The sequence below is a fragment of the Methylomonas montana genome (genome assembly GCF_030490285.1).
GTDB classification, from domain to species: domain Bacteria; phylum Pseudomonadota; class Gammaproteobacteria; order Methylococcales; family Methylomonadaceae; genus Methylomonas; species Methylomonas montana.
Genome location: NZ_CP129884.1, coordinates 4022771 through 4138113, shown reverse-complemented (window position 1 = coordinate 4138113; position 115343 = coordinate 4022771). Strand labels below are relative to the sequence as shown.

Below are 115343 nucleotides of genomic sequence, written 5' to 3'. Positions count from 1 at the left end.
TCTTGCCTCCAAGATGCGGTTATTGGTAAGGAATATTCGAGAGATTTTGATTGTGTGGCGCCTACTATTTACGATTGGAAGAACGAGTAGCTTTGCCATATGTTTATAAAGACCACTGAATAAGTTCTTCGTATGTCGGTAGTTCGCCATATTTACTGCGTGCCGCTTCATAGGCTGTCTTAAGATCGTCTGCGGCCAAATCGAAAGCGACAAGCAGTTGTTCTAATTCCGCCGAATTGCCAAGTTCATCGTCTTCCAAGCGTTTATCGATGGCTTTAATTTCTGCAGAGACACATTGAATTGCGACCATTAAGGTCTGAGGTTTGAGTGGCATATTTATTCCTAAAGTCCACGCGCTTTTTCCCATTGGCGTCGGATCGAGTTGCGAACGAAGTTGTCAAGTTGCCCCATGAGTGCCTCCTTAAACATGGGCTTTGCCGGCATGATCGTATAATGCGTTGCCTTTAACCGATCATTGTAGCTGTCTTTTTTTACCTTTAAGTCCGGGGGAATATCTGTTCCATCCGGAATTAAAAAATCGCCGTCGGATCGCCTTAGGACACCTTGGCGGTCAAACACGGATGTCCCTCCAGTGTCTGGGTCGTACATACCAGTTTCTTTGTTCGGTAGAATGTCGGGAGGTCGCGTATATGGTCCAGTGCCAGTCAGAACTTTAAACGTCGGATGCAGAATCGGCGCGATCTCGTCAGCGTTGGTCAAGTCTTTATCCGGCTTTAGATAACAACTTACGTCGGTGGAGTAGTTAGCTTTGAATATAGCTCTATACAACGCAATGGAGGTTTTTTCGAAGTCGTAATCCATCAGGGTATTTTCCATTCAGGGAAAGGGGCTTTCAACTTAACCTAATCTGCGCGACATGACTTGTCCAAGAGTCAGGCTCATGTGTCACATAACCTCTTTTGTGAATATAACTGTTGGTTTGCAAGACGGTTGTCCAGAAAGACCGCGCAAATTGCGGCAACAAATAACTGCCTTCTAAAAACCGAAGACAGATTCGATCAAAACTCCCGCACCGAGAATACTTGCGTTTATGGGATAAGGCAATTTTTTGTTAACGGCAAACATCGCCTGACGAATACGACTTGGGCCGATGCCCAGCCGTTCCGGCCTATCGAGAATGGCACGGCAAGACACCGGCCAATTTCGGCGGTCAATTAACCGGTTTATCCGCTAAACCGGCCAAATCCAGCTTCAAGATCGCTTTCAAACCGCCCAGCGTCGATTTGGCGAAACTAATGTCGGCGGCATGCAAGGCGACGATGCGTTGGGCAATCGACAGGCCCAGGCCGCTGCCCTCGACGCTATTGGCGGTTTCCACGCAGCGGTAGAAGCGTTGGGTAATACGTTGGTAATCGTCATCGGCCACGCCAGGGCCGCTATCGTCCACCGTTACCAGCAGCCGGTTTTTTTCGCGGCGGCAGGCCACCTTGATCTGACCTTCCACAGGCGAATATTTGATGGCGTTATCGATCAGGTTGCGCAGCAAGACCTGAAACAATTGCGGATTGGCGTCGATCAGCAAGTCCGGCTCGCCTTGCAGTTCGATATCGATGCGTTTGTCGCGGGCGGCATGATCCAGATCGGAAATAACTTCGATCAATGCCTGATTGGCGTCGACCGCTTGTTTGGCGATGCCGGCATGGTGATGCTGAACCCGCGACAAGGTCAGTAACTGCTGGACGGTGTGGGTCATGCGCGACACGGCTTGTTGGGCTTTTTGCAAGGCTTGCTTGCGCATCTGCGCGTCGTCGGTTTTTTGCGCCACCTGAATCTGCGTCAGCAGGCCGGCCAGCGGCGTGCGCAGCTCGTGCGAGGCATCGGAGGTAAAATTGCGTTCGTTGGCGAAGGCCTGCTCCAGCATCGCGAACAGAACATTGATTTGCTGCACGACCGGCAACATTTCCTCGGGCAGATGTTCCGTGGACAAGGGTTGCAGATAACCGGCCTCGCGACGGGCCAGCTCTTCCCGCAGATGATTGACCGGCGACAAGGTGCGGCTGACGATCAACCAGATCATCAGCCCCAAAATCGGTAGCGCAATCAGAAAGCCGATCACCTGCTGGCCGGCGATGCCTTCCACCAGTTGCCGGCGTATGTCGTCGCGCTGGCCGACATGAATCACATAATTGCCGTTTTCGGTACTCAAGCTGAACACATGCCAGAGCTGGCCGTCGAGCATGGTTTCGCTGTAACCGTTGCGGGTCAGCGACAGCGCAAATTCCGGCGCACTTTCCGAGCGCAACACCAGACCTTCCTTCACCGAACGTAATTGGAAGGCGATCCTGCGTTCGTATTTATGACCGAGGATGGGCGTGTCGAACAATTCCGGCGCTTTGTCATGCTCCCACAATTTGGTTAGCGCTCGTTGCCGGACCATGTTCTCGACGAAGGCATGTACCACCCGCGCCGATTGGGCCAATTCGGCGTTGAACAACTCGGTGATTTCGTCGCGAGTTTGTTTGTAATTGATATAGGCGGTGATGCCCCAGACCAATAACAGCGAGGACAACAGCGACAACAGCAGTTGCTTCTTCAGCGAGCGCGGCGCCAGGCGGAAACGCTTGGGCATCAGTTGTCGTCGATGATGTAACCGACGCCGCGGAGGGTGCGGATTAAATTGCTATCCAGTTTTTTGCGAAGATGGTGGATATGCACTTCCACCGCGTTGCTTTCCACTTCCGAGCCCCAGGCGTACAAGGATTCCTCCAGCCGGGCTCGAGAGATGACTTGGCCGATGTGTCCCATCAAATAGCTCAGTACCTCATATTCCTTCTGGGAAAGTTCGATCGGTTTGTCCTGGAAATACACCTGATGCGCGGCCGGATCGATGGTGACGCCTTTATGCTCCAGCAAGGGCAGGCTGTGGCCGTCGTGGCGGCGGGCTAGTGCCCGTAGTCGCGCGCAAATTTCCGCCAGATCGAAGGGCTTGGTGACGAAGTCGTCGGCACCGTTATCCAGTCCGGCCACCCGCTCGGCGACACCGTCGCGGGCGGTCAACACCAGCACCGGCGTACTGTCCTTGCGGCGGCGCAGGTTCTTCAACACACTCATGCCGTCCATGCGCGGCAGATTCAGGTCCAGCACGATCAAGTCGTAGTGATTCAATTTCAGTGCTTCGTCGGCCTGGGCGCCGTCGGTCAGCCAATCGACCGCATAGCCTTCCAAGGTCAAGCCGGCCTTGAGGCCGTCGCCCAAAATAGCGTCATCTTCTACCAATAACAATCGCATGATTTTATATGTGCCTTATGCTCGGATAATTAGCGTGGGCGGCATTGTAACAAGGAATTTGGGATTGTTAGTGTGCTGCCTTAGCGCTAAGTTTTGCATGCTATCCAAATACCATCACCGCCTCAACACCCGCAACGGCGGCTGCCTGACCACTTGCCGCACGCCCCAATAACCGGCCAAGCCTACGCAACTTGCACCGATGGCTGGCAATGTCCCCCATAAATAAAAACTGGGCCGGTAATCGATATGCATCACGCGGGTATAGAGCGCGTATAAAATCGCCTCGCTAGCCAGTGCCGCCAATATCCCCGCCAGCGTGCCGAGCAAGCCGAACTCGATGACATGGGTGGCTCGTAAAAAACCGCGCCGGGCGCCCAGCGTGCGCATCAGCGCGCCTTCGTAGATGCGTTGATCCAGCGTGGCGTAGACGGCGGCGAACAGCACGGTAAAGCCTGCAGCCAACGCAAAGTACAGCAACAGATTGATGGCCTTGGTGAGCTGGGTCAGGATCATCTTGAACTGCTTCAGGATCTGATCGACTTCCAGTACTGTGACGGCCGGATATTTTTTCAGCAGCGTCGTCAGCAGATTTTTTTGACCGTCGGCCAGATAGAAACTGGTCATGTACGTGGTGGGGAAATTATCCAGCGTGCCGGGCGAGAAGATCATGTAAAAGTTGGGCCGCATCGTGTCCCATTGTACGCTGCGGATATTGGCAACCTGGGCGTTGAATTGCGCGCTACCGACCGTGAAAGTCAGTTGATCGCCTAACTTGATTTTCAAGTTCTCCGCCAGTTTTTGCTCCACCGACACTAACCCCGGCTGCTCGGCTTGCCAGGCGTCGCCGGCAGTGGTTTTATTATCGTCCGGTAGTTGGGCGGTCCAGGTCAGGCTCAGCTCGCGTTGGGTAGCGCCTTCGCCTTGACTGTCTTTGCTGACGCGTTGCTGCACCGCTTCGTCGTTGACGGTCACCAGTCGCCCGCGCACCACCGGATAAAACCGGCTGCTGGCGATTTGGGCTTGCTGTAACTCGTCCTGAAATGCCTGTTGGCGTTCCGGGAGGATATTCAAGGCAAAATGATTCGGCGCTTGTTCCGGCAATTGCTGTTGCCAGTTGTCGATCAAATCGCTACGCACGCTAAAGCTCAGCGCCATCGCGGTCAGTGTGATGCTAAAGGCCAAAATCTGGCTGATGCTGGCCTGCCGGTTTCTCAGCAAGCCTTGCAGGCCAAAGCGCCAATTCAGACCCATGCGCGGTAAAAGCTTGCGGGCCAGCAATAACAAACCATAAATCGCCGCGCCCAAACCCAATAAGGCCAGCATGCCTACGCCCAATATCGTGGCAGTCATTTTCGGATCGTCGGTATAGCGCCAGATCAATGTGCCGATGATGGACAGCGCCAAGCCGTAAATCAACCAGCCGCTGGTGGGCAACGGTTCCAGCTCCCGGCGCAATACCCGCAACGGCGAGACCTTTTGTAAACGCAGCAGCGGCGGCAAAGCAAAGCCTAGCAAAATCGCCAAACCGGTGATGAAACCGAAAAACACCGCCAACCAACTAGGGCTGGCCAATTCTTCTGGCAGTAAGGTCTTTAACAGCTCAAACAAACCGAACTGTGCCAGCCAGCCCAGCCCGCAGCCGACACCGCTAGCCAGTAGCCCCAGCACCAGAAACTGACAGCCATACAGCCAGAGAATTTCCGATTGCTTGCAGCCCAGGCAACGCAGCAGCGCGGTAGCGTTGAAATGCCGTTCGGTGTAGCGACGGGTCGCCATCGCGATCGCTACGCCGGCGATCAAGATCACCACGATGCTGGACAGGCCCAGATAGCGCTCGGCGCGCTCCAACGCCGAGCCCAGTTCCGGCCGGTCGTTATGAATATCCAGAATTTTCTGCGAGGGGTTTAGTTGCGGTTTCAACCAATCCTTGAAGGTCGTCAACGTCTGTTCGTCACCGCCGAACTGGAACGCGTAACGCACGCGGCTGCCGGGTTGAATCACGCCGGTGGCCGCCAAGTCGGCTTGGTTGATCATCACCCGTGGCGAAAAGCTGTAAAAGTCGCCGCGTTTGTCCGGTTCATAACTCAATACCCGGCTAATGATCAGGGCTTTTTCGCCTACGGTCAGCGTGTCGCCGATCCGCAGTTTCAGCGCCGGCAGGATGCGTTTGTCCACCCAGGCGGAATTCGGTTCCGGGCCTTGGCTGACCACAGTTTCATCTTGCGACTCGGCATTGCTGGTTTTCAATTGGCCGCGTAGTGGATAGCCGCTGCTGACGGCTTTCACCGAGGCCAGCAGCATTTCGTTGTTTTCCAACAGTACGCTGGCAAATTCGCTGGTTTGCGAGCGGGATAGGCCCAATTCGTCGGCCTTGGTCAGCCAAATTTCGTCGATGGCCGCCGGCGCTGCTACGACCAGATCGCCCGCTAAAAACTCGGCGGCTTGCACCGTCATCGTCCGTTGCAGCCGGTCGGCAAATAGCGAGATGGCCGTGGAACTGCTCACCGCAATCAACAAAGCCAACAGCAATAAGGTCAATTCGCCGGAACGGCTGTCGCGCCACAACAGCTTCAGCGCCAGATTAAAGCGCGTCATACCAGGCTCCCGGCGTCCAGGCGGATCGTGCGCTGGCAACGCGTCGCCAGTGACATGTCGTGGGTTACCAGGATCAATGTGGTATGTTGTTCCTGATTGAGTTCGAACAACAGATCGATGATATGCGCGCCGGTCTTGCTGTCCAGATTGCCGGTCGGCTCGTCGGCGAACAGAATCGCCGGCCGGGTGACAAAAGCCCGCGCCAGCGCCACCCGTTGCTGCTCTCCGCCGGACAATTGCTTGGGCGTATGCGTCAAACGATGCGATAAACCGACCCGGTCCAGCAAGGCGCTGGCTGCGGTCTCGGCATGATCATGGCCGCTCAATTCCAGCGGCAACATGACGTTTTCCAAGGCCGTGAGACCCGGCAGTAGTTGAAACGACTGGAACACGAAGCCGACCAGTTCGTTGCGTAATACAGCCCGACCGTCTTCGTCGAGCTTGGTCAGGTCGAGGCCATTGATGACCACCTTGCCGGTGCTCGGCGTATCGAGGCCGGCCAGCAGGCTGAGCAATGTGGATTTGCCGGAACCGGATTCGCCGACGATGGCGAGGCTCTCGCCCGGCTTGATGATTAAATCCACCGATGACAAGATATGCAGCGAGCCTTCGGAGGTCGGAACCGTTTTACCGAGTTGTTCGGTAACGATGATGGGGGAAATAGTCTTATCAATATGAGTGTTTAACATGTATAGCGTGGTCCTTGCCGTTGTCCTGGGTTTGTTGCCTTTAACCGCGATGGCGAAATCGATAGTGGTGTTGGGAGACAGTATTAGTGCCGGTTACGGCATCGAAGTTCAGAAAGGTTGGGTGGCGCTGCTGCAAAAAAAGCTGGCCGACCAGCGTAGCGACTATGTTATCAGCAACGAAAGCATCAGCGGCGATACTTCGGCCGGCGGTTTGGCGCGGCTGGATCAGATTTTGGCTAGACATAAACCGGCAATTTTATTGCTGGAGCTAGGCGCTAACGATGGCTTGCGAGGTTTGTCGCCGCAAGAAATGAAAAACAATCTGACCGAAATCGTCCAGCGTTCGCAAAAAGCCGGTTCCAAGGTCATGTTGCTGGCAATGAAAATTCCGCCCAATTACGGCAAACGTTATATCGAGATGTTTTACCAAATCTATCCGCAGCTATCCGCCGAACTGAAGATTCCGTATGTACCGTTTATCTTGGAAGAAGTGGCGTTGAAGCCTGAACTGATGCAGGCTGACGGGGTACACCCGAATGAACAGGCTCAGCCCATAGTTGCCGAGAAAATCTGGCCGTATCTGCAACCATTGTTGAATTAGGCGGCCGGCGGCGCTATATGCGCCGCCGCGCAACTGGATTTCATCGTTTATGTTTTTCCTGGTCTGCGATCACTTCGGCGGCTAGTTGCTCGCCTTCGACAGCGGCTATTGCTGTAATCTCTTCGCCTTCCTTGACGGCGTTGCGAAAACCCTTGATCGCGTCGCCTAGATCGGAGCCAACGCTTTTCAGACGTTTGGTGCCAAATACCAAGACCACGATGGCCAATACTACTAATAGATGGGGGACGCTCAAGCCCATTTTTTACTCCCGATAACATTTTCGATGAATTGAAGCGCAGCTTTATAAGCGACCGTATTAAGCCCGGCCAGGCTGCGGGGTGGGGCTGGATTTGGGTAATCCGGCCAATGTTTTAGTTTTTCGATTTTTGGGTAAAGCAACAGATCAGGTTCAAACACATTTTGTATGTGCAGTTTATTATCTGTCGGCAGACCTTTCTAAGCCATGTTCTCTAGCGCTAGCCTTCGCTTACGGTTTTCAAATGGCTTACCGGCTTCGTACCATCACAAATTACAGCAATACGGATGCCAAACTTGAATCAAAGTCATCCGAGCACTTACGCATTAGGGCTGAAACCCTTCATGGGGCTGCTGCTAGCTGGCTGCTGGCTGCTGGTCAAATAGCGATAACAGACGTTTACAAGAGTGCTGCAATGGATGCTGTTGCTGGCTGGCAATCAGTTAATCAACAGAATATGTTGTTTTTAGGGCAGTTGCTCGATCTGTCGAGTGCTAGGAACACTGCTGTTTGGTATGGAGTGTTCTTATAGCAATATGCGTTCAGCAGTTGCTGTTTGTTTATCAGCACGGTAGGTGGAATTATTTTATGACTTCTATAAAAATCAAATAGTTATAAGTTGGCCTGGATGATGCTTTGCATATCATGCAATGGTTTATGTCAGCGGTGAATTGTGCCGGCATCCTGTAACAATGGTGTCGACACTCGCAACGTTTGCCAGGGAAGGTGATCCAGTGGGATACGGACGACAAGCAGGATGGTCAATGGGGCAAGCGTAGGCATCTAGCTAAGGATGGTAGGACGTGGTTGTATGTGGCGTGCGGTTTCCACGATACATACAACCGGTTGCTTGTTCGTATTGAACTCAGGAGCCAGGCAGGCGCCATCCAAGGAAATGGATGGGACAAGGGAGTGCTGTTAACGGAGCAAAGTGGGGCGACGGTATTTAGGGGCCGTCGTCTCATCTTTGGTTAGGATAATCAGCAGGCCACGGAGTGGCTAACAGACTTAAACAGCAACTCTTCCTAGTGACGCTATTGGACATGCCGGCAGGCCAAGGGAATGACCTAAAACGGATGTTATAAGGACAGACCGGCAGGAGAAATGGATTGTTTTAGGGAGTCTCTATACATTTGGTTGCATTCAGGTGAGTCGACAATGTCTTCAGTTTGTCATACACCGCTTTTTTGGGCGTAGCCAATTGGTAGAGATTCTCTTGTTTGCATCCAGTTGACAGCTATCGACTTGATCATTGATGCAGGCAATGGCCATGCCGCATGCGGTTCAATTCCCCGCGAAAAAACGATCTGATGAGGGGTTTAATGTCACTTGTGTCAGTTTATTCACGCCTCATATGAATTATCGATATTCAACATCTTCCAATTTCCTGAAATATACTGCTGATAGTTTTCTTTGAATGGCTCTACCTGGTTGTATTCCCAATTTCCATATAGTTGGCCCAAATTGTTATAAAGGCTTCTGACCATTACTATGATGGGTACATAGAAATAGAGTCCGGTATTATTAAAACCATTCTGCTTTAATTTTTGTAGAACGGGATTAATTAAGGTCGTATACATAAAAGTCAGCATGAATAGACTTACCAGCCAAAATCCTGGAAAAAAGAATCCAACAAGAAATGAAATCATCCAAATGGCATGGTTTCGTAAATGGTAAAAGGCAGCTTGCAAGTTGGCCTGACCTATTCGCCCTGTTCCTTTGCCATATAAGTAATATTGTTTCGCTAATTTCTTTAAATTTGGCCGGGGTCGCCAGGAAATCACGGCATTTGGCGCTACGGCCACTCGGCATCCCAAAGCCTTGGCTCGTTGTGCAAAAAGAGTGTCCTCAGCGGTATAAAGCCATTCAGGATAGCCGCCTACTTCAACCCATATGCTTTTTCTAAACGCCGAATTTCTGCCGTGAAATACGCGATCTTCCTCGTTCGTTGAATTGCCGGATGTCGATAAAGCACCCGCGAAAAACTCAAATTGGTTGACGTGTTCTACTTTGCGTACGCCGGAAACCGCGCCATAGCTTGGGTCGTTCAACAGTGGTTTCACCAACTCTTCAAGCCATATCTGTTCCGGATGGCAACCCCCATCGGTTGCCGCGATAATGCTGGACCTGGCGCAACTGATTGCAATATTGCGGCCTCGGGCGATGTTCACGCCTTGTGCTACGACATAATGGATATTGGGATGACGCTGCGCATATTCCTTTAATATTTCTAAAGTTCCATCCGTCGAACCGCCGTCCACGATTATTATTTCATCGGCTTTACGAGTTTGAGATAAAAAACCATCCAGTAGGCCGCTTATACTGCCACGTTCGTTAAGAACCGTGGAAATGATCGCGACGGTTTCAGTCTGCATTTTAAATATCTCCAGCATTTATATGAAGTTAACGATACTAACGCAATTGCTGCGGGTTTTATGGTTTCAGAGTATATCGAATTATAATGGGTGATCGAAATAATCGCCGTCTATTCCACTTCGATACCAGTTTTGCAAAACAGTATCGGGCAGTGGCTGTTCGCTATAGATTTGATAACGGTTGCCGTGCGAGGCAAGCGGCTCGTAGCCCAACTTGCGGAACAATGCCGTCAAACTCGGTGATGCTACTTCCAGATTGCCCCAACTGATGCCGTCATTCCGCCAGTAGTCGAGCAAATGGTACAGCAAGGCCTGTAAGGCGGTTTCGTCGTCTAGCGAGTAAAATACGTCCCGCAACACCGCCATGCTGATCGAGTCCGAAAAGTCTTGTCGGTGCCAAATCGCGTATGCCCGCAGTTGGCCGGAAGCATCCCGTAGCGCGAACAATCTTAACGCGCAAGTGGGAAAATCGAACAGCCGCCAGTTTAAATAGCGGCTGCTGCGCTCCAGGCAAGATAGATAAGCGGGTTTGGCGCGCGCCCATAAGTCATCGAATTCGGCTTCGCAACGCAGCACTTCTTGTAGCTGAAAGCCGCCGCTACGCAGTTTCCAATTCCGCAGGCGCAAACTAAGGTCTGACAAACTGCCTAGCCAGTGGCCTAGGGTTTTGCCGGCCCGCTTTTCCCAAGAGCCGCGATAGCCGACCCGCAGCCGGAAAAAATCGTTGCTGTCGCCGCCGATTTCGACGAAGCCGCATTTTCTAAAGGCTTTTTGTGTAATAACGCCAGCGGTAACGCTGCCATTGATGGGCGCCAATATGCGGCTACGCTCGATTAATTGGGTAGCTAGTCCTTGTCCTCTAAAAAGCTGGTCGACACAGGTATTGGAGCCAAAAGCGATCAGCATCGATTCGCCGTTCAGCCACCAAGGTTGGACAAACATTGCCCTAAAACCGACTAAACGCTGATTCATCCAGACGCCGGCGCCAATACAGGCTAGTGAGTCTTGCCAAGGATTATGCGTGATGCGCCGCTCGAACCATTGGGCGATATATTCAGGATGCTGCCTGAACTCCTCGAAATTCTCAACCGCAATCTGGACGGCTTCCGGGATATCCGCAGGCTGGAGCGGTCGGTAGACGAAATTGGCTGGGATATCGTTCGCGGTATCGGGCATGTTATGTTTCCAATGGAAATGATGAAGGCAGCATAGAGGTTTTGGCTTGAAAAACACGTTTGCGCAAAGGAGGCCTCTAAAACGCTGTGCCTATTATTAGCGTAAATCAGTCTGGCAGCAAACCGCGTAGGCACCTTGTGCCGGAGCCATTGTTTGGATGTTGTTTTATCGATAGTCGATCAATTAACTGTGTCCGTTAGTTGGTTTTTGGCTGCACGGAGAAATGCCAATGTGTCTGTTTGGCAAAGAATAGCTATTGATTTGTGGCTCGCTCAACTGCCGTCATATCCAGGCAGCCACAGTGTTAGCTTGTCCATAGAGCTGCAAAACCCAAAGCTATTCCTTTGCGACTAAGAAGCAAGGTCTTGTTCGGAGTGGTTTAGGCGTCTCAAATTCAACAGCGGACTGCTGGAATATCACCACATAATCAGCAAAAGTTGTTGATAAAACAACAAATGGATTTCCCAAGGACGTATAATCCTTTATTATTACTCATTATGTGAAGTGGCATGGACTGTGCTTAATGTCTGTTATGCCGCTGTTATTAGCCGAACACCAATTCGGCACATTCACCTCTGCTGACCGGATCGCCGGAAGCCAGTGTGTCCCTTAAGGGACCGCTGGCTTTTTTTTGCCTGTGCCGAACGTGGCGATTGTTTTGCAAACGGTATTTAAGCTCGATTGGCGGCGCATAATGGCTTGTTTGGATCGTTTAATCAGGGAAAAGATTTTTCATGGATACATTTTTGGGCAGTAGTCTTGCTCTCGCAGTAAAGGGGAAACCGTATGACATTATTGGCTTTTGACGAACTGCAACTACGATCGCTGTCGCACTCGGTACGTGCCACGGCGATGGTGTTCGAGGATCCGGTTTCGCGGCGCTTATTGGAACACATAGAACGGATCGCACCTAGCGATGCCACCGTGTTGATTATCGGCGAGACGGGAACCGGCAAGGAATTGGTTGCCCGGCATATTCATGCGCTCAGTAAGCGTGCCAAGGGGCCATTCGGCGCGTTGAACTGCGCGGCACTCAGTGAAAACCTGATCGAAAGCGAATTGTTCGGTCACGAAAAAGGCGCTTTCACCGGCGCGTTAATGACCAAAGACGGTTGGTTCGAGACGGCCAACAAAGGTAGTTTGTTTTTGGATGAAGTCGGCGATCTGCCTTTGGGCTTGCAGGCTAAATTGCTGCGGGTGTTGCAGGAACGGGAAGTCGTCAAAGTCGGCTCTAGACAGCCGACGCCGGTGGATGTCAGAGTGATCGCCGCTACCAACGTCAATCTGGAAGAGGCGGTCGCGGCCTCGCATTTTCGTGCCGACCTTTATTATCGCTTCAATGTTGCGACCATACATTTGTCGCCGTTACGCGAACGTCCTGGCGATATTCTGCCCTTGGCGCGGCATTTCCTGAAGATTTACGGCGATAGGCTGGGCTACAGCGAAATCAAGCTGTCGCCGGCCACCGAACTGACCTTGCTGAATTACGATTGGCCCGGCAATATCCGTGAATTGGAAAACGCCGTGCATCGGGCATTACTCGTTTGCCCAGGCAATCGATTGCGTCCGGAGGATTTTAAATTATCCGGGGTAAGAATTTCGCAGGTGGGGCCGACAGTTTCGACCTCCTCTTTGGAAAGCGCTTTGCTGCGCTTATGCGAACAGGCACCGCCCAAACTGTTTGATATTATCGAGGAGACCGTGATCCGCACTGCGTTCGAGTTCTGCGAGGAAAATCAGGTGCAAACCGCCCGCTTGCTAGACATCAGCCGCAATGTGTTGCGCCACAAGCTAGGTCTTTACGGTATGCTGCCGAACGGTCAGAAAAAACTGGCCGGCACTTTCCAAGAAGCAGAGGCTTAAGGTCAGGCTTTAGCCGAAGTGTTGCGTTTTTTAAGCCCGAGGATACTCAGCATTCCACGCAGAAATAGCCAAGCCGCAGTGGGTAAGGTGGCTTTTAAATCGTGAGATTTAGCTTCGTCGATGACAGGTTCGAAAGCCATACCCAGCAAGCCTAAGAGGTGAATGCTCTGGTGGCTATCGAACCGACTCTAGCTTTATCGGTGCGTAGGATTGCGCTAGATATGACCTTTTCAAGGGACTCAAAATCACCGGATTTGGCGTATTCGATAGCATTTAATGGCTACTAGCGCCGCTGCTTAGCCGCCGGGCTGGCCTTCTCGATAATGCAACGATGTATCCTCCTTTTTTGTAAACCACCCTGTTTTTGTGAAACTCAAGTGATCCGCAATCTCCGGAGAGCCCTGGTGATTAACCCGGCAAATGGCAGTTTTTGCAGTTGAAAGATAATCATAACTTGTTAGAGTAGTCGCCAAGTTATTGAAAACACCGACTCGGAATCATCATGTTACGCAAAATCCTGATTGCCAATCGCGGCGAGATCGCCGTCCGCATTATCCGTGCGTGCGCTGAAATGGGCATTCGTTCCGCGGCCATTTATTCGGAGGCCGACCGTTTCGCGTTGCACGTCAAAAAAGCCGACGAGTCTTATTACATCGGTAGCGAGCCGCTGGCGGGCTATTTGAATATTTACGGCCTGGTCGACCTGGCCTTACGCACCGGCTGCGACGCGATTCATCCCGGCTACGGATTTTTATCGGAGAACGCGCAATTTGCCCGTGCCTGCCAAGAACGCGGTTTAGTGTTCATCGGCCCATCGGCGGACGTGATCCAACGAATGGGCGACAAAACCGAAGCCCGCACCGCGATGAAAGCCGCCGGCTTACCGGTGACACCTGGTTCGGATGGCAACCTGGATAGTGTCGATCATGCTTTACAGGTGGCGGCCGAGATCGGTTACCCTATCATGTTGAAAGCCACTTCCGGTGGCGGCGGGCGCGGTATTCGGCGTTGCGACAATCCGGACGAGTTGCGGCAGAATTATCAGCGGGTGATTTCCGAAGCCACCAAGGCTTTCGGCAGCGCCGACGTGTTTCTGGAAAAATGCGTGGTCAACCCGATACATATCGAGGTGCAGGTGTTGGCCGATCAGTTCGGCAACACGATACATCTTTACGAGCGCGACTGTTCGGTGCAGCGGCGCAATCAAAAGCTGATCGAAATCGCTCCGTCGCCGCAACTGGACGAAGCCCAGCGCCAATATCTGGGCGGTTTGGCGGTGATGGCGGCCAAGGCGGTCGGTTACACCAATGCCGGCACCGTGGAATTTTTGCTGGACAGCAACGGCCGCTTCTATTTCATGGAAATGAATACCCGCGTGCAGGTCGAGCATACCATTACCGAAACCATCACCGGCGTCGATATCGTCGAGGAACAGATTCGGGTCGCGGCCGGTCTGCCGCTACGCTTCAAACAGGAAGAAATCGTCCGCCGTGGCTATGCGATCCAGTTTCGCGTCAACGCCGAGGATCCGAAAAACAATTTCCTGCCCAGCTTCGGCCATATCTCCCGTTACTATGCGCCGGGCGGCCCCGGCGTGCGTACCGATACCGCAATTTATACCGGCTACGAGATACCGCCGTTTTACGACTCGATGCTGGCCAAGGTCATTGTCAGCGCGATGACCTGGGAAGACGCCATCAATCGTGGCGAACGCGCGTTGAAGGACATGGGCTTGTTCGGTATCAAGACCACGATTCCGTATTATTTACGTATCCTCAGCCACCCGGACTTTCGCCGTGGCCGCTTCAATACCGGCTTCGTCGATGCCAATCCCGATTTAATCAATTACTCCAACAAGCCGCGCCCGGAAATTCTGGCCAGCGTGCTGGCGGCCGTTGTCGCTTCTCACACCGGCTTGTAATCCAAGGACTTACCGATGAAAAAAGTTTACGTAACCGACGTTATCCTACGCGACGCCCACCAATCCCTGATCGCCACCCGGATGCGCACCGAGGACATGCTGCCCGCCTGCGCAATGCTGGATGGCATCGGCTATTGGTCGCTGGAATGCTGGGGCGGCGCCACCTTCGATGCCTGTTTGCGCTTTCTGAAGGAAGACCCTTGGGAACGCCTGAGTCAACTGAAAGCGGCATTGCCCAACACCCGTCTGCAAATGCTGTTGCGCGGCCAGAATCTGCTCGGCTACCGGCATTATTCCGACGACGTGGTCCGGAAATTCGTGGAAACCGCCGCGCAAAACGGCATGGACGTATTCCGGATTTTCGACGCGCTGAACGACATTCGCAATCTGGAAACCGCGATCGAAGCGGCCAAGGAAGCCGGCAAGCACGCGCAAGGCACGATTTGCTATACCACCAGCCCGGTGCACGACATCGCCAGCTTCATTCGGCTCGGTAAAGGCTTGGCGAATCTGGGTTGCGACTCGATTGCGATCAAAGATATGGCCGGTCTGCTGACGCCGTATATCGCTGGCGAGTTGGTCAAGGCCCTGAAAGAAGCCGTCGATCTGCCCTTGCATCTGCATTGCCACGCCACTGCCGGCCTGGCGGAAATGTGCCAGATCAAAGCCATCGAAGCGGGCTGCGAACATGTCGATACCGCGCTATCCTCCTGGGCCGGCGGCACCAGCCACCCGCCGACCGAAAGCTTGGTCACCGCCTTGCGCGGCACCAGCTACGACACCGGTTTGGATTTGGATAAGCTGCAGGAGGTGAATCAATATTTCGCCGAAGTGCGGAAAAAATATCATCGTTTCGAGAGCGAATTTACCGGCATCGACACCCGCGTACACATCTTCCAGGTGCCGGGTGGCATGATTTCCAACCTGGCCAACCAATTGAAGGAACGTAACGCGCTGGACCGGATCGCCGAGGTGTACAAGGAAATTCCGGAGGTGCGGAAAGACCTGGGCTATCCGCCGCTGGTGACGCCAACCTCGCAAATCGTCGGCACCCAGGCAGTGCTGAACGTGTTGATCGGCAAGCGCTATGACACCATCAGCAACGAGGTGAAACGTTATTTGCACGGCGGCTACGGTAAGGCGCCGGCGCCGGTCAATCCGCAACTGCAAGCCAAGGCGGTCGGTAACGAAGAAGTCATCGAATGCCGGCCGGCCGATTTATTGAAGCCGGAGTACGAGCATTTGCGCAACGAAATCGGCCATCTGGCACTGAGCGACGAAGACGTGCTCAGTTATGCGATGTTTCCGGAGATCGGCAAACAGTTTCTGGAGTTGCGCTCTACCGATAACTTGGTCGCGGAACCGCTGGAACTGGAAGGCGCGCCGGTACCCGGCGAAGTCAAAAAAGCCCCGACCGAATTCAATGTTGCGCTGCACGGCGAGTCCTATCATGTCAAAGTCACCGGCGCCGGTCCGAAAAACCAGAGCCTGCGGCATTTTTATTTCACCGTGGACGGCATGCCGGAAGAGATTGTCATCGAGACGCTGGACGAAATCGTACTGGACGGCGGCGCGCAAGGCGCGGTGCAAAGCGCCATCGCCAGCAAGCGCCGCCGGCCCAGCGAGCCGGGCGATGTGGTGACCAGCATGCCCTGCAATATCATCGATGTGCTGGTCAAGGAAGGCCAGAAAGTCAATGCCGGCCAGTCTTTGCTGGTTACCGAGGCGATGAAAATGGAAACCGAGATTACCGCGCCGGTCGGCGGCATCGTTAAAGCCATTTATGTCGCAAAAGGTGATGCAGTTAACCCAAATGAGGTGTTGGTGGAAATTAATTAAGACAAAAGCCGAAAGGCAAAAGGTAAAATAGCGCCTTTGCATCAGGGTGGCTTTTGCAACGTTCGTTAGCGCCCTATTAGCCTTTAGCCTTTTATCTTTCGCCTGATTACTTTGAAACCTACAGCCGTTACCGAATCATCCATCCATCATGCCGTCGAGTTGTTGCGTCAAGGCCAGCTGGTGGCGTTTCCGACAGAAACTGTCTATGGTTTGGGTGCGGATGCCTCTAACCCGGATGCGGTTGCCAAAATTTTTGCTGCCAAGGGTCGGCCTGCCGATCATCCCTTGATTGTGCATATCGCCGGTGCCGAGCAAATCGACAACTGGGCGGAGATGGTGCCCGAGGCCGCGTTGAAACTGGCGAAGGCTTTCTGGCCTGGTCCGCTGACGATTATTCTGAAAAAGAAAGCCAGCGTGCCGCTGGCGGTGACCGGCGGTCAACATACCGTGGCATTGCGGGTGCCGGCCAACCCAGTCGCCTTGCAGTTGTTGCAAGCATTTGGCGGCGGTATCGCCGCGCCATCCGCCAATCGTTTCGGCCATATCAGCCCGACACAAGCCGATCATGTCGCGGAAGAACTTGGCGACAGCGTGGCTTGTATCCTCGATGGCGGTCCCTGCAGCGTTGGCGTGGAATCGACCATCATCGATCTGACCGACGAGCAACCCGCCATCCTCAGGCCGGGCCGCATCACCCGCAGCCAGCTCAAGGCTGTGTTACAAACCGAGATTCGCCTGTCGCCGCAAACCAAAATCCGCGCGCCCGGCATGATGGCCGTGCATTATGCGCCGCATACCATGGCCTTGCTGTGCGCCACGGATACGCTGATCGCGATGATCGACGAGCTGTGCGGCAAGGGTAAAAAAATCGGTATCCTGGCATTCAGTCAGACCATTTCCAAGCTGCCATCCTGCCCATATCAGCATTTAATCCTATTACCCGAGCAAGCCGAACACTACGAAGCCGCCCTATATGGCGCATTGCGGGAACTGGATAATTTGCAGCTCGAATCGATCCTGATAGAACAACCGCCCGACAGCGAAGCTTGGGCCGCGGTTAACGACCGGCTCAGCAAAGCCACGGTCTGAAATGACCGATACAGAATGGATGCGCCACGCGATCCGCTTGGCGCAACGTGCCGAAAGCCAAGGCGAAGTGCCGGTCGGCGCGCTTCTGGTTTATCAAGATCGTTGTATTGCCGAAGGCTGGAATCAACCCATCCAAACCAACGATCCCACGGCGCATGCCGAAATGGTCGCGCTACGCAAAGCCGGCCAGGTATTAAACAACTATCGGCTGATCGACACCACCCTCTACGTTACCTTGGAGCCCTGCGTGATGTGCATGGGCGCCATCGCCCATGCCCGCGTCAAGCGTCTGGTATTCGGCGCCTACGATCCGAAACGCGGCGCGGTCTGCCACGCACTACAACTCAGCGACGCGCCGTTTTTGAATCATCGCGTGGCATGGGATGGCGGGGTTTTGGAACCCGATTGCGCGGAGTTGTTGAGCGATTTTTTTAAAGCCAGGCGCAATCTCGCCAAGCCAGCCTAATAAGCCGATCTTAGGCTAGTTTTCCGCACGCTAGCCGCGAAGGCCGATTGCCTGCTTCGCTACGCGTATTCGATTTCTAACGCAGCTGTTGTTTCGACGCTTGCCAAATTCCGCAACAGCCGGAGTAAGCAAACCCAGGCTTGGCGGGGCTTTTGCTGCTCGGATCGTACCAACCCGCTACTTCAAAAGCCAATATCGGGTCTATACCAAATACCCTCCCCGGGGAGGGCGAAACTCGCTAGCGTTCTCTGTAAGCTAATCCCCTAAGCCCGCTCGCCACGAAAGATAGGCAAGCGGGCTCGGCATTCAGCAGACATAGAAAACTCAGTTCAGGTATTAGACTATGAGCAATAAATCGGGTACATCCAGCCAAATCATCGGTTTGCCGCAGGGCGGCGGCGCCTTGCATGGCATCGGCGAGAAATTCGCGCCCGATCTGCATACCGGCACAGGCAACTTTACCGTGCCTATTGCGATTCCGGCCGGACGCAACGGTTTTCAGCCGCAGCTGAGTTTGGGCTACAGCACCGGCAACGGCAACGGCCCGTTCGGGCTAGGCTGGAGTTTGAGCGTGCCGGGTGTGATGCGCAAAACTTCCGACGGATTGCCGCGCTACGACGACCAACAAGACACCTTCGTGCTTTCCGGCGCCGAGGATCTGGTGCCGGTCGATGTGCAAGCCAATCTGACTCGCTACCGGCCGCGCACCGAAGGTTTGTTCGCCCGTATCGCCCATCTTCACGATAGCAATCAAAACTATTGGCAAGTCGAAAGCAAGGACGGGCTGACCAGTGTTTACGGCACGCCGGCAACGGCCAGCCGTGATCCGGCGGCGATAGCCGATCCGGAACATGCCGGCCAGGTGTTCGCCTGGAAGCTCAGCCAAACCCGCGACGTGTTCGGCAATCGCATCGACTATCTCTACGAGCGCGACGCCGAGCAAAATGATGGCGCTCACGCTTGGGATCAGTTGTACTTATCGGAAATACGCTATGCGGATTACGGCGATCCTGCCAATCCGCAGTTCCTGGTCCGGGTGAAGTTTGTTTACGAAACCCGCCCGGACCCTTTTTCCGAATACCGAGCCGGGTTTGAAATCCGCACGGTGCGCCGCTGCACCCTGATTCAGGTGTATACCCAGGCCGACAAGGAACGGTTGACTCGCACCTACCATCTGGATTATCTGGACAAAAACGCGGGTGCGATTTTGCCGCTCAACAAGGCTTCGCTGTTGCATCAAGTCCGGGTGGAAGGCCACGACGGCGAGCAATCGGAATTTTTACCGCCGCTGGAATTCGGCTACAGCCAATTTACCCCCAACACCCAAAAGTTTATCAACATTGATGGGCCCGATTTGCCTACGGGTTCGCTGGCCCGACCGGAATTTGAACTGGCGGACCTGTTCGGCAACGGCCTGCCGGACATCCTGGAAATGAACGGCACGGTGCGCTACTGGCGCAATCTGGGCGACGGCCGTTTCGATCGTCCGCGCGAGATGGCCGAGGCGCCGGCCGGTTTGCGGCTGGCTGATCCGGGCGTGCAGATGATTGATGCCGACGGCGACGGCCGCATCGATCTGCTGGTCCACCGTCAGGGTTTGTCGGGTTATTTCCCACTGCGTTTCAACGGGCTGTGGGATCATCAATCCTTTCAGCGCTACGAGTTCGCGCCCAGCTTCGATCTGGAAGACCCGGAGGTCAAACTGCTCGACCTGACCGGCGACGGCGTCACCGATGCGATCCGTTCCGGCAGCCGGCTGGAATGTTTCTTCAACGATGCCAAAAGGGGCTGGCATGCCAGCCGTAGCGTGGAACGCCAGGCGCTGGATGTGTTCCCCAATCTCAACTTCTCCGATCCCCGTGTCAAATGGGGCGACTTCAGCGGCGACGGCCTGCAAGACGTCGCGCTGGTGCACGACGGCCATATCGAATATTGGCCCAACCTGGGCTACGGCAACTGGGGCAAGCGGATTTCGATGCGTAACAGCCCGCGCTTGCCCTACGGCTACGATCCCAAACGAATTTTGATCGACGACATCGACGGCGACGGCCTGGCCGACCTGGTCTACGTGGACGACCGCAAGCTGCTGTTGTGGATTAACCAGGGCGGCAATGGCTGGAGCGATCCTATCGAGATAAGCGGCACGCCGCGGGTTTCCGATATGGATGCGGTCCGCCTGGTGGATGTGCTGGGCAACGGCAATCGCGGGTTGCTGTGGAGCGCCGATGCCGACGGCTCGAACCGGCCGCATATGTTCTTCCTGGATTTCAGCGGCGGCGTCAAACCCTACGTGCTGAACCGGATGGACAATCACCTGGGCTCTTTGACGCAGGTGGGTTATGCCTCGTCGATCCGCTTTTATCTGGAAGATCAGCAAAGTCCGGCCACGCGTTGGCAAACGCCGCTGCCGTTTCCGGTGCAGGTCGTGGCCAGAGTCGAAGTGATCGACCAAATTTCGCAAGGCAAATTGACTACCGAATACCGTTATCGTCACGGCTATTGGGACGGCGCCGAACGCGAGTTCCGAGGCTTCGGCCGGGTCGACCAGCGCGACAGCGAAGTCTTTGCCGACTTTCACGGCAGCGGACTGCACGGCGAACAAGGCTTCGAAACGGTGGCCGCCGAGCAGTTTTCGCCGCCGTTGGAAACCCGCACCTGGTTTCATCAAGGACCGGTCGGCGACGAATTCGGCGAATGGGAGGAGCTGGATTTTAGCGGCGAATACTGGCCAGGCGATACGCCAGCTTTGTTGCGTCCGCAGGCGATGACCGAACTACTCAAAGCGCTGCCGCGTCGTAGCAAGCGTGACGCCTTGCGGGCCCTACGCGGCAGCGTGCTGCGCACCGAGCTGTATGCATTGGACGGCACGGACCGGCAAAATCGCCCCTACACCGTCACCGAAGTGCTGCAAGGCGTGCGCGAAGAAGCGCCGCCGGCTGACGGCGAGCGGCGGGCGATTTTTTTCAGCTTTGCATTGGCGCAGCGCACTACGCAGTGGGAGCGCGGCGCGGAACCGATGACCCAACTCAGCCTGATGGGCGATTACGATCAATACGGCCGGTTGAAGTCTCAACTCAGTATCGCAGTGCCGCGTGGCCGGGATTATCGGGTCGTCACCGAATCGGCAGAACCTTATCTCGTCACTTTCAGCGAAACCGACTATCTGCAACGCGACGACGCCCAGCGCTATTTGATTGATAAAGTCGCCAAGACCAGTAGTTACGAAATCGGCAACGACGGCAAGACCACGGTGTTTGCACTTTGGGAAGCCGTGAAAACCGGTAGCGCCGCCAAAAAGTTGATCGGCCAAACCCTGAATTTTTACGACGGTCCCGGTTTCCAGGGTCTGGCGTTTGGCCAGCTCGGCGACTACGGCGCGCTGGTTCGTTCGGAAAACCTGGTCATGGACGATGCGCTGCTGGCTGAACTGTATCGCAGCGGCGACAGCGTGCAAAATCCGCCGGAACTACCGCTTTATCTCAAACCTGGCGCACCGGTCTGGACGGATGAATACCCGGCCGAATTTCGCAAACTGGCCGCGCAAGCCGGTTATGTCTATCGCAATGGCGGCGCCAACGCCATTTCCGCTCAAGGCTATTTCGCCATCACCGCCAGCCATTTGTACGACTTTCAAGCCAGTGGCGCCAACGGCAAGGGCCGGGGTTTGTTGTTGCAACAGCACGATCCGCTGGGCCGGCGCACCGTCATCGGCTACGATGCTTATGCCCTGCTGCCGCAGCAGGTCATCGATCCCTTGGGCCTGAAAACCCAGGCCAGTTACGATTACCGGGTGCTGCAACCGGAAGTGGTGAGCGATGCCAATTTCAACGTCAGCCGCTTCCGCTTCACGCCACTGGGTTTATTGAAAGCCACCTTGGTGCAAGGCAAAACCAATGTCGCCGAAGGCGACCGCACCCGACCCAGTGTCGAACTGAGCTACGACCTGCTGGCCTTCAGCGAACGTGGGCAGCCGGTGTCGGTGCGCACCAGGCAATACCAGCATCACGACAGCGAAGCCGATGTGCCGCTACCACAACGCGACGAAACCATCGAGACCGTCGAATATTCCGACGGCTTCGGCCGGCTGCTGCAAACCAGGGTGCAGTCGGAAGAGATTCGTTTCGGGGACCCGACTTTCGGCGGCGGGATTTTGCCTGTCGATCAGACCGACGATGCCGGCACTAAGTTGGCGTTTGCCGGCGTCCGCAACAGCGACGCCAATAATCCCAATGTGCTGGTCAGCGGCTGGCAGGTCTACGACAACAAAGGCCGGGTGGTCGAAAAATACGAACCGTTCTACGCCACGGGCTGGAAATACGCCGTGCCCGGCGAGGCGCAGCTCGGCCAGAAGGCTGTGATGATTTACGACCCGCGCGGCCAGGTGATCCGCACCTCGAATCCGGACGGCTCCCAGCAAACGGTGATTTACGGCGTCCCCGCCGATCTGGCCAAGCCCGAGCAATTTGCCCCCACGCCTTGGGAAGCCTACACCTACGACGCCAACGACAACGCCGGTCGCACTCATGCCGAGGCCGCCCAAGGCTATCAAGCGCACTGGAACACGCCGGCCAGCATCGTCATCGACGCGCTGGGCCGCACCATAACAGCCACGGCCCGCAACGGCGCCGATCCCAAGGACTGGTATGTCACCCGTTCGAGCTACGACATTCGCGGCAACCTGCTGAGCGTCACCGACGCGTTGGGCCGGGTGGCCTTCCGCTACGGCTACGATTTGGCCAACCGGCCCTGGCGCACGGACAGCATCGACGCTGGCCTGCGCCGCACCGTGCTGGATGCCGTCGGCAATCCGCTCGAACAACGCGACAGCAAGGGCGCGTTAACCTTGCACGGTTACGACGAAGGGAATCGTCTTAACCGGCTGTGGGCCAGGGACGGCCTCAACCAGCCGCTGACGCTACGCGAAGTGACTATCTACGGCGACCGTCCCGATTCAGGCCTGAATGCCGACGCGGCTCGGCTGCTGAACCTGCTGGGTAAGCCATACCGGCATTACGACGAGGCCGGACTAGTCAGCGTGCCGGGCTACGACTTCAAAGGTAATCCGTTGAGCCAGACCCGGCAGGTCCTCCGCGACGAGGTGCTACTGACGGCATACCGGAATGGCCCGGAACGCAACTGGGCCATCGATGCCTACCGCGTCGACTGGCAGGCACCTGCCGGCACCACGCTGGAAGCACACGCGCAAACCTTGTTGGACCCGATCAAATACGAAACCAGCACCCGCTACGATGCGCTGAACCGCATCAAGAGCCTGTTGTATCCGCAAGACGTCAGCGGCCAACGCCAGGAGTTGCTGCCGGTCTACAACCGGGCCGGCGGTCTGGCGCAAGTCAAACTCAACGGCCAGATCTACGTGCAACAGATCGCCTACAGTGCCAAGGGTCAACGGGTGCTGGTCGCCTACGGCAACGGCGCGATGAGCCGTTATGTCTACGACGACAAGACTTTTCGTTTGCTGCGCCTGCGTTCCGAGCGTTACAGTCAACCCGAAGCCGACCGCTATCAACCCGGCGGCGAAGCCTTGCAGGACTTGGCCTATCGCTATGACTTGATCGGCAATATCTTGCAAATCGAAGATCGCGCCCAGGGTAGCGGCATTTTGAACAACCCGGCCGCGGCAACAGTTGGCGACGGTGCGCTTAAACAGCTGTTAGCCGCTGGCGATGCGCTGCTGCGTCAGTTCGACTACGATCCGATCTACCGCCTGCTGTCCGCCACCGGCCGCGAATGCGACCAGGCGCCGGAAGCGTCGCCATGGCTGGACCTGCCGCGCTGCACCGACTTGACCCGTACTCGCGCCTATAGCCAGCAGTATCGCTACGATGCGCTGGGCAACATGCAGGAGTTGAAGCACCAGCTGGCCGATGGCGCCCGCAACCGGGTGTTCAACACCGTCGCCGGCAATAACCGGCTCGATACTGTAACGATAGGTCAGAGCGCCTATCGCTACGCTTACGATAGCAACGGCAACATGCTATCCGAACATCAGACTCGCCTGTTCGACTGGGACCACAGCGACCGGCTGAAAGCCTTCCGCACCCAGGTTGCCGGCAGCGAACCGTCGGTGCATGCCCAATATCTCTACGACGCCGCCGGCATGCGCGTCAAAAAACTGGTGCGCAAGCAAGGCGGCCAATACACCGTGACCGTCTACGTCGGCGGCCTGTTCGAATACCACCGCGCGGTGCAAGGCGCTACCGTCCAGCAAAACAACACCCTGCACGTAATGGACGACCAATCGCGTATCGCGTTGGTAAGAGTCGGCACGCCGTTCCCCGACGACACCACCCCGACAATCAAATACCACTTGGCCGACCACCTGGGCAGCAGCCACGTGGTCATCGGCGGCGACGGGGCCTGGGTAAATAGAGAGGAATACACCCCTTATGGCGAAACCAGTTTCGGCAGTTTCGCCAGAAAGCGATACCGGTTTACAGGCAAGGAAAGGGATGAGGAAAGCGGCTTGAATTACCACGCAGCGAGATATTACGCGGCGTGGGTGGCGAGGTGGGTGAGTGCTGATCCGATTGGACTCAAAGGTGGAATCAACCTGTATCAATACTGCAAAAGTAATCCAATCATTTTCAGCGACCTTACCGGAACAGATATTTCGGATACAAATAAAAGCTTAGATACCAATCATGACAAACAAATTTCACTACATGAACTTAGTACAGGGTTGGAGTGCAGCAATATTTCCCTCAGGGACTGGGCAAATACGATGTCGTTTAACACCGGTGGTTACGGTGTTGATAAAAATGTCCAGAGTTTAATCAACGATATTCACAACGACACAGTATCCCAAGCAATCTCTTCGAAGATTAAAGCGGCTGAATCCGATGAAAACCAATTGCGAATGGGTGCGGATGGTAGAACGTATACAAAGCGAGAAGCCAGAGCCGCGGCGAAACGAGAACACGCCGAAAGGTTGGATCCGAAAAAACAACTTACCAAAATAGCGACTATGGGATGCTTGTTGGTGCCTGAATATTGTGGGTTGTCGCTATCCATTTATCATTCGGCAACCGGTCGCCCCAAGGATGCAGCAGTCGATTTAGCGGCTGTTTTTTTAGGACGAGCCTTGAACAGAGCCTTTACCCCTCCAAATACCCAGCCTGGTATCTACTACGACAATAGACTTATCACAACGAAAGACGGGATAGCATCCTATTGGTCCACAGGACAGGCGAATCTTATACCAGGAGCAATACAGAAGGAACCGAATACCTGGTATGTAATTCACGGAATTCAAGAGGAAACGGAAAAGCTAGGTGGCTTAACTATTAAAGAAGGATGGGTCATTAAGCAGACACCGTACATCGAAGAGCCTGTAAAGAGTGTAGGCCTGGATAACGTGCATATCGAAATTCAACTTATTACGAATGATCCCAAAGTAGTCAATGATTGGATACTAGAACAAGGCGCGAAGGCGGTTAGATTATTTTCTGACCTGTTTTGACATGAGACCTTTCTTTCACTTTGTGTCGGAGTGCAGGTCCAACTGCTCTGCGGTTTGGGACGCTGGAGCATCCTTGTATGGGGTACCACGCGGAGCGTGGGAAGCATAAAAAATTAAACAACATTACGAGCGGGAAGAATATCCCGTTCAGCAAAAGAGGGTCGAAACAGCTCATGTGGTGCGGAACCATGAAATGGGTTCCGCCGAAAGATCCGTAGTAAAAACAGGACAAGTATTTCTGTCCTCACATAAATCACAAAAACATATCCTTGAAGAGGAAGCAATCATGATCAAAACCAAACAAATCAGCAAAGGCGACTGGCGTACCGTCGAGTGGTTCTTCAACGCCAACGGTACGGCGTTTTTCAAAGCCCCGGCCGGCGCGCAAATCAAAGTTCGCTACGGCGTCGGCTGGTTCGGCTTCGACCGGCAGAAACAAACCCTGAACGGCAGCGACTACAAGAAACTGGAGGTGGGCGTGGGTTCCTTGGGCCGCGCCCGGATGCAAATCAAGGTTTCGCAAACCACCAATGTGACTTACGACGTCTACGGTGGCGGCGTAGCCCGGCCGTCGCCCGAGATTTCGTTTTAGCGCTTACTACGGTGGGCAAAACCGGTCGAGAGCGTGTTCTCTTCGCCGGTGACGACAAGTTTTGCCGCTAGACAAAAGGACTCCAGGTACGCGCATTTCCACGCGCGATAAGGCAAGCTCGTCGTCTCATCCGCCCCCACGATCTAGGCCGACCATTGCCCAAGCCGTGTTGACGGATGCCAATCTTGATAATGACCTACCGCGAAACCGCCGACTTTAAAACTCATATTTCGTAAATTTTCAGCACAGAGGAAGGCCCCATGTACAACAGAAATCAAGCCGCACAGATCGGCGACATCGAAATTATCCGGAGCCTGCTACCAGGCGTGGAAATCCAAGCTCCGGCCAATAATGCCGTCATCGACGGCAGCTTTACCCTCAGTGGGGACGCCACCTGCATCTACGAGGAGTACAACACCGGCTCTGGAGAGACCACCGAAACGTCGGCTGTCAACAACATTACCGGCATAGAGGTGCGTATCGGCGATGCCGCCAGCTATCAGGCCGCTACGCCGACCGGCGCTGGCGGAAACTGGAGTAGCTGGCGTTTCAACGCCAATACCAATTTGCGCGGCATCGTCACGGTAACCGCCAGAGTGTCCGCCCATCGCGGTTCGATCAATGCCAGCGCTTTTTCCACGCGCACTTTCATGATCGATGCGACTGCGCCCAGCTTGACGGTAGAAGCGACCGAAGTCATCACGTCGAGTAGCGTCGCGGTGATTAAAGGCACGGCAGCCGATCAAGAGAGCGGCATCGATTTCGTCGAATGGAAGCTGGGCAACGGTGCTTTTACCCGCGCGGTTGGTACGACCAGCTGGCAGGCCGACGTTACCGTCCCCGGCCTGGGCAATCACAGCGTCACCGTCCAGGCCCGCGACAAGGCCGGCAATGCCAGCATGGCGCAAACCGTGTCTATCAAAGCCATCGATTCGACGCCGGTGGCGCTGACCATCGTCAGCCCCGCGGAGGGTGCGGAGTTTACCCTGGCGGACGGCACGGTCAGTGTGGAATTCCAGGGCACCGCGACTGACACCCAAACCGGAGTCGACTCGGTCGAATGGCGGCTGGAAGGCCAAGAAGCTTATCAACCCGCAATACCCAAAGCGGCCAACGATTGGTCGAGCTGGCGGGTGACGCTGCCGTTTACAGCAGCCGGCGAACGTACCGTCAGCTTTCGCGCCAAAGACAAATCAACGCCTACCGGTAACCCTATCAGCAAAAGCCGTGCGGTCAATATTTTATTGCCGTTCGTACCCAAGGACCCGCAAGCGATATTTAGCCTGGCCAATTATTTGGACGAGTTGCAGCAATTCGCCAGTCGGCGCATCGTCACCGGCTCCGCGCCGAATAGCCCGCATATCAATGTTGCATTGCTGGCACAGACCTTTTTACAACCGTTTGATGTGCTGGTTACGCCCAACGCGCGTCAGATCGCCGAGCGCTCGGTCTCGCAGGCGAGAATCTGCGTGGAAGTCCTGCGCCGCTATTTTGCTCGCCATCAGCGCGCCATACCGGCCAGCGCGGAAACCGATTATCGCCAGACGGTCTACCAATCGCTGCTGAAAAATTTAGGCACATCCTACGAAGAATTGCGTCTGGTCCGCATCGCCGACACCGATACGCGCCGTGCCTTGGCCAATCGCTTGGGCATGGCGCTGGGCGGCACTCGGCCGGATAACCTGGATAGATTATTGCTAACTCCCGAGCTGCTGAGCGAAGCGGCCTTGGAAAGATTGTTTGGCTTGGCGGACACCACCCGTGACCCGACGACGACATCTGTGCTCCCCACGGCGGAACTGCAAGTCTGGCAAAAGGACTATTTACGCGAAGCCTGGCGGCGCCAGGACGATGCCACACGCTCCGAGTTTGCATTGCCCATTCCGGTCATCGACCCCGACCTAGTTGGCGAAGCCGATTTGGTCGATGCGGTTCCCGGCAACCCGGCCTACGATCTGCGACTGGCCAGGGCGCAGCAAGTGAACACCATGCAAACCGCCATTAAAACTGCTCGTGAAGCCAAACCCGAGGCCTTGGCCGGGTTCGACCAGATCGTCACCGAACAACTCGCACCGATTGCCGATCTATTGGCGCTGTTCGCCGTGCACAGTAGCGGCGAAACCATCGACGCAGCGCTGACAACCAAACAAATTGTCCTGCGGCCGTTTTTGCAGTTGATGAACATCCGCAAATTGGCGGAAACCGGCAATGTGTTGGCCTCCGAATGGAACGAGGTCTATGCCATTCTGACCCAAGTCTGGAAGCAACGCCAAGCCGCCGCCTGGCGAGAACAGGAAGGCACCTTGAGCTTGAGCCCGGATTACTTTCGCTTGCCGGCTGCGGGCGCTCAGGTCGCCGCGCTAATACCTTGGCGCTCCGACCCGCAAACCCGGCGCGCGTGGCTGGAAACGCTGTCCGCCCGCATACAACAGGATCAGACCGTCGGTGAAGCGCTGCAAACCGCGATAATCGCCACCGAAGCCGCGATCCTGCCGTCGTTGCGGGATGCCTTGGTCGCGGATTTGATCCAAACCGGGAAAGCCGGCCTGGACTCGCTGGATGAGGTCGCCAACCGCCTGTCACAAGAATTGGCTATCGATTGTCGAAGCGGCGGCGCGCAACGCATCACCCGTGTCGAACAAGCACTGGAAACCATTCAGGCCGTCATGTTCTCGGCGCGGATGGGGCAATTCACCGCTTCTCCGGTGCTGGGTAGCGCCAATCCGGCGGCGGCATGGGTGTTGAATCAGACAGATGGTTATAACGAGGGTAAATTTGACGAGGAATGGCAATGGATAGGCGCCTACGCGACTTGGCGCGCGGCAATGTTCGTTTTCGGCTATCCGGAAAATTACCTGTTGCCGAATCTGCGTCCGCCGCACAACCAACTGCCGTATCAGAACCTGGCACGTACCGCCGAGTTCGATACCTTGATCGTCGCGCTGGGCGACAATTTACGCTTGACGGCCAGTCAGGCCAGAGTGTTGGCGACAACCTATTTGAACGGATTACGCGGTAAAAACCAGCAAGGTACCGACAACTACCCCGATCTGCCGGATGCATTGAAACAAAGCGGCTTCGTAATCACCGACCAACTCTCGGAAACCCAGTTGCGCGAGCGTGGCACTTTGATTGCCGGTTTGTTCGGCAGCACCGCCGATCCGTATATGGCCTCGAAGTATCTGTGGGAGGTATTTTATTTCGTGCCGTTGGCGATCGGCTTGCAGTTACAAAAATCCGGGCAGTACCTGGAAGCGCTGGACTGGTTGCAAACGCTGTATGCCTATAACTTGCCGGCCGCCCAGCGTAAAGTTTTTCACGGTCTGACCTTGGAAGCCAATTTGCCGACCGATTTCAGCCGCGCCGACGAATGGCTGATCCAGGGCCTGAATCCGCACGATATTGCGACAAAACGCGCCCATGCCCACACCCGTTATGTATTAATGGCATTGGTCCGCTGTTTTCTGGACTTCGCCGATGCGGAATTTACCCGCAACACCGCCGAGTCGTTGCCGCGCGCCCGAGCCTTGTATGTCAACGCGCTGGAATTGCTGGATCAACCGGAAATGCAAACGCCAACCGGCGGTACTGGGGCAGCGGCCAACCCGTTTCCTGCCAATCCCTTGCCGCAAACGTTGCGACTGCACGCGGAACTGAATCTGTTCAAGCTCCGCAACGGCCGCAATATTGCCGGCCTGGAACATCGCAGCGCCGGCTCAGCCCCGGTGTCGGCAAGCAACCTGCCGGTGGTCGCCAGCGATGGCAGATTGGTACTGCCCAGAGCCAATCTACCCAAACCGACAGCTTATCGCTATGCGGTGTTGGTGGAGCGGGCCAAGCAATTGGTTGGCATCGCTCAGCAGATCGAAGCGGCATTCTTGGCGGCGTTGGAAAAGCTCGACTCGGAATCGTACAACCTGCTGAAGGCCCGTCAGGACATGCAATTATCGAGAGCACAGGTCAGACTGCAGGATCTGCGTATGGATCAGGCCCAAGATGGCGTAACGCTGGCCGACTTGCAGAAACAACGCTCAACGATTCAGGCCGACCATTATGACGGGCTGTTGGACGAGGGGCTGATCGGTCTGGAACAGACATCGTTGGGCTTCATGGCCACTGCCGCTGTGTTGCAGACCTCGGCAGCAGTCATTTACGGCGGCAATGCGGTATTGCAAGGCGTTAAAGCCGCATTCACTTTCGGCTTGTTCGGCGACCCAGCCGGAAACGCTGCAGCTATGGCATCATCCTTCGCTTCCGCGGCTTCGACTACCGCATCCATTTTGGAAACCTATGCCAGCTACGAACGCCGCAAACAAGAGTGGGGTTTTCAGCGCGACCTGGCCCGTCACGACGAGTTGATCGGCAGCCAGCAAATCGCGATCGCTTTCGATCAGGTCAGACTTGCCCAACAAGAGGGTCTGATTGCCGGCATGCAGGCCGGTTTTGCCGAAGACACGCTGAATTTCTTGGCCAACAAGTTCACCAATGCCGAGTTGTATGCCTGGATGAGTGGCATACTGGAGCGGATCTACAGTTACTTCCTGCAACAGGCCACGGCGATGGCGCAGCTGGCCGAAAGCCAGTTGGCGTTCGAGCGTCAGGACACGCCGCAAGCGGTGATTCAGGCCGACTATTGGCAGGCGCCGGCCGATAACGCCGCAAGCGGCGGTGACGGCGCGCAAACCGACCGGCGCGGCATGACCGGTTCGGTCCGATTGCTGCGAGACATCTATCAACTCGATCAATATGCCTTCGACAGTAGACGCCGCAAGCTACAATTGAGCCAAACCTTTTCCTTGGCGCAACTGAGCCCCATCGAGTTCCAACGTTTCCGCGACACTGGCCGTCTGCTGTTCGGCACGCCGATGGCCCTGTTCGACCGCGATTTCCCAGGTCATTACCTGCGCCTGATAAAACGGGTACGGATATCGGTGATCGCGTTGACGCCGCCAACCCGTGGCGTGCGCGCCTCATTGAGCTGCTCCGGAGTATCGCGAGTTGTGGTCGGCGGCGATTTGTTTCAAACCATCGTGGTCCGGCGCGATCCCGAACAAATCGCCTTCACCTCGCCCAGTAACGCCACCGGATTGTTCGAGCTGGAGCGCGAAGACGAGATGTTGTTGCCGTTCGAGAGCATGGGCGTTGACACCAGCTGGGAATTGCAATTGCCCAAGGCTGCCAATCCATTCGATTACGCGGCGCTGGCCGACGTGTTTTTCACCGTGGAATACACCGCGTTGCACAACGCAGACTATCGCCAACAGGTGATTGCGACCATGGACCAGCAGGTTGGCGCCGATCGCGCCTTCAGCCTGCGCGACAGTTTTGCCGACCAATGGTACGATCTAAATCACCCGGAACAAACCCCCAACCCCATGGTGGTGAAGTTCAAGACCGAACGCGGAGATTTTCCGCCCAATGTGTTGGACCTGACGATGCAACAGATTGTCCTGTATTTTGTGTTGCGCGATGGCGCTACATTGAACATACCGGTTGCTTATTTGCGTTTTACCGAATCGGGCGCCGCGACTTTCTCTGGCGGCGCGGCCAGCGCAATCGACGGCGTCGCCAGCACTCGGCGCGGCAACGCTCCCGAATGGCTGGCAATGCTTGGCAAGTCTCCGGTCGGCGAATGGTCGCTGGCATTAACTAACGCGCTGGCCGACGGCAGGTCGATAAGCACCTTGATCGGCGACCAAACCATCCAGGACATCTTACTGGTGATCAGCTACGGAGGCCGTTATCCGGACTGGCCGCTCTGATAGCGTTGGGGATGTTTGCCGAAAACACTTGGACGGTGACATCATCCGCATCATTCCGTAACGCTAAATCGAGGGCCGGTTCAATCGCCGGCTCTCGACTTCAATTACAACAAAAGGAGATTTCCGAAAACACCATGACCATGAAACTGGAAAACGTCGTGCCGTTCGGCCGCTCGCTGGACGAATATCGAAAGATGTTCGCGCTGTCCCAGTGCGAACTGGGCTTGAACATACTCGGCGTCGCCGATGGGCCGGCGAGCTTTAATGCGGAGTTGTCGGCGCTTGGCGGGCGGGTGACTTCCATCGATCCGATATACGCTTTTCAGGCGCCGCAAATCAAAGCTCAGTTCGAGAATGTGCTGGGCAAGATCATGGCCCAGGTCGAGGCGACGCCGGATGATTGGGTTTGGTCGTATCACGGTTCGGCGGACGGACTGCGCGCCAATCGGATACGCGTGACTGATACTTTCGTGGAAGATTTTGCGATGCGCCGAGATTCCGGCTGTTATATCGCCGGGGAGCTGCCTTCGCTACCGTTTGCTGACCGGCAATTTGATCTGGCGCTTTGCTCTCATTTCCTATTTTTATACTCGGAACACTTTTCGCTTGAGTTTCACTGGGCATCGATTTGTGAAATGCTCCGTATCGCCAATGAAGTTAGAATCTTTCCCTTATTGACGCTGATGCTTGAAAAATCGCCTTATCTTGCAACAATATGGCAGCGTCTCGCTCAACAGGGTTATTCCGTTGAAATCCGCCGCGTTGAGTATCAGCTTCAGCGGGGCGGCAATGAAATGCTGGTCGTTAGCCGAATGGCTGACGGTTAACGAAATCTCGGTGCCTTCTCCCACCGTACCCGCAAGGGCAGAAAGGGGACGGTCGGGATGAGGGGATTTAAATCAGTGATTTACACCCTCACCCTAGCCCTCTCCCGGAGGGCGAGGGGACTTAAGGCGACACCTTCTCCGTAACGTTATACTGGTTTGTGCCCGAATGTAGAAAAAATCATGAGCATCCTGACTATAGAAAAACAAATTCGTATCGCCGCGCCGGCCAGCAGAGTATTCGATGCTTTGTCCGATCCCGAGCAAATCGTCCAGTACTATCCGATCAAATCCGTCACGTCCAGCCAGGAAGTATCCGGTCCCATCCTCTTCAAAGGCGAGGTGGATGGTACGCCATTTACCGACTACGGCATTATCGAAATTCTCGATCGGCCTCAACACTTTAGATACCATTACTGGAGCGACAATCACGGAACAGCGGATACCCCGGAAAATCGCATGGTCATCGATTACCAATTGAGCAGCGATGGTGGCGACACGGTCCTGACGCTGACCCATTCGAATTTGCTCAGTGCCGACCGTCAGGCGATGATGGCCCCAGTCTGGGATTTCCTGTTGGGAGGCCTGAAAAACTATCTTGAAACGGATGCCCGTTAATGTCCCGCTGAGCCCAAGCATTGATAATGCTGTCAATAGGTCAAGGTTTCACAAATTGGGGTAAATGTGATGCCTAAAACCACCAGAACTTATTGGAACCCGTTAGACCAAGCGCACAACGGTGCCTGGCAAGCCATCGCCGGACTGGAAGGCATGGCGGAAGAGTTGACCTTAAGTCATGATGCCGAAACCGGCGAATACACGCGTTTGACCCGGTTTCAGCCCGGTGCGGACACCTCGCCGTTTGGCGGCAAAAGCCACGGCTACCCGGAAGAAGTCTTCATAGTCAGCGGCCGGCTTTACGATGCCGCCTTCGAAATGTGGCTGGAGGCCGGGCATTATGCCAGCCGGCCTCCCGGCGAATTGCACGGGCCGTTTAAAACCGATGTCGGTTGCCTCGTGCTGGAAATCTCGTTTCCCAACCGGATTGCTTAAACTCATTGGGATTGCGATCCCTTCATTCTCCTGCGCTACGCAGCAGGCAGGGACAAATCAGTCTCCGCCTTTAGGCGGCTGTCGTAAAAGCCCCCTTTCCTCGCGGGAGCATATGATTTATATCCCCTCATCCTAACCTTCTCCTTTATGCCCAGTGGCTACGGAGGGAGAAGGGACTGTTTCGACTTTTACGACACTCTCTTTAGCATTCGCTACTCCTTGCTCTCCAGAATAGGGGCATCAACAGCCTCCATGCCGATGTGCTCACGCCGCGTTCAAATGCCCTCTTGCAGGAGGGCGAAAACGGGAAGTTTTCCGAGTATCTTCAGCAACACAGGAAACGCAGGCTTTACTTGATATACCGAGGTTGGGGGATATTAAGCATGCAAGCAAAAGCCGCCCTGTAGATCGGCTTAATTCAACGTTGAGCCTTGTGCACTGAAACGGGCGTTGTGTGCAAGTACTTGGCGATCGATTCGCAGCGGAAGCCGTTGAGGTCGATCGTTGCAGACCCTTGTCACCCTACGCCCGTACCCCGCGTAGAAAGCGCGAAAAGGAGAATGTTATGAGAAACCGCAAGATACCTAAAAATCAGACCACACGCCACCTGCTGCCCATCGCCTGCGCCGCGCTAGCCCTGTCGTTCGCGGCTTCGCTGGCTCAGGCCGGTCACCGGGAGCAGGTCACACCGCCGCCCGTGCCGACCGATCTTCGGGTAGAGTCGGGAAACAAGGCCTTCCTGAAAGGCCATGCCACCGGCACCCAGAACTATATCTGTCTGCCTGACGGTACGGGCTTCAAATTCGTGCTGTTCACGCCGCAGGCCACGCTGTTCGACGAGGACGGCAAGCAGATTATTACGCACTTCTTCAGCCCCAATCCCGATCCCGATGATGCCGGAACGATCCGCGCCGCTTGGCAATACCGGGACACCAGCACCGTTTGGGCAGGCTTGGTCCAACCCTCCTCCGATCCTGAGTTCGTCGAACCGAATGCAGTTCCCTGGTTGCTGCTTGAGCGGAAGGGCTCCCAGGTTGGACCAACCGGCGGCGACAAGTTGACCGACACCACTTTTATTCAACGTGTGAACACGTCCGGCGGTGTCGCGCCCGAGACAGGCTGTGAATCGGAAGCGGACGTCGGCAGGAAGGAATTCGTACCTTACTCGGCCGACTACTTCTTCTACAAGAAGGCTCACAAATATGATGGGTATGGCGACTATTGAGAAAACCATGCCAGGGGGAACTGGGCGGCACAAACGTCCGGTCCCCCCTAACATTAATAATACAGCCGATATTAGAGAGGAACTGAAATGACTACTAAATGCTTGGCCATGGCGGCGATTGCCGCCAGCCATTTTCACAGGCTTCGCCTCGTCTCAATCGCCTGCATCGCGGCGTTTTTGTTCGCGGCAGACGCGAGTTTGGCGTCTGCCGAACCCGCCGGAAAGCATGAGTTCGAATTCATCAACGTGGCCGACTCGACTCAGGGTTATACGAATTTCGAACCCTTCCCGGCCATCAATAACAAAAGCGCCGTGGTATTCGTCGCCACGCGGAGCGATACCGGGCAAGGCGTTTTTCGATCGCGCGACGGCAAGGTAACTACCATCGCCTCCGGACGGGACGGACTGGTCGGATTCGACAATGCGCCGGTCATCAATCGGCGCGGGGTGGTGGCCTTCTCGGCCAAGACAAATTCCGGCTCGACCGCCATTTTTACCGATGACGGCCGTTCCAGAACACTGATCGCCGATTCGAAGATCAATGGCTTGTTTGGAAGAGGCATGGGGTCTCCTTCCATCAACGCTTCGGGGACGGTGGCCTTTTCGGCTGTTCTCTCCGTGGCCGGCCTTCCTGCCGGTGTCAGTATCTTTACGGGACAAGGCGGTGATCTGAACACGGTTTTGAGCACTTCCGGTTCGGATTTCGTTTCGTTCCTGAATGTAGCGATCAATGACGCGGGAAAGATCGTTTTCAGTGGGGCGCGCTCGGACGGGAGCCTTGGGATATTCACGCTTCGTAAGGGACTAAAAACCATTGTGGATACCAATGCGCACCCGGAGTTTAGCGGTTTTGGCGATCCGGTCATCAACAACGGCGGCACCATCGCCGACGTGGCCTTCCTCATCCTCGACGGCTTGAACGATGGGCTAGAGATCATTTCGGGTAAGGCGGGCGCCATCATACCCAGGACTGATCCCGACGGCCCGGCCTTTGCCAACGCCGAGCATCCCTCCATCAACAACCACGGCGCGGTCGCTTTCTACGCCTTTCCGAACTTAGACCCGAACGAGCCGACGGGCATCTTCCTGGAAGTGTCGGGCGGCAATGCGTTGATTCCGGTGATCCGGCCTGGGGATGCCTTGTTCGGCTCGACCGTCAGCGCTGTCGATCTGGGACGGTTTGCGCTAAATGATCGGTTCGAGGCGGTTTTCCAATATGCGTTGACGGACGGGCGCACGGGCATCGCGATTGCGGCCTTCCACGGGAAAAAGGAAGACGATGACCAGGACGAATAATCGAGAAGGATTGAAATCGGATATGGCGCGTCGTTCGAGCGGCGAACCCTGCGAATCCCCTAATGCCGGCTTTGCCCGATTCTTCTCCGGAGAGACTGAAATCTCTCGAAATGCCCTCTTTAAGGAGGGCGAAAACTACAGATTTGATAGGTAAGCTGCGGTGTGTCTATCAAGGTCGCTCACAACAGACATCAAATGGATGCGCAATGAGCTCAAAAGGGCCTATTTCGTAGCACACGCATGCAGTCATCTTGAATTATAAGGTAGGAAGATTTAATGAAAAAAATCACACAATGTCATCTGAAACTTGCTGGGTCTTTGCTATTCGGCATAGGCGTCGCGTTGTCTCCTAACGTCATGGCGCAAGACTTAGAAACCCAAACTGGGAGTGCAATCCGCAAATCTGGCAATGATGAATTACGCCACCAGATTACCGGAATCAAACATTCGCTAAATACCCTTCAACAGCGACTGATTGCGGAAACCGCTATCCGCGAATCCGGCGATAACGACCTGCGCCACCAGATTACTGCTATCAACCAATTACTTCCGCCCTTACATGTGGTGGGCGAACGTTACCAGGGCGGCATCATCTTCCATGTCGACGATACCGGGCAGCACGGTCTGATCGCCGCTTTGGCCGATCAAGGGAAGGTATTAAATAAATGGAATAGCGGATCAAGCATAACAGCCACCGGTGCGACGGGCGATGGAATTGGTACGGGGCGGATGAATACCGCAATCGCCATCGCCAATCAAATTGCCGATAACAGGGAGCTGGCTTTTGCCGCCAAGCTTGCCGCCGATTATCGGGTGATGGAGGACGGAGAAAGTCCTTGTACCGGTTCGGCAACTGAAACTTGTCTGGGCGATTGGTACTTGCCTTCGAAAGTAGAGTTGAATCTAATGTGGTTCAATTTGGCCGATTCAGAACATAACGATCACAACGACGGTCCGGACGATCCTAACAATCTCGCCGGATTTAGCAATCTCAACTACTGGAGTTCTACAGAGATAGGCAACACTCTTGCGTGGCTCCAGTCGTTCAGCGACGGTCTCGCCAGCAAACGCTTTAAAGGCGAAACGTGGGGTGTGCGTGCGATTCGAGCCTTTTAGCCCTTGGCTATTCAACCGCACCGCGCCGGGAGGTATCACGCGGCGATGATATGTCGCTATAAGGGAACCGTATCGTTTTGTGCCGATGCTATTCGAAGTGTTCCAAGACTTTCCGTAAGTACAAAATATAGTTGCGAGGCAGGCGAGGCAGGCGAGGCGGGATGCGCGGCTGGTCCAGCAGGCGCCATTGCGATGTCGGTCGGACTGCGATAGAAAAACGGATGAACCCATTTTTGTACTACGGAAAAACTCGAGTGCGCTTGTCCTGTCGTACTTGCGTTCTGGTTAATGAGGCCGATTGTCCAGTATCCAGGAAATACCCTCCTTACGGAGGGCGAAATCGGCTTGGCCGCCTTGATAAGCTGTTAGGCGCCGTATCCACAGCGTTCCGTTAAACGACACCCCCCCAGCGTGTTGCAGAATCAGTCCAGGCATTAGACATGTCGGAAGGTGACCAGGGCTGTACGGAAGTTCAGGCCACTACGGTTTCATTTCATGCCCGGCTGCGAGATTGCTTCGATATTCGCCTCGCGTCACTGGGAAATCTTACTTTTAGAGGAGAAGTTCAAATGGCTAACAATCTACAAATCGATAAAGCGCTTAGTACCTCGGCACAGCCTGTACAAGACCAGAATGGCGCTAACAGTGCCCTTGCCGTATCGACCGACAAAGTGGGTATCGGGACAACGAATCCGACGCAACGGCTTACGCTGGGTTCGGGCAATGTTTCCCTGCCCAATGCCAACGCGGGTGCGGACGGTAATTTGTATTTCGGCGGGATTACCGACAATAGCGAAATTGGCATGCGCCTGTTCGGAGGCGAAATCAATGACGGGCTGCAGTCAGGCTTCGTAGATGTTCGCGCCGGGACGCTGGCGGACGGACTCAGAATTCGTGTCGATACATTTAGCGGTGGTACCGAGCGTATGCGCGTTACCGCTTCCGGGAATGTCGGCATCGGTACACCTGATCCGCTGCACTTACTGCAAATCGGCGGCGGTTTCGACGGCCATCTGGGTTTTGGTGGTTCAGAGGCGACACCCAATGCAGGATATATTCGCTTTGGCGATTACACGGGTTGGAAGTTTCACATCGCTCGCGCCCGCGAGAAGAGTGCCGGGCCAATCAACAACGGTACGACAGGATCGCTCGTCACATTTCAGGACAATGGCAATGTTGGTATCGGCACAACTAACCCGTTGCACATGCTGCAAATCGGTGGCGGTTTCGACGGCCATCTGGGTTTTGGTGGTTCGGATGGAACGCCGAATGCGGGGTATCTTCGCTTTGGCGACCAAACCGGTTGGAAGTTTCACATTGCCCGTGCGCGCGAGAAGAGCGCCGGCTCAATCAACGCCGGAACGACAGGGTCACTCGTCACGTTTCAGGACAATGGCAATGTTGGTATCGGCACGACAGCGCCGACGGAAAGGCTAGAGGTAAACGGCAGCATCAAGGTCAGCGGTGACATCCTTCTCGCCAACGCCGATTGCGCCGAAGACTTTAACATCGGTACAGATGTTGCCATTGAACCGGGAACCGTCATGGTCGTCGGCGCAGAAGGCGCGCTGTTCCCTTGCTTGCAAGCTTACGACAAAAGGGTCGCGGGTGTGGTGTCCGGCGCCGGCGATTACAAGCCCGGTATCGTACTGGACAAGCAACAGTCAGCGAGCAACCGGCAACCCATTGCTCTGCTCGGGAAAGTGTATTGCAAAGTCGATGCCCAATACGGCGCCATCGAAATCGGCGATTCGCTGACGACATCCCCGACGCCGGGTCATGCGATGAAGGTCGGCGAGCCGCTTGCGGCGCTGGGAGCCATGCTTGGGAAAGCCCTGAGCCCGCTAAAAGAAGGCCAGGGCTTGATCCCGGTCCTGATCGCCTTGCAATAAACCCCATAGGCCAATAGGAGCAATATTATGACCAGCGTCCGTGAATCCCTGAAACTGGCGGGACAGTCCGCCAGCATCAAAAAATTGGCGCATCAGCGCAACGCGCCTTTCCCGCTTTCGTTGCGCGAGTTTGTCGGCGCACCGCCACCCGGTCGTATCCGTAGAAAATCGATCTCACTGGAGGTGCTGCAACGGAAATCCGACGAGATATTCGATAATAGAACGCAACAGTTATTCAAAATCAGGCTACATAACGTTGGCGGTGGGGATCACCGCCACAGCACGTTGACGGTGTCTCAAGATGCGGGATATCAAGAAAATGGCGTCGAGGTATACAAAGTGATGGCGAATTACCCAAAGGATCTTGGCCAATTGAGTTCGCCGATTTCGGATTATCATTTTAACGACTTGAATACCAGCAAAATTCTATCGCCCGACTTTATCCCTGGCGATCCGCTGCTTCTAAAAATATTGATCTATTTCGAGATAAAAGGTGAGGAACTTATTCTCAACAACTGGCCGGATGTCAATTTTACGGGATTTAAACTCGAGTTGAAGTTCCAATTTGCCCTCGACGATCGCAATAACTTCCTGGTGACGAAGAAAGACTGGATCAAGGCCGATGTGGCAACCAATGCCATAGCGGGGTATCGCGGGGTGCTCGAGAGGAGTATTGAAGGCAGTATGCGGGACAAGATATACAAAGCATTGTATGACATAGATAAGGATACAGGTAAAAGTCCAATTCAGGGATTGAATGGGACGCTGAAACGGATGATGATAGGCGGAGAGTTTCAGGTGACCGGGGTCTCCAGCGACAACGAATCGCTGTTCATCGATTACATCGTTCCACCTGATCAACTCGAACCCTTCCCCGAGAATCCGCAGCCACCGCTAGACCCCGGTCTGTTGGCCAACATTGACCACATCGTGGTGCTGATGATGGAGAACCGTTCCTTCGACCATATGCTTGGCTACTTGAGTAAGGAAGGCGATAGTGGAGGTACCATACACACCAATATCGACGGACTGAAAGGCGGCGAAAAAAACCGTTACAAGGCGCACGACTATCCCTCCTTCCCGTTGCCGGACACACGCTTTATCGAAAGTCCACCGCATAGCCACGGGCCAGTGGAGAGTCAAATCGACGGCGGCAAAATGGACGGCTTCGTGGCCGCCTTTGCCGAGCAATACGAGGCTAAAGGCGTCAATCCCAGCCAAATCATGGGTTACCACACCGGCGAACATGTGCCGGTTTACGACGCATTGGCTCGTCAGTTTCTGGTCTGCCAGCGTTGGTTTGCCGCCCATCCGGGGCCGACGTTCTGCAATCGCTTCTACACCTTGACCGGCCGGCTCAACCGTAATTCGTTTGAGCTCTTTGAGCCCGACAATCCCCATGGAGCGGATTTCAGGCCGGTTGCCACCCGGACGATTTTCGACCATCTCACCGAAAGCGGCGTCCCTTGGCATTACTATGAAAACCGCTATTGCTTCCTGCGCCTGTTCGAACGATACACTTTCAACAACGAAGCGATCATCGATTTCAATGATCCGGTGAAGGGATTCGAGGCTAGCGCGCAGGCGGGCACCTTACCCTCAGTGTCGTTCATCGACCCCAATTTTGTTGATGAGGCCGACGACGGCGACAATGACGACGGCGCGCCATCCGATATTAGAGCCGGCCAACATCTGATAGGACGAATCGTCAACGCCGTGATGCATGGCCAAAAATGGAATAAGACCCTGCTGGTGATCACTTACGACGAGCATGGCGGGTTCTTCGACCATGTTAATCCGCTGGCGTATTCACAGAAAGCTAAACCGGTATCGGGCATAGATCACTACGGTGTTCGCGTGCCGGCCATCGTGGTATCTCCATGGGTCGATCCGGGCGCGGTCAGTGATGTCGTGTTCGACCACACCTCGATTGCTAAAACCATAGCCAAACGTTTCATGAGCGTCAATCCACCCGATATGGGCGAGCGCGTGGCCGAAGCCAACGATTTATCGATGGTACTTAGAACTTCGCCACGGGACGACATGCCGAGCGTGCCGATACCGCCTCAACCGGAGCGAAACACCGCGTTTGCAAGGCGGGCGATAACCGAGGCGGAAGGCGATGATTTCAAAACTGTGATGCAGGCCTTGCAGGCCAAATATCCGGTTCGCCGCCAGTAGGGTCCAGATGCCGGATCGGCAACCCGTGTGACAAGCGGGAGGTCGAACCGGCAGTTGATTCGTGAGTTGGATGGGCATGAATCACTGTAGCGATTTAACGGCCGCCGCTCAGCCAACGTTGACGTTATTGTTGCGTCGTTCGTGCTACCCGTCGCGAAGAACTGGCGGTCTATTTCCACCAATCATTGCCGTTGCCGGCGAAATGCCCTCCTTCAGGAGGGCGAAAGCATCAGCCTGAATTGATAAGCTGCACTGCGTCGATCGGTCCGGTTGGTCGGTTTGACGCTCAATTTACACTTTTATTACTTCGGGGGAATTACTCATGAATTCGATACACAATCAATCCACCTTCCGCAGAAAATTCGGCGAACGGTTGAGTTTAGCCGTTGTCCTGCTTGCCATCGCCGGCATGGCCGAGGCTGCACCTGTTTCGGTTTGCGCCAAGGCCAGCCTGCCTGAACTAAGCGCCAATCCGCCTTTGTCTGTTTACGGCGATCCGGACGAGGGCGGCCAAGACCAATAAGGTGTCGCACGCCAAGGCGTAGAGGCTTCTAGCACGGTCGTTTCCGCTTAGCCGATATTGGCAGGAATGAGCTGTTTCGGCCGTTAGCCCTCCTAACGGGTCAATATTCCATATCGCCCGGCCGCGATTTTTACGACAAACGGTCAATTAGCCTAATGGGTGACCAATTTACTAATTGCAGGAAGATTTTATGAAAGCACCAAGCAAGTTTTATTTTAAGCGAGCACTGACCAGCACCGCGTTAATCGCCGCGGGGTTGTCGGGCTTAAACGCGGAAGCCGCGCCGCGCTTCGAGTTCCAGGGGCTTGGAACGCTGGGCGGCGCTACGAGCAGTGCCCGTGGTCTCAACGACCGTGGCCAAATCGTTGGCTCATCCCAAATCGGCGACGGTCCCGACGCCCATGCCTTCCTCTACAGCGACGGCGCCATGCAGGATCTCGGCACCCTGGGCGGTTTCAATAGCGTGGCTACCGGGATCAACAATCGCGGCCAGATTGTGGGAAGTTCCCAATTCATCCGAATAGCCGAAACTAGTTCCCGCGGCTTTATCTACAGCAACGGCGTGATGCGGGACATCGGCCTGCTGGACCGTGTGAAAGGGTCCACGGCGGCCAACGCGATCAACGACGAAGGCGTAGTAGCCGGGTATGCGGCACAGCTTGGCCCGATAAGAAATACGGCGATTTCGCACGCCATCGTCATCAGCAATGGATCGATGACGGATATTGGCGCTTTGGGCGCGGTGAATAGCGGCCACGAAAGTTCCGCCAATGCGATCAATGCCTCCGGGCAAATAGTGGGTGTCAGCGACAACGGAGGCAGTGAAACGGGGACCCGCGAAGCATTCATCTACAGCGGCGGAGTCATGCGTTCATTGGGACTGCTGGGCGGGACCTTTAGCGAAGCCACCGCCATCAACGACGGCGGCGAGATTGCCGGAAATGTCATGGTGACGACAATTCCGGATGTTCGCCACGCGTTTCGCTATGTCAACGGCACCATGCGCGATCTTGGCACGCTGGGTGGGCGCAGCAGCGCCGCCAATGCCATCAATAACAGCGGGCAGATCGTCGGCCACGCCGATACAACCAATCCACCACCGATCCTGCGACCGCTCGCGCAGGTCAGCGGCGTGGGTCAGCATGCGGCTCTGTGGAACGGCAACATCATTCACGACCTCAACACATTGGCGCCTGCCGGCTGGACCTTGACCGACGCGGCGGGCATCAACCGCTATGCGCAAATCGTCGGCACCGGGAATAATCAGGATCACCCGGAAGGCGAAGCCTTTCTGTTGACGCTGCATCCCGACTGGCAGGGCAGCGGCAACGGCAATTGGGACGACGGCAGCCGCTGGAATTTCGCCGGCTTGGGTAGCTTTAGCATGGCCCCCGGCGCGCGGCACGATGTGGTGATCAATCCCGAGGGCAACGCTATCATCAACGGCGGCGCCAGTGCCAGCGTCCGCAATCTGAGCATAACCGGCAATGCTGGCAAACTGGTGACGTTCAACCTGAACGGCGGCAGCACCACCTCCATGCAGGGCACGACGCTGAACCATGCCACGCTGGCCGGCAGCGGCACGCTGGAAGGCGGTCTGACTATTTCAGCTGATAGCCGGATTGATGTCGCCGGCGGCGACCGCATGCAATTGCGCGGCGGACAGGTCAACAATGCCGGCTTGATCCGGATCTTGGGCAGCGGCGGCAATCGTGCGGCGCTGGAAGCCGATGGCCCGGTGATCAACGCCGGTGGCGAAATCAATTTGGAAAATGCCGCATTAAGTTTGTTGGGCGGCTTGGAAAATCACGGTCAGGTCAAGGTCAGTTTCGGCGCTTCCAGCATCAACGGCGATCTGACGACCGTCCAGGACGGCAAAATCATTCTGTCCGGCAGTAGCGAAACTACCTTCTGGGATAATGTGACGATGCAGTCCGGCAGCGAGCTGCGCCTGGCGGCCGATGCCAGCGCGGTGTTCTTCGGCCAAGTGCTAGTGCGGAACGGCGCGATGCTGACCGGTACCGGCACCAGTTTTTACGAAGGCGGATTATCACTGGGCAATTCGCCAGGCATGGCGACCAATACCGGCAGCGTCAGCTTTGGGCAGGACAATGTCTATCTGGCGGAAATCGGCGGCCTGAGGCCCGGCGAACAATTCGATCAACTTCAGGTCGGCGGCAAATTGAGCTTTGGCGGTACGTTGAAACTGATGTGGTGGGACAACTTCAGCGCCAAGGCCGGCGATGTGTTCGATCTGTTCGACTGGGGTAATAGCGCCGGACATTTCGCCAGTATCGACACCGGCAACGCGCTGCTGGCCGACGGTTTGCGCTGGGATTTCACCAGACTCTATACCAGCGGAGAAATCGGTGTGGCAGCGGTACCGCTGCCGGGCGCGGCCTGGCTGTTCATGGGCGGTTTGCTGGCGATGTTGAGGTTCAACCGGAACGCCAAAGCAGGAAACCCGATTTAAAGCGTGTCCGGGCGGCGCCAATCTCGGAAGAGCCGCCGCCCGATTTGATTCAACGTGACGACCGAGCCGCTATGCCCGTCATGCGGCTTAAGGTCAGCAGCTTTGGCAGCAATTCCTCGCGCTGATGAATATCCAGTTTGAGGTAAATCTTGCCAATGTGATCCTTGAGCGTGGTCGGCTTGATATGCAGGCGGCTACGGATATGCTCCAGGGCCAAGCCTTGTGCCAGTAACAAGGCGACTTCCTTTTGCGTCGGAGAAAGTGGTGAGTCTCGCATGGCGCGCAAGATTTTGAGCGCCAGCGGCTCGTGATGTTCGATGGACACGCCGATCAAGCCATCCGGCTGCTGATGACAGCTGTCCAGCCAGTAGGCGCGGAATACAAACTTTCCCATGGGCCCTGTATGACAGTAAGCTGGCGGCGGTAGGTCTTGACCCAGTTGGATAGCCTTAATGTTGGCGCATAACCGGACTAATCTTCCCATCAATTTGTCTTGGCTACTGCTCATCTTCTCGTTCAAGCTTGGGTGGCACACTGCCGCCATCAAATGCTTTGTTTTCGGACTCTGAAACAATACTTTTCCGCTGACATTCATCACCAGCATACCGGTGGCGTCGATGTCCCCATACTCAATCCGCTCATCGCCCGTTGCTTTCAACGCGTGCGAAACATAGCTCGCCAAATGGTTAAATAAATCCTGCTCGCTCCGATCGAAAGGTTTTTGCTGTTTGGAGCGATGCGCACACAGCAGGCCTGCATGTTTGCCCTCTAAAGTGACTTGAGTCCACAGCGCATGATGCATATCGAATGGTCGATAAACCAGGTTATACATATCCGACCGATAGAACCGCTCGTCTATCGCCAGCGGGTCGGCCAGTACGTCATGTCTGGCAAACCACTGCCGGGTGCGCGATTTGCGTTCGTGGTTAAAAAATGCCGATATCACCGCCGGAATGAAATCGGCCTTGTCAGGCTCGGGTGTGCCGCATAAATGATACGTGGGATTTAACAGCGCATCGCCGCCGGAAAAAGTATTGCTGTTCGATGGAATCGCCTCAGGTAGCGTGCGGAGAAACTCCGATATCACCAGTTCCTTCCGCAGCCCGGAGCAACACAACTGGCGCAAATAGACCAAGGCATGACTGCTTTTCATCGGAGTATGTTCCTTTAACGATGGCGAAGGCCGCGAAATGTTGGATGGTAAGTGTCTTCGCGATCGATTAAAAGTTCAAGTACCGATTGATTTTTAGGTGTTCAGGTATTGCTGGCGAGTAATTTAGGCAATAACTCCTCGCGTTGGTGTATATCCAGTTTCTGGTAAATCTTGCCGATGTGATCCTTGAGGGTGCTTGGTTTGATATGCAGGCAGCTACAAATCTGTTCTGGTGTTAATCCTCGCGCCAGTAACAGGGTGACGTCGCGTTGCGCCGGCGACAGGGGTAAGTCGCGCATCCCGCGCAGGACTTTCAGCACCAGCGGTTCGCGATGTTCGATCAGGATGCCGATCAATCCGCCCGGCTGCCGTTGACAGCCTTCCAACCAGTAAGCGCGGAACTGAAATTGCCCGTTCGACCCCGCATGGGTGAAGGACGGCGGCGGCGCTTCCTGGCCGCGAGAAATGCTGCACAGATTGCGGCACAATTCAGCCAGTTTCGCCTGCAAGCGATCTTCCGCCCGTTGGTCCGTCAACAATCTGGGGAAACGCGCCTCTCTCAGCAACAATTTCGCTTCGGGACTTTGGTAGAGCATATCGCCTTGGGGATTCATGATTATCATGCCCGAAGTGCCGTCCGGACTGGGTTCGAAGTCTACCTCATTGGCGGCATGGTAGGCGTGAAACACATACGGCATCAAACGCGTCAGCTGGGTTTGATCGTGGCTGTCGAACGGTTTTTGGTTGGCGGGCCGGTATAAGCCCAGCACGCCCGAGTTTTCCGCGTTCAATGGAATCCGCACCCACAGTACATGGTGCATATCGAATTGCCGGAAAATCAGGTTGTAAAAATCGGTCAGATAAAAAGACGCTTCAATGATCTTGGGGTCTCTGACAGCCTTATGCTGACTAAACCAGTTAGCGGCGCGTTTAGTTCGCGCGGGCGTATTAAAATCCTCCGTGATGGAGTGAATAATGCCTGCCATGTCGCCGACGTCAAACCCAGCTAGATGATAGTTAGGGCGCAATTGCAGATCGGACACCGAAAAAGTATTGCTGTTGGAGGGTATCAGCAACGGCACCGCGCGCAGAAATTCGGCAATTGCAATTTCCCGGCTCAGACCGGAACAGCAGATTTGACGCAGATAGGCTAAGGCGTGATTTGGTTTCATCGTGTCTTGGGCTTTAGCGATAATTTTCGACCGTTTGCGACAGGGCGGAAGTACGCCGGTTTTTAAGTTTTCGGAATATTCGCACCAACAGCCAGGATCGGCCGCCGGGGCCTCCTACTCGCCCTCAACGTGAAACGCGGTTGAGAGCTCGGCGGAAACCGTCGGAGATTTTGCAAGCGTAATGTTGTGATGTTCTCGAATCTGCTTGGCCGACAAATGCGCCTTATCATGCGTGGTATGCGCATCCGCGATGAGTTGTATGCGATATCCCAACGCGGAGGCATAACGAAGAGTAGAGTCCACGCAAAATTCAGTCGAGTAACCGCAAATAATCAGCTTGTTCGCTCCCAGGGACTTAAGCGTCGTTTCAAGATCGGTTTGGAGAAATGCGTTGGTCATGGTTTTGCGGATCTTGATGTCGCCGTCTTGCACCGTTAATTCGGACTGCAACTGCCAGCGATCGGTTGCGTACTCCAGGAAGCCGGGGTGTTCCGATTGTATAAAAATAATGGGCACACCGCCCGCTCTCGCCTTGCTCGTGATGCTATTGATTCGTTGGATCACTTCGTCGGCTTCGTATGGCCGCGGACTGCTGTCGAATAATCCGCTTTGAACATCAATGACAAGCACTGCTGATTTCATGGGCTAGGCGATAATGAGCTTTGGTCTAGGGTTTTATCGATTAATTCGCCGACTCAATATGAATCCGCTGAAAATAATCGGGCAGATGTTCTTGGAGTAATTTGTCGATCTGGCCGGCTTTGGGCTGATAAATATAGGGCCGCCGCGGATAAAGCCGGTCATTCACCCATGCCGTTGACCAGTGACTGGTCGTGGCGAGGCATTGTTTGGCAAAGTTCTCGAGTGCATAGCGTTGCTCCTGTTCCAGACAGCCCGACACAAAAATATCCACATAAGATTGCACGATGGGATGCAGTTCGTTCGCCGTGGCGACGGAGTCCGGTTTGTTCGCGTATATCCAGACTTGTCCTTGCGGTGTTGGCGTCCCAGGCTTCAACAGGGTATAACCGGCGGGTTCCACGGCTAGTCGGCAATAAAAAAACTCGCGTTTGTCCATGACCGGAATGTCGTCCGGACTGACGTTGTAAAGCACCGCGTTAAACTGACCGTTCTGGTCCGGAACGGTGCCTAAATAGGTGGTATCGAACCCCACGCCTGGGCCTTTGGCAAGCCAACCGCGCCGGTAGCCTTTCACCATCACCGGATAAGCCGTGGCCGCGTTCGGTACGCTACGCTGGCGCGATTGGTCTTGCATCAAGCTGCCGTAGCCAATGATGTATTGCGCTTGTTTCGGATCGGGCGCGGCATTGCAGCGACTCGGCAAATCTGCCGCCAGTTTTTTCAATTGTTCATCCGCGGCAACGGTGTCTTGGTCTAGCGTCCGCGTTGTTAGTTGCGCCGATTGCCGAACGGCGGTGCTTGGCTCGGCACACCCTGCACAGAGGGTAATTAACACTGGCCATAGATACATCTGGAAACGTTTATTTTGCATAAATGCCTACCTTTCACTTAACGGCATATTGGCGGTGCTTGATATTGCAGCCCCAACATCCTGAAATAATTGCCGCCCAGCGCAATATTGCGAAACGCGGTGTCGTCAAGATATTGGTTGATTCGGCTGGTGACATCCAATTCTTCCTGGTAGACCTCGAATTGCTTGTTTCGAGCAGCCACAAAGTCGGTGCCGGGTAAAATGCGGTCGGAATATTGGTTTAGAAACGCAACATACAGCTCTCTGGCTTCTGGCTTGCTGAAGTAACTGTCGTAGAGTACCCGCCAGGAGATATCCAGCGTCAAGTTCGGATATTTATCCAAAAAGGAGCGCATGATTTGAATATGTTCGGCTGCTTTCATGGTGCTTAATTCTTTCGATAAACCCATATGCGCCCAGACGATTTTATTGTCCGGATATCGTTCTAAGACGTAGGCCATTAAGGGCAGGTATTTTTTCGGCTCGGCATCGTTACCCAAGTCGGCGTGAATATTGATGGGAACATTGCGCGCTCTAAGCAAAGCCATAAATTCGGCCCATTGTTCGATATTTTCTTTTGTCGCGGGCTGATGGTGATTTTTCAGTAAAGCTTGTTTGATCAAATTCACCTCGCCCATCCACTTAAACATTTTCGGATATTCTTTATCGTAAAAAAGAATCATCTTGGCGATATCCCTAGGATTGGCCAAATCGGGAAAGGTCATGGATAAGGTTAAATGCACATCCTTGGGTTTAAGCTCGAGATAATTGGCGGCATTGGCAAAATCGTTCTTGATGCTGGGTAATGCTGACGTGCCGGGACAATCCAGGTAGTAAGTGCAGGAAGAATCCACCGGTAAAATCTGGCCGATGCCGTACATATTGGCAAACAAAATACCGGTTTTATTGAAATATTCCGTCAACTCGGATAGCGGAATCGCGGCGCCGCCGAATGGCCTGAAGTGCAGATGCGAATCCACCACGGCAGTATAGGGTTCGGTTTGGCGATCGTAGCACTGGGTATCGCCTGGGCTGAAGGACGACAAGCTACGTTGATGGGTGCTTGCGCAAGCGGATGCTAACAGTGTCGTTATTGCGATGGCTATTGTGGTCGTGAAATTCATGCGGATACTCAGTTTCGTCTCTTAATGTTTTATACCTTCCGCACTTCAAATTTCGGCACATCCGCTCCCTTGCCCGCCGGGAGAGGTCCGGGGTGAGGGGATCAAAAAACCGAAATTTGAATTGCGATGACTATAACGCCCAGGATGAATACAAAACAAAGCGTGTTTCGGACTTAGTCTAATCGCTAGAAAAATGCATTTCGCCCTCCTGGAGGAGGGTGAAATTCGCGACTTTTTCGTGTAAGTTCTGCGGTAGCGTATCTGTGATCCGGAAACTGCAAACCCAATTACCTTAGGTCATGCATGACCAAAGGTCAGCAGCTTTGGCAGCAATTCCTCGCGCTGATGAATATCCAGTTTGAGGTAAATCTTGCCAATGTGATCCTTGAGCGTGGTCGGCTTGATATGCAGGTGGCTACGGATCTGCTCTGGTGCCAAGCCCTGCGCCAGCAACAGGGCGACTTCCTTTTGCGTTGGCGAGAGCGGCGAGAGGTGCATAGCCCGCAAAATTTTCAACGCCAGCGGCTCGCGATGCTCGATAGAGATACCGATCAAACCGTCCGGCTGCTGACCACAGCTGTCCAGCCAGTAAGCATGAAATAGAAATTGGCCGTTCGGTCCAGTGTGGCTGAAGGATGGCGGCGGCAACTCGTGGCCACGATAAATGCCTTGGAGGTTGCGGCACAATTCGGCCAACTTTACCAGCAAGCGATCCTGTTGACGCATCTCCGCCAACAACCTGGGATGTCGCGCTTGCTCTAGTAATCGCTTCGCTTCCGAACTCTGGTACAGAATGGCGCCCTGGGTATTCATAATCATCATACCCGACATGCCGTCCTGGCTGAATTCAGGGGCGGCGTCGCTGCCGACTCGATGTGCGTGAGCGACATAAGGCACCAGGCGCATCAGTTGAGCCTGATCCCGGTTTTCGAACGGCTTTTGGCTGCGTGGCCGAAACAAACCCACGATACCGTTGCTTTTCTTATCTAACGGAATGCGCGTAAACAAAAAATGATGCATGTCAAATTGTCGGTAAATCAGGTTGTATAAATCGGTCATATAAAACGATTCGTCCACGGCCCTGGGATGACTGATAGCCGGATAGCGGCTGAACCATGTCAGTAAGCGCTGTTGGCGTTGCGGGCTATGGAAATCGTTAAGAATGGACGGAATGATGGGCGCTAAATCGGCCACGTCGAATCCGGTTATGCTGTAGGTCGGACACAGCTGCTCGGAGTAGAAGGTAAAGATATTGCTGTTGGACGGAATCAGCATCGGCAACGCCTTGAGAAATTCGGCTATCGTTATTTCCCTGCTCAAGCCAGAGCAACAAATCTGGCGCAGATACGTCAAGGCATGACTTGGTTTTATAGGAGAGGCCATAGTAGTTCCTCCGCTTCTGCCTGTTTTTCAATCTAACGACCATGAAGCCTTTGCTGCGCCCCGACCCATGAAAGTGGTATCCCCGTGGTACGCGGTTGCTTGCCGGACAGGACGCCGTGAATACGTCCGTGTAGGCTCGACGGCGGCATCCTTGCCACCGATACCTGTCCAACAAGCAACCGCGCGCCATCCCAATTTTTTACTTTCACAGTTACGACATCGGCTATTTTGGTACGCAACTTCTTCTATGTCGGATGGATCGGGGCTGGCTCGTTACGCCGCTAACGCCCCATAACCAGCAGTTTCGGCACCAAATCTTCGCGCTGGTGAATATCCAGTTTGCAGTAAATCTTACCGATATGATCCTTAAGCGTGGTCTGCTTGATATGCAATCGCCCGCAGATCTGCTCGAGCGCCAGGCCCTGCGCCAGCAACAGGGTCACTTCCTTCTGGGTGGGGGATAGCGGCGATTCGCGCATTGCCCGCAATATTTTCAGCGTCAACGGTTGTCGGTGTTCGACTATCACACCGATCAGGCCATCGGCGTGTTCGTCGCTTTTGTCCAGCCAATAGCCGCGGAACGTAAATCGGCCGTTCGGCCCGGTGTGAGTGAACGAAGGCGGCGATGCTTTGCGGCCGAGATAAACGTTTTGCAGATTGCGGCACAGTTCGGCCAGTTTTGCCAACAAGCGATCCTGTTTGCGTGAATCGATCAATAGCCTGGGATAGCGAGCCTTTTGCAGCAAACGCTTCGCATCCGGACTTTGATACAGAATATCGCCCTGGGTATTCATGACCAGCATCCCCGAATTGCCGTCCGGGCTAAGCTCGAAGTCTACATCGTTGGCAGCCCGGTAGGCGTGAGTCAGATAAGGCAACACATGCAGTAATTGAGATTGATCCCTGCCGTCGAAGGGTTTCTGGTTGCTGGGGCGATATAAACCTATCACGCCGGTGCTGTTTGCATTCAACTGTACTCGCGCCCACATTAAATGGTGCATGTCGTATCGCCGAAAGACCAGGTTGTACATATCGGTTTGGTAAAACGCCGGTTCCATGACTCTGGGATCATTGATGGTCGGATATTGGCTAAAGCCGGCGATCGCGCGTTTTTGCCGCTCCGGTGTATGGTAATTGGCGATAATGTCGGGAACGGCGTCCGCCATGTCGGAAAGATCGAATCCTGCCAGATGGTAGCCGGGGCGCACCCCATCTTCACTGATCGTTAAGGTGTTGCTGTTGGAAGGAATCAGCATGGGCACCGCTCGCAGGAATTCGGTCAGCGCGACTTCGCGGCTCAGGCCGGAACAACAGATTTGGCGCAAATACGCCAGGGCATGACTCTGTTTCATAGCGTTCTTGAGGTTTTAGTGATTATTCTCGACTGCTAGCGGTCGTCCGTTGGCGTTATTCCTAAAATTCGCCACATCAATTAGTCCTCGGAATATTGGCATCAACCGCCTCACCCCGAGGGTGAAGCATTTTATGACACCTTCCATCCTAAAATGCCCTCCTCCAGGAGGGCGAAAACAGAAAGCTTTCCTTGTATCGTTGGCAGCACAGGATGCGTGTTTGGCCTGACATGCCGCTGCTTCGGCAGTGCGTTGAGCAAAATTGTAATGGCTAGTATCGGTAAAAGGGATTATGACACCAGTTAGCCTAGCGTCGAAAATGATCCGACGCTTTCTATTTTCTACTGTTCCGCACCTGTTGACAAGCCCGAGCAAACGAACGGCTGGCCTGTTGAAGATACTGTCTGTCTGAGTAGCGTTGTTTGGCCGCGATTCACGCGGGGTAAATTCCGATTGCCTGCTGGCGAGAATAAACAACGCTGCGTTGGTCGACGACTCGTGGGTTTTCGATATGCCGCATCGGGAAAGCAACATTATTTTTAATGAGGAGATATCCAATGAGTGCAGTCAATGCAGATGCAAATGGCCAAAACAGCGTTGCCGTAACCGGTAAAGCCACAGGAGAAAATTCCATCGGCGTCTATGGCAATGCCGACGTCCATGGACTCTACGGCGAGGGTGGCGCCAACGGCATTTTTGCGTTAGGGAAGACCTGGTGCGGCGTCGCCGGTTATAGCCAAAGCACCACCGGCGGCGTGGGCGTATATGGCGAGAATACCGCCGGCGGCACCGGCGTCATGGGAAAAAGCACGACCTGGCACGCCGTCGCGGGCTTTACCGATAGCGCGACGGGAGGCTATGGCGTCTATGGAGAAGGCGCCGGAGGTGTCGCAGGTGTCGGTAAGGCATGGATAGGCGTCTATGGCGAAAGCCATAGCACCAACGGCGGGTCGGGTGTCTGGGGCGAACACAAAGGCAACGGCACCGGGGTGTTCGGCCTCAGCAGCACTGGAGTCGGGGTTTGTGGCAAGGGCGGCAGATTGGCGGGTTACTTTGAAGGCGACGTTGAAATCACCGGCGATATTCGTTTACTCAATGCCGATTGCGCCGAGGATTTCGACATCTGTGAAACCGAAAACGTCGATGCCGGCACCGTGATGGTGCTGGGTGAAGAAGGCGTTTTATACCCCAGCCAGCAAGCTTACGACAAACGCGTCGCCGGGGTCGTCTCCGGGGCGGGTCAATACAAACCCGGCATCGTGTTGGACAAACAGGACACGGGCAAACTGCGCAAGCCGATCGCGCTGATGGGCAAGGTGTATTGCAAGGTCGATGCGGAATATGGCGACATCGAGATCGGCGACCTGTTGACGACCTCGCCCACCCCCGGTCATGCGATGAAGGTCAGCGATCCGCTGAAAGCCTTCGGCACGGTGATCGGCAAAGCGCTGCGGCCATTTTCGGAAGGACAGGGCATGATTCCGATACTGATTTCCTCCCAGTAATTTTTTGATTGGCTTAAACAAATCCCACAATGTGGCAAAAACGGAGATTAACAAAATGACTACCACTCTACAGCTGGACAGCGAATTAAATTCAACAGCACAACCGCTCAAAGATCAGAGCGGCAAAACCAGTTCGCTAAACCTATCGACCGATAGCATAGGCATAGGTACCGCTACGCCTAAGGCCAAATTGCATGTTACGGCCGACATCATCGCCGGCAGCGATAAGAACGGCCAAAAGTTTTTATTTCACAGCAGAACCAACGGTGGCGGCGATTTCCTGCAGATAACAGCGGATGATGCCAATGGCAACTGGCAGTTTGATAAAGGGCTCACTTTCGTGCGGTCAACCGGCAATTTCGGCATCGGCACGACGAATCCGCAAGCAAAATTGGATGTGACGGGCAATATCGCGCTGAATGGCAGTGCCAATACCGACGCATTTTTTAACATCGCGCCTTCGGATGTCAGTCCCAATGCCGGCTACATTCGCTTTGGCGACAACACCGGCTGGAAATTGCATTTTGCCCGTTCTCGCGAGTCCAGCCAAATCAATGGCACACCGCTCAATACCGGGGCAACCGGTGTGCTGATGACGGTTCAGGACAACGGCAACGTCGGTATCGGTACTACGAATCCGACCGAAAAACTGGAAGTCAACGGCAGCATCAAAACCAACGGCGACATTTTGCTTACCAACGCCGATTGCGCCGAGGATTTCGACATCTGCGAAACAGAAAACGTCGAAGCCGGCACCGTGATGGTGCTGGGTGAAGAAGGCGTTTTATACCCCAGCCAGCAAGCTTACGACAAACGCGTCGCCGGGGTGGTCTCCGGGGCGGGGCAATACAAACCCGGCATCGTATTGGACAAACAGGACACCGGCAAACTGCGCAAGCCGATCGCGCTGATGGGCAAGGTGTATTGCAAGGTGGATGCGGAATATGGCGACATCGAGATCGGCGACCTGTTGACGACCTCGCCCACCCCCGGTCATGCGATGAAGGTCAGCGACCCGCTTAAAGCCTTCGGCACGGTGATCGGCAAAGCCTTGCGGCCGTTCAGCGCCGGTCAAGGGCTGGTGCCGGTACTGATCGCCTTGCAGTAGTCATCTAAAAAACTCCAGGAAAATACCATGCCTAATCTACGCAGCTCGGGAAAAATAGTAGGTGCTTCGGTCAGCGTCCGTAAATTGGCCAAGCAATACAAAGTGCCGCAACCGATTTCGTTGCGAAAGTTGATCGAAGCATTGGGCGTGCGCGGTAGCCCGGAAATCCAGTTTCAATTCGGCACCCACAATCTGTCCTTCGGCAACTTCTCGGATGGCGTGCCGGATTGGGGCACTTTCAAGGAAACTTTCGGTGGCTCCGAGGTGTATCATGAAGCGTTCGACCCCATTTTCGGGCATCCGATTCTGACTTTGGCGTTCTTCGAACTGTACAAATATTATCTGAAAGGCACCGCCAACGGTGGCTTAGCCACGGGTTTTTGCACATCGCTGGCCAGTCTGGTCGCCGACAGTTTCTGGACCGGCCGGGCGGACACCTACAGCATTACCAAGGCCAGCGTGCATAAGCAATTGACCGCCGTGCACGGCAAGTTGCTCAGTCGGGAAAGCCTGCTGTATTTTCACGACCAAGGGGTAGAAGGGCTGGCTCGCGTCGAGCGAAGCTGCCGGGAAATCGAAACGATTTTTCTACGAGGATGCACGCGTAAGTCGGCGCCATTGTTGTTCTTCATCCCGGCAGGAGGCATATTGAGCGGCGATTACTTTGACAAGCTGGGAAAATCGCATTGTGTGATGCCTTATCGCTTCGCCTATCCGCCCGGCCATCCGGGACCGCGCCTGGCGCCGGACGGCAGAACCACGGTCGGCGACCTGGATAATGTCGAATTGTACGTCTGGGATTGCAACCACCCGGAAAGCCCAAACTGCAAGCTGGTTTTTAAAAACAACGGCGGGCGGCTGGATTACCAATATTTCGCGGCTTCATCGACTGCGCTGTTCAGCAGCCAGGATGGTATTACCTTGGGGATGATGACCAACGGCAATTATATGCTGGCCGATCACGACATGCCGTTCAGTGGGACGTTGGGCTTCACCAACTTCATCCTGGATTTTTTGCTGTCGCCGGCCGACTTGCAGATCACCGATGCCAAGGGTTTAAAAACCGGCAATTTTGACGGCAAGATCTATGCGGAGATTCCCGGTAGCCTGCCGTGCTATCTGGTGCCGAAAGCCTATTTGTTGCCCAGCGACGCCGCGCTCGAGCGGCGCATCGCCGGCACCGGTCGCGGCCGATACACCTACAACTCGATCACGCCGGACGGCGGTTCGGTGGTGTTGCAGGGCTTGACGACGGCGGCCGGGCAAGTCGATGTATTGTCGATGAATCCCGATCAAACCGAATTGCGTTTTACCCCGGCCGTCGCCAAGAAGTTCAACATGACGGTGGCCAGGCGCGTCGGTGATCAGGTGCGGGCGATGGTAATCAGCGGTATTGGCGGCGATCGCAACGCGGAATTTCGTTTTAATACCTCGACGGAGCTCGGCTTTGCCAACCTCGTCAACACGGGAGGCAACCGTAAGGTTGGAATCCAGACCATGGTGCTCGATAAGCAGGGAAAACTCACGCAAAAGCCGCGAGTGACCAGTGTCAATATGTCCGCGAACAGCGAACTGACCATGGAAATGCTGGACTGGAACTTGCTGGACAATAGTGTACCGGTGGTCAGGAAACATTAACCTTAATCTACCAAAATCCCATTCATCCCGAGATTTGGAAAATGAATGGGATTTTGCGGACGAATCTGATAGCTGGAGCCGTCACAAACCGTGATAAAACCGACTCTGTCGGCGAGCAGCCTGGCATTTATGCGAATGCGCCAGCATTCCTGGGTTGTCGGTGCGTAATCCGATGCGGGGAGGCTTAAATGGGTTGCGAGAATCACTAGAGGTGTTAGAATGGCCGCCGGCATCCCGTTTGCCAAGGAAGGCGAGCGCGCCAAGGAATTTTTGCGCTGCTGTTCCCGCGCAGGCTGGTTTAATGGCGCTGGCGCGGGAATCCGTCAGTAGAGCCAAACCAAGTTTCCCAATATTCAATGAATCAAACCACAGCGAGTCCGGCGAGAATTTTGGCTATTTCCGGCAGCCTTAGAGTCGCATCGATCAATTCGGCTTTACTAAGAGCCGCCGCGCGACTGGCGCCACCGGCCATGAGTATTGCCCTATGCCCGGAAATCGGGGCGCTGCCACTGTTCAATCCCGATCTGGAATCCCAATTGCCGAGCAGCGTGGCCCGATTTCGCCGCGCCGTAGGCGAAGCCGATGCGCTGCTGATCGCCAGTCCGGAATATGCCCACGGTGTGACCGGCACGATGAAAAATGCGCTGGACTGGCTGGTTGGGGATGAGTATTTTGCCGGCAAACCAGTGGCCGTGTTGAATGCCTCGCCGCGCGCATATCATGCCGATACGGCGCTACGGGAAACCCTGCGGACCATGTCCGCCGTGATCGTCGAGCCGGCATCGGTTGTCATCCCACAACTTGGCGCCAATCTCGACGAACACAGCATCGTGGCTTTGCCGGAAGCGGCCGCAGCCATCCGCAAGATGTTGGCGGTGCTTTCTAGTGCGATTGCAAGCGATATCGACCTGAAGAGAGCCTCTATTCTGGAGTCTTGATATGAACACAAAATGTGCGTGTTTGTTGGTTGCGGCCATGTTGTTTTCGAACACTGCGCGCGCAACGTTGATCGACTTTGACGACGGTGTGGCGGGCGATATTATCGATGGCCGCTATGTTGATCGAGGCGTCAGGTTTGCCAATGCGGTACGCGTATCCAATTTCGGGCTCAATGGTTTCTCTGGGCCTTATGGGATTAGTGCCATCGGCGCTTTTCAATGGCTTAGCGATAATCCGATCGTCGCCTATTTTTCGAAGGCGGTGACCGATGTCAGCTTCGTCGGCATTGATGTTGGCGACAACGGTTTGCGGCTGGATGCCTATGATGCGGAAGCTGGCGGTAATCTGATCGATTTCGCGCAGGTGTTCGGCGAAAATCTGGGTAACAATCAGTTTTTCATGTTGGCGGTCAATGCCAAACTGATCAAACGGGTGGAGATTTATCAGATCCAGCAGGTTTCCATCGACGGCATCGTCATCGAGGATCTGCGATTCTCGGCGGTGCCGCTACCGGCTTCCGGATTATTGATGGCTATTGGTCTAAGCGGTTGGCGTTTGTTAAACCGGCGAAGTCAGCAATGCTTGCGGATTGATACCAGTCTGAATGCGTAATCGCTTCTGGGTCGTCCGGGCCAGATATCTGCTTTGGCAGAATTGAAAGATTTTCATAAAAACTCCTGATATGTCGTCTGTGGATTAACGCCTCAACAGCGCGGGTCATTCACGATCCGCTGCGATGGAGCGATAGGGGCATGGCTCGCGGCTGGGTCACGTCGCGCATCAGCAACATGTCCCACACTCGATTCGATGCGCCGGGGTAAAAACCGGTCTGCTCGGCAAAATCCGCCGGATTGCGAAACGTGCCGAACAAAATGTCGAACAACGGCAGGTCGGAATAGTTGCCGGCATGTACGCCAAGCTGATGGTGCAGGGAATGGCTTTCCGGCCGTTGCAGCAGGTAGCCCAACCAGCGCGGCGTGTTGACGTTAGTGTGCTGAAACACGCTGCAAAACGTCGTCGCATACAGTATCCAAATTGCCGCTTGCGGCGTAATGCCGATCAGCAAAGTCAACGTCAAACTGGCAAGCACCGTCCAGCCCAGCATGTCGAGCGGGCTGAACCAGAACGCGCCGTAACTGTCCAGCCGCTCGGCGCTGTGGTGCCACTGGTGAAAGCTGCGCCACAAGCCGCTCGAAGTATGCATCGCCCGGTGCCAGAGGTAAACGCCGAATTCGTACAGCAACAATCCGGCCAGCGCGCCGTAAACGTCGCCGAGGCCGGTCAGGTCGAACAGTTGATACGGCAACAATTGCTCGTTCCATAGCAAGGGCAGATACGACGATAATAACCAGTAGCAGACGAACGCGGCGATACCGCGCCAGCGCCAATCTGGCACGGTCGGTAACGGCCGCGCCGGTAGCAAGGCTTCCCAGGCTATCAGCAGCGCGTACAGCGCAAACAGTGTTAGCGAAATCGGGTCCAGCAATAATTCGATAGGGGTAGGCATGGCGACACACTCGATTGATTCCAACATGGGCAATACCTTAGCCCAAGCCGACGCACCGGGCCATCGCCAAATCGGCGCGAAACCCGCCGAATCGGCCACGGCGCCGATACCGGTGGCGATTCTGGTATTTCCAGCTGCCAGCGCGTCGGTGATTTTCGGTTTGTACGATTTATTACTGTCGGTAGGTCGGGACTGGCCGTTAATCGTCAGCGGCCAAGCCGGCCCGCAGGCCATCCGGCCACTGCTGGTGGCCGCCGACTCAGGCCCGCTAACTGTCTGCAACGGCATTCCAGTGTCGATCGATTACGCGCTAGCCGATTGCCCGCCGGTGGCAGTGGTGTGCGTGCCGGAAGTCAACATTCCGCCCAGCGAGCCGATGGCCGGCTTGTTCGACCGGGAAATCGCCTGGTTGACACAGCGCTATCAAGTCGGCGCTACCTTAGCCGCTTCCTGCTCCGGGGCGATGCTGCTGGCGGAAGCCGGTTTGCTGGACGGCCACGATGCCACCACCCACTGGGCCTATTGCGCGACATTGCGGCAGCGCTTCCCAAAGGTCAACGTGCACGGTCAACGCTCGCTGGTGTGTTCCGGCGATGGCCAACGCCTGATCATGGCCGGCGGCGGTACTTCCTGGTTGGATCTGACCTTGTTTCTGATCGCGCGGCTGGTGTCGGTGGAAGCAGCGATGCAGGTCGCCAAGTTGAACCTGATCGATTGGCACCAGATCGGCCAACAACCTTATGCCCGGTTGGCGCAGACTCGCCAGGTCGAGGATGCGCTTATCGCGCGTTGTCAGGTTTGGATTGCAGAACACTACCGTAGCCATGCGCCGGTTACGGCGATGGCCCGGCTCAGCGGCCTCGGCGAGCGCAGCCTGAATCGTCGCTTCAAAGCCGCGACCGGCTTGTCGCCGTTGGAATATGTACATACGCTACGTCTGGAAGAAGCCAAGCAGATGCTGGAAGCCGGCGACCAGCCGGTCGAAACCATCGCCCGCGATGTCGGCTACGAAGATGCCGGTTTCTTCAACCGGCTGTTTCAACGCCAGGTCAAACTGACGCCGGCCCAGTACCGCAAGCGCTTTCGCGGTTTGCGGCTGTCGTTGGACGGGCCGGCTCGAGGATAAATCCAAGCCGGCCCGGCACTAATTATTCGGCGTCCTGTACGAAACGGGGCAAACTGAATTTTTTGCGGTAGTCCCCCGGCGCCACACCGGCGATGCGTTTGAACAAACGGCGGAACGAAGCCGAGTCTTCGTAGCCGACCAGCCAGCTAATCTGTTCGACCGTGGCGTCGGTTCTTTCCAGGCGGCGTTTGGCATCTTCGATGCGCAGCTGCTGCACGTATTCGATCGGCGAGTAGCCGGTGGCGTCTCGGGAAGGGCCGACAATGTCGACTTGAAACGGCGAGGTTTCCGGAACGGTGTCGTGGTAGCCACGCAACATCGCAAAGGCGTTCAAAACGTCGTAAATACCGCTGAGCGTTGAAAACATCGCAGCAGGGATCGCGACGATACTGACATGAATCTTGGCCGTGCTGAAAACCTAGCGCCGGGCCCTGCCCTAGCATAAATGAAGCAAACCTGGCCATTTTGCCACTCGCAGGGCTACGTTAAAAGCCGCGCATATGCGCTTCGAAGTCGCACACGCCCACAAATACCCGAAGACCCGGCTTCGATCTGATCTGCTTTTTCGATTGCTTGCACGACATGGGCGATCCGCTGGGAGCGGCCAAATATGCCGCCGAAGCCCTAGCTCCGGGCGGCACGGTGATGCTGGTGGAACCTTACGCCAACGACCGGGTGGAGGACAACCTGAATACCGTCGGCCGGCTGTTTTACGCCGCCTCCACGACGATTTGCTGCGCCCACTCGTTGTCAGAAGACGTAGGTCTGGCTCTGGGCGCACAAGCCGGTGAAGCGCGCTGGGCCGGCATCTTCCGCGAAGCCGGTTTCAACAGTCTGCGCCGGGCAGCGGAAACGCCGTTCAACCTGATTTTGGAGGCCAAAGTGTAGCAAGTTGCCCGATGAGATGAGTCAATCCTATCGACAGCGAACCGATCATGGTCAACCTTGCCCAGCCACGCAACGGCGTAACCGGTCGCGCGCTGTCAATCCGTGTTGCCATTCGAGATGAATCACTGATTTACCGTCGATAGCAATATCGAAGGATTGCTGGTCCGTCATGTTATCCAATAGCGCTTGTATGGTCGGCACCGCCAGTACGATAGCGCCGACCTTGCCGTTTGGAGAGGCATAGTTGAAGGCGGTTACCGTTTGCGGCTGGCCGTCCGCTTGATCCAGCGTCACTTTGATGGTGCCGACCGCTTGGGGGCTGGGAATATCCGGTCCCCAAAAAGTCATCAGCGCGCCTTTATAGTCGCCATCCGGGCCCGACAACACCAGCGCGCCCTTCAGATTGGTATACAGCGCGCTGCAACCTTCACCCGGACGCGGCGGCTGACCGTTTTGCTGATATTGCCACATGCCATTGCCCATGGCTTTAAGTTCCGGGTCTTTGTTGAGCGCGGTATGTAAGCGGTCATAGCCCATGGACATTGCTTCCAGCACCGAACTCATCGCGCCGATACGCGTTTGCAAGGGATCGGCGCGCGGTGCCGGTGGCGCGTCGGCAACTTCGCTGGAATCGTCAACATAGTTAATATCTTCTTCGCAGACCGGCATCGCGGCGACGCCATGCGAGCCGCCCGTGATGCCCAGCTGAACTTCGCCGGGCCCCGGCCCGTTGGGACAGATATAAGACGCCTGCGCGCCGGCCGGCAAACCGGCCATAGCCACCCAAGCCGCCGGCAAACAGGCATATATCCATCGAGCAGCCAGCTTGCGAACCTGATTGTTTAGGGTCATGAATACTCCGTCAGTTAAGAGAAAATAGCGATTGATCGACAGTATCTTGCGGTCGAAGCGTTGGTTCCGGTCAGGCCTTACCGTTCCCTGGTATTGGAGCTTGATGCAGTTCGGACATCGCCTGATATACGTAGGCCAACAATGGCTGGTCGATAAACGTGCCGAAGAACAGATAGGGTTCGGCCTGATGCGCGGCGCGAATTTTGGCATGGGTGTCCGGATTATCGCCGGCGTAGGCGCGGAACAATTCCAGCCAGGTCCGCGTCAACTGTTGCATCCGTGGATCGTTTGGCGGTGTGCCATCTTCCCTATGCTGGCATATCGCGGCGATCAACGGCGGCCAGTCGTCGGTGCGCTTGCCGTAGTTTTCGCGCATGAAGCTAAATTCGTCCGGTGCTAGGTATTTTTCGTAGATCGTCAGTTTGGTCTCGATGAACGCGCTCTGGACGTAGGCGACAAGCTCCGGCGTCACGCCGGTTTTACTTTGTATCGACGGTTCGCCGTACATCATTGCGTTGAGCTTGACCAGCAGCCGAGGATCGCCTTGCGTGTCGCGCACCAGCATGCTTATCCATTGCGTTGCCAACGTCTGGGCCTTGGCGCTTTCCGGCGCGAGCCCAGCCCGCATTGCTTCGTGCACCGATTTAACCAGTGCCGCCCATTCGCCGGCGGTGGAGGTTTCGTCTATATCCAGTAGCGGCAAGCGCTTCAAATCATTGGCGGAAAAATATTTATCGTACATGGTCATCATCTCCAGCGTGGTTAGCCAATCGGCAAGCTCCGGCTCTTCCCCGCGCGTCAATTGCAGTTGCAGCCCATGCAAGCGGTCGCGCAAGGCTTTACTTTGCGCGATCTGCTGGTCCAACGCGTCAATCTGCCGTTCGACGATAGTCGCGAGATTCAGTCCGGGGTTTGCCAAAATGTCTCCGATAGCGGCCAGCGACAAACCAAACCGCCGTAAGGCTTGAATTTGATGCAATCTGGAAATGTCGGCCCGGTTATACAACCGGTAGCCGCTATCGGAACGCGCGGAAGGCTTAAGCAAACCGATGCTGTCGTAGTGATGTAAGGTACGGACCGTCAGTCCGCAACGTTTGGCGAGATCGCCCACTTTAAGCAACATGGCTTAGCTCCTTCCTTATGCGTGCCGCTAGCATAGAGCGTGACGTTGCGTGAGGGTCAAGGGCCGGAGTAGCATCCATTAGGAATAGTCAGAAGCTAACGCCGGCAACAACCTGCTAAGCAGGGCGTATAAGGCCTCCGGGTCCAACGGCTTGTGCAAGACCAGATAACCTTCCTGCTCGGCTTGTGCCAGGGCTGGCGAATCGAATTCGCCGCTGATCATCGCCCCGGCGGCGTCCGGGCAGCGCTCCAGCAGGGCCTGCAACAATTCGAAACCGCTTTCGCCGGCGCGCAGGCGCTGGTCGCAAAAGATGGCCTGCGGTTCGAAACCGGCATCGAGCAACGCAAATGCGTCGTTGGCGGACGCGGCGCAAGCCGTTTCCACGCCCCACGAGTTCAACATGGCTTGCCAGGCGTTGCGCACTTGCGGCTCGTCGTCGATCACCAGACAGCGGCCGCTCAGCGTTTCGCTACGGCCGGCCGGCGCAAAGTCCCGGTTGCGCGCCACCGCGCGCCGCTCCGCGATCCGCGCGGACGGCAGCCGTAGCCAAAACCGCGAGCCGCGTCCCTCCCGCGAACTCAAACCCTGGCTGGCGCCCATCAAATCCGCGCAGCGCGCTACCACCGCCAAGCCCAAACCGTGGCCGGCGTTGTCGATACGCCAGGCATGTTCGGGGCGGAAGAACGGCGAATAGATGCGTTGCCGGTCGTCTTCGGCGATGCCGACCCCGGTATCCCAAACCTCGAACTGCCAATCGCCGCCCCGGCGTCGGGCCGCCATCAACACGCCGCCGCTTTGGGTATAGCGCAAGGCATTCTGCATCAGGTTGATCATCGACTGGCGCAGCAATAGCGGATCGGCGCGCACCAAGGCTTTGCCGGCGCTGGCGCGCACGCGTAGCTCGATCTGGCGGACGCGGGCTTCTTCCCGAAACAGCGTCGCGACGTCGTTCATCAAAGAGTCCAAGGCCACGGTTTGTAGATTGACCGGCTGGGCGCCCAGCTCGATTCTGGACAAATCCAATAGCGAGTTGAACATCTGCGTCACCGACTGCACGCTTTGCCGCAAATCCTGCAAGGCTGGGCCCAACAGTAAATCCCGGTTGCGGCGGGAAATGGATTCGATCAAAAAGCCCATGGCATGCACCGGCTGGCGCAAGTCGTGGCTGGCCGTGGTCAGAAACTGGTTTTTGGCGCGTAGCGCGGCTTCCGCTTGTTCCTTGGCGGTCCGGTAGCCTTCTTCCAGCAAAATCTGTTGCAGAAAAAACCGGTGTACCTGCACGGCGTGTTTGTAGATAGACAAGATGAATAGCGCGGTCAACGGCATTACGTAAGGCCAATGGATGGGAAACACCCAAGGTATCAGCAAGGTGGCGAGCCCCCAGCCGACCGCGAAAAAACGTTGAAAACAACTCAACATCGGCGATTGGTGGGTGGCATTGCCGGCCATGATCGAAGCGCTGGTCACCAGAAACAGCATCGCAAACTCGAAGGGATAGTCTCCGCTGCACATAATCATCACCGGTACCGACAGGCTGAATCCGTACAGTATTGCCAGAGCATGTACCTTGGGTAGCCAATAACGCATCGCCCGTTCGGCGCCGAATTGCGCGCCATCGCGCCGATAGCGGCGGAACAACAGACGGACGGCCAGCGCCACCAATGTAAAAATACTGGCCCAAGCCCAAAAGGCGCGAGCATCCCGGTCGAGTTGATGCAGCCAGACAATAAACGGTGCGGCGACCACGGGGATCAAACCAAAACCGAAGGCGATACGCCCGTAACTTAAGTCCAGTAGGCGTAGTTGACCGTTCGGACTTATGTCCGATAAGCAAACCGCTCCGTCTTGGCGGGGACTAGAAAAAAACTTTTCCATTTCGCTATTCCAACCTTCTGCCGCGCAGCTTGGTAATCACTTCTATCCGGTTGCGCACGTCCAGCCGCTCCAGAATGCCGGTGACGTGTTCCTTGACGGTTTGCTCGGATAGCGATAGGTTCAAGGCGATACGTTTATTGGGCAAGCCCTTCAACATCATTGCCAGCACCTGTCCCTGGCGGGCGGTCAGGCCCAGTTCGGCGGCGGTGACCGGCAATTCCTTGTTCGGAAACTCGCGCCCGGCGAACTTTACGCCGCCATGAAACCAACTGTCGCCCTGCAACAGCGCGGCCACCGCCCGACCGAAAACCTCCGGCGACTCCTGTTTATGCAGAAAGCCGTCTGCCCCCGCTAGCCTTACCTTGTCTAGCACCGCAGCGTCGTCGTCGGCGCTGATGGCTAATAAGCGTGTGGTCGGGCATCGCTGCTTCAACTCCACCAGCAAGCTTAGTGATGCGCCGTCGGGTAACCAGAAATCTACCACCGCCAATGACAGCGGCTTGGCAGGGTCCAAGGCCACCCAAAACTCGGCGACGTTAGACACCGAGCGCGCTGTGCCAAACCCGCAATGGGAAAGCAAAAAGTCCGCAATGCCGCTGGCCGACAACGGATGATCGTCTAAAACCAACGCGCTAGCCGAATTTGTCACACTCAACTCTCCCTAATGGTCGATAACCTGGTTCGCCATTTTCCGCCGAACCAGACTATCGCTAAAACATGTGAAATGATTACATCTTAACAAACAGCCTGCGCGTCCTAACACCCTACTCCGGTAGGGTTCCGCCGCCGTGCCGCGCTTCCGATAATGTCGCTCAGTCTTATAGCCGTTCGTCAGGTTCCCGGGCGTTTGCATCCGTTCAAGGTTTTCATCGGTGTGAGCTCGCAAGCCAGCTAGGGGGCGGTTTTTACCCACCATTTAACTCGATCTATGATTCTTGCTCAGTCGAAACCCATCTTCCGAGACCAACACGCTGTTTAGCTTTACGTTACAAGACCGACTTATCATTTTTAGTATGAATAGCATGGCCGTTCGGAGCCGAATTGCCGGGAATACTGCCGTGTTTCAAAGCGGACAAAATCGCCATGCCGGTTCCGATGATTGAAACAGCGCAGCACAGGTTTGCCTTATGCCTGATCGTGTCTTTGTTGATACATCTTGGGCTAGTGTTGGCGTTGACCGATATATTTCGACCGAGGAAATCGGCGGGCCGGTTGCCGGATCGGTTGACAGAGCTATCAGTGGAATTCAAGATTCTACACTTCGCGGAAAAAGGCAGGCAAAATCAGTCGCCGCTAAGTTCGCCATCTAGGGCGGCCGGAGACAGGTCAAGGGCGCAACCAAAGCCGACACCGATTTTGACAGATCATGTCGACTCCTCGGCACGGCAAGCGATCAACGTTGCACCGCAGACCGATAAGTCAGCGAATCCCGTACATCCGGAGTCTCCCAGACTCGACCTATCCAAGGTATTAGACGATATGCGTCAAGTCGCCCGAGAATCGGCTGAACATGAAGGGGAGCACAAGTTCGATCGCCGCAAATTGGCAGTTGCCCCGGAAAATCTTAAGGCACCGGATAGCAGGCCTACGGAAGAAACGGAAACCTATACGCTTCCCAACGGTTACCAGCGCCGATGTGTCGCCAAAGCGGATGGCAAAAAGCAATGCATGAGTAAAGAGGCGGATGATGACAGTATTTGGAACGCCAAGATTTATTTACCGGACTCGCCGCCATCCGACGACAAATCCATCGAATTCGCTCGACGCCTACAGCAGGCTGTCGGGAAACATTAGTGCTATCGATCGGCTTGATGAAAATGCATGACTTTAGGCGCATGTGCCATTTACCGACTTTCTGTAAATCGAAGCGCTTTGCTTTGAATATATTTTAGTGTTTCAACCGAGAGCGGCTTCATTCCGCCAACGGCTATCTGTCGCCGGTCAATTACGAATTGAGGTACCCATAAAAAACACCTTGCTTGAGTCAAGTTTGTGTAACGTTTGGTGCATCTTGCGCCATTTATTCGGTCACTTCACGACTTCAATGCGGTCAATGTAGGGGCCGGCCAATTGCACAGCGCTGGCTAACGTCAGCCAGCCGAACAATACTCCTTCGGCAACGCGTTGAATCAGGCCTCTGTAGTCCGCCAGACAAGGGATGGCAAGCAACACCAGAATCGTCAGTACCAGTGCGCCGGAAATTTTCAAAGGGATTGCGATGCCAGAGCCTGGAATGCGCCCAAACAGCAGCAAGCCCAAACCGCCTCCCAGGTATTCAAGCGCACCGAACAGGTTATGAATTTGCTGGCGCCAGGAGCCGATCAGCGGAGAGCCGGGATCGCACGGGAATAGCGCACAAAATACATAAGCCGTTCCCACCCAGGAAAATGCCAGTAAACCCCGGCGCAGACCGGAGTGCTTCTTGAGCATTCGGTACTGGCAAGCCAACGCAAGCCATTGCAGCAAACCCACCGGCAGGAAAAGTCCGTAATTGATTTGGTCCGCCAATGGCGTTCCGAACGCACCCAATTCGCTGATGGTCTGGCGCACGGCGTCGTAGTTGGGTAGCGTTTGGGCATAGTGCCAGTTACCCCAAGCCAATAGGCCCGAGGAAGCCAGCCCCAGCCACGCGGTATGGCTGCTACGAGCTAATTTCATTTCTCTTGGCTACCCCTGTCAGCGGATCGGATGGCAATAGCCGGCTCAGCAGAGCATACAAGGCCACCGGATCCAACGGCTTGTGCAATACCAGATAGCCCACCTGCTCGGCTGGGCCAGGGCCGGCGAATCGAAAACTCGCCGCTGATCATTGCCCCGACGGCGTCCCTCCCGCGAACTCAAACCCTGGCTGGCGCCCATCAAATCCGTGCAGCGCGTCACCACCGTCAGGCCCAGACCGTGGCCGGCATTGTCGATCCGCCAGGCATGTTCGGGGCGGAAGAACAGCGAATAGATGCGTTGCCGGTCGTCTTCTGCGATGCCGATTCCGGTGTGGGGCATTACTTCAGCATTTGCCGGCGGCTTTTAGTAACGCATTGCAGCTTGCTTTGTTGGTTTTTCCTGCATCGCTCGATCCCTTGGTAAAATCCGTGCACATGGCATCCGCCCCGCTTGCCATCCCCCAAGTCGCGAATTTACCGAACCCCGACGGCTCTAAAATTTCACATTTAAAGGTGGCCCCATCGTTCGTTTTAACGGTGTACTGCATGCCGTTATAACCAGCGGGCGCTTCCGTTGCCTGTGAATTAGTGATTGTGAAGTTGCCAATTTCACGGCCAATCGCCATTGATATTTTGCCTTCGGCTTTGTTGCTTCCTTGGGCGGGAGCGTTATTTGCCGTTGTTGCGCAGCCGGAAAGTACCAACAAGAGCGTTACCGTCAGAAATTTTTGTACCATTTTTGCTTCTCCAACGCTCCGAGTTAAAGAAACGCAGGGCATAGGAGCGTGAAGATATGCCTAACGTCGAGTTGCGGTATCAAGCCGCCAAACTAAGTGTCCAGATGGTTGTTGATATATTAGTCGATTGCCGGCGCTGGTCGATTTTTCTGCTGTTGACAGAACTAAATCAGACCGGCTCAAAACATGCAAAATAATTACATCTTAACAAACCGCCCGGTCGTCATGACACCCTACTCCGGTAGGGTTCCCAGTCTGCATCAGCCTTCCGATAATGCGCCCAGCCTTGGAGCCGTTAGTCAGGTTGCCGAGAATTTGCATCCGTTCAAGAGCAGCATTTTGGAGAAAATGATGAAACGTAACATTTTATGCGCCGCGTTGTCGGCGCTCGGCACGCTGGTGGCCGGAAGCGCGCAAGCCCAGTTGTTCGACCGCGGCGGCGGCCTGATCTACGATAGCGTGCAAAACGTCACCTGGCTGGCGGACGCCAATTACGCCAAGACCAGTGGTTTTGATGGCGACGGCGCCATGAGCTGGCAAGACGCGACGGCATGGACCGAAGGTTTGGTCTACCAAGACACCGTTCGTAACGTGAGTTACGACGATTGGCGCTTGCCCAGTATCCATGACCTGGGTTCTCCCGGTTGTAACTTTGGTTCTAGCGGCACCGATTGCGGTTACAACGTGGCCACGCAAAGCTCGGAAATCGCCCACCTTTTTTATGTCAGTCTTGGCAATAAAGCGTTCGTCGATTCGAATGGACAGGCGCAAGCCGATTACGGCCTTATCGATGATCCGAATAACCCAAACGACGAAAGTCTGTTTGCCAATTTCCAGACCAGTTTCTATTGGCTTGCTGACAGCCATGCCAATTCCACCAGCGACGCTTGGCGCTTCAAACTGACGAATGGCTTGCAAGATTATGGAAGTAAAAGCTTTTTCCTATATTCCTTGGCGGTGCGCGACGGCGATGTGGCGGCAGTGCCGCTGCCCGGTGCGGTCTGGCTGTTCGGCAGCGCCTTGTTCGGCTTTCTTTTTGCAAGACGCCGTAGCGCGTAAACCCACTTCGTCTATCAAGAGGAAAATACCATGAAATTATCAGTATTGGCCGGCGTCTTGGCCGCTTCCTTAACCGGCGCGACAGAGGCTCACGCCTCGCAAGTCGTCGTCACCTTCGAAGACATTGGCCCCAATGCCGGCGGACAGATTTACGACGGCTACGGCGGCATTTCCGGTTGGGAATCGACCGGTCAATGGAGCGATTACAGCGGTACCGACCGCAATCCAGCCTTGGGCGATTACTTCTTTCACGGCTGGGGCGGCGAACTGAGCTTCGATCAGGCTCCGGTGGTATTCGAAGGCACCTATTACAACCTATGGGGCTCTGACAGCCGAATCAGCTATTCGCTATATTACCAGGGCCAGTTGGTCTACAACGCACCGCTCGATCCGGCGAACCAGCCGATCGAAAGTTATTGGTTGGCGTCCGGCTATTCCGGCCTGGTCGACAAAATCTATTTTTACGGCAGTTCCGATGGTTTCGTCGTCGACAACCTGACTTATTCCACTGCCGCTCCCGTGCCGTTGCCCGGTGCCGCTTGGCTGTTCGGCGCCGGCCTGGTCGGTGTGTTGGCTCGCGGTAAGCGCCGGCAAAACCATCGCTCCCAGCAATTTACCCTGGAATAACCATCGTGAAACACACCCAACGCTAGTTCGACTGACAGTGGAAACGGCCGATGAAATTTAGACCGTCAATGTTAGCCGCTCTATTGATATTGCCAATCGCGCTAAGCGGCTGTGCCTCCACCATCCCGAACGTGACGATGGGGGATGTCGCCGGCCGGCAAGTGGAATTTGCGCTTAGCAAGCACGATACATTGCCGGTCGTCTTCGAAGCCGGGCTGGACGGCACTTTTGAGTGGTGGGAACAGATCTATCCGGAAATAGCCCAAACTGCCTCGGCGTTGGTCTATAACCGCGCCGGCTACGGTAACAGCGACGCGGTGGACGCGATGCGCGACGGCCGGCATATTGTCGAAGAGCTGCGCGGTTTGCTTGCCAGCCAGGGCCTGGCGCCGCCTTATGTGCTAGTGGGACATTCGCTGGGCGGTTTATATATGCAGTGGTATGCCCGGTACTATCCGCGAGAAGTGGCGGCCCTGATTCTGGTCGATTCGACTCATCCCGCCCAACTGAAAGGCCCCAGTGCTATCGAAAACTGGCCGGTATGGGTGCGCTTGGCGTTCCGCTTGCTGACGTCGGCCGCTGCCGAGCGAGAGCTGGCGGCGATCGATCCGACCGGCGACGAGGTGTTGGCGGCCCCGCCGTTTACCGGCGGGCCGGTGATTGTGCTCAGTGCAGCTCAACCCTTGGCGGATACGTCGGCGTTGGCCATCGACGGCAACCAAAAGCGTAAAGATATTGCGCGGCTTCATCCGGGGGCGATTCAACGCTGGGTAGATAGCGGCCATGCCATGCCGCTGGAGAAACCGGAGGCTATCGTTTCGGCAATCCGCGAAGTACTGTCGGCCGCGCCGGCTAACTTGGAACCGCGGGGGAAGGAGTGAAGCCGGCAAGTCCCGAACCGCACTGACCCTCTTTCGGCCGGGCACTGTACCACGTACGAGCGCGGCAAATACCCTCTACAAGAAGGGTGTTTGCGTTGAAAATTATTGTTACTGTTGACGCTCGAGAATTGGCCGCATAGCTTGAGGGCTAGCTCTGTTGGCGCCGATAGGTAATTTTAATCCGCCAAAAACGCCTGTTTATTTCTATATCGGGCGCTACTCGATTATTTCGTAAAGTAAATTCATCAACCTCAGGAGTATTCCATGAACGCAAAAAAACTTGCCTTGTTAGCGGCTATTCTAGTTGGACCTGTTTTGGTTCAGTCTGCGGCGGCGGCTCAGGCGCCAAATTATTATGAATGTAGAGGCGGAAATGTCAGTCTTTCGCTAACCGTGGGCAGCCAAGCGGAAGTCGGCATTCTACCGCCCAAAACCGCTCTCAATCTGCAGATCGGCCAGAAAGATTATCACTTCGAGGGCAGCGAAATTAGTACCGAATCGACGTTGATCGGCGATCTTTGGGAGGTTACTCTGGATTTTGTTGCCGATGCCCATATCGATCATGCGTCGGTGGTGATTCCGGAGATTGCGTTGGACGGCACGCCGTTGAAGTTCAAAAGTCAGTTGATTCTGACCCGAGTGGAGACACCTTTCATCCCCGCACCGTTCGTCGGTGTCGTGAATCCGTCGCGTTATATCGACATCAATTGCGCCGCTTCGCAGTTGTTTTTCTAGTCGCCCGGCCGACCAGGTAGGCGGAAACCTAGATCGCCGCTAAACGCCTAGGCGTTTAGCGGCGTTTTTGCGTCAGCGCTAAGGCGTTTTGCGCAAGCGCTTGTAAGCGTTGATCAGGCCGTTGGTAGAGCTGTCGTGATCGTCGATCCGCTCTTCGTTTTTCAGCTGCGGCAGAATGGCTCTGGCTAACACTTTTCCCAATTCCACGCCCATTTGGTCGAAGGAATTGATGTTCCAGATCACGCCCTGCACGAAGATTTTGTGTTCGTAAAAGGCGATCAACATTCCCAAGGTTCGGGGCGTCAACTTTTTAAATAAAAATGAATTGGATGGTTTATTGCCCTCGAAAATTTTCGAGGCAATCAGCGCGTCGTCGAGATTGGGCTCGTGGCTCAAGTCTTTTCTGACTTCGGTTTCGGTTTTACCGCGCATCAAGGCTTCGGCTTGTGCCAGAAAGTTGGAGATCAGGATGTCGTGATGATCCGGCAAATCGTATTGGCTTTGCGCCGCGGCCAGGAAATCGCCGGGAATCAGCTTGGTGCCCTGATGAATCAACTGGAAAAAGGCGTGCTGACCATTGGTGCCGGGTTGGCCCCAAATGATCGGGCCGGTGTTGTAATCGACTTTATCGCCGCTGATCGTGGCGCTTTTGCCGTTACTTTCCATGTCGCCCTGTTGAAAGTAATCGGCAAAATATTTCAATGACTGGGCATAGGGTAAAATCGCATAGGTTTCCGCGTCGAAGAAATTATTATACCAAATGCCCAGCAAGCCCATGATCACAGGGATGTTTTGCTCGAATGGCGCGCTGCGGAAATGCTCGTCGGCCAGATGCGCGCCCATCAGCAATTCTTCAAAATTATCCATACCAATATAGAGCGCGATCGACATGCCGATCACCGACCACAAGGAATAACGGCCGCCAACCCAGTCCCAGAATTCGAACATATTGTCCGGGTCTATGCCAAATTCCTTGACCTTTTCGGTATTGGTAGAAATCGCCACGAAGTGTTTGGAAATATGCGCGGGATCCTGTGCGGCTTTTAAAAACCAGTTACGCGCCGAGCGGGCGTTAGTCATGGTTTCCTGAGTGGTAAAGGTTTTCGAGGAAATCAAAAACAGCGTGGTTTCAGGATTGAGCGGTTTCAATGTTTCGACGATATCGGTCTGATCGACATTTGAGACGAAGTGAGCTTTCAAGCCGTCTTTACCGTAGGGTGCCAAGGCGGTATCGACCATTTTCGGTCCCAAATCGGAGCCGCCGATGCCGATGTTAACGATATCGGTGATGGCTTTACCAGAATAGCCTGTCCATCCGCCGGAGCGGACCTGTTCGACAAACACCCGCATTTTTGCCAAAACCTTGTTGATTTCCGGCATGACGTCTTGACCGCGAAAATAGACGGGCTTGTTGCTACGGTTGCGCAGAGCGGTATGCAAGACAGCGCGTTTTTCCGTGGTATTAATGATGGAACCGGAGAACATCGCTTCGGTCTTTGCTGAGAGCTGGGCGCGATTAGCCAATTCGATCAACAAGGGCAGGGTTTCTTCGGTAATCAGGTTTTTGGAATAATCAAACAGCAAATCGTTAAAAGTCACCGAAAACTTGTCGAAACGCTGTGGATCCTTATCGAACGCATCCTTCATGCAAAATTTGCCGGCAATCTCTTGGTGATGTTGCTTAACGGCGTTCCATTCGGCAGAGTTTATTAATTTGGACATATATTGTTATTAATTATTTGACCTGGTAGGTGATGTTTCAGTGGTCCTGAGCAGACGGGGGCAATTTAGAGGGATTCATGCTCCCATTATAAAGATTGTCCTTGATTGCTGACAAAAAAAATTAAACATTGGCCGGACATTCCAACGACGGCACGATAGCCTTTCTTTGGCTAGGGTGATGTGCTAGAGTTAGCCGCGGTTTTGATCCAAATCAGGCGGTTACGTTGGCCTACGATTAAACAAATTTCATGTGTAAACGCATGAAAAATAATAAAAACTACAGTATTTATCAACACGGGAAGGGGATTTATGAGAAGCTCTCGCATATTAAGAAACGGTTTCCTGGGCCTGCTGGGCCTGCTATTTTCTTCAGCACTCTGGGCGCACGGCGGCGCGGCGGGTACCGATACAGACCAATGTAAGTTCGAACTGGAAAAAGATCACTGGATACACTATACCGCCTACCAGCCCACCGCTTACCCGGCTGAAGAGTTTTGCGGCAATATTCCCGATACCGGCACGTTGACCCAGTTGGTATTTGATTATCAGGATCAGCGCTATCGGAATATGGCCATCGAATTTGAAGTGACTAAAGAGCCGGAAGGCAAACGCGTGTTCTTCCAAGCGGCCGAAAAACACAAATCAGGCACCGTGATTCTTAACTTGCCTCAAGGCGTGCCAGATGCCGGCAAACACCTGATCCACATTACGCTGCTGCAAGATAATGGCGAAAGATTGGATGCTCACATGAGCTTCAAAGCCGGCGCCGGTCAACCAACCAGTAAAGCCAGCTATGGCTTGTACGCATTGGTGCTTTTCGCGGGTTTATACATACTGTATCTGTCTAACGCCGGTTTTAAACGCAAAGTTGACGAGATGATCGGTAAAGCCAAAGACATCTAACCGACCTACCGCATGATTCGTTATTCCGCCGACCTTGGTCGGCGGAATAACGTCCTGTCAGTCAACCTTGTCAATCAGACAATACATCGCAGTATAATCAACGCTTTACACAACGCCCCTTTGAGGTAACGCAATAATGGTCAAATTCGTATCACTTGCCACACTGGTCTGTGCATTATCTGTTAGTACGGTTTCCGCGAAAGAAATGCAGGAACACAACCAGATGATGAATCACGGCGACGGCCATTTGATGGATATGGATGGCGCTATGGTCATGGGGCAAAATACCGATACTTTGCCCGGTGGCTGCGACAAGATCGCCGCGACCAAGGAAATTACCGTCCACGCCGGACATAAGTATTCCGAAAAGTTTCCCGGCACGATGTATGCGTTCGATCAACAGGAATATCAGTTCGAACCCTGCACCAAGCTTACCGTGCATTTCATTAACGACGACGAAATTCGCCATCAATGGATGATGCATGGCTTACCGAAATATCTGTACCCAAAAGGCATGTTCCATCTGGAAGTCAGCGGTCCTGGCAAAGTCTCCGGTACGCTGATCCTGCCGCCCGGCGACAAAACCTATTTAGTGCATTGCGACATTGCTCAGCACATGGAAAAAGGCATGAAAGCCCAACTGAAAGTTGGCAAGGGTAGTGAAGAATTACCTAGCATCCCTGGCGTGACCGCCAGTATTTTTCCGGATGACTATAGTGGCAAACCCTACGATCCTAAACGGGATGCGCCTGTTCCGAGTACGCCGGTCGCAACCCCAGCCCCAGTTGCCGCACCCGCCCCGGCGGCTGCGCCGGACGATTCGTTCGTTTCCGGGGTTACCGTCATCGGTTTGGCTATCGGTTTTATCGCCGGGCCCTGGTTGGCGAAACGCTTTAAAGGCATGAGCGCCGGAGAAGTGGTCGCCACGGTGCTTGAGCAGCTGGCGCAGGCGGTGGGTTTTGTTATTCAATTGATCAGCAAATTGATCAAACTGGTTTCCGGTAAAAACACCATTGCTTTGCCAGACAAATAAGTACTGATCTAAAAGCCCCTGAAACAAGCGTTTCAGGGGCTTTTTTATGGGATAAAAAATTGCAGTTAGAATTACTCGGTCCGCTGGGCTTGTTTGTCAGCGCTTTTATCTCATCGACCATCGCACCCGGTGGGTCGGAAGCTGTGTTGGCCTATTTGGTGAACAGCCAACAACATTCTGTCAGCCAACTGGTTGCGATTGCCAGCATCGGCAACACACTCGGCGCATTGACAACTTGGTGGCTGGGTTTATGGGCTGCGAAAAAATATCCGGCCGAGGCTTTGGCGAAGCAGCATCAAAAATCCTTAAACACCGTGCGCCGCTGGGGTAGCTGGGCCTTGCTGTTTTCCTGGTTGCCGTTAGTTGGCGACGGCTTGTGTTTTGCAGGCGGTTGGTTACGCCTTTCCATGCTGTCCTCGCTGTTGGCGATTTTTTTAGGTAAAGTGTTGCGCTATATCGCCGTTGCCTACGCCTTTGTATAAATCCATGAGTTTCTTTTCCTTACCGCACTTCCCTGCTATAGATAACGTCGTCGAGCACCGCAAACGCGATTATCAGATTGCGGTATTCACTTTCGTAACCACTACCATCTGTTTGACGATGGATGGCTTCGCGCCGCAATTCATGCAATATGTATTGGCGTTTTTCGGCTGGCTGTTTTTGATCGCCTGGCTGCGCGGCGAATGTAAATACGTGCGCACGCAAGTGGCGGTGGCAGTCACGTTTGCTGTGATTGGCGAATATTTCGCGTCTGTTTACATGAAGGGCTATATCTACCGCTTCGGCAACGTGCCGGCCTATGTGCCGGCTGGTCACGGCTTAGTGTATTTAACCGCCGTGGCGCTGGGCCGCTCCGGATTATTTCAGCAACACGCCCGCCGCATCGCAGTGTTTGTGGTCAGTGTTTGTGGCATTTGGGCTTTTTGGGGTGTCAGCGCTTGGAGTCAACGCCCGGACATCATTGGCGCGGTGCTGTTTGTGGTGTTCTTGGGCTACTTGTTCAAAGGCCGTTCGCCTATGGTTTACTTGGGCGCCTTCTTCATCACCTCCTGGCTGGAGATTGTCGGCACCAGCGCCGGCACCTGGGCCTGGGCGGCCATCGATCCGGCCTCGCACCTGCCGCAAGGCAACCCGCCCAGCGGCGTCGCCGCCTGGTATTGTCTGGTCGATGCGGTCGCCATTGCCGGCGCCGGTCCGGTATTACAAGTCTTCACCAAAACCGCTTTGGTGTTACAACGGCAAAGGGCGTGACCGTTGCAGGCTGGGTTGAGCGAAGCGATACCCGGTAAAAACGCCTTCAATGCGGGGTTTCACACTGTTCAACCCAGCCTACATTACTCCTCATGTCGGATCGCATTCAGGCGCACCCGGTCACCCACACGGATCAAGCCGCCAGACAAAATTCGCGCGGTCATCCCACCGTGACCGCGCAGCGCGTTGTAACTTCCCAAACCCAGTTCGGCCGCCATTTTTGAGCACGGATCGCAAGGGCCGGTGATTTGGATAATCACTTCATCACCCACTGCCCATTCCAACATTACATCCGGAAACGGCGAGCGCATCGCAATCAGATTAAGCCCCGAAACCACTAAATTACGTCGTAACCTGGCTGGCTCCAGCTCCGCAAGCCCGCACCAGTTAGCGACGACGGTTAAATGCTCGGCCTGGAATAAAGTCAGTTCGCGTTTTGATGATTGCCTGCCGGAACGAACGGCATTTGCCAGCCGGTCGCCCAGCAATCCCCGCCCCGGCTCCGCGCGTGCTTCATCGACAACAACCGCCGATTCGCCGCGCGCCGGACGGAGAATGATAGTCTCGATTCGGCCTTCCGAAGCGAATTGTTGGGTGAGATCGCGAAGAGTCATGGATGGTGCAACTGAGTGGCAGGCGTGATTTACCCTAGGGCATAAAAGCGTAACGTAATCGGAGGAATGAATAGGATGTGCCGACGTCAGGAGGCGCATCTGTCGCGAACGATGCGCTTCACTTTGTTCAGCACATCCTAAGGTCCTGTTTTAGTCATGTGTCACCTAGCGCCGACCATCACGCGTGTGCGTGCAGCACGTCGCGTGCATCGCGTTGTTGGGCCTCGTGCAAAGGAGTCGATGCCAGATTCAACGCAGGTCTCGCCTCATGAGTAAGCCCACACCGAATCTCGTCTGCTCTGTGCCAAAAGGTTTGAATTCGCACGCGCAATAGAAGCTTTCCGCGTGAGGGTTCCCAACGACGTGGATTGCAGATGCGCCGGCCGCCTTGGCTGCGACGCAACAATGCTCAACCAAGACCCGTCCAATGCCCTGTCGCCAGCTATCCGGTTCAACGAACAGTGCATCCAGCTCTGAGTCTCCATCCTCGCGCGTAAGAATTGCCGCGAATCCCTTGATGGCGCCGCTCACCTCTGCGATGAAAACTCCGCCGGCTTCAATTTGCTGCAGCGGCAATTCGATCGCATCTGGATTCGCCAGCAGAGCGTTGCGATCTCCAGGATTATTGAGTGAGGCTCGCCACTGAAGTGCTTCGAGCTCCTTTTGGTCGACAAGCGCAGCGACTCGAACAGTGATAGGGTGCGTGAGTTTCAAGATGTCCAACGTAGAGTTAACCGGCGCTGCGCTGCTTTATCGCGCAGCGTCCAGCGACCAAAGGGAGCGAGGTTGAGCGCCATGTTATGCCTGTACTTTGGAAAGCCAGTCTTGGAACCACTCAACAGGAAGGCGCTCATCTTCGAATGAACGGGTGCGCAATTCTTCGAGTTGATAAGTGTTTGCGAGATACAGATCCCATTGGGTTTCAACGTCAGTAAGGATGGGAAGCAAACGTTCAATTTCGGGCGGCGCGTCAACATCAATGTACTGGCACCAGAATCGATCGCACCACTCCGCAATTTGCTTATGGGAGTGCGGTGATCGTTCAGGATGCGCGCCCCACTCAAGCACCTGAATCACAGCCTCGGGTGTGAATGGCAGCGTGACGGGGCTAATGCTCGGACTCGGTGATGGCGCAGAGTTCATAAGGCATAACGCAGAGCTAACCGGGCGTGGCACGGAAAGCTGAATAAACAAAACCGCATTATAACCGCGCTCCGGTTGAGCGCCATGTTAAGCAGCTGATTGAATTCAGGTGTCATATTCGCCACTGTCCCACGGCTCGAAGAAGGCCATGTAGTTTCCGGGCTGAACCTCGACAGCCCACGGATCGTCTTCGTCTTCGGGTTCGCGGAGCACAAGACCGAACGTGGTGCCGAAACGCTCGATTGAAAACGGCGCGACTTGGATTCGCTCAAAGGAAACCTCCCCAAGTTCCCGTAGTCGCTCTTCATATAGGGTTCTACAGGCCACGCTATCGATTGACGCCCTTGGGCCGAGGGTGTCGATCTTTGCCTCGAGCAACTTTCCCTGCTCATCGAACAGATACAGTGCAACGAACTCGCAACCCTCGCGACCGCCAATGGCTGGTTCGAACGGCTGCGTAAGAAAGAACTGTCGTCCGTTGCCTGTGCGGCCGACGTGCTCCGCATGGTAGCCGTCGTGATCTATCGCTATTATTTCTGGTGGGATTCGTGTCACGGGTGGCTCCTGCTGCCTAACAAGTAATTAAGTAGTTTCCGTATATCATCCAGGAAGCGATGATATACGCTCGTGCCTTGATCTAACAATAATTTTCCTGCGCCAAAGCAAGCATCCTGTCTCCAATAGGCAGATCACTGCCAAACAAAAAAATCGACAACAACCTGAACCTTCACCCGCAATGCCTTTAACTCTATCCCCTCACGCATTTACGGTTAAAATAACCCATTAATTTAAACCCAAGCGCATTCAACACAGAACATGGACAAAACCTATTCCCCGCACGCTATCGAACAACGCTGGTATCAACTTTGGGAAGAGAGCGGCTATTTTGCCGCCAAGCAAGATGGTGACTCTTATTGCATCATGATTCCGCCGCCCAACGTCACTGGCAGTTTGCATATGGGGCATGCGTTTCAGGACACCATCATGGATGCGCTGACCCGTTATCACCGGATGAAAGGTTACAACACGCTGTGGCAACCGGGCACCGACCACGCCGGCATCGCCACGCAAATGGTGGTGGAACGCATCATCAACGCCGACGGCAAGACCCGCCATGACTTGGGCCGCGAGGCGTTTATCGAGAAAGTCTGGGAATGGAAGGAAGAATCCGGTGGCACGATTACCCGCCAATTGCGGCGCATGGGTTCGTCGCTGGATTGGGAAAAAGAGCGCTTCACGATGGACGACGGCATGTCGGACGCGGTGCAGGAAGTGTTCATCAAATTGTACGAAGAAGGCCTGATCTATCGCGGCAAACGCCTGGTGAACTGGGACCCTGTTTTGCACACCGCCGTCTCCGACCTGGAAGTGTTGTCGGAAGAAGAAAACGGTTCGATGTGGTATATGCGTTATCCGTTGACCAACGGCACCGGCCACTTGTTGGTAGCGACCACGCGCCCGGAAACCATGCTCGGCGACGCGGCGGTGGCGATACATCCCGACGACGAGCGTTATAAACATCTGCTGGGTGAATTTGTCGAACTGCCGCTGACCGGCCGCCGCATTCCGATCATCGCCGATGAATATGTCGATCCTGAATTCGGTACCGGCGTCGTGAAAATCACCCCGGCTCACGACTTCAACGATTACGAAGTCTGGTCGCGGCATAAACACATCTCGGCGATTGCCGATTTGCCGCATGGTGGCTTGATCAATATCTTTACCGTCGATGCGGCGATACGAGGTAACGACGACGGTTTTTCAATTATTCCTGAGGAATATATTGGGCTTGATCGCTTTGAAGCGCGCAAGAAAATTATTGCAGATCTGGACGCCCAAGGCTTGCTGGAAAAAATCGCCGATCATAAATTGATGGTGCCGCGCGGCGACCGCACCGGCGCGGTCATTGAGCCATTATTGACCAACCAGTGGTACGTGAAAATCGCGCCACTGGCGAAACCGGCCATCGAAGCGGTAGAAACCGGCGCGATCAAGTTCGTGCCGGACAATTGGAAAAACACCTATTTCGAGTGGATGCGCAACATCCAGGATTGGTGCATCTCCCGGCAAATCTGGTGGGGCCATCGCATCCCGGCTTGGTACGACGACCAGGGCAACACCTATGTCGGCCACTCGGAAGCCGAAATTCGCGCCACGCATGGCTTGGCCGCCGATTATCCGCTGAAGCAGGACGAAGACGTGCTGGACACCTGGTTCTCCTCGGCGTTGTGGCCGTTCTCGACTTTGGGCTGGCCCGAACAAACGCCGGAACTGGCCAAGCATTACCCCACCAGCGTGCTGGTCACCGGTTTCGACATCATTTTCTTCTGGGTGGCGCGGATGATCATGATGGGCCTGAAATTCCAAGGCGAAGTGCCGTTCAAGGAAGTGTATATCCACGGTCTGGTGCGCGACGCCGAAGGCCAGAAAATGTCCAAATCCAAAGGCAACGTGCTCGATCCGATCGACATCATCGACGGCATCGAGCTGGAAGCTTTGGTAGCCAAACGCGTGTCCGGCATGATGCAGCCGCATCTGGCCAAGAAAATCGAGCAAGCCACCCGCAAACAATTCCCGGACGGCATTCAATCGTTTGGCACCGACGCGCTGCGTTTTACCTTCGCTTCGCTGGCATCGACCGGCCGAGACATTCGTTTCGATTTGCAACGTACCGAAGGCTACCGCAACTTCTGCAATAAATTGTGGAATGCGGCGCGTTACGTGATGATGAACACCGAAGAGCAGGACAACGGTATCGATTGCGCCGAATGTACTTACAGTCAGGCCGACTTATGGGTTCTGTCGCGTCTGAACCAGACCATCGCCGCTACCACCGATGCGATCGACAGCTACCGCTTCGATTTGGCCGCGCAAGCCATCTACGAATTTACCTGGAACGAATACTGCGATTGGTATCTGGAGCTGGCGAAAATCTCGCTGCAAAGCGACGACGAAACCTTGCAACGCGGCACCCGCCAAACCTTGTTGCGCGTGCTGGAAACCGTACTGCGTTTGGCGCATCCGATCATGCCGTTCATCACAGAGGAAATCTGGCAACGGGTCGCGCCGCTGGCTGGGGTGACTGCTGCTACCATCATGCTGCAACCCTATCCGGAAAGCGACAGTACAGCGATCAACGCTGAAGCGGAAACCCGTATCCAGTGGACGATGGACTTTATCCTCGGCATCCGCCGGATACGCGGCGAGATGAACATCGCCCCCGGCAAGCCGTTGAATGTGTTGCTGCAAAACGGCAGCGCCGCCGATCACGCTTATTTAAAAGACAGCGAAAGCTATTTGCTGAAACTGGGCCGACTGGAAAGCATCACCTGGCTGGCTGCGGATGACAACGCGCCGGAGTCGGCGATAGCGTTGGTTGGCGAGATGAAAATCCTGATCCCGATGGCCGGTCTGATCGACAAAGACGCCGAATTGGCCCGACTGGAAAAAGAGATTCAGCGCATCGAGAAAGAACTGCCGCGTATCGAAGGCAAACTCAGCAATGCTGCGTTCGTCGATAAAGCGCCAGCGGAAGTCATCGCCAAGGAGCGTGAAAAACTGGCGGGCTTGCAGTCGTCGCTGAAAAACCTCAACGAACAGTTCGCCAAAATCAAAGCCTTATAATTCAATGGCCACCGACTCGCGGAAGTCTCCGAAAAGTCTGGACGAATGGACGGAACTGTTGCGCATTCAGGAAATGCCGATTTTCTCCAACACCGCCCAAAATATCTATGCGGCGCTGGATGACCGGAAAAAGGGGGCGATGGAGTTGGCGACGGTGATTCTGCAAGATCCCAACCTGACAGCCAAGCTACTGAAGGTCGGTAACAGCCCGTACTACAATCCGTCGAAACAAAAGATGAGCACTGTTTCCAGGGCGATCGTGGTGCTGGGTGCCGAAGTGATCCGGGAGTTGACGCTGGCTTGCTCGTTTTTCGAAGCGATTCTGTCGTCGGCCAACAAGGAACGCGCCAATCGGGAAATCGCCCAGGCTTTACATGCGGCCGTGCAAGCCAGGGAATTGGCGATCACGGTGCGCGATACTTCGCCAGAGGAAGTGTTTGTCGCGGCCTTGCTGCACAATATCGGCCATATCGCTTTCTGGTGTTCAAACAATCCGCAATCCAGAAAAGTTCATGATTTGATCGAGAAAAGCCGGCTGAATAGCCGCGAAGCAGAAAAGGCGGTTCTCGGTTTTACGTTGTGGGATTTGGGTAAAAAGCTCAGTAAGTCCTGGCGTTTGGGGGGGCTGATCGAAGAGGCGATCGTGACGCCGAATTCAGACGACAAGCGCGTGCAAATGGTGCAAATGGGCCATCGGATTTGCGATGCGCTGAAGGCCGGTCGGGATTCGGAAGCGATGCAGGAGTGCCTGGAAAAAATCGCCGCGTTTTCCGGGCTATCGCAGGAAGCCGTAAAAGCAAAAATCGCCAAAAACACCTCGGAAGCGGTGCAGATTGCCCGTCAATTCGGCGCCAACGATGCCTCGCGCTATATCACCAGCGAGGGCGTTCCGGCGGGAGTTGACGAGACCGAAGACACCAAAATCGATAAGAAGGAACTGCAGTTTCAGATTTTGCAAGACATCAGCAGTCACATCAGCGGCAATATCGATCTGAATGTGTTGTTTGAAATGGTCTTGGAGGGTATTCATCGCGGAGTGGAAATGGACAGAACCTTATTCATGCTGCTGACGCCGGATAAACAAACGCTCAATGAAAAATTTTCCTTGGGATGGCCGATAATGGGCTGCGACGAAAAAATCCACATCCATCATTCGGAAAGCCAAGCTAATTTATTGTTTGACGCGCTCCAGTATCAAGATGGTGTGTGGCAATTTCCAGAGGAGCATCCACACCTTTATAGCGCCCAAATTCAGCAGAAGATAGGTAAGCACGAGTGTTTCGTGTTTCCGATTCATGCTGAAAACAAAGCAGTCGGCCTAATTTATTGCGACCGTTCGCTTCATGGACTACCTTTAACGCGGGACGATTTTATCGGCGCCAAACACTTCGCGAAACAAGCTCATATCGGTTTAACCCTTTACTGCATGAAAAACCATTAATCCATGACAGATAGACAACTAGCCAATCTTCAGGTTTTTCTGGTTGAGCCGTCGCCCACCCAGCAACATATCATTATGCAGTATTTGCATAGTTGCGAGATCGACGATATCACCTGTGTCGGCAGCGGCGCGGAACTGTTCGAACAACTCAAACGGTCTCGTCCCGACCTGGTGATCAGCGCTATGTATCTGCCGGATATGACCGGCGTCGAGCTTGTGCATGCTTTGCGCAACGATGGCGAATCCTATGAAATGGCGTTTCTATTGATCTCCAGCGAAACCAATATTCAATATCTCGAGCCGATTCGCCAAGCGGGTGCCATCGCGATACTGCCGAAACCGTTTAGCCGCGAATCGCTGAGGACGGCTTTGCATTCCACGCTGGATTATATAAGGCCCGAGAAACTCAGGCTGGACCATATCGATATCGAAGATTTGCGGGTGTTGTTGGTGGACGACAGCGAGTTTTCCCTGAAATACCTGACCAAGGTTTTCAATAATATCGGCATCGAACAAATCACCACGGCCAGCGATGGCAAACAGGCTTTGCAATTGTTCAACCACTATTATTTCGATCTGGTGGTGACCGATTTCAATATGCCGGAAATGGACGGCTTGCAACTGGTCGATCACATCCGCAACAACCCCGAGCGCGGTTCCACCCCTATCCTGATGGTCACTAGCGAGCAAAATCAGAGCCGACTGGCGGCGATCGAAAAATCGGAGGTTTCGGCGATACTTGATAAGCCGTTCGAACCCATATCGATTAAACGCCTGCTATTGCACTTGCTTAACTGAGCTATTCTTGCAAGACAAAGTTAAAGTGTGCCAAAACGCTGCGCGCTTTCCCGCTGGCAAGCGAACCCTTAACCATTATTAAGATGAGCCGAATATCCTGACGATGCGTTTGGGCGGAGTGAGTCGGAATCCGATGCGGTCTACATTCTAGCGAGTTCCGCCGTAAGGGGTGGTCATGGGCAGGCGAGTGGTATTTTGGGGTGGGTTCTAATGTCCGGAATGTAAGCAATTCCTTACAAAAAGGCATAAAATTTGGCTCAACAAAACAGTGCAATTCACAGACAGGTACGGATATGAAACCGACTATCACGCCAAACAATAACGAAAAAAAACTCGGCGACGAAGATTTCATCGTTTCGAAAACCGATACCTCGGGGCGTATCACCTACGCCAACCGCATCTTCATGGAAATTGCCGGTTATCCGGAGCACGAATTGCTTGGCGTGCAGCACAATATCATTCGGCATCCCGAGATGCCACGCGGCGTGTTCCGGTTTATGTGGAATACCTTAAAAGCCGGCGACGAATTTTTCGGTTTTGCCAAAAACCTGTGTGCCGATGGCAGTTTTTACTGGGTATTCGCCAATATCACGCCCGACTACGACAAGGATGGCAAATTGCAAGGCTATTACTCGGTACGCCGCAATCCGCCGCGCTCCGCGTTGGCGGTTTTAACCCCGGTATATCGGGAAATGCTAGCCATCGAAAAGCGCAGTTCGGTCAAGGAGGCCCCCGACAAATCGTTGGAGTACCTGTTCGAGGTGGTAAAGCAAACCGGGGCCAGGAATTACGATAGTTTGGTTTTAAGTCTCTATAAACCTAACGGAGCCTAAGCCATGAAGACCAGTTCAAATATCCCCTTTCTGAAAAACAAGCTGAATTACGCCGTTGCTAGCATTCTGTTTTCTTCAACGGCTATTTTTGCCTATATCTTATTGGAGCATGGTTTCTCATGGCTGGCATTGGGGCTGTTGATTCCTTTGCCGCTGGTGGCCTTTGATCTTTGGCAAACCGGAAAACAGAGTCTTTTGGTGCTGGAACGCATAGAAGAGGTGTTGAAACATACCAATGAGGGTCAGTTCTATCACCGCATCACTCAAACCAGGGGTATGGGAGAAATCGGCAAGGTGGCTTGGGAATTGAACGAAACCCTGGACATCATGGAGTCGTATTTCAAGGAAATAAACTCCTGTTTCCAGCATGCGGCGGAAGGCAACCATGATCGTTATGCGCTGGTCGATGGATTTCCAGGGCTACTGAAACGGTCGGCAAAAAACATGAATGCGGCCATCAAGCATATGGACGAAAACGAACGCTTAATGGTTAAAAACCGTTTGTCCGCCGGTCTGCATGCGATGAATACCTCCAATTTGCTGAACAATCTGAAAGGTAATCAGAGCGATTTGCTCGATATCACCGAGCAAATGCAGAAGGTCGAAGACATTGCCACGGAAACCGGCCGCAATGCCGAGGCCAGTCTGTCGACCGTGCAGAGCATCAGTAATTCCCTGTCCAACATTAATGCCAACGTGCATTCGGTATCGGATGTAATCGGTGCTTTAATTAACGATAGTAAAAAAATCACCGAATCGCTGTCAATGATTACCGGCATTGCCGATCAGACTAACCTATTGGCGCTGAATGCCTCGATCGAAGCCGCGCGGGCCGGTGAGCATGGCCGAGGTTTTGCGGTGGTGGCGGACGAAGTCAAAAACCTTTCCGAACATACCAAGGATGCGGCGCTGGAGGTCTCGAAAACCCTCAAGGCTTTCAACAAGCGCGTCGAACAAATGCACTCGGAAGCGGATAATTCAGCGGCGCTGTCTCAAGAGATCATGGCGCAAGTCAGCTCGTTCAGCATGCAGTTTTCTAATCTGTCTCAGTCTGCCAAGGCTTCGGTGGGCTTTATAGCCTATGCCAAAGACAAATCGTTCGGTTTACTGACCAAGCTCGATCATATCGTCTACAAACAAAACGGCTACATCTCGATCGAAACGCCCCACGAGTGTCCGCAGCATCAGGCCATCATCGTCGACAACCATAATTGCCGCTTGGGCAAATGGTATTACGAGGGGCTCGGTTACGAGAAATACAGAACCACCACGGCCTATGCCAAACTCAATCATCCTCACGCCGAGGTGCATAAAACCACGCAGCGCGCTTACGAAATATCGCGCGGGCAATGGGCGGATAACCCCGCCATGCTCGACGAAATCATTAATCAAATGCAATTGGCTGAACACGCCAGCGCCGAAGTGATGCAATATATCGACACAATGGTCGAAGAGAAACACAAGAGCGCTTAGATCAAATTCCGCGTTGCCGGGGACGAAAACATTCGTCTGTGACAACGCGGTTTGCTTTGCCGAAAAATCATTGCCAGGCCGAGCGGCGTTTTTGGCTAATGTTTTCGCTAGGCGGTTTGGTCCGGCTTAGCGGCGGCAGCAAGCGGTTTCTTCCAAAGGCCGTTGCTGGAAAAACATCCCCAACCCCAGCGCAACCAGTTCAGCAGCGCCAGTGCCATCCACAAGGACCAGCCCAGCATCGCCAGTCGATAAACCGTCAGCGGTACGCTCAACACGGTGGCAGTAGCCAGTTGCGGGGCATTGCGGTCTTGATACCAGTTCAGTTGATAAGCCGTCGATTGATTGCCGGCTATTGGCATATCCGGTGTTCCCAGTAAGCCTTGTTGTACCGCAATGCCCAGTAATAGCAAGGCCAGCAGCGTCAGGCCGGCCAGGCCGACTTGGAGTAGGTTGAACCAGCGGCGATGCTCGGGCGGGTGCTTGGCTCGCCAGCTTAGCGCGAACAACCAGCCCACCACTAATAGCGCTGCGGCGATATGTAGTTGACTCAAGCCGATCAGTAGTAAAAACCATTGCCAATGTTTGATCGGCGTCAGACCGGTTTTGCCCAGGCCAAATGCCAGTATCGCTAGTACGATCAACAGTCCCCATATCAACGTCGCCGGGCCGAATTTGGGGCCGAAAGTCCACAATAACCAACGGTCCTGCGGCATGGTTAGCTGGATTCGGCTGTTGACGCTGGTTATGCCAAGGTCGATTGACGGCGTGGTGAGCGCAAAGCCCGGTTCGCTGGGTGTCTGCCAGCGCAAGACGATTTGCTGCGTGCCGGGATGAATCGGCAGGTTAACCGTATTGCCTTGCTGGCGAATCGGCTGGCTGACGCCGTCTATGCTGACACTTTGCAGTTCCGCCCGTTCCGGTAGCGTCAGCGGGTGTTGACCGCCTTTCGAGCTACGCAGACTCAGTTTCAATTCCGCCGCTTCGCTACGTTGTCCGGGCCTCACCAGCATTTCGCTGCTGTCTATGGTCAAGGTCGCGCCGGCCACTGCCGCCGGACGGCTAATCGCTAGCCGTACCCGTTCGCCGGGCCAGGGCCGCCATTCCGGCAACCATTGCCCTTGCGCATTCTGATGATGCACGACCGCGATGCCGTCGGCCTGCAAATGCCAGATCGGGCTGACATCGGCGCGCCAGAGTTCGTGCCATTGCGCGGTTTCGGTGGCCTGCAATTCCAGTAGCTCGGATTTTTCCAATGCCGATTCCCATTCCAGGCTGCTTTGGCCGGCGGCTAGGCTAACCAACACTTTGCCGTCCTTGACACGTATTTGCGGGGTGGTGACCGCTTCGCCTTTCATTAAAGGCAGTTCCAGCATCACCGGATTCTCGGCAGTGATCAATTGTTCGACGCGGGTTGTGATGCGCCAATCCAGACCCAGATGCAAGGTTCTTTCTACCCGTACGAAGCCCGGTAGCGCCGCTAGGCTAGGTTTATTTTTAGGGCCGGCTTCAGTCTGCAAGCGGCTGAATTCCAGTTGCGGGCCGACTTTTCCATCTTCATATAGGCCATCCACCCGCCAGCCTTCGGCGTTGACGCTGGCATGCTGAGGTTGCAAGGGTAGCGGCAGGCTAAATTTGTCGGGCGCGGCATAGCGGCCCTGCATCGTAACCTTGTGCACACCGGCCGCCGCGACCAGCCACAAACTGTCGTCATCCTGTGGCATTAAGGTGAGCGCTTCGCCGCCGTCGACGCTGATTTGCTCCGGGAACCATTGCTCAAGTTGAGCCGGCAGCGGTACCGCCAAATCTTGTTGCGCATGCAATTGCAATTCGATGCGCATCGTGTCGGGCTTGACGAAGATCTGCATATCGGCGATCTGGGCGCAGTTCGGTAAACACTGCGGGGCTTGCAGCAAACGGGTTTTGAGTTGTTCCAGCATCTGCGTATCGGGCAGGTCGGCATAAGCCTCACGGCTTGGCGCGACCAGCATAGGCACCAATATCAGGCAAGTCAGACTTCGCAAGGATAAATGCCAGTTGCCGGCGAGCACGCCCAACAGCTTTAACGCCAATACCGCCACCAGCAAGGCTTGGGCAAAATGCAGCAGCATCATGGCCCACGGCGGTAAATACCACAGGTGGATTTGCTGTTGGCTGTCTACCGCGCCGTTCCAGCTTAAATGTATGCTGCGCCATTGCCATTGCGGCAGACCAGGCCCGGTTTGCAGGTTGGCTTCCGGATCGATCCGTTGCAAACTGGCCGCGCTGCTGCCGTAGGAGGGGGCTGGTGCTATTGATTTTTTAAACGCCCTGCGTTCCGTCTCGCCGGACTCGCTCCGCTCCGGTGCCATCGTCATATCCATCTCCTCGACTTGCATCGCCAGCGGTGCGGCTGCGGGAACCGCCGAATAATGCCGGGCCTGGATCGGCTGATCCGGCATTTCCAGTTGCGGATAGATGCCGATGCGGATTTGATCGATCATGAAGGGAATCGTCAGTATCAATAAAGCCAACCAGCAGCCGTTGCGATACCATGTCAGCCATTGCCGGAAGCGATTGGCCGGCAACGCGCCAATTAATGCTAGCGCCACCAGCGTGTTCAGCCAGATCAAGCGGGGCGCATCGGCTTCATGCCAGATCAGCGCCAGCCCGAACAAGGTAAAAGCGGCCCAGCGCGCAGACCACAGATGGTTCGTTGCCATGGCGGTGATCAGTACCAAAAATAAATCCAGTAAAGTCCAACGGCTCAACCAGCTATCCGGTACATTATCGACGCCGCTGACCGCCAGCAAACGCCAGCCGGGCGGGATGTTCAATTCGGCTTGTACTTGGTTAAAGCGTTGCTGCCAACCGCTGCTGCTGAGCTTGCCGATACCGGTTTCGATACGGCTGTCGGCGCTCAACTGGATCGCGCCGCGCCGGACTTCCGCGCCTTGGCCCTGGCTTGGTATTTCGGTGATCAGTTGGCTTTGACCATTGAGTTGCACCTGGCCCAGACGCAGCTCAGGCAGGGCATTCAGTCGCCAGTCGCGGCTCATGCTGCCGGTGATGGTGTCGTTGACGGTGTAGCCGTCGCCTTCGAAATCCAGCCAGAGTTTGCGGGCCAGGTGCAGCTGATTCGGCTCCGGTTCCGGATCGCCTCGGCGTATCACCTTAAAAACCATGCTATCGCCCTGTTTCATCGGGTAGGTCGGCAACTGTTGCCATTCGCCGGGCAGATTGGTTTGGCTGCCGTCTATCGCCGTCAAGTTTTCGATCTCCACCAGCCGTAAGGCCGGCATTGCTTGAAAGGCCCACAGTTCTTGGCCGGGCCAGTCGCTGTCGCTGATCGCCAGATCCAGCTGTGTCAAGGCTTGCGGATGGCGAGCGTGAATATCGATAGTCCAGCGTCCAGGACGAACCTGTGCCAGCAAATGGCCATTACCGTCCAGGCGGACCGGTAAACGGCTGCTCAAATTCACCGGGATAAAACCCGGCAACAAGGCATGGGCAAACTCGACTTCCCTAGGTGCGCCGGAAACTTCCAGTTCAAGCCGGGTCAAGACTTGTAGCGGCACGTCGTCTATTACTTGCCGGAAGACTTGCAGCTCTAACCGGTCTTGCTGCCGATCGGTCGTAGCGCGATCATCCGCGTTCAGCCAAAGCGCACCCTGTTTGATTTGCGGATAACTGATCGGTTTGTCGTCGATGCTTAGTTGAATCAGGCCGCTGGCTTCGGGTAGCGCCAATTGCTCAGGCAAGGTTTCCCAAAGAAATTCGCCACTGATCTGATAATGGCCGGCTGGTAAATGCAGCGCCGGCTTACCGTCTTTTTCCAGTACCGGCAGCGCTTGTTTGTTCACCGATACCGATTGTGGCCAATGTTGGCTATTGCCCGGCAACTCTACCCAATCCTTGCGGTATAAGGTCCAGTCCGCCACGAATGTGGCGTGATTAGCCCTTAAGTTAAGGCGCAATGTGCCTGACCAAGCGCAGTGTTTTTGCTGGAAATCGTCGAATAAAAACGGACAGCCATACTGGTTTTCGTCTTGTAACACCCAGTTAACCCAAGGTTTAAGCGGTTCCGGCACCTCGTGGGTTTCCAGGGCTTTTGCCGTTGGTAACGCACATTGCCAAACGGCCAGCAGCAATACAAAAAATAACCGCCTCATTTTATCCTCCAGATCAAATCCGATTTAAATGTATCCTGAATAGCCAATATCGGCGTCAAATTGTGAACAATCCCGATCTTGAGCTGTGTTTATTCGCTATTTGCAATAGAATAGAACCCTACCCCCGTTTCAACAGCTAGTTATTTCCGGAGAAATTTGACATGACTGATAAAAAAGTGACGTTAAAACAAGATGGCCAGGATCGGCTCATCGAATTGCCGGTTACTTCTGGCACCATGGGCCCTTCGGTCATCGATATTCGCTCGCTGTATGCGCAAACCGGTCATTTTACTTACGACCCCGGTTTTACTTCCACCGCCAGCTGTACCTCGAAAATTACCTTCATCGACGGCGATGCCGGCATCCTGCTGTATCGCGGCTATCCTATCGAACAGCTGGCGGAAAAATGCGACTTTCTGGAAGTCTGCTATCTGCTGCTGAACGGCGATTTGCCGAACGGCGCGGAGATGAAAGGCTTCGTTACCACCATCAGTCAGCATGTGATGGTGCACGAGCAACTGAGTAAATTCTACAGCGGATTCCGCCGCGACGCCCATCCGATGGCGGTGCTGGTCGGCGTGGTTGGCGCACTGTCGGCCTTCTATCACGACGTGATGGACATCACCAGTCGGGAAGACCGTTACATTTCGGCGATTCGACTGATCGCCAAAATGCCGACCATGGTGGCGATGAGTTATAAATATAGTATCGGCATGCCGTTTATTTATCCGAAACGCCATTTGGGATACGCCGAAAATTTCATGCGCATGATGCATGGCGATCCCGGCGAGGACTACGTGGCCAACCCGGTATTGGTGCGGGCGCTGGATAGAATCCTGATTTTGCATGCCGACCACGAGCAAAATGCCTCCACCTCGACGGTGCGGTTGGCGGGTTCCAGCGGCGCCAACCCGTATGCGTGCGTGGCGGCGGGTATCGCTTGCCTATGGGGAGCCGCGCATGGCGGCGCCAACGAGGCGGTGTTGAACATGCTGGAAGAAATCGGCGATGTGTCGAAAATCGGCGAATACGTGGCGCGCGCCAAGGATAAAAACGATTCGTTCCGCTTGATGGGCTTCGGGCATCGGGTTTACAAAAACTACGATCCGCGCGCCAAGCTGATGCGGCAAACCTGCCACGAAGTATTGGACGAATTGAATCTGAACGACGACCGCTTGTTCAAGCTGGCAATGGAACTGGAACGCATCGCGCTGGAAGATTCGTATTTCGTCGAGAAAAAACTCTACCCCAACGTCGATTTTTATTCAGGCATCGTGCTGCGGGCGCTGGGCATTCCCACTGAAATGTTCACCGCTATTTTTGCGTTGGCTCGCTCGGTCGGCTGGATCGCGCAATGGGATGAAATGATCTCCGACCCGGAATTGAAAATCGGCCGTCCGCGCCAGCTGTATCAAGGCGTCACCACGCGCGACGTGAAACCGATTTCGAACCGCTAAAGGGTTAGAATTCGTGCTTCGACGAACGGGTATGCTTGCCTGAATCGGCGGTTTACCCGTGGGTATCGAGTTGTAAAAGGCTCAAACTGCCGTGAAGGCCCGGATCGGGTCGGCGTTGGGGCTGAGAAGGTTTTTGGGGAGCGTGCCGAACTGAAACGGCTTGCCGTCATGAAGCTGATGATGCCGAGGATTTTGGCAATCGCTGCAAAATATCCCCGCAATAGCGATACATTTTAGTATCCTAGCCAGCCATTCAGTACCCAGCCGTATACCATGAGCCAATACCCACTCTTCGCCACCACGCCCAAAGCGATGGAAGGCATCCTTGCCAACGAAATCAAAGCCCTGGGCGGCCAAAACGTCCGCGAAAAAATGGCTGGCGTTTCCTTCGATGGCGATCTGGCGCTGGCTTACCGGGTGTGCCTGTGGTCGCGCACCGCCAACCGGGTGTTTCTGCCCTTGAGCAGCTTCGAGGTCAAATCCCAGCAGGATTTGTACGACGGCGTCAAAAAGATCAACTGGTTCGAGCATATCAAGCCCGACGACAGCCTGGCGGTGTCGTTCAGTGCCAAGAACAATCCGGCCATCAACAACACCCATTTCGGCGCTTTGAAAGTGAAAGACGCCATCGTCGACCAGATGCGCGCCAAGTTTAACAAACGGCCGAACATCGACACCGAGCGGCCCAGTATTCGCGTCAACGTTTATCTGCATAACGAAACCGCGCAACTGAGTCTGGATTTGTCCGGCGAGAGTTTGCACAGACGCGGCTACCGTGACGTCAGCATCGCAGCACCGATCAAGGAAAACCTGGCGGCGGCGATTTTGCTGCGCGCCGGCTGGCCGCAAATCGCCGCGCAAGGCGGTTCGCTGCTCGACCCGATGTGCGGCTCCGGCACCATGCTATTGGAAGGGGCGATGATTGCCGCCGATTATGCGCCGGGCTTGCAGAGGGATTATTTTGGCTTCCTGGGTTGGAAGAAGCACGATGCCGAACTCTGGCAAAGCCTGCTGGACGAAGCCAAGCAACGGCGTGATATTGGCTTGAGTAAACTGCCGGTTATCGTCGGTTTCGATCAGGACCGGCGCACCGTGGCGACGGCCTTGCAGCATGTCGAAAACGCCGGCTTGGCCGGCAAGATTCATATCGAACGGCGCGACATTGCCGACGCGACGGCGGCGGAAAGCTGGCCCAAGGGTTTGATCGCCTGCAACCCGCCTTACGGCGAAAGGCTGGGCGACGAGGCGGAAACCTCCGAGTTGTATCGCCGTTTTGGCGAGGTGCTGAAACAGCGCTTCGTCGGCTGGCAAGTGGCGATGATCATCAGTAATCCCGAACTGGGCTTCAGACTGGGCGTGCGTTCGCAAAAACCGATCACTTTGTTCAACGGCGCGCTGGAATGCAAATTGCTGCGCTTTAATATCGAAGAGCAGACGTTTTTCGAACCCAAAGCCAAATCCCAGCAAGAACGTATCGAGCAAATCAGCCGCCGCGCCGAAGCCGAGCAGCCCGATAATCAAGCGGAAATGTTCGCGAACCGCCTGCGCAAGAATCTGAAAAAAATCGGCAAATGGGCCAAACAAAACAACGTCAACTGCTATCGGCTCTACGACGCCGATTTGCCGGAATACGCGGTGGCGGTGGACGTCTATCAAGGCGCTCAAATTTGGGTCAATGTTCAGGAATACGAATCGCCGAAAACCATCGATCCTGCCAAAGCCAATCAACGCCTGGCCGGGGCGATGGTGGAAATCCCCAAGGTGTTGGAAATACCTAAGGAGCAGGTGTTTTTAAAAATCCGCCGCAAGCAGAAAAGTACCGATCAATACGAGAAACAGGGTGAATCCGGCCGCTTTCATGTGGTCGAGGAAGGCGGTTGCAAGTTTTGGGTCAATTTCGAGGATTATCTGGATACCGGCCTGTTTCTGGACCACCGGCCGATGCGCTTGTTGATTCAACAGCAGGCCAAGGGCAAGCGTTTCCTGAACCTGTTCGCCTACACCGGCAGCGCCAGCGTGCATGCTGCGGTCGGCGGCGCAGCCTCCAGCGTCACGGTCGATATGTCCAATACCTATCTGGACTGGGCCAAGCACAATTTCGACCTGAACGGCATTCAAGGCGATCACAAGCTGGTGCGCGCCAATTGTGTGGAATGGCTGGCTGAACAGGCCGGCGCCAAGGACAAGCCGCAGTTCGATCTGATCTTTCTCGACCCGCCGACTTTTTCCAATTCCAAGAAAATGGACGAAGCGTTTGATATTCAGAACGATCATCTGCACTTGCTGCGCAGTGCCGTCGCGTTGTTAGCGCCGGACGGCGTACTGTATTTTTCCACCAACTTCCGCCGCTTCAAACTGGATAAACAAGCGTTGGCGGATTTGCAGATAGAAGACATCAGCGCGAAAACGATTCCGGAGGATTTCGCCCGCGATCAAAAAATTCATTATTGCTGGAGGATTACGCGATGAGTGAGTGTTTACACATCATCGTCAAGGGTCGAGTGCAGGGCGTGTATTTTCGTGCCTACACCCAGAAACAAGCCGTCAAGCTGAACGTGTCCGGTTTCGTCAGGAATCTGGCCGACGGCAGCGTCGAAATTGTCGCCAGTGGTCACAGGGAGGATTTGCAAAAGCTGGTGGCCTGGTGCCATAAAGGGCCGGTGCTGGCCAAAGTCGCCGATGTGATGGTCCATCCGCATCAGGCCAGCGAACATTTCGACGGTTTCGAGATTCGCTAGGCGGATTCGGTTAGGTATCCGCCGTCGTCGATTAGGCCGCGAGGGGTTGGCCTTGGCGTTTTCGACGTAGCCCGCCTATTGCCAGCAAACCGGAGCCCATCAACCAGACGCCGGCCGGCAGTGGAACCGCGGCGACATGCAGGTCGGCTACCCAGGCTTCGGTGTTGCCGTTCGGGTTAATGCCGAAGCCGACCAGCGTCTTGCCGTCGTCGGAAATATCGGCCACATAATTGATCGTCCAACCGGTCAAATCCAAGCCGTAGATGTTGCTTAACCAGTCCTCGGCCGAGCGCATACCGTGGTCGCGATCCCATATGGTGCCTTCCGATGTGAAGGTATTTTTAGCCTGATCGTAGTTGAATACTTGCCCGAACACCAGAGAGCCGTCGGCGGAAATGCCGCCATTACTGGCTTGCTGATAGCCGGCTAGCGTGCCCAAATCTTCCCAGCCGCCGCTTTCCGACCAAATTACGGCGTGGCTCAAGCCGTTGATCACGGCGCCTCCGGCGATGATGCTGCCATCCGCGGACATGTCGCCAGCCGAACTATTCGTGGCGCCGTTGGGTTTTCCTAAACCGGTCATGCCACTCGCAGCCGTCCAGCGATAGGCCTGCCCGCCGGAGAAGGTATTGCTTTGGCCGATGATGGTCGAGCCATCGGCATTGATATTTCTGGCCCAGCTCCAGACGTCGCCGGGAAGCATGCCTATGTCGGTCATGCCGGTGCTTTGGGTCCAGCGGTAGCCCGTGCCATTGGGGTGTAGGCTGTTACTACTATAACCCACTACCGTTGAGCCGTCGGCGCTCACCGCATCGGCGCGAGTGAAGCCGTCGTTGCCGCCCAGGCCGCCTAGCGAGGTCATGCCGGTGGCGGCTGTCCAGCGCCAGGCTACCGTGCCGGTGGCCGATGCGCCGTAGCCGACAATCACCGAACCATCGGCGGAAACCGCACCGGCTATGCTGTTGTGATTGGTTGCGGGGACGTCGGCTAGGACGCCCAGGGATTGCATGCCGCCCCTGCGGGTCCAACGGAAGGCTTCGGTGCCGGCGGCGTTCACACTCCAGCCGACGATAGTAGAGCCATCGTCGGAAACGGCTGCGACACGGCTGTCGAAAGTGCCACCGGCCAGGTCGCCTAAGCTGGAAAAATTAGCGGCCATCGCCTGAGGGGCGGCTAACAGCAGTGTGCAAATCGGTGCAACCAGTAAGTGTTTTGCGGATCGTGGATGTAAGCTCATCAGTGTTATTCCTTTATATTGTCAAGTTAATTAGAGATTGCCGATGTTGGCCAACTACGCCGTCCACCTACCAAACCCAGCAGTGCGCTGCCAAATAAATAGACGGCGCCGGGCAGCGGTACCGGGGCGACGGCCGTCACGGAGAAACTGTAGGCGGCTTGATGGCCAGCGGTCGTAGTGTCGTTGCCTCCGATCGCGACGGTGTATTCGCCGGCGTTTAGGAATAACGATAGTGCGGCGTTTTGGCCGCTATAAGGTCCGGGGCCGGTGGTGACATAGCGGATAAAGTCGAATCCGGCCGCATCGATCCAGAGTGGTACGGCGTCTTGTTGATAAGTATGGAAGTTACCGCCGCTATTATCGGCGCCGCGCCACAAAGTAAAGGCCGGCACCAGATCGCTAGCATTCGCGGCCAGATTGATGGTGACATTGGCGGCTGCCGCCAGGCTGATGTAAGCCCAGTTGGATGTGTGTGTCCATCCTAGCGGAATGCCCAGGTTGCCGCTGACATTGCTGGGATCCGACCAAGCTTTGGAGCCGAGCACGCCATTCCACGATTCGCTGCTTGAGCCGTCCGATGTGTCCAGCAGCATTTGGAAGTTATAAGCTATTCCTTGGCCGTCTTCGCCGGCGCGGGCCGGTAAATCGCCGGCTATCGTTGTTGAAGCGCCGGCCGACTGGGCGGTCGCCAGCGCCAGCAAGCAAAAGCCCTTCAGTGCTTTGGTATATAAAAGTTTCATCGTCAATAAGCTCCGAATAATTGTTTTCGTTATGAAAATGCTCGAAACATCAGGGTTCGGCGATTAATTGGAAGCAAGCCGATTGCCGATATTAATTTGTGTCGGTTTTTCAATTGCTTGTATTTGTGTTTCTAAAAATGTCGGGCGAAGCTGGATGTTTACCATGTAAAAAATATGGTATATGGCTCGCATTTTTGATCCGCTAAGGCAAATGCCCCTGTGGCTGCCTGGGCTTGGTTTTGCATGGCGGATTGCGTGGCTGGCATCGGGGAGTCGCCAGTCGGTTAACTCAAGAAAGCGGTCGAGCTGTTGAATGTCTTGGTTTGTCGGATGACGTGTGATTTGGGTTTAGCGCTATCGGGAATCGCTTAGTATTGAACTTGGAGAGCTTCGACAATAGCCAACACCTATTGGTCACAAACAACTTCTAACCCCTTTCCCGGTCGAATCGGATTACAATAGCGGCTATTTATTCTTAGTGAAGGGTGCGGGTTAGTTACTCGCCCATCGGCAGGAGCAATTTTGGCTGACAGAATTATTCGTATCGCAACCCGGCAAAGCCCGTTGGCCTTGTGGCAGGCCGAGCATGTCGCGGCGCGACTGCAACAGGCATTTCCCGGCTTAAAAACCGAACTGGTAAAAATGGTCACCCGCGGCGACAAAATTCTCGATGCGCCGCTGGCCAAGGTGGGCGGCAAGGGCTTGTTCGTCAAGGAACTTGAACAAGGCATGCTGGAAGGCACGGCCGACATCGCCGTGCATTCGATGAAAGATGTGCCGGTGGAGTTTCCGGAAGGTTTGCATCTGGCAGTGATTCTGGATAGAGAAGATCCGACCGACGCCTTTGTCTCCAATAAGTATCGCAGCCTGGCCGAATTACCGGCCGACGCTCGCATCGGCACTTCCAGTTTACGCCGCCAATGCCAAATCAAGGAAAAATTCCCGAATGCGGAAATTCTCAGCCTGCGCGGCAACGTCAATACCCGGTTGGCCAAACTGGACGCTGGCGAATACGACGCCATCATTTTGGCTTCGGCCGGCCTGAAGCGCTTAGGGCTAGCGGACCGCATCACGGCCCAGCTGGAACCGACGGAAAGCCTACCGGCGATGGGCCAAGGCGCCATCGGCATCGAATGCCGGGTCGACGACGCCGAGATTTACGGCTATTTAAAGGTGTTGCATGACGAAGACACCAGCATCCGGGTCGGTGCCGAGCGGGCGATGAATGCCCGGCTCAACGGTGGATGCCAGGTGCCGATTGCCGGCTTTGCCGAAATAAAGGGCGAGCGATTGTTCTTGCGCGGCCTGGTCGGCAGCCCAGACGGTTCTTTGTTGTACCGGGCGGAAGCGGAAAGCGGTCTGGCCGATTTCGAAGCATTAGGCCAAGCAGTGGCCGAGGATCTATTGGCGCAAGGCGCGGATAGGATTCTCCGCGAGCTGTATCAGTGACATTAAGTCTAAAGGGCGCACATATCCTGGTCACGCGCCCCGCCGCGCAGGCCGAGAATCTGTGCCGCTTGATCGAAGGGCAAGGCGGCGCGGCGATACGATTTCCCACTTTGGAAATCGTCGCCGCCGGTCCCGATCCGGCGTTATTGGCTCAGGCCGCTGCCGGCGATTGGCTGATTTTTACCAGTACCAACGCTGTGGATTTTGCTATCAAGGCGTTCGGTGGCAAAATGCCGGCCTTGCGTAAATTCAAAATCGCGGCTGTCGGGCAAGCAACTGCCAAGGCATTGCAACAGAGCGGATGGTCGGTCGATTGCGTGCCGGCGACCGAGTTTAACAGCGAAGGTTTACTGGCGGAACCGCTATTACAGGATGTCGCCGGTCAAACCTGTACGATCGTGCGTGGCGTTGGCGGCCGCGAAAAACTGGCGGAAAGTCTGCGTAGCCGAGGCGCCGAAGTGCGTTATTGGGAAGTGTATCGCCGCCTCCAGCCGGTAGTGAACAACGGCGAGTTACTTGGATATTTGGCGCGGCGGCAGCTCGATGCGGTGACGATTACCAGTATCGAAGCTTTGCAGAATTTATTGGCGATGCTGGATGGCGATTCGGTAGTCTTGTTGCGATCCATCCTTTTGGTGGCAATGAGCGAACGGATTGGCCAAGCGGCAGAAGATTTCGGATTTAAACAGATTGCAGTGAGCCGACAGCCCACGGATGCAGCGATTTTAGAGACCTTGACGACGTTATTGAACGGGGAAAACAGTGGCCGAAGTAATTGAAGAACAACAAGAAAATCCAGCTCCGGTAGTGGTGGTTAAAAAGTCTCACGCCGGCTTGTGGATCGGCATTCTCTCTATCGCGTTGGTGATAGCCTTGGCTGGCGCCGGTTTTTATTTTTTCCAGCAATTGCGCACCAGTCAGGACACCGAAAACAATCAGGACAATCTAAAACTGATCGAACTCGATAAGGAGCTGAACGGTTTGCGCGATCAGCTTGCCGGCGTGCAATCGCAAATCGCTAACGTCAACGCCGAAATGACCGGCAAGGACAATCACTTCAACCAGACGCTGGCCGATTTTTCCAAATTGCATGAGGAGCGTCTGGCTTCGACCCGCAAGGAATTGGATACCTCCATCCTGATGTTGCAGCGGCAATTGGGTAAAACCCGCGGCGATTGGTTGCTGGCGGATGCCGAGTATCTGCTGACGGTCGCGAACCAGCGCTTGCATTTGGTCGGCGACGTCAATACCACCCGCGAAGCCTTGGAAGCCGCCGACCAACGCTTGAGAGAGAGTGGCGACGCCGCTGTGTTTAAAGTCCGCGAACAAATCGCCAAGGAAATCGCCTTATTGAATAGCGCGACGGTGCCGGACATTGTCGGCATCTATGCCGGTATCCAGCATTTGCAGGACGCGGTGGAGGGCCTGTCGGTGTTTTTGCCGCATGCCGGTAAACAGCCGGAAAAGGCCGAACCCAGTAGCGATCTCTCCGAACACGGTCATGAAATTTTGGAAACAGTGGCCAAACAGTTGGAAGGTTATGTGGTGTTGCGGCACACCGAGCAGCCGGTTAATGCCATTATCACGCCCGAGGAAGCACACTTTATCAAGCAACAGCTGAAAGTCCGGTTGGAAATGATCGAAATTGCCTTGGTACAACAGAACGATACCTTGTTTACCAGCAGTATTGCCGACGCGAAACAATGGTTGAGAAAGAACTTTGCCGAAAATCAACAAACCGATCAATTCATTGCCGAACTCGACAAACTGAGCGGCGTGAAAATTCGTAGCCAGTATCCGGATGTCAGCGGCTCGCTGAAATTGTTGAAAGACATCAGCAAACTGCGTATCGAAACCGATAAAGCGGTTCTTAACAATTCGCCCGCGCCAGCCGAAGCCCAGACGGCATCGCCAGCAACGACCGGCCAGCAATAAGCGAGTGGCGTCATGAAAAATTTTATTTATTTTCTGGTCTCGCTGCTCAGTGCCGTTGCGGTGGCGTTTTTACTGCATAGCTGGTTGGCAGAACATAACGATCCCGGATATGTGTTGATCGGTTTCGGTCACTGGTCCTTGGAAACCTCGTTGACGGTGTTTGCCGTGGCGCTGGTGATCGGCTTCTTCGCTTTATACAGTTTCTTTCGTTTGCTGGGAGTATTGATCCGCATGCCCGCACAGTTCTCCAAGCGGCGGCGCAGCATCAAATTCAACCGTTCCCAGGAAGCCCTGATCGCCGGCCTGTTCGATGCAGCCGACGGCAATTGGGAGCGCGCGGAGAAAATACTGGTTAAGCACGCCGCCAATAGCGGCGCGCCGCTATTGCATTATTTGACTGCGGCGCGGGCCGCCCAATCGCGCGGAGCGCTGGACAAGCGCGACGAATATCTGCAAAAGGCGGTCGAGCAATCCTCCGATACCAATATCACGGTCGGTCTGACTCAGGCCGAATTGCATTTGTCGGAACAGCAATTCGAACAAGCCTTGGAAACCTTGGGCAAGTTGCACTCGATCAACCCAGGACACGCCAGGGTGTTGAAAATGATGCATCAGGCGTACCAGCATATGGGCGATTGGGAAGGCTTGAGCAAGCTGTTGCCTTCGCTGCAACAGCACAAAGTGTTGATGGAAGCCGAAGTGAAACTGCTGGAAACCGAGACGTTCAGCCGATTGCTAAAACAATCCGTCGAGCAGAACGACGAACAGGCCATTCGAGCGTGCTGGGAAGGCATTCCGGAGCACATCAAAATCATGCCGGGTATTGCCAATATCTATTTTGCGGCGATGATCGCGGTCGGTGCGGGGAGCGAAGTAGAGTCGGCCATCCTCAAGCAATTGGGCAGGCATTGGGACGATACGTCGCTGGTGTTGCTGTCCAATATCGAAACCGAAGACTCGGCCAAACAATTGCAATCGGTCGAGCAATGGCTGGCTGTGTATCCCGGCAATGCCGTGTTGTTGAGAGTCTTGGGCAGGTTGGCGCTGAAATCCGCGCAGATGGAAAAAGCCGAGCAGTATTTATTGAAAAGCCTGCATATCGAAGCATCGGTCGCCGCTTATCAGCTATTGGGCGAGGTGCAGTTCGCCAGAGGCGATAAAGATCAAGCCTGCGACAGCTTCAAGCGCGGTTTGATGCTGGCGTCCAGCGAAGTCACCGATAACATCGAGTCGATTTCCGCTTAAGTCTTGCCGATCCGGAAACGGTGGTTACTCAATGCTCAAAGCAAGCAGATCGGCCCGGAATCATGGTTACACACCAGGTGTTCGCGAATGAAGGCTAAGAGGTTTGGTAATCGGGTTGCACGAAATCGGGAGTCTGCGGAATCTGCCTGCATGCAGCCGATTTTATTTATTCCCAAGTATTAAAAATATCCGCATATTCCGCTTTTATCATCAGAATTTCCGGCAGATTTTTTTTAATCAGCTGTGTCAAGCGCGGATCGAAATGCTTGCCGGTTTCGCTATCGATTAAATCCAGCGTTTTTTCAATCGACCAGGCCTGTTTATAAGGGCGTTGCGACGTTAATGCGTCGAATACGTCCGCCAATGCACAGATTCTGCCGGCAATCGAGATTTCTTCGCCTTGTAAGCCGGTTGGGTAACCGCTGCCGTCCCATTTTTCATGATGATGCAGCGCAATCATTCTTGCGGTATCCATCAACTCTGTCGGCGAACCCGACAGGATATTGGCGCCCATTTCGACATGGGTTTGCATGATTTTCCATTCTTCCGCGTCGAGCTTGCCGGGTTTCAACAGGATGCGGTCCGGAATGCCGATTTTGCCGATGTCGTGCATGGGCGCGGCGTTAAGGATGATCTCCGCGTCCTGTTCCGATAAGCCGTAAGCTAGCGCCAACAGTTGCGCATATTTGCTCATCCGGATGATGTGATTGCCGGTTTCGTTGTCTCGGTATTCCGCCGCCAGGCCCAATCTGCGGATCACTTCCTGACGGGTTTGATAGAGTTCGGCGGTGCGGGTTTTGACTTGTTCTTCCAGGATACGGTTCTGGTCGCGGATCCGGTTATGCATCAGCCGCACTTCCAACAAATTATGGATACGGGTGGTGGCTTCGAGTTGGTCAAAGGGTTTGGTCAGAAAGTCCTTGGCGCCGAGATTCAGGGCTTTCAAACGGGTTTCCATGTCGGGTTGCGCGCTTAGGACCAGCACCGGCAGGTAATCGTCGATAAAACGTTGCTTCAGTTGGGCCATGATATCGAAGCCACTGAGGTAGGGCATGCGAATGTCGAGCAAAACCGCATCGAAGCGGGTGATATTGCATAAGGTCTCGACTTCGCGTGAGTCGCAAGTGGATTGGATGTTCTGGTAGCCATGGTGTTGTAGAATTTTTTCCAACAATTTGACATTGGCAGGTTCGTCATCGACGATCAGAATGTTTGCTTGCAGGATATTGTGTTGTAGGTCCACGTTATTTCTTCAATAAATCGGAGGCGGTCAGAGACATTAGGCCAACGCTTAATAGGCCGGCAGATTGGCATAATAAGTCGCTAAACATTCATAGCGCGCCTACCCGTGTCTCATATCGGGCAGAAACTGGCAAAGCAGTTCTGTTATATCAATGATCCGAACGTACATCAGGTGTTGTCCGGCATTGTCTAAGCTAAAAATAGCTGAATATTCCGCAGTTTGGTCAATTAGCTGTAAAAACTATGTGTGATAGGCTACACCTTATGCTTAATTGGGTGGGCGAGTTTCAAGTCGGTCTAGCGGCTAGGCTTTGGGAAACTCCAGCCAGAAACACGAGCCTTGCCCGTGAGTCGAGTGAACGCCAATTTTGCCATGCATGCGATCAACCAGCTTTTTTGTGATACTCAAGCCAATACCGGTGCCTTCGATAGCACCTCGTTCCGCACCGAGCCTGGAAAACGGCTGGAATAGTTCCGAAATTTTGTTGGCGGCAATGCCAAGTCCGGTATCGCTAATATTGATACGGATGCAGTAGGGCTTGATTTCGGCGCTAATATCGACCCGACCGGTGGGACGGTTGTATTTGATGGCATTGGATAGCAGATTGACGATGATTTGCTTGAGGCGCAGATAGTCGGCGCTGATCAGCAATTGCTTGTCGGTGATCGTATTATGCAACCCTACCTGATATTTGTTGGATTGACCGATAAACATCGGCAGCACTTCGGCGACCACGTCGGCGATTGCGACAGGTTTAATCGTTAGATGTAAATGGCCGGCCTCGATTTTGGATAGATCGAGAATATCGTTGATCAGGTTCAGCAGGTGATTGCCGGCCCGGCCGATTTGCTGTACCGAATCGAGCTGGTCGGCAGGCAGCGGTTGATCGATGTCGGTTTCCAATAATTGGGAAAAACCGATAATCGCATTCAGCGGTGTACGTAGCTCGTGGCTCATATTGGACAGAAATTGCGATTTCGCCTTGTTGGCCTGTTCGGCCGTTTGTTTGGCTTGCAGTAATTCCAGTTCTGCCTGCTTGCGAGCGGTCGTGACGACGCAAATACCTTGATATTCGATTAAAAGGCCGTCGTTGTCGAAAATCGGCCGGATCTGCCATTGCAACCATTCGGTGACGTTATTGGCAGGCAGCGGATGTTCGTATTCGCCGATATTCTCGTTTGCGGTCAAACAGTCGTGGCATGCTCTGAAGCTGTCGCGTTCGGAATCCGGCAAGGTATCTAGTACCGATTGGCCCAGCAATTCCTCCGCGGTCAGCTGGAATAGCTCGCAATAGGCGCTATTGACGAAGCTCAGATTGAAGTTGGGGGTGTAGCGGCAGATCGGATTGGATTGATCGACGATGGCACGATACAGGCGTTCGCTTTGCAGCAGTTTTTGTTCAACCTGGCGAATGTCGGCTAAATTCTCGATAAAAGCCACGAATTCGTGATGATTTTGCGACTTGATCTCGCGCACGGTCAGATAGAGTGGAAACAAGCTGCCGTCTTTTCTTTGGCCGGTGACTTCCCGGCCGATACCGATAATTTTGTGGACGCCGGTCGTTAAGTACTTTTGCAGATAGTCGTCGTGATGTTCCCTGTCGGGCGACGGCATCAGCATGTTGACATTGTGGCCGCGTATTTCCGAGTACTGATAACCGAATATATGTTCGGCTTCGCGATTAAATAGGTGAACGATGCCTTGCGGGCTGATGCTAACGATGCCGGTGCGGTTGCTGTCGAGAATGGCGTCGACTAACAATTTCTGATCCAGCAGCTCCGAGGCTTGCCTGGCAATTTCGACCCGATCGCCTTGAGCGATCTTGTTCAGCTGATTCAACTCGGCATTGCGTTGCTCCAAGGTAGCTATCAAATCCGCGTGTTGACGGTTGATAGATAGAATTTCATCGAACTGCTTGCTGATGACTTTGATCGAGCGGTAAAAAATGAAAATCAGTTGGGTAAACAGCAGCAAGGCAGCGATGCCCAGTGTGACCCAGGCATAAAGCTGTTGCTTGTGATGGGTTTGCGCCAGCGCTTGTTCGAATGCGGCGACCAGTTGATCGTTGAGGCTGGCAAATTGTTCGGCGGCGGCCAGATAGCGGTTGACGGACTGTTGGAAATGGTCGAATTCGATGTTGGCGCTTAGGCTTTCATCAGTCTCGATTTTCATGTGATCCAGCAGGACTTGCTGCCGGTCGAGCAGATCGGCGGGTATCGGTCTGCTAGTTTGCGTGGCATGTTGGCGAATCAGAGCTTCCAGGTCTTGCCGTATGCCTTGGCTTAGCGTTTGCCTGGTTGGCGTTGCGTCGGCGTGCAATAACAGCACCAAATTCTTGCCGATCCGCTCGCTGAGCATGCGTTGCCTTTCGGCAGTATTGATGATTTGTGTTTCGCCGGTAGCGCTTTGCAAGCTGCGGCTAAAGAATAGTTGATAAGCAACCATCAAAGTGCCGATCAGTAACAGGCAGGTCAAATAGATCCTTAGTAGTTCATGGCTGGGATTGACGGTGGTAAGAGCGGGTGATTTGCGCATCGATTTGAATGATTGGCGATACGGCACTTAAGGGCAGAGGATCGCCATGCAGGAAATATCGTCTTGCGCATCGCGATCGGCCATATGCGCTCGCAAGGCTTGCTGTATCGCGGCGACGCGATGGCCGGGCTTGGCTTGGGCAAGCGTACGCAGTAAATTGTCTTGACCAAACAACTCGTGATCCGGGTTTTGGGCGTCCGGCAGGCCGTCGGAATACATGAAAATCTCGCATTCGTGTTGCCAATGCCAGGTTTCGCAGCGGTCGTCGAATGTGGTGTCGTCGAGAACGCCGGCGAAAGTGTGGGAAGAGTGAAAGGCGTGGAGCGGCTCGCCGTCGCCGTTCAACGCTAAAACCTCTGGCAGGCCGCCGTTCCATAATTCGATGGATTTTCTGGCGCTGTCTATCATCCCTAGCACTAGTGCCACAAACCGGTCCGGCGGCATTTGATTGAACAGCAGTCGGTTGATTTCGCGCACGATCAGCGGGATGCTCAAGCCTTTTTGGGTCATGGCTTGAAACGCCTGGTTGACGATGACGGTCGGGATCGCGGCTGCCAAGCCGTGGCCGGTGGCATCGGCCAGCATGAAATAAATTTGCCGGCTGTTGATGCGCTGGGCACAAATCAGGTCGCCGCTAAAGCGTTGCGCCGGCTGTAACCAGAATTGCAGATGCTCGTCTTTCACATCGTTTTGCTTGATCAGGCGTTCGAAAATGCTTTGCAAAAACAGCTGTTCGGTTTCGTTTTGGTCGCGATAGATTTGCAGCTGCTGGCTATCGGCAATAATGCACCGTTGCATGTCCAGGGAGCGCTGTACTGAACTGAGTTTGGCGTTGAGAATCGCTTGATTGAAGGGCTTGGGCAAATAGTCGTCGGCGCCGGCTTGCAGGCCATCGACCACGTCCTGCACTTCGGCGAGCGCGCTGATCACAAAAATCGGCACCCATTTTTCGGTCGCCAGTAGCCGGATCTGTTTGATGGCTTGCAGCCCGTCCATTTCCGGCATCATGATGTCCATCAGAATCAGGTCCGGATCGGTGCTACCGAATAGTTCGACGGCCTGCTGGCCGTTTTCGGCCAAAATGACCTGGTGCCGCATTCTGGTCAACAATTTGTCGAGCAGGATTCTGTTTTCCGGTACGTCATCGGCGACCAATATTTTCATTAGGCTGGGGTTTTAATCGGTAATAATCGAAGTCTACCTCAACTAAATAACGAATCCCACATAGCATCGACTTTCTTGACCACGTCCTCGCGCATCACGATAGGGCGGCCCCATTCCCGGTTGGTTTCGCCCGGCCATTTGTTGGTGGCGTCGAAGCCAACCTTGGAACCCAGACCCGAGACCGGCGAAGCAAAATCCAGATAATCGATGGGCGTATTTTCCAATATCGTCAAGTCGCGGGCCGGGTCCATGCGAGTGGTGATTGCCCAGATCACGTCCTGCCAGTTGCGTACATCGACGTCGTCGTCGACCACGATGACGAATTTGGTATACATGAATTGCCGCAAATACGACCAGGTGCCGAGCATCACCCGCTTGGCGTGGCCGGCGTACTGTTTCTTCATGCTGATTACCGCCATCCGGTACGAGCAGCCTTCCGGCGGCAAGTAAAAATCGACGATCTCCGGGAATTGTTTTTGCAATATCGGCACGAATACCTCGTTCAGTGCCACGCCGAGGATGGCAGGCTCATCGGGCGGCCGGCCGGTGTAAGTGCTGTGGTAAATCGGCACCTGGCGTTGGGTGATGCGTTCGATAGTGAAGACCGGAAACTCGTCGACCTCGTTGTAATAACCGGTATGGTCGCCGTAGGGGCCTTCCGGCGCGGTTTCGCCCGGATAAATAAAGCCTTCCAGCACGATTTCGGCACTGGCAGGCACTTGTAGATCGTTGCTCAGGCATTTGGCGACTTCGGTCTTGCTGCCGCGCAGCAGGCCGGCGAAAGCATATTCGGACAAGGAATCAGGCACCGGCGTCACGGCTGCCAGTATCGTGGCCGGGTCGGCGCCTAGCGCCACCGCGACCGGAAACGGCTTGCCGGGATGCGCTGCTTGCCATTCCTTGAAATCCAGCGCGCCGCCGCGATGCGCCAGCCAGCGCATGATCACCTTGTTTTTGCCTATCACCTGTTGGCGATAAATGCCCAGATTCTGCCGATCTTTATTCGGTCCTTTGGTAATTACCAGCGGCCAGGTGATCAGCGGTGCGGCGTCTTCCGGCCAGCAGGTCTGAATCGGATAATCGGCCAGATCGATCTCGTCGCCGATCCGAATCACTTCCTGGCAAGGCGGCGAGCTGACCAGTTTCGGCGCCATGTTCAATACCTGTTTGAACACCGGCAGCTTTTCCAGCGCGTCCTTCATGCCTTTCGGCGGCTCGGGTTCCTTTAAATAAGCCAGCAGTTCGCCGATGCCGCGTAATTCGGAAACGTCCTTGGCGCCCATGCCCATCGCCACCCGTTTCGGAGTGCCGAACAGATTGGCCAGTACGGCAATATTGGAACCTTTGACGTTCTCGAACAATAGCGCAGGGCCACCCTGTTTCAGCACCCGGTCGCAGATCACCGTCATCTCCAGTACCGGATCGACTTCCTGTTTGATACGCTTCAATTCGCCCTGTTTTTCCAGTTGGGCGATAAAATCTCTTAAGTCTCTGTATTTCATACGCTGGTGGTCGTTATTAATGATGGTGTCGAGCGTGTTTCCGCTCGATGGATGCGATTAATTGCCGGCAATGATACGCCGAGATAACGCCAGCAAGAAATCGAAGCGGACTGGAGAAGGTCTGGATTCGATCCGGGTCGGTCCGGATGGTTGTGCAAACGTAAGACAGGGATGGCGTAAGCGCGGAGGACGTCGCGATTACGCCGAATGCAAAGGCTAATTTATAAGATATGCTCGCGAATGACGGTCTCGTCTTCGGTCACTAAGTTTTTATCCAGAGAGTCGTTGACCAGGTCTTGCAAATGGGTGTTAAGCGCTTGCCGCAAGGCGCCTAAAAACGCCGGCGGCGCGACCAGGATCAATTTGTTGAAATCGTGGTTGACCCGGCCTTGTTCCAGCTTTTCGGCGATCCGCCGGGCGAAAACATCGGCTTCATGATGTTTCAAGTCGGTCGGTGCCTCGAAGGTATGGTCGCCCTCGCCGTGACCGCCGGCAATGCCGCCCTGACGATCCGATAGCTCTTCCCGTTCCTGCATCCTGCCCTCGGCGTACACCATGCCGTCAAACTCGTGCAGTGGTTCAAGTCGGCTCACCAGCGAGAAAAAACGTGCTCTGCTGCTGTCCGCTACTACAACCCAAATTCTTGACATAAAGCCTCCTGAGTAAGGAAAGACTGCGTTGATCAACGCATTCAATTGATGTGAAAACCGGATTCCGAGCACGGGCATTGTATGTCTTCACTGCTGGCTTGTCTAAGAAGCAGTTGAAAAGCTGCTGCGCTTGCCCATGACTGCGTTGAAAAATCGCTCAAAATCCTCATGTACTCTCCGTTTTTTCGCCTTGCCATGAACAAACTCGCGACGTTTTTAAACAGCTTCTAAGGCTTGCTTCCACAATGGGTGATCAGTGGAATGCCGGAGCGCTTGCTAACGGGAGTCCTCAAATGACAGGCGAAGCTATATCGGCTTGTGTTCGCGCGTTTCAAGTCCGGCTTTGTGAGGAGTGCGTGCGGAACAGATAGTCAAACCAAGGCCAGGTGACGCACCAGTTGCCGGAGTCGGGAACGGTATGGTGTTCGAAATGCCAGTGCAAATGTTGGCGGGCCCAGTCCGGATCGAGATGGGCTTTTCGATGCCGGCCATAATAGAGCAGCAACGAGCCATACAGGCCCAGCGCAAAAGCCGGCCAATACCAAAGCAAGGGCAGATGCAGCAGTGCGATGGCTGCCAATACCGCTAATTCCTTGGTCTGCGCGTTCCAGGTCGATAAATCCAGTCTTCGGTAGCCAGGATCGAGCATGGCGTTATTGGCGCATATCGCATGGTGTTCATACCAATGATAAGCCCAGATGCTGCCGGGCTTTTTACCCAAGCCGTGCAAGATGAATTTGTGCATCAGCCATTCGCCGAGATTGGCGTACAACAAGGCTAGCGCAATTTGCAGGGTGGCGGAGAGCATGATTTGTCGGCGGTTTTGTTGGGCAAGGGAATGGTTATCTTCGCTCACTTTGCCGGGGTCGGGATAATTATTTTCATCTGCTGTCAAGCGGCGGATGTTTGCTCGAACTTCGCTCGCCAGAACTGGATAGGGAGCGGTTTTGCTATTTTTTAATCCAATTTTAATTAATGTCGGCCCGATAAATTTCCGAAACTCTGCTAAAACTTAAAGTCATTATTCGAATGAGGCACGGAATTTAGCCGGTTTGTTTGCTGTGCATCGCGTTTTTCGTTTTTGGTAGTTCGATAACTTCACAAAATCGACTTGCGTACAGTAGACAGGTGTACTAGGCTATGATACCGCTCAACTGGGGGAGGGGAGATGGCTTCATACCGAGGAGTTACCGGCGCACTGCTGGCGTTGGAAGCATTCTTGACTAGCAGGCTGCCCGCCGAGTTGAGCAGCGAGCCCACCAATGCTCAGGCTAAACTGCTGGGTAGCGCCGACATCGCCAATATCCTCGCCGGCAATCTGCTGGGCATTTACTTGCACCGTATCACCATCGATCCGCACGGTCGGCAGCGTTCCTTCGCGCAGCGCGGCAGCGACCAAAACGCTCCACAAGCCGAATTACCGGTCAATTTACATTTTCTATTAATCGCTAACGCTTCCAGCGCCACGATCGAAGCCGACTTACTGAGTTGGGCGATGGTCGAGCTGGCCAACGAATGTCAGTTGGATGTGTCGCATATTCAAGACATCGACGACGAATGGGGCCAGGCAGAAGTGCTGAATATCACCCCGGACGAGATGACGACAGAGGATTTAATGCGCATCTGGGACGTGTTCAAATCGCCTTACACCAGCACCGTGCCCTATGTGGCGCGCACCGTCCGGCTGCGGCTGCGGCGGCCGCGCAGCGAAGGGCCGCCGGTTTCGACGCGGGTATTTCCGGGGGGTACGCAGTGAAAGCGATCAAGGTGCTGGAAACCAATATTCTCTATGCCAGCGACGTAATCTACTGGCTGGACGGTAGCAGCGCGGCGCAGGAAGCCGACATGCAGCGGCTCAACACCGCCGTTACCATGCAACTGGATAACCGCCCCGCCGATTTACAGTGTCTACAAACGCCAGGCAAAACCGCGTTGTGGCGGCGTTCGGCCGGCAAGACCGTTTCTGGGCAGGTCAACGATGTTGACAAACAGCGCCCGGTCGAAGCGGTTTATGCCATTGCCGGAGTGGTCGCCGACAATCAGCGCCGCTATAACCCGCGGCGCTTCGAGATTCAAGCAGGCAATGCCGTTGGTCACGCCCTGGTGCTATATCCGACGCCGTTCGGTACCCGGCTGGGACGCAGCGGTGGCTTACGCGGCACCTTACGCTTCGACGGCGGCAACCTGCCGGCGGTATGGGCCTTGCTAACGCTGACCGTCAGCCTGGGTGCCGGCGGCAATTTGGTCTGCCGCGGCCAAGCCGACGCTAACGGCGACTTCATGCTGGCGATGCATCGCTTGCCGCCGTTGCCGGAAGGCGTCGATCAATACTCGGCGACGCTGACTGTCGCGGCCTTGACGCCGGCCAGCGCCGATCTACCGCTTGATCCGGCCGATTTACAGCCAATGGAATTGGGTGCAAGCAATGCCAATAGTTTTAGTCCTGCGCTGGCGCTGAGCGTGGTGCCGGGTGAATTGAGTTTAATCCGGTCCTTTAATCGGGATCATCTTGCCGTTCAACCCAATTGAGTAATCCATGATGGTTGAGTTCGTCTTTTAAACGCTGGTCCACTTAAAAAATAAGGAGGGGAGCATGCCTGAATATCTTGCACCGGGTGTGTTTGTAGAAGAAGTCAGTTTTCGTGCCAAATCGATCGAAGGCGTGGGGACCAGCGTTACCGCTGTGGTGGGGCCTACCCGCTTCGGACCGTTGCGCGGCAACCCCGAGGTAGTGACTAGCTTCGGCGAATTCGCTCGCATCTACGGCGACATTCAAGATCTGACCTTGCACGATCCTGTTTCGGACACGGATAGGGTCGTATTCAACCATACTGCAATTGCCGCCAAGGCCTTTTTCGACGGCGGCGGCAAACAGCTATATGTGTCGCGGGTCGGCAATTTTCCGCAAGACGCACCCGGCGTTTCGACCCGTGCGGTCGCCGACGTACTGACCTTCAGTAGCCGCTTTCCGGGGGCGATGGGCGATTTCACATTGGAGCTGCTATGGCGCGATAGCGAGAATTTATTGCGCTTTGAGCCGGTCGCCGCACCCGCCGAAGGCGATATCCTGTTCCTGAATGCCACCGGCCTAACCAACGCAGTGCGCGCGCCCGGCATTGCCGCGCAGTTTCCGGATGCCCGGTTTCCATTGAACCTGCAGGCGGTAGTGCGCCGTGAAGGCAATCAATACGTCATCGTCGATAATCGTTGCACGCTGGACCCCGACGACGGCGCCGCGGCGACCGGTACCGATTTACGCCCCAGCGGCCCGGTCGGCAGCGAAGGCGTGTTGCTGGCGGCCGGTCTGGTCAATGGTGGCGGCGCATCGGTCACATTCACCCGCGTGGCGGTCAAAAAACCGACCAGCGGCACATTGGCGGATGGCGGCACGGCGGTATTGAGCTTCAATGAGGCCGCCGAGGCGGACGATACCGATATATCGGCCTTTACCGGCGCGGCGCATTGGGGCACCTTGAAAACTCTGATCGGCAGCCTGGATGCGGACGCCAGTGAACTGGTAGTCGCGTCCGGTGGCTTCAACCCTTTGATTGCCGGAAACTTGACCGTGCCATTGGCGGCGTTAGCACTGGTGTCGACCAGCGTGCGCGGTTTAGTGTTGCGTAACTTCGATATCTCAGTGCATTCCGGCGGCGGGGACGGGCCGGTGGTCTACAGCTACGGCAATCTGTCCACCGCTCCAGACGCCGCCAACAGCCTCGGCGCGGTGTTAGCCGTCACGCCCGATAAACGTTACGATCAACTGGCCAGTCCGATCAGTTGCGTACTCGATCCCGATGCCACCGGCACACAAATCCTGGCGGCGCTACGCAGCTTGTCCGAGCCGACCGCCCTGGTGCCCGGCCCGTTCTCGGTGCAGGGAGCGCGTTATTTGATCAACCTGACCGGCGGCAACGACGGCAACGTACCGGCCGCCACCCATTACGGCGGTGTAGTCGATGAAGTCAATGGCAGCAGCGGCTTCGCGGCCTTGGAAAATATCGAGGATATTTCCATCGTGATGACGCCGGCCGCGGCGGCCGATGCGGCCAATCATCAGGCCATCGTCGCCGAGGTGCAGAAACATTGCCTAAGGATGCGCTATCGGGTCGGCATCGTCGATAGCCGCGACGGCATGACTTTGTCGGAAGTGCGCGAATTCCGTTCCAACTTCGACGATTCCCGTTTGGCTTTGTATTACCCCTGGGTAGTCATCGCCGATCCGCGCGGCGTGCTCAGCACCATCAATGTGCCGCCGGCCGGTTTCGTGGCCGGTGTCTATGCCAATACCGACGTGCAGCGCGGCGTGCATAAGCCGCCGGCCAACGAGCCGGTGATCGGTGCCTTGCGCTTTGCCCAAGAAATCAATCGTTTCCAGCAAGAATTGTTGAATCCCAACGGTATTAACTGTCTGCGTTCGTTTCCGGGCCGTGGCCATCGCGTCTGGGGCGGCCGTACCTTGTCCAGCGATCCGGAATGGAAATACGTCAACGTCCGCCGTTACTTTTTGTACTTGGAGCGCTCCATCGACAAGTCCACGCAATGGGTGGTGTTCGAACCCAATGGCGAGCGTTTGTGGGACAACGTCCGGCAGACCGTGGAAAGCTTTTTGTACAACGAATGGGTCAACGGCCGGCTGTTGGGTAGCGCCAAAACCGCCTATTTTGTGCGTTGCGACCGCAGCACGATGACCCAGAACGACCTGGATAACGGTCGGCTGGTTTGCGAAATCGGCGTGGCGGCCTTGAAGCCGGCCGAATTCGTGATTTTCCGTATCGGCCAGAAAACCGCCGACGCCTAATCGGTTGACCACATTTTGAAGAGGAACTAACCATGGCTCAATATCGAGAAACGCCCTACGGCGTGTTCAATTATCTGGTCAATCTGGGCGACGGCAGCGAAGGCGAAGTCCAGGGCGGATTCTCCGAAGTGTCCGGGTTGAACGCCGAAGTGACGGTAGCGGAATACCGCAACGGCAATGAAGCGGTCAATTACGTGCGCAAGATACCGGCCATCAACAAGGCCGGCGACGTGACGCTGAAACGCGGGGTGATCGGCGCCGACAATATCTATAGCTGGCTGGATCAAATTCGTGGCGGCGACGTCACCGCCAAGCGCGATGTGGTGATCAAGCTAAAGAATGAAGATCCGACCAGTGCCAGCGCGGTGGTCACCTGGAAACTGGTCAAGGCCATGCCGATCAAATGGACCGGCCCAACCTTGACTGCCAAAGGCGGCAGCGATGTGGCGATGGAAGAGCTGGTGCTCTCTGTCGAAACCATCATCCAAAGCTGACCGGAGCGATAGCGAATGGAATGGTTCGCGGGAGCGCGCATCGCCTTGACGCCACGGCCGGTCGAACGCCGGATCGCGGCGCTGGAGGCAGCCATGCTCGGCCATTGTCCGGGCCGGGTCAGGCTCGAACGCCTGCTGCAATTGCCGGCGGCGCTGGCGGACATGCGTGCGGTCGGTTACGGCCTGGCCGTGGATGCCTTGTTGCGCCCCGGTGCTGTCAGCGAACTTTACCATCTGCCTATACCCTTGCAATCCAGCGCCGAGTTTCACGACATTTTCCCGGATGCGCTGGACGCGAATACCGAATACGTCAGCCTGCTGGCCGGCAAACAAGCTTGGCTGGGCTTGGCGGTCGACGATTTTTTTGCCAACGGCGGCGAAAAGCTCTGGGTGGTGCGGATACCGGAAGCCAGCGGGCAGGCTGGGTTTTTGCCCGCCGCCAATACCGAATTGCATGACATCGACAGCTTGCAAGGCTTGGCGACGGTATTAGTCATTCCAGCACTGGGCTTGGTTAGCTTTCCGGATTTGGAGCGTCTGCAAGTGCCGCCGCGTTTGCCGGATATTCCCAGGGTGCGTCTGGAAAACAACGATCCGCAATTTTTGCCCTGCACCCAAAACAGCGACGACGATCACCGCGAACGCCGCTACGGCAGCGAACTGAACGACATGCCGGCTCCCTGGGCGTTAGCGGATGTGTTGCGCGGGATTCTGCGGTTTGTGGTCAGCCATCGGCCGGATGTGCAATGCCTGTTCACCTTGCCGCTGGCTTATTCCGGCGAACTGGACAGCCCCGTGCTTGATCCGGCCGCCTTAACCGCGCTGGCCGGCTATCAAGACAATCCCGAGCATGCTCAAGTCTTACGCCATGTGCAGTTTTTGTTTCCGTATCTGCGTGGCCCGCGTTTTAGCTTGTTGACGCCGGCCGGTTTGATCGCCGGCCAGCAAGCGGCGGTGGCGCGGCGCTATGGGCCTTGGCGGTCGATGGCGGCTCGGCCGCTGAACAGCGACGCCTTGCCCTATCCGCGGCTGTCTATTGCTCAAACCCTGGCTTTACGCGACGAACCGGGTATCAGCGTGATCAGATACCGCAAGTCATTCAGCGGTCGGGGCCAGTTATTGCTGGACGACGAGCGCTTGGTGGTGCCGGCATTGCCAGCCGCCGATTATCCGTTCGATAAACAGCGTTACGACGGTTTTCGCTCGGCGGAGGCGATGCGCTTTCTGGGTTTTCTGCGCCGGCAATTGCAGATGCTGGGCGAGCAATTGATCTTCAATCTGGATTACCGCGATCCACGGCCACGCTTGCTGCTGGAACAGTTTTTCCGGCGTTTATACAGCCAGGGTGCCTTGCGCGGCGCCTCGGCCGAACAAGCGTTTTCGATCAGCGAAACCACGCCGCAAGAGGGCGCGCTGGTCTACGAAATCATGGTGGCGCCGGCTTTCCCTATCGACCGGCTGTTTCTGACCTTTACTAATCTGAACGGCGAATGGCGTGCGGAGGTGGTCGATGGCTGAAGTCAGCGAATTCGTCGCCTTCCGTTTCAAGGTTAATCTCTATAACAGCGACCAAAGCAGCCTGCTATGCAGCGGCTATTTCAGCGAAGTGACCGGTTTCGAAGCGACGATGGAACCGAAAGTGATAGGCGAAGGCGGCCACAACTGGGGCGAGCATCACCGCTGCGGGCCGACCAAGTTCGC

At 54.9% G+C, this 115343-nt stretch carries 94 protein-coding genes (1 of these 94 cut by a window edge); 54 read left to right on the top strand and 40 right to left on the bottom strand.

The window, feature by feature from the left end; genetic code table 11:
• Positions 1 to 103 precede the first annotated feature (103 nt).
• The 6 genes from QZJ86_RS19090 to QZJ86_RS19065 form a co-directional block, all read right to left on the bottom strand.
• A complete protein-coding gene (locus QZJ86_RS19090; RefSeq protein WP_301672094.1) occupies positions 104 to 334 on the bottom strand; it encodes a hypothetical protein in 231 nt (76 codons plus the stop codon).
• Between the two features lie 8 nt (positions 335 to 342).
• Positions 343 to 822, bottom strand: coding sequence for a Tse2 family ADP-ribosyltransferase toxin (locus QZJ86_RS19085; RefSeq protein ID WP_301672093.1), 480 nt, complete (start codon positions 820 to 822; stop codon positions 343 to 345).
• 349 nt (positions 823 to 1171) lie between these two features.
• On the bottom strand, positions 1172 to 2590 hold the full coding sequence (locus tag QZJ86_RS19080) for an ATP-binding protein (RefSeq protein ID WP_301672092.1): 1419 nt from the start codon (positions 2588 to 2590) through the stop codon (positions 1172 to 1174).
• Entirely contained in the window at positions 2590 to 3249 is a 660-nt protein-coding gene (locus QZJ86_RS19075) for a response regulator (protein ID WP_301672091.1), read from the bottom strand. Before QZJ86_RS19075 ends, QZJ86_RS19080 begins: the two co-directional genes overlap by 1 nt.
• Before the next feature lie 114 nt (positions 3250 to 3363).
• Positions 3364 to 5844: an ABC transporter permease gene (locus QZJ86_RS19070; protein ID WP_301672090.1), complete on the bottom strand. Its 2481-nt coding sequence runs from the start codon at positions 5842 to 5844 to the stop codon at positions 3364 to 3366.
• The gene (locus QZJ86_RS19065) at positions 5841 to 6533 is read right to left on the bottom strand and encodes an ABC transporter ATP-binding protein (RefSeq protein WP_301672089.1); all 693 of its coding nucleotides are present in this window, start codon (positions 6531 to 6533) and stop codon (positions 5841 to 5843) included. Before QZJ86_RS19065 ends, QZJ86_RS19070 begins: the two co-directional genes overlap by 4 nt.
• Here QZJ86_RS19065 and QZJ86_RS19060 point away from each other — a divergent pair.
• The gene (locus tag QZJ86_RS19060) at positions 6532 to 7134 is read left to right on the top strand and encodes an arylesterase (protein ID WP_301672088.1); all 603 of its coding nucleotides are present in this window, start codon (positions 6532 to 6534) and stop codon (positions 7132 to 7134) included. The two genes, QZJ86_RS19065 and QZJ86_RS19060, sit on opposite strands and share 2 nt — an antisense overlap.
• 40 nt (positions 7135 to 7174) lie before the next feature.
• Here the strand turns inward: QZJ86_RS19060 and tatA are convergent, their stop codons facing one another.
• Complete coding sequence (gene tatA / locus QZJ86_RS19055) at positions 7175 to 7393, bottom strand: twin-arginine translocase TatA/TatE family subunit (RefSeq protein WP_301672087.1); 219 nt, start codon at positions 7391 to 7393, stop codon at positions 7175 to 7177.
• 79 nt (positions 7394 to 7472) lie between these two features.
• Here tatA and QZJ86_RS19050 point away from each other — a divergent pair, with 79 nt between their 5' ends.
• On the top strand, positions 7473 to 7922 hold the full coding sequence (locus tag QZJ86_RS19050) for a hypothetical protein (protein WP_301672086.1): 450 nt from the start codon (positions 7473 to 7475) through the stop codon (positions 7920 to 7922).
• An 811-nt stretch (positions 7923 to 8733) separates the two neighbouring features.
• On the opposite strand, the gene QZJ86_RS19045 is transcribed toward QZJ86_RS19050, so the two are convergent.
• A complete protein-coding gene (locus QZJ86_RS19045) occupies positions 8734 to 9765 on the bottom strand; it encodes a glycosyltransferase (RefSeq protein ID WP_301672085.1) in 1032 nt (343 codons plus the stop codon).
• Between the two features lie 81 nt (positions 9766 to 9846).
• Positions 9847 to 10941, bottom strand: a complete 1095-nt coding sequence (locus QZJ86_RS19040) for a GNAT family N-acetyltransferase (protein WP_301672084.1) — start codon at positions 10939 to 10941, stop codon at positions 9847 to 9849.
• A gap of 786 nt (positions 10942 to 11727) precedes the next feature.
• Between QZJ86_RS19040 and QZJ86_RS19035 the strand changes: the two genes are divergently transcribed.
• Positions 11728 to 12804, top strand: coding sequence for a sigma-54 interaction domain-containing protein (locus QZJ86_RS19035; protein WP_301672082.1), 1077 nt, complete (start codon positions 11728 to 11730; stop codon positions 12802 to 12804).
• 2 nt (positions 12805 to 12806) lie between these two features.
• Here QZJ86_RS19035 and QZJ86_RS19030 read toward each other — a convergent pair whose 3' ends face one another.
• Positions 12807 to 12944, bottom strand: a complete 138-nt coding sequence (locus tag QZJ86_RS19030) for a hypothetical protein (RefSeq protein ID WP_301672081.1) — start codon at positions 12942 to 12944, stop codon at positions 12807 to 12809.
• A 362-nt stretch (positions 12945 to 13306) separates the two neighbouring features.
• On the opposite strand from QZJ86_RS19030, the gene QZJ86_RS19025 reads away from it, so the two are divergent.
• The 17 genes from QZJ86_RS19025 to QZJ86_RS18945 all read left to right on the top strand — a co-directional run bounded on the left by QZJ86_RS19025 (position 13307) and on the right by QZJ86_RS18945 (position 44536).
• A complete protein-coding gene (locus tag QZJ86_RS19025; protein WP_301672080.1) occupies positions 13307 to 14725 on the top strand; it encodes an acetyl-CoA carboxylase biotin carboxylase subunit in 1419 nt (472 codons plus the stop codon).
• A 15-nt stretch (positions 14726 to 14740) separates the two neighbouring features.
• On the top strand, positions 14741 to 16564 hold the full coding sequence (gene oadA / locus QZJ86_RS19020; protein WP_301672079.1) for a sodium-extruding oxaloacetate decarboxylase subunit alpha: 1824 nt from the start codon (positions 14741 to 14743) through the stop codon (positions 16562 to 16564).
• Between the two features lie 111 nt (positions 16565 to 16675).
• Positions 16676 to 17653: an L-threonylcarbamoyladenylate synthase gene (locus tag QZJ86_RS19015; protein WP_301672078.1), complete on the top strand. Its 978-nt coding sequence runs from the start codon at positions 16676 to 16678 to the stop codon at positions 17651 to 17653.
• A 1-nt stretch (position 17654) separates the two neighbouring features.
• Positions 17655 to 18119 carry a tRNA adenosine(34) deaminase TadA gene (gene tadA, locus QZJ86_RS19010; RefSeq protein ID WP_301672077.1) on the top strand — a complete coding sequence of 155 codons (465 nt, stop codon included), beginning with the start codon at positions 17655 to 17657 and terminating at the stop codon, positions 18117 to 18119.
• Positions 18120 to 18462: 343 nt separating this feature from the next.
• A complete protein-coding gene (locus QZJ86_RS19005) occupies positions 18463 to 25599 on the top strand; it encodes a SpvB/TcaC N-terminal domain-containing protein (protein ID WP_301672076.1) in 7137 nt (2378 codons plus the stop codon).
• Between the two features lie 286 nt (positions 25600 to 25885).
• Positions 25886 to 26191, top strand: coding sequence for a hypothetical protein (locus QZJ86_RS19000; protein WP_301672075.1), 306 nt, complete (start codon positions 25886 to 25888; stop codon positions 26189 to 26191).
• Between the two features lie 260 nt (positions 26192 to 26451).
• Entirely contained in the window at positions 26452 to 31953 is a 5502-nt protein-coding gene (locus tag QZJ86_RS18995) for a Tc toxin subunit A-related protein (RefSeq protein WP_301672074.1), read from the top strand.
• A 134-nt stretch (positions 31954 to 32087) separates the two neighbouring features.
• Complete coding sequence (locus tag QZJ86_RS18990; protein WP_301672073.1) at positions 32088 to 32780, top strand: methyltransferase domain-containing protein; 693 nt, start codon at positions 32088 to 32090, stop codon at positions 32778 to 32780.
• A gap of 180 nt (positions 32781 to 32960) precedes the next feature.
• On the top strand, positions 32961 to 33395 hold the full coding sequence (locus tag QZJ86_RS18985; protein ID WP_301672072.1) for an SRPBCC family protein: 435 nt from the start codon (positions 32961 to 32963) through the stop codon (positions 33393 to 33395).
• A gap of 69 nt (positions 33396 to 33464) precedes the next feature.
• Positions 33465 to 33830, top strand: a complete 366-nt coding sequence (locus tag QZJ86_RS18980) for a cupin domain-containing protein (RefSeq protein ID WP_301672071.1) — start codon at positions 33465 to 33467, stop codon at positions 33828 to 33830.
• A 565-nt stretch (positions 33831 to 34395) separates the two neighbouring features.
• A complete protein-coding gene (locus tag QZJ86_RS18975) occupies positions 34396 to 35055 on the top strand; it encodes a DUF3455 domain-containing protein (protein ID WP_301672070.1) in 660 nt (219 codons plus the stop codon).
• Between the two features lie 87 nt (positions 35056 to 35142).
• Entirely contained in the window at positions 35143 to 36351 is a 1209-nt protein-coding gene (locus QZJ86_RS18970; RefSeq protein ID WP_301672069.1) for a DUF7453 family protein, read from the top strand.
• Positions 36352 to 36627: 276 nt separating this feature from the next.
• Positions 36628 to 37467 carry a hypothetical protein gene (locus tag QZJ86_RS18965; RefSeq protein ID WP_301672068.1) on the top strand — a complete coding sequence of 280 codons (840 nt, stop codon included), beginning with the start codon at positions 36628 to 36630 and terminating at the stop codon, positions 37465 to 37467.
• Between the two features lie 440 nt (positions 37468 to 37907).
• Complete coding sequence (locus QZJ86_RS18960) at positions 37908 to 39359, top strand: hypothetical protein (RefSeq protein WP_301672066.1); 1452 nt, start codon at positions 37908 to 37910, stop codon at positions 39357 to 39359.
• A gap of 27 nt (positions 39360 to 39386) precedes the next feature.
• Positions 39387 to 41540: a phospholipase C gene (locus QZJ86_RS18955; protein ID WP_301672065.1), complete on the top strand. Its 2154-nt coding sequence runs from the start codon at positions 39387 to 39389 to the stop codon at positions 41538 to 41540.
• A gap of 322 nt (positions 41541 to 41862) precedes the next feature.
• Positions 41863 to 42063: a hypothetical protein gene (locus QZJ86_RS18950; protein ID WP_301672063.1), complete on the top strand. Its 201-nt coding sequence runs from the start codon at positions 41863 to 41865 to the stop codon at positions 42061 to 42063.
• A 190-nt stretch (positions 42064 to 42253) separates the two neighbouring features.
• Positions 42254 to 44536 (top strand): hypothetical protein, encoded by a 2283-nt coding sequence (locus QZJ86_RS18945; RefSeq protein ID WP_301672062.1) that lies wholly within the window; start codon positions 42254 to 42256, stop codon positions 44534 to 44536.
• Positions 44537 to 44585: 49 nt separating this feature from the next.
• Here the strand turns inward: QZJ86_RS18945 and QZJ86_RS18940 are convergent, their stop codons facing one another.
• The 7 genes from QZJ86_RS18940 to QZJ86_RS18910 all read right to left on the bottom strand — a co-directional run bounded on the left by QZJ86_RS18940 (position 44586) and on the right by QZJ86_RS18910 (position 52212).
• Positions 44586 to 45689, bottom strand: coding sequence for a LuxR C-terminal-related transcriptional regulator (locus QZJ86_RS18940; RefSeq protein WP_301672061.1), 1104 nt, complete (start codon positions 45687 to 45689; stop codon positions 44586 to 44588).
• A gap of 101 nt (positions 45690 to 45790) precedes the next feature.
• The gene (locus tag QZJ86_RS18935; RefSeq protein WP_301672060.1) at positions 45791 to 46861 is read right to left on the bottom strand and encodes a helix-turn-helix transcriptional regulator; all 1071 of its coding nucleotides are present in this window, start codon (positions 46859 to 46861) and stop codon (positions 45791 to 45793) included.
• Positions 46862 to 46975: 114 nt separating this feature from the next.
• Complete coding sequence (locus QZJ86_RS18930) at positions 46976 to 47503, bottom strand: cysteine hydrolase family protein (protein ID WP_301672059.1); 528 nt, start codon at positions 47501 to 47503, stop codon at positions 46976 to 46978.
• Between the two features lie 40 nt (positions 47504 to 47543).
• Complete coding sequence (locus tag QZJ86_RS18925) at positions 47544 to 48374, bottom strand: gamma-glutamylcyclotransferase family protein (protein WP_301672058.1); 831 nt, start codon at positions 48372 to 48374, stop codon at positions 47544 to 47546.
• Between the two features lie 17 nt (positions 48375 to 48391).
• Positions 48392 to 49477: an amidohydrolase family protein gene (locus QZJ86_RS18920; RefSeq protein WP_301672057.1), complete on the bottom strand. Its 1086-nt coding sequence runs from the start codon at positions 49475 to 49477 to the stop codon at positions 48392 to 48394.
• A 297-nt stretch (positions 49478 to 49774) separates the two neighbouring features.
• A complete protein-coding gene (locus QZJ86_RS18915; RefSeq protein WP_301672056.1) occupies positions 49775 to 50860 on the bottom strand; it encodes a helix-turn-helix transcriptional regulator in 1086 nt (361 codons plus the stop codon).
• A gap of 281 nt (positions 50861 to 51141) precedes the next feature.
• Positions 51142 to 52212, bottom strand: coding sequence for a helix-turn-helix transcriptional regulator (locus QZJ86_RS18910; RefSeq protein ID WP_301672055.1), 1071 nt, complete (start codon positions 52210 to 52212; stop codon positions 51142 to 51144).
• Positions 52213 to 52769: 557 nt separating this feature from the next.
• Between QZJ86_RS18910 and QZJ86_RS18905 the strand changes: the two genes are divergently transcribed.
• The 5 genes from QZJ86_RS18905 to QZJ86_RS18885 all read left to right on the top strand — a co-directional run bounded on the left by QZJ86_RS18905 (position 52770) and on the right by QZJ86_RS18885 (position 58014).
• Positions 52770 to 53717, top strand: coding sequence for a hypothetical protein (locus tag QZJ86_RS18905; protein WP_301672054.1), 948 nt, complete (start codon positions 52770 to 52772; stop codon positions 53715 to 53717).
• A 55-nt stretch (positions 53718 to 53772) separates the two neighbouring features.
• Complete coding sequence (locus QZJ86_RS18900; RefSeq protein WP_301672053.1) at positions 53773 to 54825, top strand: hypothetical protein; 1053 nt, start codon at positions 53773 to 53775, stop codon at positions 54823 to 54825.
• A 27-nt stretch (positions 54826 to 54852) separates the two neighbouring features.
• Positions 54853 to 56463 carry a hypothetical protein gene (locus QZJ86_RS18895; protein WP_301672052.1) on the top strand — a complete coding sequence of 537 codons (1611 nt, stop codon included), beginning with the start codon at positions 54853 to 54855 and terminating at the stop codon, positions 56461 to 56463.
• A 356-nt stretch (positions 56464 to 56819) separates the two neighbouring features.
• Positions 56820 to 57401, top strand: coding sequence for an NADPH-dependent FMN reductase (locus QZJ86_RS18890; protein ID WP_301672051.1), 582 nt, complete (start codon positions 56820 to 56822; stop codon positions 57399 to 57401).
• Position 57402: 1 nt separating this feature from the next.
• Positions 57403 to 58014 carry a hypothetical protein gene (locus QZJ86_RS18885; protein ID WP_301672050.1) on the top strand — a complete coding sequence of 204 codons (612 nt, stop codon included), beginning with the start codon at positions 57403 to 57405 and terminating at the stop codon, positions 58012 to 58014.
• Positions 58015 to 58123: 109 nt separating this feature from the next.
• Here the strand turns inward: QZJ86_RS18885 and QZJ86_RS18880 are convergent, their stop codons facing one another.
• Entirely contained in the window at positions 58124 to 58909 is a 786-nt protein-coding gene (locus tag QZJ86_RS18880) for a sterol desaturase family protein (RefSeq protein WP_301672049.1), read from the bottom strand.
• Between QZJ86_RS18880 and QZJ86_RS18875 the strand changes: the two genes are divergently transcribed.
• Complete coding sequence (locus QZJ86_RS18875; protein WP_301672048.1) at positions 58908 to 60035, top strand: GlxA family transcriptional regulator; 1128 nt, start codon at positions 58908 to 58910, stop codon at positions 60033 to 60035. The genes QZJ86_RS18880 and QZJ86_RS18875 overlap by 2 nt on opposite strands.
• A gap of 22 nt (positions 60036 to 60057) precedes the next feature.
• On the opposite strand, the gene QZJ86_RS18870 is transcribed toward QZJ86_RS18875, so the two are convergent.
• Complete coding sequence (locus QZJ86_RS18870) at positions 60058 to 60402, bottom strand: helix-turn-helix domain-containing protein (protein ID WP_301672047.1); 345 nt, start codon at positions 60400 to 60402, stop codon at positions 60058 to 60060.
• 215 nt (positions 60403 to 60617) lie between these two features.
• Here QZJ86_RS18870 and QZJ86_RS18865 point away from each other — a divergent pair, with 215 nt between their 5' ends.
• The gene (locus tag QZJ86_RS18865) at positions 60618 to 60923 is read left to right on the top strand and encodes a hypothetical protein (RefSeq protein ID WP_301672046.1); all 306 of its coding nucleotides are present in this window, start codon (positions 60618 to 60620) and stop codon (positions 60921 to 60923) included.
• Positions 60924 to 60974: 51 nt separating this feature from the next.
• Here the strand turns inward: QZJ86_RS18865 and QZJ86_RS18860 are convergent, their stop codons facing one another.
• The 4 genes from QZJ86_RS18860 to QZJ86_RS18845 all read right to left on the bottom strand — a co-directional run bounded on the left by QZJ86_RS18860 (position 60975) and on the right by QZJ86_RS18845 (position 65422).
• Positions 60975 to 61775 (bottom strand): hypothetical protein, encoded by an 801-nt coding sequence (locus QZJ86_RS18860; protein WP_301672045.1) that lies wholly within the window; start codon positions 61773 to 61775, stop codon positions 60975 to 60977.
• Positions 61776 to 61845: 70 nt separating this feature from the next.
• The gene (locus QZJ86_RS18855; RefSeq protein WP_301672044.1) at positions 61846 to 62898 is read right to left on the bottom strand and encodes a MerR family transcriptional regulator; all 1053 of its coding nucleotides are present in this window, start codon (positions 62896 to 62898) and stop codon (positions 61846 to 61848) included.
• Positions 62899 to 62976: 78 nt separating this feature from the next.
• Positions 62977 to 64773, bottom strand: coding sequence for an ATP-binding response regulator (locus QZJ86_RS18850; protein WP_301672043.1), 1797 nt, complete (start codon positions 64771 to 64773; stop codon positions 62977 to 62979).
• Positions 64774 to 64777: 4 nt separating this feature from the next.
• A complete protein-coding gene (locus QZJ86_RS18845) occupies positions 64778 to 65422 on the bottom strand; it encodes a response regulator transcription factor (protein WP_301672041.1) in 645 nt (214 codons plus the stop codon).
• 707 nt (positions 65423 to 66129) lie between these two features.
• Between QZJ86_RS18845 and QZJ86_RS18840 the strand changes: the two genes are divergently transcribed.
• Entirely contained in the window at positions 66130 to 66567 is a 438-nt protein-coding gene (locus QZJ86_RS18840; RefSeq protein ID WP_301672040.1) for a hypothetical protein, read from the top strand.
• A gap of 234 nt (positions 66568 to 66801) precedes the next feature.
• On the opposite strand, the gene QZJ86_RS18835 is transcribed toward QZJ86_RS18840, so the two are convergent.
• The 3 genes from QZJ86_RS18835 to QZJ86_RS18825 are packed head-to-tail and all read right to left on the bottom strand — an operon-like array spanning position 66802 to position 68170.
• A complete protein-coding gene (locus QZJ86_RS18835) occupies positions 66802 to 67431 on the bottom strand; it encodes a DUF998 domain-containing protein (RefSeq protein ID WP_301672039.1) in 630 nt (209 codons plus the stop codon).
• A 45-nt stretch (positions 67432 to 67476) separates the two neighbouring features.
• Positions 67477 to 67773, bottom strand: coding sequence for an ATP-binding protein (locus QZJ86_RS18830; RefSeq protein ID WP_301672038.1), 297 nt, complete (start codon positions 67771 to 67773; stop codon positions 67477 to 67479).
• A 4-nt stretch (positions 67774 to 67777) separates the two neighbouring features.
• Positions 67778 to 68170 carry a hypothetical protein gene (locus tag QZJ86_RS18825; RefSeq protein ID WP_301672037.1) on the bottom strand — a complete coding sequence of 131 codons (393 nt, stop codon included), beginning with the start codon at positions 68168 to 68170 and terminating at the stop codon, positions 67778 to 67780.
• Positions 68171 to 68356: 186 nt separating this feature from the next.
• On the opposite strand from QZJ86_RS18825, the gene QZJ86_RS18820 reads away from it, so the two are divergent.
• From QZJ86_RS18820 to QZJ86_RS18805, 4 genes are all read left to right on the top strand, one after another.
• On the top strand, positions 68357 to 69229 hold the full coding sequence (locus tag QZJ86_RS18820; protein WP_301672036.1) for an Lcl domain-containing protein: 873 nt from the start codon (positions 68357 to 68359) through the stop codon (positions 69227 to 69229).
• A 30-nt stretch (positions 69230 to 69259) separates the two neighbouring features.
• Positions 69260 to 69856: a hypothetical protein gene (locus tag QZJ86_RS18815; RefSeq protein WP_301672035.1), complete on the top strand. Its 597-nt coding sequence runs from the start codon at positions 69260 to 69262 to the stop codon at positions 69854 to 69856.
• Positions 69857 to 69906: 50 nt separating this feature from the next.
• The gene (locus QZJ86_RS18810) at positions 69907 to 70737 is read left to right on the top strand and encodes an alpha/beta fold hydrolase (RefSeq protein WP_301672034.1); all 831 of its coding nucleotides are present in this window, start codon (positions 69907 to 69909) and stop codon (positions 70735 to 70737) included.
• Between the two features lie 264 nt (positions 70738 to 71001).
• Positions 71002 to 71472 carry a hypothetical protein gene (locus QZJ86_RS18805; RefSeq protein ID WP_301672033.1) on the top strand — a complete coding sequence of 157 codons (471 nt, stop codon included), beginning with the start codon at positions 71002 to 71004 and terminating at the stop codon, positions 71470 to 71472.
• A gap of 78 nt (positions 71473 to 71550) precedes the next feature.
• On the opposite strand, the gene pgi is transcribed toward QZJ86_RS18805, so the two are convergent.
• Positions 71551 to 73194, bottom strand: coding sequence for a glucose-6-phosphate isomerase (pgi, locus tag QZJ86_RS18800; RefSeq protein WP_301672032.1), 1644 nt, complete (start codon positions 73192 to 73194; stop codon positions 71551 to 71553).
• Between the two features lie 309 nt (positions 73195 to 73503).
• Between pgi and QZJ86_RS18795 the strand changes: the two genes are divergently transcribed.
• The 4 genes from QZJ86_RS18795 (at position 73504) to QZJ86_RS18780 (ending at position 76381) form a co-directional block, all read left to right on the top strand.
• Positions 73504 to 74097 (top strand): hypothetical protein, encoded by a 594-nt coding sequence (locus QZJ86_RS18795; RefSeq protein WP_301672031.1) that lies wholly within the window; start codon positions 73504 to 73506, stop codon positions 74095 to 74097.
• A gap of 136 nt (positions 74098 to 74233) precedes the next feature.
• A complete protein-coding gene (locus tag QZJ86_RS18790; RefSeq protein ID WP_301672030.1) occupies positions 74234 to 75130 on the top strand; it encodes a copper oxidase in 897 nt (298 codons plus the stop codon).
• Positions 75131 to 75189: 59 nt separating this feature from the next.
• Positions 75190 to 75612 carry a YqaA family protein gene (locus QZJ86_RS18785; RefSeq protein ID WP_301672029.1) on the top strand — a complete coding sequence of 141 codons (423 nt, stop codon included), beginning with the start codon at positions 75190 to 75192 and terminating at the stop codon, positions 75610 to 75612.
• A gap of 4 nt (positions 75613 to 75616) precedes the next feature.
• Complete coding sequence (locus QZJ86_RS18780; protein ID WP_301672028.1) at positions 75617 to 76381, top strand: hypothetical protein; 765 nt, start codon at positions 75617 to 75619, stop codon at positions 76379 to 76381.
• 83 nt (positions 76382 to 76464) lie between these two features.
• Here QZJ86_RS18780 and QZJ86_RS18775 read toward each other — a convergent pair whose 3' ends face one another.
• The 4 genes from QZJ86_RS18775 to QZJ86_RS18760 all read right to left on the bottom strand — a co-directional run bounded on the left by QZJ86_RS18775 (position 76465) and on the right by QZJ86_RS18760 (position 78693).
• Positions 76465 to 76995, bottom strand: a complete 531-nt coding sequence (locus QZJ86_RS18775) for an MOSC domain-containing protein (protein ID WP_301672027.1) — start codon at positions 76993 to 76995, stop codon at positions 76465 to 76467.
• Between the two features lie 249 nt (positions 76996 to 77244).
• The gene (locus QZJ86_RS18770; RefSeq protein WP_301672026.1) at positions 77245 to 77718 is read right to left on the bottom strand and encodes a GNAT family N-acetyltransferase; all 474 of its coding nucleotides are present in this window, start codon (positions 77716 to 77718) and stop codon (positions 77245 to 77247) included.
• Between the two features lie 75 nt (positions 77719 to 77793).
• Complete coding sequence (locus QZJ86_RS18765; RefSeq protein WP_301672025.1) at positions 77794 to 78138, bottom strand: hypothetical protein; 345 nt, start codon at positions 78136 to 78138, stop codon at positions 77794 to 77796.
• Positions 78139 to 78243: 105 nt separating this feature from the next.
• Positions 78244 to 78693 carry a hypothetical protein gene (locus tag QZJ86_RS18760; RefSeq protein WP_301672024.1) on the bottom strand — a complete coding sequence of 150 codons (450 nt, stop codon included), beginning with the start codon at positions 78691 to 78693 and terminating at the stop codon, positions 78244 to 78246.
• Between the two features lie 261 nt (positions 78694 to 78954).
• Between QZJ86_RS18760 and QZJ86_RS18755 the strand changes: the two genes are divergently transcribed.
• From QZJ86_RS18755 to QZJ86_RS18735, 5 genes are all read left to right on the top strand, one after another.
• A complete protein-coding gene (locus QZJ86_RS18755; protein ID WP_301672023.1) occupies positions 78955 to 81762 on the top strand; it encodes a valine--tRNA ligase in 2808 nt (935 codons plus the stop codon).
• A 4-nt stretch (positions 81763 to 81766) separates the two neighbouring features.
• On the top strand, positions 81767 to 83203 hold the full coding sequence (locus QZJ86_RS18750) for an HDOD domain-containing protein (protein WP_301672022.1): 1437 nt from the start codon (positions 81767 to 81769) through the stop codon (positions 83201 to 83203).
• A 3-nt stretch (positions 83204 to 83206) separates the two neighbouring features.
• The gene (locus QZJ86_RS18745) at positions 83207 to 84001 is read left to right on the top strand and encodes a response regulator (protein WP_301672021.1); all 795 of its coding nucleotides are present in this window, start codon (positions 83207 to 83209) and stop codon (positions 83999 to 84001) included.
• Positions 84002 to 84294: 293 nt separating this feature from the next.
• Positions 84295 to 84834 carry a PAS domain-containing protein gene (locus QZJ86_RS18740; protein WP_301672020.1) on the top strand — a complete coding sequence of 180 codons (540 nt, stop codon included), beginning with the start codon at positions 84295 to 84297 and terminating at the stop codon, positions 84832 to 84834.
• Positions 84835 to 84837: 3 nt separating this feature from the next.
• Complete coding sequence (locus QZJ86_RS18735; protein WP_301672019.1) at positions 84838 to 86307, top strand: methyl-accepting chemotaxis protein; 1470 nt, start codon at positions 84838 to 84840, stop codon at positions 86305 to 86307.
• 107 nt (positions 86308 to 86414) lie between these two features.
• Here the strand turns inward: QZJ86_RS18735 and QZJ86_RS18730 are convergent, their stop codons facing one another.
• Positions 86415 to 90455 carry a hypothetical protein gene (locus tag QZJ86_RS18730; RefSeq protein ID WP_301672018.1) on the bottom strand — a complete coding sequence of 1347 codons (4041 nt, stop codon included), beginning with the start codon at positions 90453 to 90455 and terminating at the stop codon, positions 86415 to 86417.
• Between the two features lie 161 nt (positions 90456 to 90616).
• Here QZJ86_RS18730 and gltA point away from each other — a divergent pair, with 161 nt between their 5' ends.
• From gltA to yccX, 3 genes are all read left to right on the top strand, one after another.
• Positions 90617 to 91912 (top strand): citrate synthase, encoded by a 1296-nt coding sequence (gene gltA, locus QZJ86_RS18725; protein WP_301672017.1) that lies wholly within the window; start codon positions 90617 to 90619, stop codon positions 91910 to 91912.
• 273 nt (positions 91913 to 92185) lie between these two features.
• Positions 92186 to 94381 (top strand): bifunctional 23S rRNA (guanine(2069)-N(7))-methyltransferase RlmK/23S rRNA (guanine(2445)-N(2))-methyltransferase RlmL, encoded by a 2196-nt coding sequence (gene rlmKL / locus QZJ86_RS18720; RefSeq protein WP_301672016.1) that lies wholly within the window; start codon positions 92186 to 92188, stop codon positions 94379 to 94381.
• A complete protein-coding gene (gene yccX / locus QZJ86_RS18715) occupies positions 94378 to 94650 on the top strand; it encodes an acylphosphatase (RefSeq protein WP_301672015.1) in 273 nt (90 codons plus the stop codon). The genes rlmKL and yccX overlap by 4 nt, the downstream gene beginning before the upstream one ends.
• Positions 94651 to 94681: 31 nt before the next feature.
• Here yccX and QZJ86_RS18710 read toward each other — a convergent pair whose 3' ends face one another.
• Positions 94682 to 95887, bottom strand: a complete 1206-nt coding sequence (locus tag QZJ86_RS18710) for a VPLPA-CTERM sorting domain-containing protein (RefSeq protein WP_301672014.1) — start codon at positions 95885 to 95887, stop codon at positions 94682 to 94684.
• Positions 95888 to 95913: 26 nt separating this feature from the next.
• Positions 95914 to 96627: a copper(I)-binding protein CorA gene (gene corA / locus QZJ86_RS18705; protein WP_301672013.1), complete on the bottom strand. Its 714-nt coding sequence runs from the start codon at positions 96625 to 96627 to the stop codon at positions 95914 to 95916.
• A 522-nt stretch (positions 96628 to 97149) separates the two neighbouring features.
• Here corA and hemC point away from each other — a divergent pair.
• From hemC to QZJ86_RS18685, 4 genes are read left to right on the top strand one after another with little or no spacing between them, the layout of a single operon-like run.
• Positions 97150 to 98076 (top strand): hydroxymethylbilane synthase, encoded by a 927-nt coding sequence (hemC, locus tag QZJ86_RS18700; protein WP_301672012.1) that lies wholly within the window; start codon positions 97150 to 97152, stop codon positions 98074 to 98076.
• Positions 98073 to 98855: a uroporphyrinogen-III synthase gene (locus QZJ86_RS18695; protein WP_301672011.1), complete on the top strand. Its 783-nt coding sequence runs from the start codon at positions 98073 to 98075 to the stop codon at positions 98853 to 98855. Before hemC ends, QZJ86_RS18695 begins: the two co-directional genes overlap by 4 nt.
• A complete protein-coding gene (locus QZJ86_RS18690; protein WP_301672010.1) occupies positions 98839 to 100011 on the top strand; it encodes a uroporphyrinogen-III C-methyltransferase in 1173 nt (390 codons plus the stop codon). Before QZJ86_RS18695 ends, QZJ86_RS18690 begins: the two co-directional genes overlap by 17 nt.
• 12 nt (positions 100012 to 100023) lie before the next feature.
• Positions 100024 to 101256 carry a heme biosynthesis HemY N-terminal domain-containing protein gene (locus tag QZJ86_RS18685; RefSeq protein ID WP_301672009.1) on the top strand — a complete coding sequence of 411 codons (1233 nt, stop codon included), beginning with the start codon at positions 100024 to 100026 and terminating at the stop codon, positions 101254 to 101256.
• Positions 101257 to 101422: 166 nt separating this feature from the next.
• On the opposite strand, the gene QZJ86_RS18680 is transcribed toward QZJ86_RS18685, so the two are convergent.
• The 6 genes from QZJ86_RS18680 to QZJ86_RS18655 all read right to left on the bottom strand — a co-directional run bounded on the left by QZJ86_RS18680 (position 101423) and on the right by QZJ86_RS18655 (position 109245).
• On the bottom strand, positions 101423 to 102499 hold the full coding sequence (locus QZJ86_RS18680; protein ID WP_301672008.1) for an HD domain-containing phosphohydrolase: 1077 nt from the start codon (positions 102497 to 102499) through the stop codon (positions 101423 to 101425).
• A 303-nt stretch (positions 102500 to 102802) separates the two neighbouring features.
• On the bottom strand, positions 102803 to 105034 hold the full coding sequence (locus tag QZJ86_RS18675) for a PAS domain S-box protein (RefSeq protein ID WP_301672007.1): 2232 nt from the start codon (positions 105032 to 105034) through the stop codon (positions 102803 to 102805).
• Positions 105035 to 105061: 27 nt separating this feature from the next.
• On the bottom strand, positions 105062 to 106198 hold the full coding sequence (locus tag QZJ86_RS18670) for a PP2C family protein-serine/threonine phosphatase (RefSeq protein ID WP_301672006.1): 1137 nt from the start codon (positions 106196 to 106198) through the stop codon (positions 105062 to 105064).
• Between the two features lie 38 nt (positions 106199 to 106236).
• On the bottom strand, positions 106237 to 107700 hold the full coding sequence (ubiD, locus tag QZJ86_RS18665; RefSeq protein WP_301672004.1) for a 4-hydroxy-3-polyprenylbenzoate decarboxylase: 1464 nt from the start codon (positions 107698 to 107700) through the stop codon (positions 106237 to 106239).
• A 221-nt stretch (positions 107701 to 107921) separates the two neighbouring features.
• Entirely contained in the window at positions 107922 to 108350 is a 429-nt protein-coding gene (locus QZJ86_RS18660) for a host attachment protein (RefSeq protein ID WP_301672003.1), read from the bottom strand.
• A 331-nt stretch (positions 108351 to 108681) separates the two neighbouring features.
• A complete protein-coding gene (locus QZJ86_RS18655; RefSeq protein ID WP_301672002.1) occupies positions 108682 to 109245 on the bottom strand; it encodes a sterol desaturase family protein in 564 nt (187 codons plus the stop codon).
• Between the two features lie 273 nt (positions 109246 to 109518).
• Between QZJ86_RS18655 and QZJ86_RS18650 the strand changes: the two genes are divergently transcribed.
• From QZJ86_RS18650 to QZJ86_RS18625, 6 genes are all read left to right on the top strand, one after another.
• Positions 109519 to 110106 carry a DUF4255 domain-containing protein gene (locus QZJ86_RS18650; RefSeq protein ID WP_301672001.1) on the top strand — a complete coding sequence of 196 codons (588 nt, stop codon included), beginning with the start codon at positions 109519 to 109521 and terminating at the stop codon, positions 110104 to 110106.
• Positions 110103 to 110879: a hypothetical protein gene (locus QZJ86_RS18645; protein WP_301672000.1), complete on the top strand. Its 777-nt coding sequence runs from the start codon at positions 110103 to 110105 to the stop codon at positions 110877 to 110879. Before QZJ86_RS18650 ends, QZJ86_RS18645 begins: the two co-directional genes overlap by 4 nt.
• 64 nt (positions 110880 to 110943) lie before the next feature.
• The gene (locus QZJ86_RS18640; protein ID WP_301671999.1) at positions 110944 to 113148 is read left to right on the top strand and encodes a phage tail sheath subtilisin-like domain-containing protein; all 2205 of its coding nucleotides are present in this window, start codon (positions 110944 to 110946) and stop codon (positions 113146 to 113148) included.
• A gap of 32 nt (positions 113149 to 113180) precedes the next feature.
• Positions 113181 to 113642 (top strand): phage tail protein, encoded by a 462-nt coding sequence (locus QZJ86_RS18635; protein WP_301671998.1) that lies wholly within the window; start codon positions 113181 to 113183, stop codon positions 113640 to 113642.
• 15 nt (positions 113643 to 113657) lie between these two features.
• Entirely contained in the window at positions 113658 to 115160 is a 1503-nt protein-coding gene (locus tag QZJ86_RS18630; RefSeq protein WP_301671997.1) for a hypothetical protein, read from the top strand.
• Positions 115153 to 115343 carry the 5' end (the start) of a phage tail protein gene (locus tag QZJ86_RS18625; RefSeq protein WP_301671996.1) on the top strand. It continues 322 nt past the right edge of the window, so the window shows 191 of its 513 coding nt (coding positions 1-191); it begins with the start codon at positions 115153 to 115155; the stop codon falls past the right edge of the window. Before QZJ86_RS18630 ends, QZJ86_RS18625 begins: the two co-directional genes overlap by 8 nt.

Excerpts from the sequence above, each read along its gene's own strand:
- QZJ86_RS19090 (WP_301672094.1), bottom strand. The coding sequence starts at position 334 with ATGCCACTCAAACCTCAGACCTTAATGGTCGCAATTCAATGTGTCTCT.
- QZJ86_RS19085 (WP_301672093.1), bottom strand. The coding sequence starts at position 822 with ATGGATTACGACTTCGAAAAAACCTCCATTGCGTTGTATAGAGCTATA.
- QZJ86_RS19080 (WP_301672092.1), bottom strand. The coding sequence starts at position 2,590 with ATGCCCAAGCGTTTCCGCCTGGCGCCGCGCTCGCTGAAGAAGCAACTG.
- QZJ86_RS19075 (WP_301672091.1), bottom strand. The coding sequence starts at position 3,249 with ATGCGATTGTTATTGGTAGAAGATGACGCTATTTTGGGCGACGGCCTC.
- QZJ86_RS19070 (WP_301672090.1), bottom strand. The coding sequence starts at position 5,844 with ATGACGCGCTTTAATCTGGCGCTGAAGCTGTTGTGGCGCGACAGCCGT.
- QZJ86_RS19060 (WP_301672088.1), top strand. The coding sequence starts at position 6,532 with ATGTATAGCGTGGTCCTTGCCGTTGTCCTGGGTTTGTTGCCTTTAACC.
- QZJ86_RS19065 (WP_301672089.1), bottom strand. The coding sequence starts at position 6,533 with ATGTTAAACACTCATATTGATAAGACTATTTCCCCCATCATCGTTACC.
- tatA (WP_301672087.1), bottom strand. The coding sequence starts at position 7,393 with ATGGGCTTGAGCGTCCCCCATCTATTAGTAGTATTGGCCATCGTGGTC.
- QZJ86_RS19045 (WP_301672085.1), bottom strand. The coding sequence starts at position 9,765 with ATGCAGACTGAAACCGTCGCGATCATTTCCACGGTTCTTAACGAACGT.
- QZJ86_RS19040 (WP_301672084.1), bottom strand. The coding sequence starts at position 10,941 with ATGCCCGATACCGCGAACGATATCCCAGCCAATTTCGTCTACCGACCG.
- QZJ86_RS19035 (WP_301672082.1), top strand. The coding sequence starts at position 11,728 with ATGACATTATTGGCTTTTGACGAACTGCAACTACGATCGCTGTCGCAC.
- QZJ86_RS19030 (WP_301672081.1), bottom strand. The coding sequence starts at position 12,944 with ATGGCTTTCGAACCTGTCATCGACGAAGCTAAATCTCACGATTTAAAA.
- QZJ86_RS19025 (WP_301672080.1), top strand. The coding sequence starts at position 13,307 with ATGTTACGCAAAATCCTGATTGCCAATCGCGGCGAGATCGCCGTCCGC.
- oadA (WP_301672079.1), top strand. The coding sequence starts at position 14,741 with ATGAAAAAAGTTTACGTAACCGACGTTATCCTACGCGACGCCCACCAA.
- tadA (WP_301672077.1), top strand. The coding sequence starts at position 17,655 with ATGACCGATACAGAATGGATGCGCCACGCGATCCGCTTGGCGCAACGT.
- QZJ86_RS19005 (WP_301672076.1), top strand. The coding sequence starts at position 18,463 with ATGAGCAATAAATCGGGTACATCCAGCCAAATCATCGGTTTGCCGCAG.
- QZJ86_RS19000 (WP_301672075.1), top strand. The coding sequence starts at position 25,886 with ATGATCAAAACCAAACAAATCAGCAAAGGCGACTGGCGTACCGTCGAG.
- QZJ86_RS18995 (WP_301672074.1), top strand. The coding sequence starts at position 26,452 with ATGTACAACAGAAATCAAGCCGCACAGATCGGCGACATCGAAATTATC.
- QZJ86_RS18990 (WP_301672073.1), top strand. The coding sequence starts at position 32,088 with ATGACCATGAAACTGGAAAACGTCGTGCCGTTCGGCCGCTCGCTGGAC.
- QZJ86_RS18985 (WP_301672072.1), top strand. The coding sequence starts at position 32,961 with ATGAGCATCCTGACTATAGAAAAACAAATTCGTATCGCCGCGCCGGCC.
- QZJ86_RS18980 (WP_301672071.1), top strand. The coding sequence starts at position 33,465 with ATGCCTAAAACCACCAGAACTTATTGGAACCCGTTAGACCAAGCGCAC.
- QZJ86_RS18975 (WP_301672070.1), top strand. The coding sequence starts at position 34,396 with ATGAGAAACCGCAAGATACCTAAAAATCAGACCACACGCCACCTGCTG.
- QZJ86_RS18970 (WP_301672069.1), top strand. The coding sequence starts at position 35,143 with ATGACTACTAAATGCTTGGCCATGGCGGCGATTGCCGCCAGCCATTTT.
- QZJ86_RS18965 (WP_301672068.1), top strand. The coding sequence starts at position 36,628 with ATGAAAAAAATCACACAATGTCATCTGAAACTTGCTGGGTCTTTGCTA.
- QZJ86_RS18960 (WP_301672066.1), top strand. The coding sequence starts at position 37,908 with ATGTCGGAAGGTGACCAGGGCTGTACGGAAGTTCAGGCCACTACGGTT.
- QZJ86_RS18955 (WP_301672065.1), top strand. The coding sequence starts at position 39,387 with ATGACCAGCGTCCGTGAATCCCTGAAACTGGCGGGACAGTCCGCCAGC.
- QZJ86_RS18950 (WP_301672063.1), top strand. The coding sequence starts at position 41,863 with ATGAATTCGATACACAATCAATCCACCTTCCGCAGAAAATTCGGCGAA.
- QZJ86_RS18945 (WP_301672062.1), top strand. The coding sequence starts at position 42,254 with ATGAAAGCACCAAGCAAGTTTTATTTTAAGCGAGCACTGACCAGCACC.
- QZJ86_RS18940 (WP_301672061.1), bottom strand. The coding sequence starts at position 45,689 with ATGAAAAGCAGTCATGCCTTGGTCTATTTGCGCCAGTTGTGTTGCTCC.
- QZJ86_RS18935 (WP_301672060.1), bottom strand. The coding sequence starts at position 46,861 with ATGAAACCAAATCACGCCTTAGCCTATCTGCGTCAAATCTGCTGTTCC.
- QZJ86_RS18930 (WP_301672059.1), bottom strand. The coding sequence starts at position 47,503 with ATGAAATCAGCAGTGCTTGTCATTGATGTTCAAAGCGGATTATTCGAC.
- QZJ86_RS18925 (WP_301672058.1), bottom strand. The coding sequence starts at position 48,374 with ATGCAAAATAAACGTTTCCAGATGTATCTATGGCCAGTGTTAATTACC.
- QZJ86_RS18920 (WP_301672057.1), bottom strand. The coding sequence starts at position 49,477 with ATGAATTTCACGACCACAATAGCCATCGCAATAACGACACTGTTAGCA.
- QZJ86_RS18915 (WP_301672056.1), bottom strand. The coding sequence starts at position 50,860 with ATGGCCTCTCCTATAAAACCAAGTCATGCCTTGACGTATCTGCGCCAG.
- QZJ86_RS18910 (WP_301672055.1), bottom strand. The coding sequence starts at position 52,212 with ATGAAACAGAGTCATGCCCTGGCGTATTTGCGCCAAATCTGTTGTTCC.
- QZJ86_RS18905 (WP_301672054.1), top strand. The coding sequence starts at position 52,770 with ATGAGTGCAGTCAATGCAGATGCAAATGGCCAAAACAGCGTTGCCGTA.
- QZJ86_RS18900 (WP_301672053.1), top strand. The coding sequence starts at position 53,773 with ATGACTACCACTCTACAGCTGGACAGCGAATTAAATTCAACAGCACAA.
- QZJ86_RS18895 (WP_301672052.1), top strand. The coding sequence starts at position 54,853 with ATGCCTAATCTACGCAGCTCGGGAAAAATAGTAGGTGCTTCGGTCAGC.
- QZJ86_RS18890 (WP_301672051.1), top strand. The coding sequence starts at position 56,820 with ATGAATCAAACCACAGCGAGTCCGGCGAGAATTTTGGCTATTTCCGGC.
- QZJ86_RS18885 (WP_301672050.1), top strand. The coding sequence starts at position 57,403 with ATGAACACAAAATGTGCGTGTTTGTTGGTTGCGGCCATGTTGTTTTCG.
- QZJ86_RS18875 (WP_301672048.1), top strand. The coding sequence starts at position 58,908 with ATGGCGACACACTCGATTGATTCCAACATGGGCAATACCTTAGCCCAA.
- QZJ86_RS18880 (WP_301672049.1), bottom strand. The coding sequence starts at position 58,909 with ATGCCTACCCCTATCGAATTATTGCTGGACCCGATTTCGCTAACACTG.
- QZJ86_RS18870 (WP_301672047.1), bottom strand. The coding sequence starts at position 60,402 with ATGTTTTCAACGCTCAGCGGTATTTACGACGTTTTGAACGCCTTTGCG.
- QZJ86_RS18865 (WP_301672046.1), top strand. The coding sequence starts at position 60,618 with ATGGGCGATCCGCTGGGAGCGGCCAAATATGCCGCCGAAGCCCTAGCT.
- QZJ86_RS18860 (WP_301672045.1), bottom strand. The coding sequence starts at position 61,775 with ATGACCCTAAACAATCAGGTTCGCAAGCTGGCTGCTCGATGGATATAT.
- QZJ86_RS18855 (WP_301672044.1), bottom strand. The coding sequence starts at position 62,898 with ATGTTGCTTAAAGTGGGCGATCTCGCCAAACGTTGCGGACTGACGGTC.
- QZJ86_RS18850 (WP_301672043.1), bottom strand. The coding sequence starts at position 64,773 with ATGGAAAAGTTTTTTTCTAGTCCCCGCCAAGACGGAGCGGTTTGCTTA.
- QZJ86_RS18835 (WP_301672039.1), bottom strand. The coding sequence starts at position 67,431 with ATGAAATTAGCTCGTAGCAGCCATACCGCGTGGCTGGGGCTGGCTTCC.
- QZJ86_RS18830 (WP_301672038.1), bottom strand. The coding sequence starts at position 67,773 with ATGCCCCACACCGGAATCGGCATCGCAGAAGACGACCGGCAACGCATC.
- QZJ86_RS18825 (WP_301672037.1), bottom strand. The coding sequence starts at position 68,170 with ATGGTACAAAAATTTCTGACGGTAACGCTCTTGTTGGTACTTTCCGGC.
- QZJ86_RS18820 (WP_301672036.1), top strand. The coding sequence starts at position 68,357 with ATGCAAAATAATTACATCTTAACAAACCGCCCGGTCGTCATGACACCC.
- QZJ86_RS18815 (WP_301672035.1), top strand. The coding sequence starts at position 69,260 with ATGAAATTATCAGTATTGGCCGGCGTCTTGGCCGCTTCCTTAACCGGC.
- QZJ86_RS18810 (WP_301672034.1), top strand. The coding sequence starts at position 69,907 with ATGAAATTTAGACCGTCAATGTTAGCCGCTCTATTGATATTGCCAATC.
- QZJ86_RS18805 (WP_301672033.1), top strand. The coding sequence starts at position 71,002 with ATGAACGCAAAAAAACTTGCCTTGTTAGCGGCTATTCTAGTTGGACCT.
- pgi (WP_301672032.1), bottom strand. The coding sequence starts at position 73,194 with ATGTCCAAATTAATAAACTCTGCCGAATGGAACGCCGTTAAGCAACAT.
- QZJ86_RS18795 (WP_301672031.1), top strand. The coding sequence starts at position 73,504 with ATGAGAAGCTCTCGCATATTAAGAAACGGTTTCCTGGGCCTGCTGGGC.
- QZJ86_RS18790 (WP_301672030.1), top strand. The coding sequence starts at position 74,234 with ATGGTCAAATTCGTATCACTTGCCACACTGGTCTGTGCATTATCTGTT.
- QZJ86_RS18780 (WP_301672028.1), top strand. The coding sequence starts at position 75,617 with ATGAGTTTCTTTTCCTTACCGCACTTCCCTGCTATAGATAACGTCGTC.
- QZJ86_RS18775 (WP_301672027.1), bottom strand. The coding sequence starts at position 76,995 with ATGACTCTTCGCGATCTCACCCAACAATTCGCTTCGGAAGGCCGAATC.
- QZJ86_RS18765 (WP_301672025.1), bottom strand. The coding sequence starts at position 78,138 with ATGAACTCTGCGCCATCACCGAGTCCGAGCATTAGCCCCGTCACGCTG.
- QZJ86_RS18755 (WP_301672023.1), top strand. The coding sequence starts at position 78,955 with ATGGACAAAACCTATTCCCCGCACGCTATCGAACAACGCTGGTATCAA.
- QZJ86_RS18750 (WP_301672022.1), top strand. The coding sequence starts at position 81,767 with ATGGCCACCGACTCGCGGAAGTCTCCGAAAAGTCTGGACGAATGGACG.
- QZJ86_RS18745 (WP_301672021.1), top strand. The coding sequence starts at position 83,207 with ATGACAGATAGACAACTAGCCAATCTTCAGGTTTTTCTGGTTGAGCCG.
- QZJ86_RS18740 (WP_301672020.1), top strand. The coding sequence starts at position 84,295 with ATGAAACCGACTATCACGCCAAACAATAACGAAAAAAAACTCGGCGAC.
- QZJ86_RS18735 (WP_301672019.1), top strand. The coding sequence starts at position 84,838 with ATGAAGACCAGTTCAAATATCCCCTTTCTGAAAAACAAGCTGAATTAC.
- QZJ86_RS18730 (WP_301672018.1), bottom strand. The coding sequence starts at position 90,455 with ATGAGGCGGTTATTTTTTGTATTGCTGCTGGCCGTTTGGCAATGTGCG.
- gltA (WP_301672017.1), top strand. The coding sequence starts at position 90,617 with ATGACTGATAAAAAAGTGACGTTAAAACAAGATGGCCAGGATCGGCTC.
- rlmKL (WP_301672016.1), top strand. The coding sequence starts at position 92,186 with ATGAGCCAATACCCACTCTTCGCCACCACGCCCAAAGCGATGGAAGGC.
- yccX (WP_301672015.1), top strand. The coding sequence starts at position 94,378 with ATGAGTGAGTGTTTACACATCATCGTCAAGGGTCGAGTGCAGGGCGTG.
- QZJ86_RS18710 (WP_301672014.1), bottom strand. The coding sequence starts at position 95,887 with ATGAGCTTACATCCACGATCCGCAAAACACTTACTGGTTGCACCGATT.
- corA (WP_301672013.1), bottom strand. The coding sequence starts at position 96,627 with ATGAAACTTTTATATACCAAAGCACTGAAGGGCTTTTGCTTGCTGGCG.
- QZJ86_RS18685 (WP_301672009.1), top strand. The coding sequence starts at position 100,024 with ATGAAAAATTTTATTTATTTTCTGGTCTCGCTGCTCAGTGCCGTTGCG.
- QZJ86_RS18675 (WP_301672007.1), bottom strand. The coding sequence starts at position 105,034 with ATGCGCAAATCACCCGCTCTTACCACCGTCAATCCCAGCCATGAACTA.
- QZJ86_RS18670 (WP_301672006.1), bottom strand. The coding sequence starts at position 106,198 with ATGAAAATATTGGTCGCCGATGACGTACCGGAAAACAGAATCCTGCTC.
- ubiD (WP_301672004.1), bottom strand. The coding sequence starts at position 107,700 with ATGAAATACAGAGACTTAAGAGATTTTATCGCCCAACTGGAAAAACAG.
- QZJ86_RS18660 (WP_301672003.1), bottom strand. The coding sequence starts at position 108,350 with ATGTCAAGAATTTGGGTTGTAGTAGCGGACAGCAGCAGAGCACGTTTT.
- QZJ86_RS18650 (WP_301672001.1), top strand. The coding sequence starts at position 109,519 with ATGGCTTCATACCGAGGAGTTACCGGCGCACTGCTGGCGTTGGAAGCA.
- QZJ86_RS18640 (WP_301671999.1), top strand. The coding sequence starts at position 110,944 with ATGCCTGAATATCTTGCACCGGGTGTGTTTGTAGAAGAAGTCAGTTTT.
- QZJ86_RS18635 (WP_301671998.1), top strand. The coding sequence starts at position 113,181 with ATGGCTCAATATCGAGAAACGCCCTACGGCGTGTTCAATTATCTGGTC.
- QZJ86_RS18630 (WP_301671997.1), top strand. The coding sequence starts at position 113,658 with ATGGAATGGTTCGCGGGAGCGCGCATCGCCTTGACGCCACGGCCGGTC.